The sequence below is a fragment of the Pseudomonas laurylsulfatiphila genome, assembly GCF_002934665.1.
GTDB classification, from domain to species: Bacteria; Pseudomonadota; Gammaproteobacteria; order Pseudomonadales; family Pseudomonadaceae; genus Aquipseudomonas; species Aquipseudomonas laurylsulfatiphila.
Genome location: NZ_NIRS01000004.1, coordinates 348,530 through 463,872 on the forward strand (window position 1 = coordinate 348,530; position 115,343 = coordinate 463,872).

Annotated in this window: 95 protein-coding genes and 1 other RNA gene (1 of these 96 cut by a window edge); 50 read left to right on the forward strand and 46 right to left on the reverse strand. The window is 60.5% G+C overall.

What is annotated here, in order from left to right:
- The 5 genes from CD175_RS16355 to CD175_RS16375 all read left to right on the forward strand — a co-directional run.
- Positions 1–478, forward strand: the 3' portion of a protein-coding gene (locus CD175_RS16355) for a YjbF family lipoprotein (protein WP_104449702.1). Its footprint begins 182 nt before the window's first position; only the last 478 of its 660 coding nucleotides appear in the window; its start codon lies off the left edge, out of view; it ends in the stop codon at positions 476–478.
- Positions 475–1,242, forward strand: a complete 768-nt coding sequence (locus CD175_RS16360) for a capsule biosynthesis GfcC family protein (RefSeq protein WP_420849115.1) — start codon at positions 475–477, stop codon at positions 1,240–1,242. Before CD175_RS16355 ends, CD175_RS16360 begins: the two co-directional genes overlap by 4 nt.
- Complete coding sequence (locus tag CD175_RS16365; RefSeq protein WP_104449704.1) at positions 1,239–3,323, forward strand: YjbH domain-containing protein; 2,085 nt, start codon at positions 1,239–1,241, stop codon at positions 3,321–3,323. Before CD175_RS16360 ends, CD175_RS16365 begins: the two co-directional genes overlap by 4 nt.
- Entirely contained in the window at positions 3,320–3,709 is a 390-nt protein-coding gene (locus tag CD175_RS16370) for a VanZ family protein (RefSeq protein ID WP_104449705.1), read from the forward strand. Before CD175_RS16365 ends, CD175_RS16370 begins: the two co-directional genes overlap by 4 nt.
- Positions 3,710–3,887: 178 nt before the next feature.
- A complete protein-coding gene (locus CD175_RS16375; protein WP_104449706.1) occupies positions 3,888–4,346 on the forward strand; it encodes a phosphohexomutase domain-containing protein in 459 nt (152 codons plus the stop codon).
- 35 nt (positions 4,347–4,381) lie between these two features.
- Here CD175_RS16375 and CD175_RS16380 read toward each other — a convergent pair whose 3' ends face one another.
- Both CD175_RS16380 and CD175_RS16385 read right to left on the reverse strand, forming a co-directional pair.
- Positions 4,382–5,008 (reverse strand): hypothetical protein, encoded by a 627-nt coding sequence (locus CD175_RS16380; RefSeq protein ID WP_338066219.1) that lies wholly within the window; start codon positions 5,006–5,008, stop codon positions 4,382–4,384.
- A 74-nt stretch (positions 5,009–5,082) separates the two neighbouring features.
- A complete protein-coding gene (locus CD175_RS16385) occupies positions 5,083–5,451 on the reverse strand; it encodes a hypothetical protein (protein ID WP_104449965.1) in 369 nt (122 codons plus the stop codon).
- Positions 5,452–5,927: 476 nt separating this feature from the next.
- Here CD175_RS16385 and tal point away from each other — a divergent pair, with 476 nt between their 5' ends.
- Positions 5,928–6,854: a transaldolase gene (gene tal / locus CD175_RS16390; protein WP_104449707.1), complete on the forward strand. Its 927-nt coding sequence runs from the start codon at positions 5,928–5,930 to the stop codon at positions 6,852–6,854.
- A gap of 181 nt (positions 6,855–7,035) precedes the next feature.
- Here tal and rssC read toward each other — a convergent pair whose 3' ends face one another.
- The 3 genes from rssC to CD175_RS16405 all read right to left on the reverse strand — a co-directional run bounded on the left by rssC (position 7,036) and on the right by CD175_RS16405 (position 9,780).
- Entirely contained in the window at positions 7,036–7,518 is a 483-nt protein-coding gene (rssC, locus tag CD175_RS16395; RefSeq protein WP_007978612.1) for an anti-sigma factor antagonist RssC, read from the reverse strand.
- Entirely contained in the window at positions 7,518–8,699 is a 1,182-nt protein-coding gene (gene rssB, locus CD175_RS16400; protein ID WP_104449708.1) for a two-component system response regulator RssB, read from the reverse strand. The genes rssC and rssB overlap by 1 nt, the downstream gene beginning before the upstream one ends.
- 391 nt (positions 8,700–9,090) lie before the next feature.
- Positions 9,091–9,780, reverse strand: coding sequence for an MlaA family lipoprotein (locus CD175_RS16405; RefSeq protein ID WP_104449709.1), 690 nt, complete (start codon positions 9,778–9,780; stop codon positions 9,091–9,093).
- 201 nt (positions 9,781–9,981) lie between these two features.
- Between CD175_RS16405 and CD175_RS16410 the strand changes: the two genes are divergently transcribed.
- A complete protein-coding gene (locus tag CD175_RS16410) occupies positions 9,982–10,602 on the forward strand; it encodes an HAD superfamily inactivated hydrolase PcrP (RefSeq protein ID WP_104449710.1) in 621 nt (206 codons plus the stop codon).
- Between the two features lie 109 nt (positions 10,603–10,711).
- Positions 10,712–10,975, forward strand: a complete 264-nt coding sequence (locus CD175_RS16415) for a DUF4404 family protein (protein WP_104449711.1) — start codon at positions 10,712–10,714, stop codon at positions 10,973–10,975.
- 171 nt (positions 10,976–11,146) lie between these two features.
- Here CD175_RS16415 and queF read toward each other — a convergent pair whose 3' ends face one another.
- Entirely contained in the window at positions 11,147–11,977 is an 831-nt protein-coding gene (queF, locus tag CD175_RS16420) for an NADPH-dependent 7-cyano-7-deazaguanine reductase QueF (protein ID WP_104449712.1), read from the reverse strand.
- 61 nt (positions 11,978–12,038) lie between these two features.
- Positions 12,039–12,575, reverse strand: a complete 537-nt coding sequence (gene copI, locus CD175_RS16425) for a copper-resistant cuproprotein CopI (RefSeq protein WP_104449713.1) — start codon at positions 12,573–12,575, stop codon at positions 12,039–12,041.
- A gap of 155 nt (positions 12,576–12,730) precedes the next feature.
- Between copI and CD175_RS16430 the strand changes: the two genes are divergently transcribed.
- Both CD175_RS16430 and CD175_RS16435 read left to right on the forward strand, forming a co-directional pair.
- Positions 12,731–13,411: a heavy metal response regulator transcription factor gene (locus CD175_RS16430; protein WP_085716743.1), complete on the forward strand. Its 681-nt coding sequence runs from the start codon at positions 12,731–12,733 to the stop codon at positions 13,409–13,411.
- Positions 13,411–14,766: a heavy metal sensor histidine kinase gene (locus tag CD175_RS16435; RefSeq protein WP_104449714.1), complete on the forward strand. Its 1,356-nt coding sequence runs from the start codon at positions 13,411–13,413 to the stop codon at positions 14,764–14,766. The genes CD175_RS16430 and CD175_RS16435 overlap by 1 nt, the downstream gene beginning before the upstream one ends.
- A gap of 89 nt (positions 14,767–14,855) precedes the next feature.
- On the opposite strand, the gene CD175_RS16445 is transcribed toward CD175_RS16435, so the two are convergent.
- The 3 genes from CD175_RS16445 to CD175_RS16455 form a co-directional block, all read right to left on the reverse strand.
- Entirely contained in the window at positions 14,856–16,100 is a 1,245-nt protein-coding gene (locus CD175_RS16445) for a lipoprotein-releasing ABC transporter permease subunit (RefSeq protein WP_104449715.1), read from the reverse strand.
- A gap of 63 nt (positions 16,101–16,163) precedes the next feature.
- Positions 16,164–16,847, reverse strand: a complete 684-nt coding sequence (gene lolD / locus CD175_RS16450) for a lipoprotein-releasing ABC transporter ATP-binding protein LolD (protein WP_167399534.1) — start codon at positions 16,845–16,847, stop codon at positions 16,164–16,166.
- Positions 16,848–16,854: 7 nt separating this feature from the next.
- The gene (locus tag CD175_RS16455; protein ID WP_104449716.1) at positions 16,855–18,105 is read right to left on the reverse strand and encodes a lipoprotein-releasing ABC transporter permease subunit; all 1,251 of its coding nucleotides are present in this window, start codon (positions 18,103–18,105) and stop codon (positions 16,855–16,857) included.
- Between the two features lie 94 nt (positions 18,106–18,199).
- Between CD175_RS16455 and CD175_RS16460 the strand changes: the two genes are divergently transcribed.
- Together CD175_RS16460 and CD175_RS16465 are read left to right on the forward strand one after the other, a co-directional pair.
- The gene (locus CD175_RS16460) at positions 18,200–18,781 is read left to right on the forward strand and encodes a PilZ domain-containing protein (RefSeq protein WP_095965249.1); all 582 of its coding nucleotides are present in this window, start codon (positions 18,200–18,202) and stop codon (positions 18,779–18,781) included.
- 14 nt (positions 18,782–18,795) lie between these two features.
- The gene (locus CD175_RS16465; protein WP_015095944.1) at positions 18,796–19,518 is read left to right on the forward strand and encodes a glycerophosphodiester phosphodiesterase; all 723 of its coding nucleotides are present in this window, start codon (positions 18,796–18,798) and stop codon (positions 19,516–19,518) included.
- A gap of 42 nt (positions 19,519–19,560) precedes the next feature.
- On the opposite strand, the gene sthA is transcribed toward CD175_RS16465, so the two are convergent.
- From sthA to CD175_RS16480, 3 genes are all read right to left on the reverse strand, one after another.
- On the reverse strand, positions 19,561–20,955 hold the full coding sequence (sthA, locus tag CD175_RS16470; protein ID WP_007972111.1) for a Si-specific NAD(P)(+) transhydrogenase: 1,395 nt from the start codon (positions 20,953–20,955) through the stop codon (positions 19,561–19,563).
- 207 nt (positions 20,956–21,162) lie between these two features.
- On the reverse strand, positions 21,163–22,137 hold the full coding sequence (locus CD175_RS16475; protein ID WP_420849117.1) for an FAD:protein FMN transferase: 975 nt from the start codon (positions 22,135–22,137) through the stop codon (positions 21,163–21,165).
- A 217-nt stretch (positions 22,138–22,354) separates the two neighbouring features.
- Complete coding sequence (locus CD175_RS16480) at positions 22,355–23,818, reverse strand: glyceraldehyde-3-phosphate dehydrogenase (protein WP_104449718.1); 1,464 nt, start codon at positions 23,816–23,818, stop codon at positions 22,355–22,357.
- Positions 23,819–24,181: 363 nt separating this feature from the next.
- Here CD175_RS16480 and mfd point away from each other — a divergent pair, with 363 nt between their 5' ends.
- From mfd to CD175_RS16495, 3 genes are read left to right on the forward strand one after another with little or no spacing between them, the layout of a single operon-like run.
- Positions 24,182–27,631: a transcription-repair coupling factor gene (gene mfd, locus CD175_RS16485; protein ID WP_104449719.1), complete on the forward strand. Its 3,450-nt coding sequence runs from the start codon at positions 24,182–24,184 to the stop codon at positions 27,629–27,631.
- 10 nt (positions 27,632–27,641) lie between these two features.
- A complete protein-coding gene (locus CD175_RS16490) occupies positions 27,642–28,220 on the forward strand; it encodes a CsiV family protein (RefSeq protein ID WP_007974034.1) in 579 nt (192 codons plus the stop codon).
- A gap of 6 nt (positions 28,221–28,226) precedes the next feature.
- A complete protein-coding gene (locus CD175_RS16495) occupies positions 28,227–30,920 on the forward strand; it encodes a DEAD/DEAH box helicase (protein ID WP_104449720.1) in 2,694 nt (897 codons plus the stop codon).
- A 140-nt stretch (positions 30,921–31,060) separates the two neighbouring features.
- Here CD175_RS16495 and CD175_RS16500 read toward each other — a convergent pair whose 3' ends face one another.
- The 3 genes from CD175_RS16500 to CD175_RS16510 all read right to left on the reverse strand — a co-directional run bounded on the left by CD175_RS16500 (position 31,061) and on the right by CD175_RS16510 (position 33,687).
- Positions 31,061–31,798 (reverse strand): S-methyl-5'-thioinosine phosphorylase, encoded by a 738-nt coding sequence (locus CD175_RS16500; protein ID WP_104449721.1) that lies wholly within the window; start codon positions 31,796–31,798, stop codon positions 31,061–31,063.
- A gap of 12 nt (positions 31,799–31,810) precedes the next feature.
- Positions 31,811–32,821, reverse strand: coding sequence for a beta-N-acetylhexosaminidase (gene nagZ / locus CD175_RS16505; RefSeq protein WP_007974039.1), 1,011 nt, complete (start codon positions 32,819–32,821; stop codon positions 31,811–31,813).
- 158 nt (positions 32,822–32,979) lie between these two features.
- Complete coding sequence (locus tag CD175_RS16510) at positions 32,980–33,687, reverse strand: TetR/AcrR family transcriptional regulator (RefSeq protein WP_056857021.1); 708 nt, start codon at positions 33,685–33,687, stop codon at positions 32,980–32,982.
- 229 nt (positions 33,688–33,916) lie between these two features.
- Between CD175_RS16510 and lexA the strand changes: the two genes are divergently transcribed.
- Complete coding sequence (gene lexA / locus CD175_RS16515) at positions 33,917–34,525, forward strand: transcriptional repressor LexA (RefSeq protein WP_007974043.1); 609 nt, start codon at positions 33,917–33,919, stop codon at positions 34,523–34,525.
- A 10-nt stretch (positions 34,526–34,535) separates the two neighbouring features.
- Positions 34,536–35,012: an SOS-induced cell division inhibitor SulA gene (gene sulA / locus CD175_RS16520; protein ID WP_095965240.1), complete on the forward strand. Its 477-nt coding sequence runs from the start codon at positions 34,536–34,538 to the stop codon at positions 35,010–35,012.
- 93 nt (positions 35,013–35,105) lie between these two features.
- Here the strand turns inward: sulA and CD175_RS16525 are convergent, their stop codons facing one another.
- The 7 genes from CD175_RS16525 to CD175_RS16560 all read right to left on the reverse strand — a co-directional run bounded on the left by CD175_RS16525 (position 35,106) and on the right by CD175_RS16560 (position 43,747).
- On the reverse strand, positions 35,106–35,339 hold the full coding sequence (locus tag CD175_RS16525; RefSeq protein WP_007991404.1) for a hypothetical protein: 234 nt from the start codon (positions 35,337–35,339) through the stop codon (positions 35,106–35,108).
- A 94-nt stretch (positions 35,340–35,433) separates the two neighbouring features.
- Positions 35,434–35,958: a DUF6586 family protein gene (locus CD175_RS16530; RefSeq protein WP_015095954.1), complete on the reverse strand. Its 525-nt coding sequence runs from the start codon at positions 35,956–35,958 to the stop codon at positions 35,434–35,436.
- Between the two features lie 305 nt (positions 35,959–36,263).
- Complete coding sequence (topA, locus tag CD175_RS16540; protein WP_104449723.1) at positions 36,264–38,891, reverse strand: type I DNA topoisomerase; 2,628 nt, start codon at positions 38,889–38,891, stop codon at positions 36,264–36,266.
- Between the two features lie 114 nt (positions 38,892–39,005).
- On the reverse strand, positions 39,006–39,242 hold the full coding sequence (locus CD175_RS16545; protein WP_104449724.1) for a DUF1653 domain-containing protein: 237 nt from the start codon (positions 39,240–39,242) through the stop codon (positions 39,006–39,008).
- Between the two features lie 99 nt (positions 39,243–39,341).
- The gene (gene fadA / locus CD175_RS16550) at positions 39,342–40,517 is read right to left on the reverse strand and encodes an acetyl-CoA C-acyltransferase FadA (RefSeq protein ID WP_007986361.1); all 1,176 of its coding nucleotides are present in this window, start codon (positions 40,515–40,517) and stop codon (positions 39,342–39,344) included.
- 29 nt (positions 40,518–40,546) lie between these two features.
- The gene (fadB, locus tag CD175_RS16555; protein WP_104449725.1) at positions 40,547–42,694 is read right to left on the reverse strand and encodes a fatty acid oxidation complex subunit alpha FadB; all 2,148 of its coding nucleotides are present in this window, start codon (positions 42,692–42,694) and stop codon (positions 40,547–40,549) included.
- 615 nt (positions 42,695–43,309) lie between these two features.
- On the reverse strand, positions 43,310–43,747 hold the full coding sequence (locus CD175_RS16560) for a hypothetical protein (RefSeq protein WP_104449726.1): 438 nt from the start codon (positions 43,745–43,747) through the stop codon (positions 43,310–43,312).
- Between the two features lie 104 nt (positions 43,748–43,851).
- Between CD175_RS16560 and CD175_RS16565 the strand changes: the two genes are divergently transcribed.
- Positions 43,852–44,292: a universal stress protein gene (locus CD175_RS16565; protein WP_046041383.1), complete on the forward strand. Its 441-nt coding sequence runs from the start codon at positions 43,852–43,854 to the stop codon at positions 44,290–44,292.
- A gap of 171 nt (positions 44,293–44,463) precedes the next feature.
- Here the strand turns inward: CD175_RS16565 and CD175_RS16570 are convergent, their stop codons facing one another.
- Complete coding sequence (locus CD175_RS16570; RefSeq protein WP_007974055.1) at positions 44,464–46,383, reverse strand: ATP-binding cassette domain-containing protein; 1,920 nt, start codon at positions 46,381–46,383, stop codon at positions 44,464–44,466.
- A 213-nt stretch (positions 46,384–46,596) separates the two neighbouring features.
- Here CD175_RS16570 and CD175_RS16575 point away from each other — a divergent pair, with 213 nt between their 5' ends.
- Positions 46,597–48,525, forward strand: coding sequence for a transglycosylase SLT domain-containing protein (locus CD175_RS16575; RefSeq protein ID WP_104449727.1), 1,929 nt, complete (start codon positions 46,597–46,599; stop codon positions 48,523–48,525).
- 137 nt (positions 48,526–48,662) lie between these two features.
- On the opposite strand, the gene CD175_RS16580 is transcribed toward CD175_RS16575, so the two are convergent.
- A complete protein-coding gene (locus CD175_RS16580; RefSeq protein WP_167399539.1) occupies positions 48,663–50,444 on the reverse strand; it encodes an ABC transporter transmembrane domain-containing protein in 1,782 nt (593 codons plus the stop codon).
- A gap of 251 nt (positions 50,445–50,695) precedes the next feature.
- Here CD175_RS16580 and CD175_RS16585 point away from each other — a divergent pair, with 251 nt between their 5' ends.
- Positions 50,696–50,875 (forward strand): PA1571 family protein, encoded by a 180-nt coding sequence (locus tag CD175_RS16585; RefSeq protein ID WP_104449729.1) that lies wholly within the window; start codon positions 50,696–50,698, stop codon positions 50,873–50,875.
- A 175-nt stretch (positions 50,876–51,050) separates the two neighbouring features.
- Here the strand turns inward: CD175_RS16585 and pdxB are convergent, their stop codons facing one another.
- Positions 51,051–52,193 (reverse strand): 4-phosphoerythronate dehydrogenase PdxB, encoded by a 1,143-nt coding sequence (gene pdxB, locus CD175_RS16590; RefSeq protein WP_104449730.1) that lies wholly within the window; start codon positions 52,191–52,193, stop codon positions 51,051–51,053.
- Positions 52,194–52,438: 245 nt separating this feature from the next.
- On the opposite strand from pdxB, the gene CD175_RS16595 reads away from it, so the two are divergent.
- Positions 52,439–53,848 (forward strand): MATE family efflux transporter, encoded by a 1,410-nt coding sequence (locus CD175_RS16595; RefSeq protein WP_104449966.1) that lies wholly within the window; start codon positions 52,439–52,441, stop codon positions 53,846–53,848.
- Between the two features lie 51 nt (positions 53,849–53,899).
- Here the strand turns inward: CD175_RS16595 and tusA are convergent, their stop codons facing one another.
- Positions 53,900–54,151 (reverse strand): sulfurtransferase TusA, encoded by a 252-nt coding sequence (gene tusA / locus CD175_RS16600; RefSeq protein WP_007974070.1) that lies wholly within the window; start codon positions 54,149–54,151, stop codon positions 53,900–53,902.
- A gap of 193 nt (positions 54,152–54,344) precedes the next feature.
- Positions 54,345–55,418, reverse strand: coding sequence for a 23S rRNA (cytidine(2498)-2'-O)-methyltransferase RlmM (gene rlmM / locus CD175_RS16605; RefSeq protein ID WP_104449731.1), 1,074 nt, complete (start codon positions 55,416–55,418; stop codon positions 54,345–54,347).
- 222 nt (positions 55,419–55,640) lie between these two features.
- On the opposite strand from rlmM, the gene acnA reads away from it, so the two are divergent.
- The 3 genes from acnA (at position 55,641) to CD175_RS16620 (ending at position 61,067) form a co-directional block, all read left to right on the forward strand.
- Positions 55,641–58,382, forward strand: a complete 2,742-nt coding sequence (acnA, locus tag CD175_RS16610) for an aconitate hydratase AcnA (protein ID WP_104449732.1) — start codon at positions 55,641–55,643, stop codon at positions 58,380–58,382.
- Positions 58,383–58,604: 222 nt separating this feature from the next.
- Positions 58,605–59,396: a CPBP family intramembrane glutamic endopeptidase gene (locus CD175_RS16615; protein WP_104449733.1), complete on the forward strand. Its 792-nt coding sequence runs from the start codon at positions 58,605–58,607 to the stop codon at positions 59,394–59,396.
- Between the two features lie 105 nt (positions 59,397–59,501).
- A complete protein-coding gene (locus CD175_RS16620) occupies positions 59,502–61,067 on the forward strand; it encodes a methyl-accepting chemotaxis protein (protein ID WP_104449734.1) in 1,566 nt (521 codons plus the stop codon).
- Positions 61,068–61,163: 96 nt separating this feature from the next.
- Here the strand turns inward: CD175_RS16620 and CD175_RS16625 are convergent, their stop codons facing one another.
- On the reverse strand, positions 61,164–61,838 hold the full coding sequence (locus CD175_RS16625) for an alpha/beta family hydrolase (RefSeq protein ID WP_104449735.1): 675 nt from the start codon (positions 61,836–61,838) through the stop codon (positions 61,164–61,166).
- Positions 61,839–61,933: 95 nt separating this feature from the next.
- Between CD175_RS16625 and ccoN (CD175_RS16630) the strand changes: the two genes are divergently transcribed.
- The 8 genes from ccoN (CD175_RS16630) to ccoP (CD175_RS16665) all read left to right on the forward strand — a co-directional run bounded on the left by ccoN (CD175_RS16630) (position 61,934) and on the right by ccoP (CD175_RS16665) (position 68,832).
- Positions 61,934–63,358 (forward strand): cytochrome-c oxidase, cbb3-type subunit I, encoded by a 1,425-nt coding sequence (gene ccoN, locus CD175_RS16630; RefSeq protein WP_104449736.1) that lies wholly within the window; start codon positions 61,934–61,936, stop codon positions 63,356–63,358.
- Between the two features lie 10 nt (positions 63,359–63,368).
- Positions 63,369–63,977: a cytochrome-c oxidase, cbb3-type subunit II gene (gene ccoO / locus CD175_RS16635; protein ID WP_104449737.1), complete on the forward strand. Its 609-nt coding sequence runs from the start codon at positions 63,369–63,371 to the stop codon at positions 63,975–63,977.
- Positions 63,978–63,980: 3 nt separating this feature from the next.
- Positions 63,981–64,178, forward strand: coding sequence for a cbb3-type cytochrome oxidase subunit 3 (locus tag CD175_RS16640; RefSeq protein ID WP_104449738.1), 198 nt, complete (start codon positions 63,981–63,983; stop codon positions 64,176–64,178).
- A complete protein-coding gene (gene ccoP, locus CD175_RS16645) occupies positions 64,175–65,128 on the forward strand; it encodes a cytochrome-c oxidase, cbb3-type subunit III (RefSeq protein ID WP_104449739.1) in 954 nt (317 codons plus the stop codon). The genes CD175_RS16640 and ccoP (CD175_RS16645) overlap by 4 nt, the downstream gene beginning before the upstream one ends.
- 482 nt (positions 65,129–65,610) lie before the next feature.
- Entirely contained in the window at positions 65,611–67,053 is a 1,443-nt protein-coding gene (ccoN, locus tag CD175_RS16650; protein ID WP_007974131.1) for a cytochrome-c oxidase, cbb3-type subunit I, read from the forward strand.
- The gene (gene ccoO, locus CD175_RS16655) at positions 67,053–67,661 is read left to right on the forward strand and encodes a cytochrome-c oxidase, cbb3-type subunit II (RefSeq protein WP_011333287.1); all 609 of its coding nucleotides are present in this window, start codon (positions 67,053–67,055) and stop codon (positions 67,659–67,661) included. Before ccoN (CD175_RS16650) ends, ccoO (CD175_RS16655) begins: the two co-directional genes overlap by 1 nt.
- A gap of 5 nt (positions 67,662–67,666) precedes the next feature.
- Positions 67,667–67,852, forward strand: a complete 186-nt coding sequence (locus tag CD175_RS16660; protein ID WP_003175465.1) for a CcoQ/FixQ family Cbb3-type cytochrome c oxidase assembly chaperone — start codon at positions 67,667–67,669, stop codon at positions 67,850–67,852.
- Positions 67,849–68,832, forward strand: a complete 984-nt coding sequence (gene ccoP, locus CD175_RS16665) for a cytochrome-c oxidase, cbb3-type subunit III (RefSeq protein ID WP_104449740.1) — start codon at positions 67,849–67,851, stop codon at positions 68,830–68,832. Before CD175_RS16660 ends, ccoP (CD175_RS16665) begins: the two co-directional genes overlap by 4 nt.
- Before the next feature lie 55 nt (positions 68,833–68,887).
- Here the strand turns inward: ccoP (CD175_RS16665) and CD175_RS16670 are convergent, their stop codons facing one another.
- Positions 68,888–69,892: a metallophosphoesterase family protein gene (locus CD175_RS16670; RefSeq protein WP_104449741.1), complete on the reverse strand. Its 1,005-nt coding sequence runs from the start codon at positions 69,890–69,892 to the stop codon at positions 68,888–68,890.
- 446 nt (positions 69,893–70,338) lie between these two features.
- Between CD175_RS16670 and ccoG the strand changes: the two genes are divergently transcribed.
- From ccoG to CD175_RS16710, 8 genes are all read left to right on the forward strand, one after another.
- Entirely contained in the window at positions 70,339–71,754 is a 1,416-nt protein-coding gene (ccoG, locus tag CD175_RS16675) for a cytochrome c oxidase accessory protein CcoG (protein ID WP_104449742.1), read from the forward strand.
- A gap of 11 nt (positions 71,755–71,765) precedes the next feature.
- Positions 71,766–72,305: a FixH family protein gene (locus CD175_RS16680; RefSeq protein ID WP_104449743.1), complete on the forward strand. Its 540-nt coding sequence runs from the start codon at positions 71,766–71,768 to the stop codon at positions 72,303–72,305.
- 154 nt (positions 72,306–72,459) lie between these two features.
- Positions 72,460–74,913, forward strand: coding sequence for a heavy metal translocating P-type ATPase (locus tag CD175_RS16685; protein WP_104449744.1), 2,454 nt, complete (start codon positions 72,460–72,462; stop codon positions 74,911–74,913).
- A 22-nt stretch (positions 74,914–74,935) separates the two neighbouring features.
- Entirely contained in the window at positions 74,936–75,154 is a 219-nt protein-coding gene (gene ccoS, locus CD175_RS16690; RefSeq protein ID WP_007971444.1) for a cbb3-type cytochrome oxidase assembly protein CcoS, read from the forward strand.
- Positions 75,147–75,830 carry a sulfite exporter TauE/SafE family protein gene (locus tag CD175_RS16695; protein WP_104449745.1) on the forward strand — a complete coding sequence of 228 codons (684 nt, stop codon included), beginning with the start codon at positions 75,147–75,149 and terminating at the stop codon, positions 75,828–75,830. The genes ccoS and CD175_RS16695 overlap by 8 nt, the downstream gene beginning before the upstream one ends.
- Before the next feature lie 163 nt (positions 75,831–75,993).
- On the forward strand, positions 75,994–77,376 hold the full coding sequence (gene hemN / locus CD175_RS16700; protein WP_104449967.1) for an oxygen-independent coproporphyrinogen III oxidase: 1,383 nt from the start codon (positions 75,994–75,996) through the stop codon (positions 77,374–77,376).
- Between the two features lie 90 nt (positions 77,377–77,466).
- On the forward strand, positions 77,467–78,201 hold the full coding sequence (gene fnr, locus CD175_RS16705) for a fumarate/nitrate reduction transcriptional regulator Fnr (RefSeq protein ID WP_104449746.1): 735 nt from the start codon (positions 77,467–77,469) through the stop codon (positions 78,199–78,201).
- A gap of 80 nt (positions 78,202–78,281) precedes the next feature.
- Positions 78,282–78,830 (forward strand): adenine phosphoribosyltransferase, encoded by a 549-nt coding sequence (locus CD175_RS16710; protein WP_104449747.1) that lies wholly within the window; start codon positions 78,282–78,284, stop codon positions 78,828–78,830.
- A gap of 129 nt (positions 78,831–78,959) precedes the next feature.
- Here CD175_RS16710 and CD175_RS16715 read toward each other — a convergent pair whose 3' ends face one another.
- The 5 genes from CD175_RS16715 to dnaX form a co-directional block, all read right to left on the reverse strand.
- Positions 78,960–80,108 carry an acyl-CoA dehydrogenase family protein gene (locus CD175_RS16715; protein ID WP_104449748.1) on the reverse strand — a complete coding sequence of 383 codons (1,149 nt, stop codon included), beginning with the start codon at positions 80,106–80,108 and terminating at the stop codon, positions 78,960–78,962.
- 164 nt (positions 80,109–80,272) lie between these two features.
- Positions 80,273–80,875, reverse strand: a complete 603-nt coding sequence (gene recR, locus CD175_RS16720) for a recombination mediator RecR (protein WP_008050204.1) — start codon at positions 80,873–80,875, stop codon at positions 80,273–80,275.
- A 66-nt stretch (positions 80,876–80,941) separates the two neighbouring features.
- Positions 80,942–81,976 (reverse strand): NADPH-dependent curcumin/dihydrocurcumin reductase, encoded by a 1,035-nt coding sequence (locus CD175_RS16725; protein ID WP_104449749.1) that lies wholly within the window; start codon positions 81,974–81,976, stop codon positions 80,942–80,944.
- A gap of 263 nt (positions 81,977–82,239) precedes the next feature.
- Positions 82,240–82,578, reverse strand: coding sequence for a YbaB/EbfC family nucleoid-associated protein (locus CD175_RS16730; protein WP_007995811.1), 339 nt, complete (start codon positions 82,576–82,578; stop codon positions 82,240–82,242).
- Between the two features lie 68 nt (positions 82,579–82,646).
- Positions 82,647–84,728, reverse strand: coding sequence for a DNA polymerase III subunit gamma/tau (dnaX, locus tag CD175_RS16735; RefSeq protein WP_104449750.1), 2,082 nt, complete (start codon positions 84,726–84,728; stop codon positions 82,647–82,649).
- A 123-nt stretch (positions 84,729–84,851) separates the two neighbouring features.
- Here dnaX and CD175_RS16740 point away from each other — a divergent pair, with 123 nt between their 5' ends.
- Complete coding sequence (locus tag CD175_RS16740) at positions 84,852–85,649, forward strand: substrate-binding periplasmic protein (RefSeq protein ID WP_104449751.1); 798 nt, start codon at positions 84,852–84,854, stop codon at positions 85,647–85,649.
- Between the two features lie 60 nt (positions 85,650–85,709).
- On the opposite strand, the gene ffs is transcribed toward CD175_RS16740, so the two are convergent.
- The 6 genes from ffs to CD175_RS16770 form a co-directional block, all read right to left on the reverse strand.
- Positions 85,710–85,806, reverse strand: an RNA gene (gene ffs, locus CD175_RS16745) — signal recognition particle sRNA small type.
- 111 nt (positions 85,807–85,917) lie between these two features.
- Entirely contained in the window at positions 85,918–87,084 is a 1,167-nt protein-coding gene (locus CD175_RS16750; protein ID WP_104449752.1) for a zinc-binding metallopeptidase family protein, read from the reverse strand.
- Positions 87,085–87,242: 158 nt separating this feature from the next.
- Positions 87,243–89,600, reverse strand: a complete 2,358-nt coding sequence (gene ligA, locus CD175_RS16755; RefSeq protein WP_104449753.1) for an NAD-dependent DNA ligase LigA — start codon at positions 89,598–89,600, stop codon at positions 87,243–87,245.
- Positions 89,601–89,762: 162 nt separating this feature from the next.
- Positions 89,763–90,617, reverse strand: coding sequence for a cell division protein ZipA (gene zipA, locus CD175_RS16760; protein ID WP_102673249.1), 855 nt, complete (start codon positions 90,615–90,617; stop codon positions 89,763–89,765).
- Positions 90,618–90,875: 258 nt separating this feature from the next.
- Positions 90,876–94,364 (reverse strand): chromosome segregation protein SMC, encoded by a 3,489-nt coding sequence (gene smc, locus CD175_RS16765; RefSeq protein ID WP_104449754.1) that lies wholly within the window; start codon positions 94,362–94,364, stop codon positions 90,876–90,878.
- Positions 94,365–94,366: 2 nt separating this feature from the next.
- Entirely contained in the window at positions 94,367–95,026 is a 660-nt protein-coding gene (locus tag CD175_RS16770) for a GntR family transcriptional regulator (RefSeq protein ID WP_104449755.1), read from the reverse strand.
- 267 nt (positions 95,027–95,293) lie between these two features.
- On the opposite strand from CD175_RS16770, the gene xdhA reads away from it, so the two are divergent.
- The 4 genes from xdhA to guaD all read left to right on the forward strand — a co-directional run bounded on the left by xdhA (position 95,294) and on the right by guaD (position 101,451).
- The gene (xdhA, locus tag CD175_RS16775; RefSeq protein ID WP_104449756.1) at positions 95,294–96,748 is read left to right on the forward strand and encodes a xanthine dehydrogenase small subunit; all 1,455 of its coding nucleotides are present in this window, start codon (positions 95,294–95,296) and stop codon (positions 96,746–96,748) included.
- Positions 96,741–99,140: a xanthine dehydrogenase molybdopterin binding subunit gene (gene xdhB / locus CD175_RS16780; protein ID WP_104449757.1), complete on the forward strand. Its 2,400-nt coding sequence runs from the start codon at positions 96,741–96,743 to the stop codon at positions 99,138–99,140. The genes xdhA and xdhB overlap by 8 nt, the downstream gene beginning before the upstream one ends.
- A 141-nt stretch (positions 99,141–99,281) precedes the next feature.
- Positions 99,282–100,139, forward strand: a complete 858-nt coding sequence (gene xdhC / locus CD175_RS16785) for a xanthine dehydrogenase accessory protein XdhC (protein ID WP_095965184.1) — start codon at positions 99,282–99,284, stop codon at positions 100,137–100,139.
- A gap of 7 nt (positions 100,140–100,146) precedes the next feature.
- Complete coding sequence (gene guaD, locus CD175_RS16790; protein ID WP_104449758.1) at positions 100,147–101,451, forward strand: guanine deaminase; 1,305 nt, start codon at positions 100,147–100,149, stop codon at positions 101,449–101,451.
- A 142-nt stretch (positions 101,452–101,593) separates the two neighbouring features.
- On the opposite strand, the gene CD175_RS16795 is transcribed toward guaD, so the two are convergent.
- Complete coding sequence (locus tag CD175_RS16795; protein WP_008050187.1) at positions 101,594–102,358, reverse strand: GntR family transcriptional regulator; 765 nt, start codon at positions 102,356–102,358, stop codon at positions 101,594–101,596.
- 348 nt (positions 102,359–102,706) lie between these two features.
- Between CD175_RS16795 and CD175_RS16800 the strand changes: the two genes are divergently transcribed.
- The gene (locus CD175_RS16800) at positions 102,707–103,897 is read left to right on the forward strand and encodes a benzoate/H(+) symporter BenE family transporter (protein ID WP_104449759.1); all 1,191 of its coding nucleotides are present in this window, start codon (positions 102,707–102,709) and stop codon (positions 103,895–103,897) included.
- Between the two features lie 144 nt (positions 103,898–104,041).
- Here CD175_RS16800 and CD175_RS16805 read toward each other — a convergent pair whose 3' ends face one another.
- Positions 104,042–104,386 (reverse strand): YggL family protein, encoded by a 345-nt coding sequence (locus CD175_RS16805; protein ID WP_007971486.1) that lies wholly within the window; start codon positions 104,384–104,386, stop codon positions 104,042–104,044.
- 234 nt (positions 104,387–104,620) lie between these two features.
- Here CD175_RS16805 and dacB point away from each other — a divergent pair, with 234 nt between their 5' ends.
- Entirely contained in the window at positions 104,621–106,081 is a 1,461-nt protein-coding gene (dacB, locus tag CD175_RS16810) for a D-alanyl-D-alanine carboxypeptidase/D-alanyl-D-alanine endopeptidase (protein ID WP_104449760.1), read from the forward strand.
- Between the two features lie 137 nt (positions 106,082–106,218).
- On the opposite strand, the gene CD175_RS16815 is transcribed toward dacB, so the two are convergent.
- Positions 106,219–108,618, reverse strand: coding sequence for a sensor domain-containing diguanylate cyclase (locus tag CD175_RS16815; RefSeq protein ID WP_104449761.1), 2,400 nt, complete (start codon positions 108,616–108,618; stop codon positions 106,219–106,221).
- 200 nt (positions 108,619–108,818) lie between these two features.
- Positions 108,819–111,089, reverse strand: a complete 2,271-nt coding sequence (gene rlmKL / locus CD175_RS16825; RefSeq protein ID WP_104449763.1) for a bifunctional 23S rRNA (guanine(2069)-N(7))-methyltransferase RlmK/23S rRNA (guanine(2445)-N(2))-methyltransferase RlmL — start codon at positions 111,087–111,089, stop codon at positions 108,819–108,821.
- A gap of 530 nt (positions 111,090–111,619) precedes the next feature.
- Here rlmKL and rmf point away from each other — a divergent pair.
- Entirely contained in the window at positions 111,620–111,835 is a 216-nt protein-coding gene (gene rmf, locus CD175_RS16835; protein WP_003223300.1) for a ribosome modulation factor, read from the forward strand.
- A gap of 216 nt (positions 111,836–112,051) precedes the next feature.
- On the opposite strand, the gene CD175_RS16840 is transcribed toward rmf, so the two are convergent.
- A complete protein-coding gene (locus CD175_RS16840) occupies positions 112,052–113,071 on the reverse strand; it encodes a quinone-dependent dihydroorotate dehydrogenase (RefSeq protein WP_007971491.1) in 1,020 nt (339 codons plus the stop codon).
- 227 nt (positions 113,072–113,298) lie between these two features.
- Here CD175_RS16840 and CD175_RS16845 point away from each other — a divergent pair, with 227 nt between their 5' ends.
- On the forward strand, positions 113,299–114,510 hold the full coding sequence (locus CD175_RS16845) for a CmpA/NrtA family ABC transporter substrate-binding protein (protein ID WP_104449764.1): 1,212 nt from the start codon (positions 113,299–113,301) through the stop codon (positions 114,508–114,510).
- Between the two features lie 15 nt (positions 114,511–114,525).
- The gene (locus tag CD175_RS16850) at positions 114,526–115,101 is read left to right on the forward strand and encodes an ANTAR domain-containing response regulator (protein WP_015096057.1); all 576 of its coding nucleotides are present in this window, start codon (positions 114,526–114,528) and stop codon (positions 115,099–115,101) included.
- Positions 115,102–115,343: the final 242 nt, after the last annotated feature.

Here is a 115,343-nt window from a genome sequence, read left to right on the forward strand (position 1 = left end):
CAGCGAAGGTGTACTGGCGAAGCTTCGCCAGCAGGGTGACCTGGAGTTCTGGGTCGCCTCCGGCAAGCAAGTGTTGTTGATGCGCGATGGCCTGGTCGTTCGCACTGTCGGCCTGAGCATCAATCTCGATGGCACGCGCTTCGACGGTGAGTCGCCGTTCAAGCGTGGCTTGCAGCAATTGCCCGACGGTTACAGCAGTACCCGCTGGATTGATGTCTATCAGGGTCCGCGGGTCGGACTGGCGGTCAACAGTCGCTTCAGTCGACAGGCCATCGAAACCGTCACCATTCTGGACAAGGACTATGCGCTGCTGCGCATTGACGAACGCGTCGACATCCCTGAGCTGGGTTTCAAGGCCACTAACCGTTTTTGGGTCAGGCCTGACGACGGCTTGATCCTGCAGAGCGAACAACATCTCACGCCGGAACTTTTCTTGAAGATTGTGCAATTGCGCCCCGACTGGGAGACGGCTCGGTGAGATATTCGAAAACGCTGTCGGCTTGCCTGTTGCTGGCAAGTTCTGCGATGACTCAGGCCGCTGTCACAGTCACGGGTGATGTACTGAACGCCGGATCCTTCACGTTCGTGCCAGGCACGCGCTTGCTCGATGCCGTCAGCCAGGGACGCCCGAACGCCGAAAGTTACTGGCTGGCCGCCGCCTGGTTGCACCAACCACTGATGCTGCAGCAAACACGCCTTAAAGCCGGTGTGCTGTTCGATCTGAAAATGCTTCAACGTGGGGCCTTGCTTGAAGAAAAAAGCAGCCTGGCGGCCCTGGCTGCGCGCCTGTTTGAAGAGGTCAGCCGACTACCCGTTACCGGCCGGAAAGTCGCGGTGCTCGACCCCGTGGCATTGGAAGTCGCGTTCGCCCTCAATTACTCGCTCAACGACGGCGACCATCTGATCTACCCCCGACGCCCGTCTACGGTCACCGTACTGGGCGCAGTGGAAAAGTCCTGCACGCTGCCTTATCGCGCCCCGCAACAAGCCCAGGAATATCTCAAAAGCTGTCCGCCGGTGCCCGACGCAGATGCCGATTACCTGTGGTTGATTCAGCCCGATGGCCAGGTCAGGCGAGTCGGCAACGCCGCCTGGAATCGCGAAGACGGGGTGTTTGCCGCCGCAGGCAGCACCATTCTGGTGCCCGTGCGAAACGATGATCCGGATCTGCCTACACCCGATTTGAACGAGCAGCTGGCCCAGTTTCTCGCCACCCAACCGTTGCCCGAGGTGGCCCCTTGAAGTTACGTTTTGCCGCCGTAGTGTTGTTGCCCTACAGTCTGGCTCATGGCGAGCCACGTTTTACCCAGAATGATTTCGGTGGCGTGGGTTTGTTGCAAACCCCCACCGCACGGATGGCACCCGCCGGCGAATTCAGCCTGAACGCCAACCGGACAGACCCATATTCTCGCTATAGCATTTCAATACAGCCCCTTGATTGGCTGGAAGGCAGTTTTCGTTATACCGCTATCAGCGACCGTAAATACGGGGCCGAGGCATTCAGTGGCGACCAGAGCTATAAAGACAAGGCGGTCGATGTCAAAGCCCGCCTCTGGCAAGAAAGCCACTGGTTGCCCGAGGTCGCGCTCGGTTTTCGCGATGTTGGGGGCACCGGCCTGTTTTCCAGCGAATACTTTGTGGCGAACAAACGTTACTACAATCTGGATTTCAGCCTGGGTATTGCCTGGGGCTATATCGGTAACCGGGGAGATTTCGAGAATCCGCTGGGGTACCTTGATGAGCGCTTTGATACACGCCCGGTAAATACGGGCGCGGACGCGGGCGATGTCAATACCAACTCGTATTTTCGAGGCTCGCCCGCGTTGTTTGGCGGTGTGTCCTATCAGACGCCCTGGTCGCCCTTGAGCTTGAAACTCGAGTTCGACGGTAACGACTACAAGCACGAGCCTCTGGACAATAGCCTGAAGCAGGACTCGCCCATCAACATCGGGGCGGTCTTCAAACTAACTGACTCTGTCGATTTGACCGCAGGTTGGGAGCGCGGCAACACCGCGTTGTTCGGCATCACTTTTCATACCAATTTCGCCAGCCGCAAGGCGCCGGCCAAGCGCTACGACCCCGCTGTCGAAGCGCTGCCGGCACACGCGCCAACCACGCCGCTCGATCAGGTCGACTGGGCGGGGGTTTCCAAACGGCTGGAAAACAACGCAGGTTATAAGGTCGAGCGTATTGCTCAGCGCGATTCCGAACTGATTGTGTATGGCGAGCAGTCACGCTATTTCTACTCAGCCAAAGGCGTGGGCCGGGCCAGCCGGATTCTGGACAACAGCGCGAATGACGAAATCGACTGGTTCACGCTGGTGAACAAGCGTTACGACATGCCCGTGGACGAAGTCAGCGTGCCGCGCGAAACATTCCGGGCCGTGGTGAACAACCAACAAGACCTTACAGACCTGCACCGCACCACCGAATTGAACCGGGCCACGCCACACATTGAAAACACGCTGTACACCCAGGCCCTCGAGCCTTTTACCTATGGTTTCGGCTTGGGTTACAAGCAAAACGTTGGTGGTCCTGACGGTTTGTTGTACCAGTTGACTGCTGATGTGGACGCAGAATACCGCTTTACCCGCAACACGTGGACGAGCGGGGTCATAAGCACCAATCTCCTGAACAACTTTGATAAGTTCACGTACGACGCGCCGAGCAATCTGCCCCGAGTGCGCACCGACTTGCGCAAGTACGTCATCACCTCTGATGTAACAATGCCGACATTTCAGCTCAACCATGCCAAGCAACTGGATCAAGACTTGTTCGGCATGGTGTATGGCGGTTATCTGGAGTCAATGTTCGCCGGGGTCGGAGGTGAATTGCTGTTCCGCCCCATGGGCGAGCGCTGGGCCGTGGGTGCTGATTTGAACTTTGTGCGCCAGCGTGACTTTGATCAGGGTTTTGGTCTGCGCGATTACAACACCGTGACCGGTCACATCACCACCTATACCGAACTGCCGTTCGATTTGCAGGCGGCGGTCAGTGTTGGACGGTACCTGGCGCGCGATTGGGGTGCCACGGTCGATCTTTCGCATGAGTTCACTAACGGCGTGAAGTTCGGTGGCTGGGTCACCCGCACCACAGCCTCTAAAGAAGAGTTCGGCGAGGGTAGCTTCGACAAAGGCATCTATATCTCGGTCCCTTTCGACGAGTTGATGAGCGTCTCCACGATGCGTCGTGCCAACCTGGTCTGGGCTCCGTTGACCCGCGATGGTGGCGCGCGTCTTAACCGCCAATATTCGCTGTACACAATGACCAATGGCCGCGACAAAGATGCGTTCTATAAGAACTTTGAGAAAATCACCGAATGAGTTCGTTACTCTCGGGTGTCACACAACTTTCCCAAAGCATACGCACGCTGTTTTTCATCAGTGTCAGTGTGGTCTTGCTGACAGCCGCTTTGCGAGCGCAACCGATTCCCGAAGCCTTTGCCCAGGAAGACAAGCTGCATCACCTGGTTGCTTTTTTCGCGTTGTCTTTTAGTTGTCGGCTGGCCTTCCTGCGGGTCAAGGTGCACTGGATCGCCTTGGGCTGTCTGCTGACGGGGATCCTGATCGAATATGCACAAGGACTGATGCCGCTGCGCACGGCATCACCTTACGACGCCTTGGCGAATGCTGTCGGTGTGTTGATCGGCTTGATTGCGTGGCGTTGGATCCAGCCCGTCAAACAGTCCGCTGAGTTCCCGGACACTTGAGACTATGGCTTGGTCCTTGAGCATTGCGACAACACGTGTGCAAACATCAAAACACTGAATCGACGCAACCCATTCCTGTTACGTGAATTTGTATAAGAAAGGCCTGTAAACGGTATTTTTTAGCTCTTGGGTGCCGCGTTTTTTGAGCGGCCATAAACCTTTTTCAAGGCAGACCACTATGAACGCTTCCAGATCACCGATCGACTCCGCCTATAAATCGCTGGACCCTTTTGCACCGGGCAATATGGTTTTGGGGCAGAAGTTCACAGAGGGTAATAGTGGATTGATGGCCTGGTTGCGGACATACGAAAGTGCTCCCTCCACTATCACCCCACAGCCAAAACTGTTGGTGGAGCGCATTGGACTCTTTCCTTCCTCAGGCGAAATTCGGCGCATGGTCGATAATCCCAGTGCGGTACTCGAGGACTTGCGGACCCTGTATGCCAGTGAGGCACTGGATGTGGATGACAGTGACGGCCTAAGCCTGACGTTCACTGAATGGCGCTTCAAGATCTGCCTATCGCAGAGCGAGCTCCTGTTGAAAGTTGAGAGTCGTGGCGATGTTGCAATGATGCAGAAAAAAACTGCAGAGCTGCTGGAGCGGATCGAACAGAGAAATAGTAGTGAATCCTGGTGACGCCACTTCGCCAGAACTCACAATCGAACCAAAATCTACAACCTTGACGATTCGCCGGGTGTGCGCCAGTGAGGCTGCATGAATGCCTTTTCTGCCCCCGACAGAGTCACTGCCAGCGAGTTCAAAACCCCCTCAGCGGTGTACTTGGGAATGCTCGTACTCAGTAGAATTACCGCCAGCCCCAGCACCAGCGCCTGCCGGGGAATTTTGCGTATTTCCTTTCTCTCCAGCCTTAAAAGAAATACGCACGCCGCGACTGACCCCACAACCGCCCCGGCAATCGCTTCCGGCAGAGGATGAATCGTCTGCCCGACATACTGGACGCTGAACCACCAGGTCGACAGCAGCCCCGCACCCAGTGCCAGCCATCGAAGCCGATGATCCAGTTGACGGAACAGCAAACTCAGTACAACGGTCGACACCAGGCAGGCGTTCATCGCGTGGCCGCTGATGACCGCGACATCCAGACTTTCCAGGCCGATTCCCCAGCCCTTGAACAGCACTTTACTGAGACCTACGACGAAATAGGCTACGAACAGTACGCCTAGCCATAAGAGGGCGAGTTTTCTGGATCTCGTGCACCATAACCAACCAGCGACGACCATGGCCGCTGGAAGCATGACGGTGATGCCGGCGTATTGAGTGATGTACAGTTTTGACACCAATCTACTTCCTCACCCCTGATGCAATTTTCCAGTGTAATGGATACTGGCCGCGTGTTCAGTAGATACAACGCTCATCGATCAATAAAGCACTTCAGACGATTCTCTACGACAACCACCGAATAACTCGCGATGTGCATCGCCAGTCCGTCCTCTACCAGCGCTTCCAGCATGGCCACTTGTGCCGCGAAGCGCCGGTCGTTGTTGAGTTTTCGAGAGGCGTGCATCTGATTGATCAGAACATGCGTCACTTGATAAGGGGTGTTGACTTTCAGGCGCCCCAACCAGACGGGGATTTTTTTTGCGCTTTTGGACTGTCTGATACCCAGCACGCACGTCGCCTTGTCCAAAGCGGTATTTTTCGAAAGTTCCATGACTTCTTCAAACACGCTGGTCAATTTTTTTAGTGCGTAGCCAAGCATCAAATCATCAAATGCATCCAAAAACATATCCCTCTTCACGTCGTGAAGTTATTTCTACAAGCACACATTCGCAATTATTACATTACACCTTATTCCATATATGTACTGGACGTATTCTAACGATAAAGCCTTTGCCAAATAACATTACACTTGTTAGCGCAAAGACTAATCCGACCCAGTATTAAGTGACTTTTTATAACAATTATTGAGCCCGCAATCGAACTATATAGACTTCAACGATATCGGTAGTTACACGCAAGGTACCGCGAGAGTTGTCAGAAGACTCAGGCGTCAGATGATCTGATTGCGAGGCGTTAACCGTCAGATCAGTTGAACCTGTGAGCCTGCTTGGCATCCTATTTACCGATACCACGCCCCCGTCTTTCAAACAGCCGTTTTCACGTTGTTGCCGCAGGGGCCGTCTATACACGTACACGCCCTTGAGTGGCTGTCAGCGCTCGGGTAATGTCATCAGACCCATAGGACAGAGCACGCCCATGACTTCCAAGCTGGAACAACTCAAACAAATGACAACCGTGGTTGCCGACACCGGCGACTTCGAAGCGATCGCTCGCGTTAAACCGGTAGACGCCACCACCAACCCTTCCCTGCTGCTCAAGGCCGCGGCCATTCCTGCGTATGCCGAGCTGCTGAACGCCAGCGTCAACGACTGCAAGGGCGATGTGGGGCTGGCCAGCGACCGTTTTGGCGTCGCTGTGGGTCAGGAAATCCTGAAAGTAATCCCGGGCCGCATTTCCACCGAAGTGGATGCGCGCCTGTCGTTCGATACCGATGCCATGTTGAAGCGCGCCCATCGCCTGATCGAGCTGTACGACAAGGCCGGCATTGGCCGCGAGCGCGTACTGATCAAGATCGCCTCCACCTGGGAAGGCATCCGCGCCGCCGAGATCCTGGAAAAGGAAGGCATCCAGACCAACCTGACCCTGCTGTTCTCCTTCGCCCAGGCAGCCGCCTGTGCCGATGCCGGGGTGTTCCTGATTTCGCCGTTCGTGGGCCGTATCTACGACTGGTACAAGAAAGCCAACGGCAACGATTACACCGGTGCGGATGATCCGGGCGTGCAGTCGGTGACGCGCATCTACAACTACTACAAGGCCAATGACTACAAGACTGTGGTCATGGGGGCGAGCTTCCGCAATCTGGGCCAGATCGAACAACTGGCCGGCTGCGACCGCCTGACCATCAGCCCGGACCTGATCGACAAGCTGGCAGCGGATACCGGCAAGCTGGAGCGCAAACTGGCGCCTGGTCATGCCGGCGAAGCGCGCCTGAGCCTCAACGAGTCGCAGTTCCGCTGGTTGTCCAACGAAGACGCGATGGCGACCGAGAAGCTGGCTGAAGGTATTCGTCAGTTCGCGCGGGATCAGGAGAAGCTTGAGGCGTTGTTGCAGGCCAAGCTGTGATCTGAGCGGGAGTCATGCAAAAAGGGCGAACCTTGGTGGGTTCGCCCTTTTTTGTGTGCGTTTGGTGGGACGCCATCGCTGGCAAGCCAGCTCCTACAGGGGATTTGTGTAATCAAGGGACCACTGTAGGAGCCGGCTTGCCGGCGAAGACGCCCGGACAGACGCCCGTTGAGTCATGAGATCAGTGCCGTTCGAGCGCATTCACCAGATCATGGAAGGCTTCACGATTGGTGTCGTTCAGGCCCATGAGGATCTTGTGCGCTTCGAGCACCTTGATCCGCACCACTTCTTCGGACTGATCCTGGTCTGGCAGGTCGTCCAGGCATTCCGGGCATGGCACCGGCTTGTCGACGATGTTGAAGACCTGCTCGAAGCCCATGGACTGCAACAGCCGCGTGATGTCTTCGTGGGTGGTGACGACGGTCGGCAGCAGGCCGACTTTCTGCCGCGACAGGATCGACAGCTTGGCCAGCAGGCCAAGTGTGGTGCTGTCGATGCTGCGGGTTTCGGTCAGATCGATCACGATCGCGTTGAAATTCAACGCGCTGAAGATCCGCTCAATAGTCGCATCCAACGCCGAACACAGGGTCAGGCGAACTTCACCGACGAACTTCAGGACGAAGGTGCCGTCCTGCTCGGCGAACTGGATTCTACCGGTACTCATCAAAGATTCCTGCTCAACACCAACAGGGCGATATCATCCGGCATCTCCCCTAGCGTGGCCAATCCAAAAACCTGCCGCAGCCCATCCAGGGTGCCGCCCGCCGCCTTGACCCTTTGGGGCAACGCCGCTTCTTTTTCTTTGAGTGTGGGTTCTGGCAAAAGGTCCAGAATGCCATCAGACATCAGCGTCAGGCTGAACGTCGGTGGCAATTCCAGCACGTGGTCTTCATAGGTGGCTTCGTTGAAGAGGCCCACCGGCAGGCCACGCCCTTCCAGATAACGAACACTGTCTGGCGTGTACAACACTGGCAACGGCAAATGACCGCCGATGCTATAGGTCAACAAACCGGTCTCCTCGTCGATGACTCCACCGACCATTGTGACGTGTTTACCCAGCTTACAACTGATCAGGCCCCGGTTGATATGACCAAGAACCTCTGAAGGCTTGAATTCCGGCAAGGTGCCGCTGCGCTTGGATTCGAACAGCAAGCGCGTGGTCATGAACTTCAACAGCACGGTGACGAAGGCTGAAGAGGCGCCATGCCCGGAAACGTCCGCCAGGTAAAACGCTACCCGACGCTCGTCGACGCGAAAGTAGTCGACGAAATCACCCGACAGGTACAACGACGGGATGATCTGGTGAGCAAATTTGAACTCGTCGATGCTCCACGGGCTGACCGGCAGCATGTTCATCTGCACCTGGCGACCGGCGTTCTGGTCTTCCTGGAGCAGGTTCAGGCTGGCTTCGAGCTCGCGGTTGGCCTTCTCCAGCTTCTCGCGGTAGCGCTGGTTTTCCAGCAGCAGGCGCGCGCGATCCAGGGCCCGGCGCACAGAGTGCTCGAGCACGGCCAGATCTTCGAGAGGCTTGATCAGGTAGTCCGCCGCGCCCAGGCGCAGGGCCTCGACCGCGTCGTTCATCACGCCGGCACCCGACACCACGATCACTGGCGTTTGCGGCGACAGCTCGGTGACCTGGCGGATGAGTTCGAGTCCGCCCATCTGCGGCATGCGCAGATCGCAGATGACCAAGTCGGGCTTGTCTTGCTCGAATACCTGAAGACCCTGCTGGCCATTGCTGGCCTGCAAGACGCTGAAACCACTGTCTTCCAAATAGGCGGCGAGGCTCGCGCGCACTACTTCGTCATCATCGATTATCAGCAGCGTGGCACTGGTTTTTGGCATGTGGGCAAACGGCGCCAGAATTAGGTTGGCGTAGCAGGCGGGGATTTTGACCCGGCACTCACTACTGGATTCGCTTTCTAGCCTCTCTGTCGCACCGCTTTCGGGCATTTGCCCTACACACGTGTACACCAGAGGTGCCCTTCTAAGGCGCAGACGGTACTCCCATCCGCGGGGCGTTTCAAGCTCACGCCGATGGTCGCTTGACGTCTTTGTTTGTCAAATCACCGAGAGTTATAAGAACAGTCAAATCCGTAACTCAATGGAAGGTTAGAACCCACGGGGCAATCCGGTCGGGACGCCAGTGAAAAGCGCGATTTCATTCGCATGCAGGTCTTCGCAAACAAAAAAGGCGACCTTGATGGCCGCCTTTTTTTCGGTTTACCGATCGAGATCAGAAATCGTCTTCGACCTGACCGTCTTTCACCTTGAATTCCCGGTTCTGCAGGTACGCATTACGGATGAAGGTGTACTTGTCGCCAGTGATCAGCTTCTCGCTCGACAGCAGGTTGGCACGCGTATCGATGATGTCCAGGGCGAAGAACGAGTTACGCACGGGAACGTCGTTCACGTAGCGATAGGCGCCCGTGTAGCTGTCGACGTACTTGGACGGTGCATCGCGCAAGGTGCTTGGGCCCAGCAGCGGCAGCATCACGTAAGGGCCGCTGCCGACACCCCAGTAACCCAGCGTCTGGCCGAAATCTTCGTCATTGCGCTGCAGGCCCATTTTGGTGCCGACATCAATCACGCCCAGCAAGCCGAAAGTGGTGTTGAAAATGATGCGTGCGGTATCAACGCCGGCGGCACGGGGTTTGGCCTGCAGGATATCGTTGGCGAGGTTGCGCACGTCGCCGATGTTCCGGAAAAAGTTGTGAACGCCGTCTTCGACAAACTGCGGAGTTATGTACTGGTAGCCCTGGGCCAAGGGCTTCAGCGCGTAGGTGTCGATTACGTCGTTGAACTTGTAGATCGGGCGGTTGACGCTTTCCCAAGGATCATCTTCCGAGGCTGCCTGGGCAACGAACGGAACCAGCATCACACTGGCGCATACACAAATCCTGGCTAGATGATTGCTCCAGCGCATAGAAAAAAACTCCTTGGTTTGTACCGGCTCGGGCGCCTGGCCCAGGCAATAAGTGAGCAAGTATAAGACGTAAACGCCGTTTAAGGCACTTTGGACTCATCCCGCGCCGGAGGAATCGCGCCAAATGTGAGCGATTAACATCCATGTCACTCAATTGTCACCGTCTCCCGCTAGCCTTCAGGCTATTTCAGGGACGTCCACATGCCGCTCGCCGAAGCCTTGCCCCAAACCGCACCCCGCCTGACCGCCGTCCTGTTCGGCCTCAGTGGCTGCCTGGTGGATTTCGGCGCACACACGCAGCGCCACGGCAGCCACTCGGCCGAGCACGCAGAATCCACACCCGGTGCACTGGACAGCCTGCTCAGTTTGCAGCGCCAGCAAATCCCCTGTGCCTGGCTCGATGAAATGTCCCCTGCCCTCAGCCAGTCCCTGGCCGCTGCGCTGCCGGAATGGATCAAACCATCGCAACATTCCGCAACAATTAGCCCATGGCCCGCCCCGGATGCCTGCTGGCAAGCCCTGATGACCCTGAACGTTGACCGACTCGACGGCTGTGTACTGGTGAGCGGTGAACCGCGCCTGTTGCAAGCGGGGCTTAATGCCGGGCTGTGGACCATCGGCCTGGCGTCCTGCGGTTCGCTGTGCGGGTTGGCGCCCCGCCAATGGCAAGCGTTGACCCAGCAGGAGCGCGACATCAAACGCGGCAAGGCCACGATGCAACTGTTCGGCCTGGGCGTGCATTCGGTGATCGATCACCTCGGTGAACTCGACACCTGCCTGGCAGACATCCAGTTGCGCCGGTTCAAAGGCGAAAAGCCCTGATCGAGATCATGCAGGTTAGGCAGGAGTGGATTAATCTAAAGGTCAGCCATAGACCTTTGGCGCGCCGCTGCGGTCTATGCCAGTGCCAATCGAGAGAAGGAAGAACGCCATGCCTGCCCGCGAACTGCAAGAACAGCTCAATGCCCTGCGCGAGCAATTGGAACAGAATCCTCCACTGTCCGAAGTTGAACGCGAAGATCTGCACGTGTTGATGCAACAGATCGAACTTGAGCTTGAGCTCGAAACCAAGACCAAAGATTCCAATATCGCCGACAACGTCAACCTCGCCGTCGAACGCTTCGAACTCGAACACCCTACCCTTGCCGGCGCCCTGCGCAACATCGGGCAGGCCTTGGCCAACATGGGAATCTGAACCCTTCTGATGCAAAAAACCCCGCTGGCGATGGCGGGGTTTTTTCGTTTCTGCGCCTGGCAATACAGCCCCTTGTGGGAGCGAGCCTGCTCGCGAATGCGGTGTGTCAGTCATCATTGATGTTGAATGTCATAACGCTTTCGCGAGCAGGCTCGATCCCACAGGGTTTCGTTACTGACGGACCAGGCGATGGTTCGGCAGTTGCACCGCTTCAGTGCTGCGATACGGGTTGATGTCCAGCCCGCCACGACGCACATAACGCGCATACACCGTCAGTTTCTCCGGTTTCAGCAACCGCTGCAGGTCAAGGAAGATCCGCTCCACGCACTGCTCATGGAAGTCCGAATGCTGACGGAAGCTGACGATGTACTCGAGCAGACTCGCATGATCCAGCGCCGCACCACGGTACTCCACCGCCACGCTGCCCCAGTCCGGCTGGCTGGTGACCGGGCAGTTGGACTTGAGCAAATGGCTGTGCACACTCTCCTCGACCATGCGCGAATCATCGCAACGCAGCAGTTCCGGCCGTGGATGCTCGTAGTTGCTGACGCTGATATCCAGTTCGTCGATGCACAAGCCCGGCAACGCCACGACGCCTTCGCGCTCGACATCCTTGAGACTGCGAATGCGCACGCCCACCGGCTTGCCGGCAGCCGCCGACAAGTCCTTGACCAGCGTCGCCTCGAGGCTCGCGGTGTCGGTAAACGGCGTCTGGTTCAGGGAGTTGAGGTAGAGCTTGAACGATTTCGACTCGATGATATTCGGCGAATCCGCCGGAATGCTGAATTCGCCGATCGCCACCACCGGCTTGCCCGACGGCAACAGCCAGGACAGTTCGAAGCAATTCCAGAAATCCACGCCTTTGTACGGCAGGGTTTCAGCCGTCAGGCCCAGTTCCGCCCACTTCGCAGTGCGCGGGATCGGGAACAGCAGGGACGGCGTGTAGGTGGCGATGTATTCGCTGGACTTGCCCAGCGGCGAGTGTTCGGCTGCGGGATGCATGGCGGAAACCTGACTGAAGAATCAGCGGATTCTATCAGCCTTTGCTCCCGCCTTTGAGTGCTTACTGACTGACAGTCAGTTTGCCGACCATACCGGCCTGATAATGACCGGGGATGTTGCAGGCAAACTCAAGGTTGGTGGCCTTGCTGAAGGTCCAGGTCAGCTCGGCGGTCTTGCCCGGCTCCACCAGCACGCTGTTGGGGTCGTCATGCTGCATGCCGTGATCCATTTTGCCGTGATCCATGCCGGCCATGTTGCCGTGGTCCATGGCCTTCATGCCGGTTGGCGTCAGCATGCCGCTCTGTTGCATCTGCAACATTTCCTGCTGGTGCCTGGCGTGCATCGCCGCGTCTCCCAGGTTGAACTCATGCAGCAACTGGCCCTTATTGACCAGCACGAAGCGCACGGTTTCCCCGGCCTTGATGTCGATGGCCTTCGGCGTGAAGGACATGTCCCCCATGACCACTTCGACACTGCGGGTCGCCTTGGCCGCCGGGGCCGGTTGGCCGAAATCGTAGGCATGCCCGCCGTCCGCCCACACCGGTGAGCTCAGCGCCAGCAAACTCAGGATTTGCGCCAGGGATTTGCGTAAAAACATCGTCGTACTCCAACAAGATAAGGCTCAGCATGAGGAAAACTCTAAACTGCTGCCACTGCCCGTAACCTGACAGCCAGATTACAACTTTGTCAGCTTGACCTGTATGAACGCTGCCCACGGTATAAAGCGTTCGTTCCATTTGCCATGAGTCGCCCATGAAACTGCTGATTGTCGAAGACCAACCGAAAACCGGCCACTACCTGCGTCAGGGTCTGGCCGAGGCCGGGTTCAACACGGAACTGGTGGCCGACGGCAGCACCGGCCAGCAACTGGCCCTCAGCGGCGAGTATGCCCTGCTGATTCTCGATGTGATGCTGCCCGGCCGCGATGGCTGGCAGATTCTGCAAGCCGTGCGCAGCGCCGGCCTGGACACGCCGGTACTTTTTCTGACAGCGCGCGACGCCGTGGAGGACAGGGTTCACGGCCTGGAACTGGGTGCCGACGACTATCTGGTCAAGCCGTTTGCTTTCTCCGAACTGCTGGCCCGGGTTCGCAGCCTGTTGCGTCGCGGTAGCGCCACGCCTCAGGAAACCAGCCTGCAACTGGCCGATTTGCGCCTGGACCTGATCCGTCGCCGGGTCGAACGCAGCGGCCAGCGAATCGACCTGACCGCCAAGGAGTTCGCCCTGCTGGAAATGCTCCTGCGCCGTCAGGGTGAAGTCCTGCCCAAGTCGCTGATTGCGTCCCAGGTCTGGGACATGAATTTCGACAGCGACACCAATGTCATCGAGGTGGCCATCCGCCGACTGCGCCTGAAGATCGACGATGAATTCCCCAACAAGCTGATCCACACCGTGCGCGGCATGGGCTACGTGCTTGAAGAGCGCCCTGCCTGATGCGCCGTCTCTCCTTGAGCAGCCGCCTGGCGCTGTTGTTTGCCGCCTGCACCGCCGTGGTGTCGTTGTTCGCCGGGGTGCTGTTCAGTCGCGCCAGTGAGGCGCACTTTGTTGAGCTCGACCAGCAATTGCTGGACGCCAAGCTGTCGGGCTTGCGTCGGGCCCTGCACGACTTTCAATCGAGTGACAGCAAAGTGAAGCTGACAGAGGAACTGAGCCGGCAGGCTGATCTGTCATTGCGCATTACCGGCAGCGACGGTCAGCGCTGGTATGACAGCTCGGCAAACATTCCGCAGCTATTGCCGCGCCCGCCCGGATTGTCGACGGTGAGCCATGAAGGCATGGATTACCGCGTGCTGAATGCACCGCTTTTTGCGGACAAACCCGACTCACCGCAACTGACCCTGCTGCTGGACATCACCCACCACCAGCACTTTCTGCAACGCATGCAGCATCTGATCTGGCTAACCGTCGGCCTGTCAGCCCTGGCCACCGCACTGCTGGGCGCCTGGGCGGCGCGCAGCGGCTTGCGCCCGTTGCGGCGCATCAGCGCGGTCGCCAGCGGTGTTTCCGCGCAATCGCTGAACATGCGATTGCCCGAAGAAAACATGCCACCGGAACTGGCGGACATGGCCCACAACTTCAACGCCATGCTCGGACGCCTCGACGACTCTTTTCAGCGCCTGTCCGCGTTCTCTGCCGACATTGCCCATGAATTGCGTACCCCATTGTCGAACCTGCTGACCCACACCCAGGTCACCCTCACCCGCCCCCGCCCCATCGAGGACTACCGCGAAGCCCTGCACAGTAACCTCGAGGAGTTGCAATGGATGGCGCAACTGGTCAACGACATGCTGTATCTGGCCAAGGCTGACCATGGGCTGTTGATGCCCAAGCGCGAGCCCTTGGAGCTGGGACAGGAAGCGGATCTGCTGCTGGAGTTTTTTGCGCCGCTGGCAGAGGACGCCCAGGTGAAATTGAGCCGGGACGGTAACGCGTGCATGGAAGGTGATCGCAGCATGTTGCGTCGGGCACTCTCCAATTTGCTGGACAATGCGTTGCGGTTTACACCGGTTGATGGCGAGGTTCGGGTGCGGATTGTCGAGCAGCCCAAGGGGTTGAGCCTGACGGTCGAGAACAGCGGCGAAGGCATTGACGGGTCGTTGCTGCCGCGTTTGTTTGATCGCTTCTACCGGGCCGATCCGGCGCGGCAGGAAGGCAGCAGTGAGCATGCCGGGTTGGGCCTGGCGATTACCCAGTCGATCATCCGCGCCCACGGTGGGCAGATTCGTTGCGAATCGAATGATGGATGGACCAGGTTTGTAATCGAATTACCAAGAAAAAACACCCTGTAGGAGCTGCCGAAGGCTGCGATCTTTTGATTTTGTTTTTAAAAAGCAAGATCAAAAGATCGCAGCCTTCGGCAGCTCCTACAGGGTGTGGATTACGAATAGCGCAACGCGTGAGCCGGTTCGATCTTCGCCGCACGCCACGCCGGGTAAACGGTGGCGAGGAAGCTCAATACAAACCCGGCAGAGCAGATCAGCACCACATCCCCGCCTTGCAGCTCGGACGGCAGGTTGCTGACGAAATACACGTCGGAACTGAAGATGTGCTGCCCGCTGACCCGCTCGATCCAGCCCACGATCTGGCTGACGTTCAACGCCGCAATCACGCCCAACACACCGCCAATCAAGGTGCCGACAATACCGATCACAGTGCCCTGCACCATGAAGATCGCCATGATCTGCCGTGGCGTGGCACCGATGGTGCGCAGGATCGCGATGTCCGCGCCCTTGTCGTTCACCACCATGATCAGGGTCGCGATAATGTTGAACGCCGCCACCGCGACGATCATCAGCAACAGCAGGCCGATCATGGTTTTTTCCATCTTCATCGCACTGAACAGGCTGCCCTGGGTGTGGGTCCAGTCGTCGGCCTTGTAGGCGGCGCCCAGCCCCGTGGCGATGTCACTCGACACTTGCGGCGCGGCATACAGGTCCTTCACCGCCAGGCGCACGCTCTGCACCTGGTTCGGTTCCCAGTGCTGCATCTGCGCGGCATCGGCCATGTGAATCAACGCCATGGTGCCATCCAGCTCGGCACCGACCTTGAACACGCCGACCACGTTCAGCCGTTGCATGCGCGGGGTAATACCCCCCGGCGCATTGCTGACTTCCGGCACGATCAGGGTGATCTTGTCGCCGACGTTCAGGCGGAAGCGCCGCGCCGTGATCTCGCCGATCACCACGCCGAATTCGCCCGGTTTCAGGGCCTCGAGACTGCCCTGGACGATGTGCTTGGCGACGATCGACACCTGGCCTTCCAGCGCCGGGTCGACACCGCTGACCTGGATGGGCTGCATCGTGCCCTTATAGGACAGCATGCCTTCCATCTCGGTGAACGGCACCGCCGCCGTCACTTCCGGGTTTTTCATTGCCGCTGCTGCCACGGGCTTCCAGTCGTCAATCGGGTTGACGCCGACGATGGTGGCATGCGGCACCATGCCGAGGATGCGCGAGCTCATTTCGCGCTGGAAGCCGTTCATCACCGACAACACCACGATCATGGCGAGCACGCCCAGGGCGAGGCCGATCATCGAGGTCATCGAGATGAAGGAAACAAAGCGATTACGACGCTTGGCGCGGGTATAGCGCGTGCCGATAAAGATCGATAACGGTCTGAACATTCGCTGGGGCACCGTATAAAAATAAAAGACCCGACGCCTTTCCAGGCATCGGGTTGCAGCCACTCAGATGGGCGTGAGGCAACCTTCCTGCAGGTGCAGGACGCGATCCATCTGGCGGGCCAGGTTCATGTCGTGGGTCACCACCAGGAACGCCGTGCGCATCGAGGTGCTGAGTTCCAGCATCAAGTCCTGAATGCCCTGGGCGGTGTGGGCGTCGAGGTTGCCGGTCGGCTCGTCGAGCATCACCAGGCCCGGTGTGTTGACCAGGGCGCGGGCGATGGCCACGCGCTGGCGCTCACCACCGGACAATTCGGCCGGTTTGTGTTCCAGCCGGTGGCCCAGCCCTACCCGCTCCAGCAGCGCCGTGGCACGCTGGCGCGCTTGCGGGATCGCGGTCTTGCCGATCAGCAGCGGCATGCAGACGTTTTCCAGCGCGGTGAATTCCGGCAGCAAGTGGTGGAACTGGTACACGAAGCCCAAGGCACGGTTACGCAGCAGGCCGCGTTTCTTCTCGCTCAGCGCCGACAGTTCTTCGCCATCGAGCCAGACGCTGCCCTTGGTCGGCGTGTCGAGGCCGCCCAACAGGTTGAGCAAGGTACTTTTGCCCGAGCCCGACTTGCCGACAATCGCCACACGCTCGCCCGGATGCATTTCCAGTTGCAGCCCGGCCAGGACCTCTACCGACTCCGGACCTTCCTCGTAGGATTTGCCCAGGTTGCGGCAGCTCAAGATTGCTTTATCACTCATGCCCGACTCACTCATAACGTAGCGCCTCCGCAGGCTGGGTGCGCGCGGCACGCCAGGCTGGATACAGGGTGGCGAGGAAACTCAGGATCAACGCGGCGGCGCAGACCATGACAACGTCCTGGCTCTGCACTTGCGACGGCAGGTAATCGATGAAGTACACGTCGGCGTTGAGGAATTTGTGGCCGATCAGGCCTTCGAGGGCCGAGATCGCGGCACTGACGTTCAATGCGGCGAAGATCCCGACCACGGCGCCAATGGCCGTGCCGACCACACCAATGACCGTACCCTGCACCATGAAGGTGCGCATGATCGTGCCCGGCGTGGCGCCCAGTGTGCGCAGGATCGCGATGTCACCCTTCTTGTCGTTCACCACCATCACCAGTGTGGAAATGATGTTGAATGCCGCGACGGCAACGATCAGCAGCAGCAACAGGCCGATCATGGCTTTTTCCATGCGGATCGCCTGGTACAGGTTGCCATGGGTGCGGGTCCAGTCGCGGGCGTAGAAACGGTCTTCGCCGAGATCGCGGGCGATGCTCCACGCGGTGCGCGGCGCCTGGAACAGGTCGTCAAACTTCAGGCGCAGGCCCTGGACCTGATCCGGTTTCCAGCGATGCAGCCGGGCCAGGTCCTGCAGGTTGGTGACGCCCAGGTAGCCATCGAGCTCACCGGCGCCGACATGGAAAATGCCGACCACGGTAAAGCGCTTCATGCGCGGGAACATCCCGGCCGGGGTCACGGTGACCTCCGGCGCGACGAAGGTCAGCTTGTCGCCGATCGCCGCACCGAGCTTGGCCGCGGCCTTGTCGCCGATGACGATGCCGAACTCGCCCGGCACCAGGTCGTCGAGTTTGCCCTGGGTCATGAAGTGATCAATGATCGACACCTGGCGCTCTTGCGCCGGGTCGATGGCATTGAGCAGGACCTTCGAGACCTTGCCGTTATTGGTCAGCAACCCCTGCATTTGCGTAAACGGCGCCACGGCCGTCACTTGCGGGTTCTGCCTGACCTTGGCCGCCAGGCTTTGCCAATCGCTGATCGGCTCGCCGGACTCGATGGTCGCGTGGGGCACCATGCCCAGCACGCGGGTGCGCATCTCATGATCGAAGCCGTTCATCACCGACAGCACCACGATCATCACGACCACGCCAAGGGCGAGCCCGATCATCGAAGTCAGGGAAATGAATGACACAAAATGATTGCGACGCTTTGCACGGGTGTAACGCGTGCCAATAAATACGAAGAGAGGTCTGAACATGTCGGGGCTTGTTCGGAGGGAAAAGGAACGTCCTTGTGGCGGGGGTCGATAACCAGCTTTACACTCAGACCACCGCCGCTACCATGGGTTCGCCATGTCGACATTAGATGAAGAAGATCGCCGCGAATACTACCGTATCGAGGATACGATCGCACTGGAAATTCGGCCCCTGTCCGCTTCTGAAGCCGCAGGCCAGGAAGTGTTGCAGGATGCTTCACCACTCTTCAACTTGCTCAGCGAACTGCACCTCAGTGAATTCGAGTCGCAGCACCTGTTGCGCCAGATCAATGAGCGCGACCGCAACATTGCGGCATTCTTGAAATCACAGAACAAACGCATCGACCTGCTGAGCCAGGTGATTGCCATCACCGTGCTCGGGCAGATCGGCGAACCCCAGCCGGTGATCATCTCCGAAGGCGGTATCGACTTTCAGCATCCATCGCCCATCGCCGCCGGCGCACACCTGTCGGTCAAGCTGGTGCTGATGCCACAAGCCCTGGGCCTGCTGCTGCGCGCCCGCGTTACCCATTGCGACCGCAAGGGCGATGGCTATGATGTCGGCACCGAGTTCGAACACCTGACCGACGCCCAGCGCCAACTGTTGGCCCGCCACATCTTGCAGAAGCAGGCCCAGGAACGACGCCTGGCCCGCGAACAACTCGAATCAGGCAATTAATTTAAGGAAGAACCGTGACCCTCATCTACGGCCATCGCGGCGCCAAGGGCGAAGCACCGGAAAACACCCTGACCAGCTTTCAGGAATGTCTCAAGCACGGCGTGCGTCGCTGCGAACTGGACCTGCACCTGTCCAGGGACGGCGAGTTGATGGTCATCCACGACCCGACCCTCAAGCGCACCACAGACCGTCGCGGCAAGGTCGTCGAACACACGGCGGCCGAGTTGGTGACCTATGACGCGCGAAAGGGTGGTCCGGGCTGGATCAAGCCGTGCCCGATTCCGACGCTGGAAGAACTGTTCGAGAAGTGCGACTTCGATCACTGGCAGCTGGAAGTCAAAAGCGCATCACGGATGCGTGCCGCGACCACCGTGCTGGCCATTCGCGAAATGGTCCAGCGTCATGGCCTGATGGACAAGGTGACCATCACCTCGAGTTCCCGTGAAGTGCTCAAGGCTGCGTTGGAACTGGTACCGGACGTGTCCCGCGGACTGGTGGCCGAGTACGCCTGGCTCGACCCGCTGAAGGTCGCGGCCAGTTATGGCTGTGAGATTCTGGCGCTGAACTGGACCCTGTGTACGCCGGAACGCCTGCAAAAGGCGCAGCGTCAGGGGTTGCATGTGTCGGTGTGGACCGTCAACGAGCCTGCGCTGATGCGCAGACTCGCCGACTTCGGCGTTGACAGCCTGATTACAGACTTTCCCGGTTTGGCCAGCGCCACGCTCGAGAATTGCTGAAATCGGTCTCCCCGGCCGGCTCAGGCCACCGGCCGGAGCCGCTCAAAAAAGCCGGTTGAGGCCGTCGTACGCCGCGACCCGATAGGCTTCGGCCATGGTCGGGTAGTTGAACGTGGTGTTGACGAAATACTTCAGCGTGTTCTGCTCGCCCGGCTGGTTCATGATCGCCTGACCGATGTGCACGATCTCCGACGCCTGATAACCGAAGCAGTGAACGCCCAGCACTTCCAGGGTTTCACGGTGGAACAGGATCTTCAGCATGCCTTGCGGCTCGCCGGCAATCTGCGCCCGCGCCATGCTCTTGAAGAACGCCTTGCCGACTTCGTACGGCACCTTGGCCTGGGTCAGCTCCTGCTCGTTCTTGCCGATCGAGCTGATCTCCGGAATGGTGTAGATGCCGGTCGGCACGTCATTCACGAAACGCCAGCTGCCGTTGTCGACAATACTGCCAGCGGCCGAGCGGCCCTGGTCGTGGGCGGCACTGGCCAGGCTCGGCCAGCCGATCACGTCACCGGCGCCGTAGATGTTCGGCACACAGGTACGATACGCCTCGTCGACTTCGATCTGGCCACGGCTGTTGACCTTCACGCCAATGTTTTCCAGGCCCAACTGATCGGTGTTCCCGGTACGGCCGTTGCACCAGAGCAAGGCGTCGGCCTTGATCTTCTTACCGGACTTGAGGTGCAGGATCACGCCGTTGTCCACGCCTTCGACGCGGTCATACTCTTCGTTGTGGCGAACCGTGATGTTGTTGTTGCTGAAGTGATAGCTCAGGGCCTGGGAGATTTCCGAGTCCAGGAAGCTCAGCAACTGGCCACGGTTGTCCACCAGCTCGACCAGCACACCCAGGCCGCTGAAGATCGAGGCGTATTCGCAACCGATCACGCCTGCGCCGTAAACGATGAGTTTGCGCGGGGTGTGGCCGAGGCTGAGGATGGTGTCGCTATCGTAGATACGCGGGTGGTGGAAATCGATGTCCGCCGGGCGATACGGACGCGAACCGGTGGCGATGATGATGTGCTTGGCCACCAGTTTCTCGACCACGCCGTTGGCGCAGACCACTTCGATGGTTTGCTCGTCGGCGAAGCTGCCGGTGCCGAAGAACACGTCGACGCGGTTGCGGGCGTAGTAGCCGGTACGCGAAGCGACTTGCTTGGAGATGACTTTCTCGGCGCTTTTCAGCACGTCCGGGAACGAGAACCAGCGCGGCTCACCAATGGCCCGGAACATCGGGTTGGTGTTGAACTGCATGATCTGCCGCACCGAGTGACGCAGTGCCTTGGAGGGGATGGTGCCCAAGTGAGTGCAGTTGCCGCCGACCTGGCGACGGCTATCGACCATCGCCACCTTGCGCCCTGCCTTGGCGGCGTTCATTGCCGCGCCTTCCCCCGCCGGGCCGGAACCCAACACCACCACATCGTAGTTGTAGACAGCCATGCGTACTCCTCAGAACAGGCCGCGGCACCCTCGGCACCTGCGGCTAAATCACGCCAATCTGTGGCATGAAGGAACAATTTGGGGCCAGTGCAGAACCCGGACACAGTCTATAGAAGCGTCAACGCCGGGCACATTAACCCTTGGTCGCGTCGTAGGCTACTTTTGCCTGCGCTACAACGCCAGTTTTCAATGCTCAAATCGCCGAAATCATTCGGTTTTTTGGCCACTGAGGCGCTCAAAAGCGTGACTGCTGCGTGTGACGAAACCTGTATCGGCACGAATCACAAAAAATGCGCCAATATCGTGTTTTTCCGCGAAGTCCCAACCGCGCTCCGGGCCGAGAATCAGCAACAGCGTCGATAAGCCATCGGCCATCAGCGCTGAAGGATGAATCACCGTGACGGACGCCAGGGCATGTGAGACGGGTGCACCGGTGCGGGCATCGAAGGTGTGGGAAAAACGCTGTCCGCCCTGCTCGAAATAATTCCGGTAGTCGCCGGAAGTTGAAAGACCATAACCGTCGATAGCAATGACACGTTCGGCCACCTGCCGGTCATCCCGCGGCTCTTCCAGCGCAATGCGCCATGGCGAACCGTCGGGCTTCTTGCCGGCCGCCTTGAGCTCGCCCGTGGCTTCGGCGAGGTAGTCGTGGATGCCCATCGCCTCGAGCCTTGCGGCAATCGTGTCCACCGCATAACCGGCGGCGATGCTGTTGAAATCGACCTCGACGGCGGCGTCCTTACACAACGTGTCGCCATCGATCCGCAAGTGCTGGTGGCCGACGCGCTGGCGGGCTTCAGCGAGCGCTTCGGCGGTCGGGACCTTCTCCTCTCGGGCCTGCGGACCAAATCCCCAGAGGTTCAGCAATGGCTCCACCGTCAGATCGTAGGAACCGTCGCTTTGCACGGACAGTTGCTCGCCCACGCGGACCAACTCGAGGATCGACGCCGGCATTGCCTGACAGCGGTTGGCCGGTAATGCATTGAAGCGCTCGATGTCCGAGTCGCTTCGGTAAGTCGACATTTGCAGGTCCACGTCAGCGAGGATTTGCTCGACCTGGACACGGACTTCGCCAGGCGCCGGAAGGCTGGCATGGCGTACGTACTTGATCGAATAAGTGCTGCCCATGGTCGGGCCGCCGAAGCTTTCCAGGGAGTCGCTGTTGCCGCAGGCAGACAACATACCCATCAGCGCCAGAAAAAAAACCTTCCATCCGCTCAAAAACAATCTCACCTTTTCTGATGTCCTGATAAAAGATCGCAGCCTTCGGCAGCTCCTACAAAGGTACATTCGTATTCAATCCTGTAGGAGCTGCCGAAGGCTGCGATCTTTTGATGTTGATTCACACAAACAAAAACGCCCCGAACAAAGTCGGGGCGTTTTCATGTGCGGCTAAGGCTTAGCGCGGGAATGCTGGCGGGTTTACACCGGCCATGTCTTCCATCACGCGAACCACCTGGCAGCTGTAACCGAACTCGTTGTCGTACCAGACGTACAGAACAACGCGATTATCCTGGGTGATGGTCGCTTCAGCGTCCACTACGCCTGCGTGGCGCGAGCCAACGAAGTCGGTGGAAACCACTTCCTGGGAGCTCACGTAGTCGATCTGCTTGTGCAGATCCGAGTGCATGGCCATCTGGCGCAGGTACTCGTTGATCTCTTCGCGAGTGGTGGCCTTTTCCAGGTTCAGGTTCAGGATGGCCATCGACACGTTCGGCGTAGGAACGCGAATCGCGTTGCCGGTCAGCTTGCCCTTGAGCACTGGCAGCGCCTTGGCGGCTGCGGTGGCGGCACCGGTCTCGGTGATAACCATGTTCAGCGGCGCGGCGCGGCCACGACGGCTGCCCTTGTGGAAGTTGTCGATCAGGTTCTGGTCGTTGGTGAACGAGTGAACGGTTTCGACGTGGCCGTTGACGATGCCGTACTTGTCGTTGACTGCCTTGAGCACCGGCACGATGGCGTTGGTGGTGCAGGACGCCGCCGAGATGATCTTGTCGTCAGGGGTGATGTCGCCGTGGTTGATGCCGTGCACGATGTTCTTCAGCGCGCCCTTGCCAGGTGCGGTGAGGATCACGCGGGCAGCGCCCGGGCAGGCCAGGTGCTGGCCCAGGCCGTCGGCGTCACGCCATACACCGGTGTTGTCGACGATCAGAGCGTTTTCGATGCCGTACTGGGTGTAGTCGACTTCGGCCGGGCTCTTGGCGTAGATAACCTGGATCAGGTTGCCGTTGGCGGTGATGGTGTTGTTGGCTTCATCGATGGTGATGGTGCCATCGAACGGACCATGCACCGAGTCACGACGCAGCAGGCTGGCGCGCTTGACCAAGTCGTTTTCGGCGCCCTTGCGGACAACGATGGCACGCAGGCGCAGGCCGTCGCCGCCACCGGTTTTCTCGATCAGGATGCGCGCCAGCAGACGGCCGATACGACCGAAGCCGTAGAGGACAACGTCGGTGCCTTTGCGGGCCGATGCGTTTTGCTGGCCAACCACGTCGGCCAGTTCTTCACGGACGAACTGCTCGGCAGTACGGCCATTGCCTTCGGCCTTGAATTTGGCCGCCAGCTTGCCCAGGTCCACCGAAGCGGCGCCGAGCTTGAGTTCGCTCATCGCCTTGATCAGCGGGAATGTTTCGTGGACGGACAGCTCGCACTCGTCGGACTGACGGTGACGAGCAAAGCGGTGAGCTTTGAGAATCGCAATGACTGAACGATTGATCAGGCTGCGGCCATAGATCGAGCTCACCACGTTGTTATTGCGGTAGAGCTGACCGATAAGCGGAATCATCGCTTCTGCGAGTGCTTCACGGTCGATCCATTCACCAAGACACTGGTCGGGCTTCTGAGTCACGGGAACCTTCCACATGTAGGGGCAGAAAAAAGGGGCTACATTATGCCGCCGAGTGACAGCGGTAGCAATGCGCGCCCGTCGTGCATTACGTAACAATTCGTCGTTCAAAAAAATTGCGCCTCGCGCAAACCCAATAAAACCGGGCCTTTCAGCGCAGTCAATTTTTTGGAGGTCACGCCTCGTTATCCGTAACCCTCCGTAACACTCGTTGCTTTTGCCACTACATATTCAATAATTTTTGGCAAAAAACCGTCGAATTTTGTCTTTACCACTACATTTCACCAAACCCGTGCTTTAGACGCAGTCAGCAACTGACAGGCGGCATCGTAGACCGCTACAATTACCGACTTTGTCGCAACGCTTGGAGCTCAACCTTCCGTGCCCGTTCTGCGTCTACCGCTTCTCCCTGCCGCGGCAGGTAAACAGCACTGGGGCAACCTGCCCGGTGCCGCCCTGAGCCTGGCCATCGCCGAGGCCGCCAGCGCTGCCAAGCGCTTTACCCTGCTGCTGACCGCCGACAGCCAAAGTGCCGAACGGCTGGAACAGGAGCTGGGTTTCTTCGCCCCGGATTTGCCCGTACTGCACTTTCCCGACTGGGAAACCCTGCCCTACGACCTGTTCTCGCCGCACCAGGACATCATTTCCCAGCGCATCGCCAGCCTGTACCGGTTGCCGGAGCTGAGCCATGGCGTACTGGTGGTGCCGATCACGACCGCCCTGCATCGCCTGGCACCGACCAAATTCCTGCTCGGCAGTAGCCTGGTGCTGGACATCGGCCAGAAACTCGACGTCGAGCAAATGCGCACCCGGCTTGAAGCCACGGGTTATCGCTACGTCGATACGGTGTATGAACACGGCGAGTTCACCGTTCGCGGCTCGCTGATCGATCTGTTCCCGATGGGCAGCAAGTTGCCGTATCGCATCGACCTGTTCGACGACGAAATCGAAACCCTGCGCACCTTCGACCCGGAGAACCAGCGCTCCATCGACAAAGTCGACTCGGTCAAGCTGTTGCCGGCCAAGGAGTTCCCGCTACAGAAAGAAGCGGTCACCCGTTTCAAGGCGCGCTTCCGTGAGCGTTTTGACGTCGACTTCCGTCGTTGCCCGATTTTCCAGGATTTGAGCAGCGGGATTACCCCGGCCGGCATCGAGTACTACCTGCCGCTGTTCTTCGAAGAAACCTCGACGCTGTTCGATTACCTGCCCCAGGACACGCAAGTGTTTTCCCTGCCGGGCATCGAGCAAGCCGCGGAAAACTTCTGGAACGACGTGCGCAATCGCTATGAAGAACGCCGCGTCGACCCGTCCCGTCCTTTATTGCCGCCCGCCGAACTGTTCCTGCCGGTGGAAGACTGCTTCGCACGCCTGAAGAACTGGCCGCGCGTGGTGGCCAGTCAACAGGATGTGGAAAGCGGTGGCGGTCGCGAGCGCTTCCCGGCTCGCGAGTTGCCGAACCTGGCCATCGAAGCCAAGGCCACCCAGCCGCTGGCGGCGCTGGCCGGTTTCCTCGACGAGTTTCCCGGTCGCGTGCTGTTTACCGCCGAATCCGCAGGCCGTCGCGAAGTGCTGCTGGAGCTGCTGGAACGCCTGAAGCTGCGACCGAAAACCGTCGATAGCTGGCCGGACTTTGTCGCCGGCAAGGACCGCCTGGCGATCACCATTGCGCCGCTGGATGAAGGCCTGGTGCTGGACGATCCAGCCCTGGCCCTGGTTGCCGAAAGCCCGTTGTTCGGCCAGCGCGTGATGCAGCGCCGTCGCCGGGAAAAGCGCGCCGATGCCAACAACGATGCCGTCATCAAGAACCTCACCGAGCTGCGCGAAGGTGCGCCGGTGGTGCACATCGACCACGGTGTCGGTCGTTACCTGGGCCTGGCAACCCTGGAAATCGACAACCAGACCGCTGAATTCCTTGCCCTGGAATATGCCGAAGGCGCCAAGCTTTATGTGCCGGTGGCCAACCTGCACCTGATCGCCCGCTACACCGGCAGCGATGACGCCCTGGCCCCGCTGCACCGCCTCGGTTCCGAGACCTGGCAGAAAGCCAAGCGCAAAGCCGCCGAACAGGTGCGCGACGTGGCCGCCGAGTTGCTCGACATCTATGCACGCCGCGCCGCCCGTGAAGGCTACGCTTTCGCCGATCCGAAAGCCGACTACGCCACCTTCAGCGCCGGCTTCCCGTTCGAAGAAACCCCGGACCAGCAAACCACCATCGAGGCGGTGCGCGCAGACATGCTCGCGCCCAAGCCAATGGATCGCCTTGTGTGCGGCGACGTTGGCTTCGGCAAGACCGAAGTGGCGATGCGCGCAGCGTTCATCGCGGTGCACGGAGGTCGCCAGGTGGCGATCCTGGTGCCGACCACCCTGCTCGCCCAGCAGCACTACAACAGCTTCCGCGACCGCTTCGCCGACTGGCCGGTGACCGTGGAAGTGATGAGCCGCTTCAAGTCGGCCAAGGAAGTGAATGCCGCCGTCGCCGATCTGGCCGAAGGCAAGATCGACATCGTCATCGGTACTCACAAACTGCTTCAGGACGACGTGAAGATCAAAAACCTCGGCCTTGTGATCATCGACGAGGAACACCGTTTCGGCGTGCGCCAGAAAGAACAGCTCAAGGCCCTGCGCAGCGAAGTCGACATCCTGACCCTGACCGCCACGCCGATTCCGCGCACGCTGAACATGGCGGTGTCGGGCATGCGCGACCTGTCGATCATCGCCACCCCGCCGGCCCGCCGCCTGTCGGTGCGCACCTTCGTCATGGAGCAGAACAAGAGCACGGTCAAAGAGGCCTTGCTGCGTGAGTTGCTGCGTGGCGGCCAGGTCTATTACCTGCACAACGATGTGAAGACCATCGAGAAATGCGCCGCCGACCTCGCCGAGCTGGTACCGGAAGCACGGATCGGCATCGGTCACGGGCAGATGCGCGAACGCGAACTCGAACAGGTGATGAGCGACTTCTACCACAAGCGCTTCAACGTGCTGATCGCCTCGACCATCATCGAGACCGGCATCGACGTACCGAGCGCCAACACCATCATCATCGAGCGTGCCGACAAGTTCGGCCTGGCCCAGTTGCACCAGCTGCGCGGCCGGGTCGGACGCAGTCACCACCAGGCCTACGCCTACCTGCTGACGCCACCGCGCCAGCAAATCACACCGGACGCGGAAAAGCGCCTGGAAGCGATCGCCAACACCCAGGACCTCGGCGCGGGCTTCGTGCTCGCCACCAACGACCTGGAAATCCGCGGTGCCGGCGAACTGCTCGGTGACGGGCAGAGCGGGCAGATCCAGGCGGTCGGCTTTACGCTGTACATGGAAATGCTCGAACGCGCGGTGAAGTCGATCCGCAAGGGCGAGCAGCCGAACCTCGATCAACCGCTCGGCGGTGGCCCTGAAGTCAACTTGCGGGTACCGGCGCTGATTCCGGAAGACTACCTGCCGGATGTCCACGCCCGCCTGATTCTCTACAAGCGCATTGCCTCGGCCACCGATGAGGACGGTCTCAAGGACTTGCAGGTAGAGATGATCGATCGTTTCGGCCTGTTGCCGGAACCGACCAAGAACCTGATCCGCATCACTGCATTGAAGCTGCAGGCCGAGCAACTGGGCATCAAGAAAGTCGATGGTGGTCCGCAAGGCGGTCGCGTCGAGTTCGCTGCGCAGACGCCGGTCGACCCGCTGACCCTGATCAAGCTGATCCAGAGCCAGCCAAAACGCTACAAATTCGAAGGGGCCACGATGTTCAAGTTCATGGTTCCGATGGAGCGCCCGGAAGAGCGCTTTAATACTGTAGAGGCGCTGTTCGAGCGCCTCGTTCCGAAAACTGCTTGAAGGACGCCGCATGCGCCTGTTCCGCTCACTGACCCTGCTGACCCTTTTGATGCCAGCGCTGGTCGCCCCCACGGCATTTGCCGATGACCTGTATCAGGTCGAAATGATTCTGGTCCGGCAAAATGCCGTGCCGGCGATTGTCAGCCGCGCCGCGCCGGAAGACTGGGCCGCTGGCGCCCAACCCGTCAGCCCCGACAGCCTGCGTACGCCAAGCCTGAATGGCGAGGTGGAAAAACTCACCAGCAGCGCCGACTACACGGTATTGCTGCACAAGGCCTGGCAACAGACGCTCGGCGAAAACGCCAGCAAAGTGGCGATCAGTGATGGCAAGGAACAATATGGTCAGTTCCCGATCGAGGGCACGCTGAGCATGAAACTGGGACGCTTTACCGACGTCGACGCCGACTTCTGGGTCAATCAGATCGATGCCAATGGCATGGTGACTGCCAGCGAGCGCTTGAAACAGGAAAGCCACACCAAGAACGGCCAGTTGAACTTCCTCGACAACGGTCACCTCGGCCTGCTGATCAAGATCACTTCGCTGACCGCCCCCGCACCCCGAGCAGCTCCCGAAGAAATTCCGGACTGATTCCCCATGTCCGCGACCCTGAGCAAACCCCTGGCACCATCCTGGGTCAGCCGATTCAAGGAACAGAGCCTGGAGCGCGGTCGCCGTTACGCGCTGGAGAATCGTGTCAGGATCGTCGAGGCCGGCGACGCAACCATCGTCGCCGCGTGCGAAGGCTCGGGCGGTAACGTTTACCGTCAGACCATTCGCCTGCGCGAGTCAGCCAAAGGCACGCTGCTGATGGTCGACGCCACCTGCTCCTGCCCGGTCCATAGCAACTGCAAACATTGCGCAGCGGTGCTCCTGCAAGTGCAGGAAACCCTCGACTACCCCGCTGCCGCCAAAGACGCCGAACTCCTGGAAAAACTCCAGGCCGTCCTGGAAAACCGCAGCCCGAAAGCCCCGCCGCAAGTGCTGGTGGACAATGTGCAACCGGTACCGCGCCTGTGGCTGGCCAGCATCGAGTTCAGCGCCTTCGAACCGCGCAACGGCCGAATGCAGCGTTACATCCAGCATCGTGCGGCGCTGTCCTTCAGCTATCTGGACGAGTACGTTTCCGGACAGAAAAACACCGACATCCTGATTCGCCAGGAAACCCAGACGCTGCGGATAAAACGCCACCCGGAAGTGGAACAGTCCTACCGGGAACAGCTGCGAATCCTCGGCTTCAAAGTCGCTACCCGGCAAAGCAAGGCCTTGCCGGAAAGTGCCGGTGAGCTGTTCGAAATGGTCAATGACAGCGCCTGGCTGACCTTTACCCTCAATGAACTGCCGAAGTTGCGCACCCAAGGCTGGGAATTGCAGATCGACGAGGACTTCGGTTTCGACCTGACAGCGGTAGACGACTGGTACGCCACGGTCGAACAGGCACCGGAGCGCGACTGGTTCGACCTAGAACTGGGGATCATCGTCAACGGCGAGCGCCTGAGCCTTCTGCCGATCCTGCTCAACCTGATGCGCTCGCACACCGAAATCCTCAACCCGGAACGCCTTGCCCGACGCCGCGACGACGAGTTGATCCTGGTCAACATCCCCCATCGCCCGAACTCCGAGTACGGCCCGCTGCAAGTCGCCCTGCCCTTCGGCCGCCTGAAGCCGGTACTGGCCACCCTCGGCGAGTTCTACCTGCAGGAACCCGGCGACACCACACTGCGCCTGAGCAAGGCCGATGCCACGCGCCTGAACCCGCTGGAGGACATGCCACTGCTCTGGGAGGGTGGCGAACAGATCCGCACCTTTGCCCAGCGCCTGCGGGACATCAAGGACCATACGGCCGCCGCCCCGGAAGGCTTGAATGCGACGCTGCGTCCGTATCAGCTTGAGGGCTTGAGCTGGATGCAATCACTGCGACAGCTGGAAGTGGGTGGCATTCTCGCGGACGACATGGGCCTGGGCAAAACCCTGCAGACTCTGGCGCACGTGCTGAGCGAGAAAAACGCCGGCCGTCTCGATCGGCCGTGCATGGTCGTGATGCCGACCAGCCTGATCCCCAACTGGCTCGACGAAGCCGCGCACTTTACGCCGCAGCTCAAGGTACTGGCGCTGTACGGCGCCAGCCGCAAAAAACACTTCGACAAGCTGGCTGACTACGACCTGATCCTGACCACCTATGCGCTGCTGCCCAAGGATGTCGAGCGCCTGGCGGCGCAGCCCTTGCACATACTGGTGCTGGATGAGGCGCAGTACATCAAGAATCCGACCAGCAAGGCCGCCCAGGCTGCCCGCGAACTCAATGCCCGGCAGCGCCTTTGCCTGAGCGGCACACCGCTGGAAAACCATCTCGGTGAACTCTGGTCACTGTTTCACTTCCTCTTGCCCGGCTGGCTCGGTGACGTCAAAAGCTTCAACCGCGATTACCGCGTACCGATTGAAAAACGCACCAGCGAGGTCAGGCTTCAGCACCTCAACGGCCGGATCAAACCCTTCCTGCTGCGCCGCACCAAGGAGCAGGTGGCCACCGAGTTGCCACCAAAAACCGAGATCATCCACTGGGTCGAACTCAACGAGGCCCAGCGTGACGTTTACGAAACCATGCGCCTGGCCATGGACAAGAAAGTCCGTGACGAGATCACCCGCAAAGGCGTAGCCCGCAGCCAGATCATCATTCTCGAAGCGCTGCTGAAACTGCGTCAGGTGTGCTGCGATTTGCGCCTGGTCAACGAGGCGACCCTGCCAAGCCGCGGCAGCACCTCGGGCAAACTCGACAGCCTGATGGAAATGCTCGAGGAGTTGTTCGAGGAAGGTCGGCGGATCCTGCTGTTCTCGCAGTTCACTTCAATGTTGTCGCTGATTGAGGATGAGCTGAACAAGCGTGGAATCGCCTACGCCCTGCTGACCGGCCAGACCCGCGACCGCCGCACACCGGTGAAGGAATTCCAGAGCGGCAAGCGTCAGATATTTCTGATCAGCCTGAAGGCCGGCGGCGTTGGCCTGAACCTGACTGAAGCGGACACGGTGATTCACTACGACCCGTGGTGGAACCCGGCGACGGAAAACCAGGCGACCGACCGGGCGTATCGCATTGGTCAGGAAAAGCCCGTGTTTGTTTACAAACTGATTGCGCGCGGCACGGTGGAAGAAAAGATCCAGCACCTGCAGAAGGAAAAGTCCGACCTCGCCGCCGGCGTGCTGGATGGGCGCAAGGCCGGGGACTGGAAACTGCAGAACGACGATATCGAGGCGCTGTTTGCGCCGTTGCCGGAAAATCCCGGAAAACGTTGAGATTTGCGGTGCTTTTTAGTCCTCCATCGCGAGCAAGCTCGCTCCCACAGTGGCCGCGTCGAACACAAACTCTACGAACGCCACTAAACCTGTGGGAGCGAGCTTGCTCGCGATGAAGTCAACTCGATATCAAGCGGAGCTCAGCCCTTGAGCACCCGCGCCAACGTCGATTTCACCTTGCCCATGCCGTCATGCAACGCCTGCTCGATCTCGGCCATGGTAATCACCGCCGTCGACTTGCCCGCCGCCGGGTTCACCACCAGTGCCAGACAGGCGTAATCCAGTTCCAGCTCGCGGGCCAGGGCCGCCTCCGGCATACCGGTCATGCCAACGATGTCGCAGCCGTCGCGCTCCAGCCGGGCGATTTCAGCCACCGTCTCCAGGCGCGGCCCTTGAGTGCAGGCATACACGCCATGGCTGCTGTAGCCCACACCTTCCGCCGCCAGCGCCGTGATCAATTGCTGGCGCAACGGCTCGCTATAGGGGTAGCTGAAGTCGATATGGGTGACGTGTTCCAGGTCATCGGCAAAGTAGGTGTGCTCGCGACCGCTGGTGTAGTCGATCAACTGATGCGGCACGCAGAAATGCCCGGTACCCATGGCAGCATGGATGCCGCCCACGGCGTTGACCGCCAGAATGGCTTCGGCACCGGCCTGCTTCAGCGCCCATAGATTGGCGCGGTAGTTGACCTGATGCGGCGGAAAACGATGGGGATGGCCGTGACGCGCGAGGAACAGCACTTCCTTGCCGGCATACTCGCCGATCTGAACGTCGGCCGAAGGTGCGCCATAAGGCGTGTCCACTGCCAGTGACTGGCGAATGCTCAGGCCTTCGAGTTGAGTCAGGCCAGTGCCACCGATAATCGCGTAAACCGTCATAACGAACAGTCCTTAATCAATCAATTGAGCTTCTTTGAGCGCGCCGACAGCGGCCAGCCAGCGCGGGTCTTGACGGTACTCGGTGCTGGCAAACGACTGGCCGCGCATCCGCGCAATGCGCTCGGAAGGCTTGACCTTCAGACGCTGGGCAGCGCTCAAAGCCAGTTCGGCGGCCGCACGGTCGTTGCACACCAGGCCCATGTCGCAACCGGCCGTCAACGCCGCTTCGATACGGCTGGCAGCATCGCCGACCACGTGGGCGCCAGCCATGGACAGGTCGTCACTGAAGATCACGCCATCGAACTGCAACTCGCCGCGCAGGATGTCCTGCAACCAGCGGCGGGAGAAACCTGCGGGCTGGGAATCGACCTGTGGATAAATAACGTGGGCCGGCATGACCGCGGCCAGTTGCTTGCTCAGCCTGGCAAACGGCACCAGGTCGTTGGCGCGGATCTCGTCGAGGCTGCGTTCGTCGTTGGGGATCGCGACGTGGGAATCGGCCTCGGCCCAGCCATGGCCAGGGAAATGCTTGCCGGTAGCGGCCATCCCGGCGCTGTTCATGCCACGGATGAATGCACCCGCGAGCAAGGCAGCGCGCTCGGGATCACCTTCGAACGAACGGGTGCCGACAACGGCGCTGCGCTGGTAATCGAGGTCGAGCACCGGGGCGAAGCTCAGGTCCAGGCCAACGGCCAGCACTTCGGTCGCCATGATCCAGCCGCACTGCTCGGCCAGGTATTCGGCGTTCGGGTTGTCGGCAATGGCGCGCATGGCGGGCAGGCGCACGAAACCCTGGCGCAGGCGCTGCACGCGGCCACCCTCTTGATCCACCGCCAACAGCAAATCGGGACGAATGGCGCGAATCGCTGCACTCAGCTCACGCACTTGACGCGGATGCTCGATGTTACGGGCAAAGATGATCAAGCCGCCCACTTCGGGCTGGCGCAACAATTGGCGATCTTCAGCCGTCAGCCAGGTACCGGCGACGTCCACCATCAACGAGCCTTGCAAGCCAGCAGTCATAAAAATTCCTTGATAACAGAAAACCCGGCCCACACGCATTCGCCGCCAGGGGCAAGGCCTGGCAGATTGGCGAGTTCGATGGGAAACGGGTTCAGAACGAGAGTCGGCATGGGCGGCTAGCTTAGCGGATGTCAGCTGCCGCGCCCACCCGTGCGCGGTTAAACCTTGGCGGCAACCGGCGTCGATTTGCTGCGTGGACGCAACTGGGCAGTGGCCATGGCCGTATCGGTCACACCGGATTCGGCACGCATGCCGGCGGCCAGGAACGGCACCATCAGGCGCATGACCTGCTCGATCGAGGTGTTCACGCCGAAGTCGGTTTCGGCAATCGCGCGCAAAGCCTTGATACCAGACATGCTGAACGCCGCGGCACCGAGCATGAAGTGCACGCGCCAGAACAGTTCGATGGGTGGAATACGCGGCGCCGCTTCGTTGACCAGCATCATGTAGCGGCGAAACACCTTGCCGTACATGTCTTCCAGATAACGCCGCAAGTGCCCCTGGCTCTGACTGAACGCCAGCCCCAGCAAACGCATGAAGATGGACAGGTCGTTGCCGCTGCGCGGTTGCACCACCAGGGCCTGCTCGACGAGGATTTCCAGCAACTCTTCGAGGGTCGGCTTGTTTTCAGGCTTGGCCTGACGCCGCTCCAGCTCTTTGTCGAGGCTGATGCAGAACGGCCCGAGGAACCGCGAGAAAACCGCCTGGATCAACGCCTTCTTTGAACCGAAGTGATAGTTCACCGCCGCCAGGTTGACACCGGCCTTGCTGGTGATCAGGCGCAACGAGGTTTCAGCGAAACCTTTTTCCGCAAACAACTGCTCGGCTGCATCAAGAATGCGTTCAACGGTTTCCGACTGGGCCATGGCTACTCCGCCTGACAAACACTTGTTTGAAACATACGTTTCAGCCTGTGCCTTGTCAAGTCTGGCAGTTCGTTTCGGGAATGGTCGGTCAGACATTTAACCACACAACGGCGAAGCTTCAATCCACTGACTGATTGACCGTCTGGCGGCGGCTGAAAAATGGAGCATTGCCAAGATCGCCTTACTGTATATAATCCCAGTCACTGTATAAAAAAACAGAGCGATCAATATGCTAAAGCTGACGCCACGACAAGCCGAGATCCTGGCTTTCATCAAACGCTGCCTGGAAGACAACGGATACCCCCCCACCCGTGCGGAAATCGCTCAGGAACTGGGTTTCAAGTCACCCAATGCGGCGGAAGAGCACCTCAAGGCGCTGGCCCGCAAGGGTGCCATCGAGATGACGCCTGGCGCCTCCCGTGGCATTCGCATCCCCGGCTTCGAAGCCAAGGCCGACGATTCCACCCTGCCGATCATTGGCCGGGTCGCAGCCGGCGCCCCGATTCTTGCGCAGCAACACATCGAAGAGTCCTGCAACATCAACCCTGCCTTCTTCCATCCGCGCGCCGACTACCTGCTGCGCGTCCACGGGATGAGCATGAAGGATGTCGGCATTTTCGACGGCGACCTGCTGGCCGTCCACACCACCCGCGAAGCCCGTAACGGCCAGATCGTGGTTGCACGAATCGGCGACGAAGTGACCGTCAAGCGCTTCAAGCGTGACGGCAGCAAAGTCTGGCTGATCGCCGAGAACCCCGAGTTCGCCCCTATCGAAGTGAACCTTCAAGATCAGGAACTGGTGATCGAAGGCTTGAGTGTCGGCGTGATTCGCCGCTAAAGGAGGCTCCATGCAGTTCCCACAGCCATCACCACAGCAAACCCAACTGCCGTTGTTCGAAGCGTTCATGGCACAGCCATTGGCGCCGATCCTGAAAGACGTAGTCGAGTCCCCCTGGAGCGCCGAACCTGACGTTTTCAGCGAGCTGTCACTGCGTGGTGCAGCCGGGAACTGCCTGAGCCTTCTGGCACCGATCCTCAGGGAATTGAGCCAGGACCAGGACGCACGCTGGCTGACACTGATCGCGCCGCCCGCCAGCCTGACTCAAGCCTGGCTGCGAGATGCCGGCCTCAACCGCGAGCGCATTCTGTTGCTGCACCCCCGGGGCACCCAAAGTGCTCAGCAACTGACCTGCGAAGCCCTGCGTCTTGGGCGCAGCCATACGGTTGTCAGCTGGCTCAACCCGCTGAGCAGCCAATCCCGGCAACAGCTGATCAGCGCCGCCCGGACCGGGGACGCTCAGAGCCTGAATATTCGTTTGGGATAACTGACAGCCGGGGCGTGAGCTTCACCGCGCGAGGCTTCTCCTGGGAGAGAGAAGCCGATGTGTAGCGATATCAAGAAAACTGACGGACGGGGATCAATGAAGAACCCGTGGCCCCTCGTCCTTGTCGAATTCGCCTTCAACCAGGCGACCTGCCATCTGGACTCCCACGCTCAACATCGCCTTGGCGACTTCCACGTGTTGCCCTTGCAGGAACGCTTTGGCGTCCTCGGAGAAATCCAAAGTAACCAGAGAACCCTCGTCCTCGGCCCTGCGCAGCTCGATACGGCCGTCTGGTAACTCGACAATTTCTAGAAAGGACGTTGGCATAAAGGACTGTTCTCCACGAAAGGCGGGGATTATATAGGCATCGGCCAGGCTTCGCTCGGGATCTTGACCAGATGCCATCCCAAAACTGTTTCTGTCAGCACTCGTTCAGGCCTTCGCGAAAGCGGATCGCCAATCCTTTCAGATTCTGGCGCCAGCTCTCCAGCTCCTCCCGACTCAGTTCCTCTGGCTCATCCACTTCATCCAGATTGACAGCCTGAATCAAAGGCTGGGTCACGTCCCCTTTTGGCTTGTGGGGCGCGCGCGGCGGCTGAAACAACGCAGCATGGGCAGCCAACAACTTGGCCAACCAGGTCTCCGGATTATTGGCCAGCTCCACCAGCTCGGCCATTTCCGGAATGGCGATGGTTTCCAGCACTTCGCGAGTCAGCAGCAGCTCCGCACGGGGGGCATTGGCCTGCGGCAGGCGATAGAAGCCGGCGATTTCATGACACAGGCCCAACAGCGCGCCGTACAGGTGAAACAGCGCAGATTCGCGTCCGGCCTGGATAAGCGCCAGCGAATTCATCGCCCGACCCTCTTCAGTGCGCGCCAGTGCTTCCAGCGACAAGCCGGCGAAGTAAATCTTCTGATTGGTGCGGGTATAAAGTTCGTGGGCCATGACGGCAGCCTCCACAACGAAATAATTGCTTCATGCAGGTCCTGTGTAGGAGCGAGCCTGCTCGCGATGGACTTGAGAGCAACGCGGGCATCCTGAAAGCCCGCGTTATCGTTGACGACCATCGCGAGCAAGCTCGCTCCTACAAGGGTCTTGCGATTCTACGCCTTCGCAGTTCCCATGCGGCCTTTTGTAGGAGCGAGCTTGCTCCGGGCGGCGTTCCGACGATGGGCCTGAGAGCAACGCGGGCATCCTGAAAGCACGCGTCATCGTTGACGACCATCGCGAGCAAGCTCGCTCCTACAGTTTCAAGCCTTCGCAGCCGGGCGCTTGTCTTCAACCGTCCACTTGCCGCCGTCGTAGAACGCTTTCCAGCCAGTCGGCTTACCGTCAACTTCGGTCTGCACGTACTGTTCCTTGGTCTTGCGGCTGTAACGAATCACAGCCGGAAGGCCATCGGGATCTTTCTTAGGCGCTTCGCAGAGGAAGTGATACTTCGGATCGATCTCATCCTTGTGCGGCACGATCTCGATAACCAGCGGAGCACGAGTCTCACGGTTTTTCGGGAACTGGCTGGCCGCCAGGAACAGGCCGGATGCACCGTCGCGCAGGATATAGGTGTCGTTGACCTTTTCGCATTTCAGCTCAGGCATCTTCACCGGGTCCATCTTCGGCGGCGCCGCATCACCGCTCTTCAGCAGTTTGCGGGTGTTCTTGCAGGTCGCGTTGGTGCAGCCGAAGAACTTGCCGAAACGGCCGGTCTTGAGTTGCATCTCGCTGCCGCACTTGTCGCATTCCAGGCTCGGACCTTCATAGCCCTTGATGCGATAGGTGCCCTCTTCGATTTCGTAGCCGTCGCAATCCGGGTTGTTACCGCAGATGTGCAACTTGCGCTTCTCGTCCAGCAGGTAGGCGTCCATCGCCGTGCTGCAGATCGGGCAGCGATGCTTGCCGCGCAATACCAGCGACTCCGACTCACCCTCGTCATCCGCGGCGATTTCGTCGCCCGGCACCAGGTTGACGGTGGCCTTGCAGCGCTCTTTCGGCGGCAGGCTGTAGCCCGAGCAACCGAGGAACACGCCGGTCGACGCGGTGCGAATCTGCATCGGACGACCGCAGGTCGTGCACGGAATGTCTGTCATCACCGGCTGGTTGGCACGCATGCCGTTTTCCGGGCTTTCGGCTACTTCGAGCTTCTTCTTGAAGTCGCCGTAGAACTCGTCGAGCACGTTTTTCCAGTCGCGTTCGCCCTGGGCCACGTCATCGAGATGCTCTTCCATGCCGGCGGTGAAACCGTAGTCCATCAGGTTCGAGAAGCTCTCGGCCAGACGCTCGGTGACGATGTCGCCCATCTTTTCCGAGTAGAAGCGACGGTTGTGCAACGCCACGTAACCACGGTCCTGGATGGTCGAAATGATCGCCGCGTAGGTCGAAGGACGACCGATGCCGCGTTTTTCCATTTCTTTTACCAGACTGGCTTCCGAGTAACGCGCCGGCGGCTTGGTGAAGTGCTGGGTCGGATCAAGCTTGATCAGCTTCATCGCGTCGCCCTGGGCCATGTCCGGCAGCACATCGTCGTCGCCTGGCTTGGCGATTTGCGGCATGACGCGGGTGTAACCGTCGAACTTCAGGATGCGGCCCTTGGCACGCAGTTCGAAGTCGCCAGCGCCCACAGTGACGGTCGTCGACAGGTATTGCGCCGGCAGCATCTGGCAAGCCAGGAACTGGCGCCAGATCAGCTCGTAGAGGCGCTCAGCGTCACGCTCCATGCCCGACAGCTTGCTTGGCTCGGTGTTGGCGTCGGAGGGACGAATCGCTTCGTGAGCCTCTTGAGCGCCTTCCTTGCTGCTGTAGACGTTCGGGGTTTCCGGCAGGTACTTCTTGCCGAACTCGCCTTCAATATAAGTACGCGCCATCGCCACGGCATCAACCGAGAGGTTGGTCGAGTCGGTACGCATGTAAGTGATGTAGCCGGCTTCGTACAGACGCTGGGCCATCATCATGGTTTTCTTCACCCCGAAGCCCAGGCGGTTGCTCGCGGCCTGCTGCAGGGTGGAGGTGATGAACGGCGCCGACGGCTTGCTGCTGGTCGGTTTGTCTTCGCGCTTGACGATGCTGTAGCTGGAAGCCTTGAGCTTCTCCAGCGCGGCCATGGCCTGGGCTTCGTTGAGCGGCTTGAAGGCTTCGCCTTTCTCGCGGGCCACGTCGAAACGCACGGTCGCGCCTTTTGCGGTGCCGAGGTCGGCGTGCACTTCCCAGTACTCTTCCGGGTTGAACGCGCGGATTTCACGTTCGCGCTCAACCACCAGCTTCACGGCAACCGACTGCACGCGACCGGCGGACAAACCGCGAGCGATCTTGGCCCACAGCAGTGGCGAAACCATGTAGCCCACGACACGGTCGAGGAAGCGACGCGCCTGCTGGGCGTTGACGCGGTCGATATCCAGCTCGCCCGGCTGGGAGAAGGCTTCCTGGATCGCCTTCTTGGTGATTTCGTTGAACACCACGCGCTTGTAGCGGCTGTCGTCACCACCGATGGCTTCGCGCAGGTGCCAGGCAATGGCTTCCCCCTCGCGATCCAAGTCGGTTGCGAGATAGATGGTGTCAGCATCCTTGGCGAGCCGGCGCAGCTCTTCGATGACTTTTTCCTTGCCCGGGAGGATCTCGTACTTGGCTTTCCAGCCATGATCCGGATCGACCCCCATGCGCGCGACCAGCTGCTTGCGCGCTTTTTCTTTAGGCGACAGTGCCGGCGCTTCACCCGCAGCAGCCTTGCCGCGCTTGGCGGCCGGCTCTTTGCTGGCGCTAGCCGAACCGCTGGTGGGCAGGTCTCGGATATGGCCGATACTCGACTTCACCACGTATTCGTTGCCCAAATACTTGTTGATGGTCTTGGCCTTAGCCGGGGATTCCACAATGACCAGCGATTTGCCCATGGATCAGAAAATTCCTGAATTCGAGAAGTGAAAGGCGATTGGCGCCTGACGCGGCACCGCTATATATAGTGGCTACAAGGTGAGGTCAAGCGCAGGGTATTGCGCGCACTCAGCTTATGGCTTGGTAAAAGGGCACTCTTCGGCTTGCACCAAAGCAAAGCGTGGCACCTGTTCGCCGTCAACTTCGACCGACTCCAGGAACATGCTCAAGGGACGCACCCAAAAGCCGCAATCGCCATACAGGGCTTGATAGAAGACCACTTCCTCTTCGGTTTCCGAATGCCGCGCAACACTGAATACGCGGTACAGCGGACCTTTGTAATGTTGGTAGAGCCCTGGTTGTATCGGCATGCTTTGGCCCTCACTCAATTTTTTTCAAAATAAAAACAAAATAAATCCGGAAAAACAAAAAACCGGGGCACTTGGCCCCGGCTTCCATCAACGAAACGCTTAAACGCGTTCGAAGACGGTGGAGATGCCTTGGCCGAGACCAATGCACATGGTGGCTACCCCGAAGGTACCGCCATTCTGCTTCATCACATTGAGCAAAGTGCCGGAGATCCGCGCACCGGAGCAACCGAACGGGTGGCCCAGGGCGATCGCGCCGCCGTGCAGGTTAACCTTCTCGTTCATCTTGTCGAGCACTTTCAGATCTTTCAGCACTGGCAGGGCCTGTGCGGCGAAAGCTTCGTTGAGCTCGAAGAAGTCGATGTCGGAGATACCCAGACCCGCGCGCTTCAGTGCTTTTTGTGTGGCCGGTACTGGACCATAGCCCATGATTGCCGGATCCACACCTGCCACCGCCATCGAGCGAATCACCGCCATAGGCTGGATGCCCAGGTCCTGTGCGCGCTGCGCCGACATCACGATCATGCACGAAGCACCATCGGTGATCTGCGACGAAGTACCCGCTGTCACGGTGCCGCCCTTCGGATTGAACGCTGGCTTGAGAGCCGCCAGGCTTTCCAGGGTGGTTTCCGGACGAATGGTTTCGTCGTAGTCGAAGGTTTTCAGGAAACCGTTCTCGTCGTAGCCCTGCATCGGGATGATTTCGTCTTTGAACTTGCCTTCCACGGTCGCCTTGTGGGCGAGTTGGTGGGAGCGCACGCCGAAAGCGTCCTGTTGTTCGCGGGTAATGCCGTGCATTTTGCCCAGCATTTCCGCGGTCAGGCCCATCATGCCCGAGGCTTTTGCCGCGTACAGCGACATGTGCGGGTTCGGATCGACACCGTGCATCATGCTCACGTGGCCCATATGCTCGACGCCACCAACGACGAACACGTCACCGTTGCCGGTCATGATCGCTTGCGCAGCAGTGTGCAGAGCGCTCATGGACGAGCCACACAGACGGCTGACGGTCTGGCCGGCCGAGGTGTGCGGGATCTGGGTCATCAGCGACGCCATGCGCGCGATGTTCCAGCCCTGCTCCAGGGTCTGGTTCACACAGCCCCAGATCACGTCTTCGACTTCGTTCGGGTCGACCTTGACGTTGCGTTCCAGCAGTTTGCTGATCAGGTGCGCCGACATGTCTTCGGCGCGGGTGTTGCGGTGCATGCCGCCCTTGGAGCGGCCCATCGGAGTACGACCAAAGTCGACAATCACGACGTCTCTAGGATTCAAGCTCATAAGTTCACTCTCACTCTAGTTGGGGGCGCTTAACCGAAGAAGCTCTGGCCGTTCTTGGCCATTTCGCGCAGCTTCGCGGTCGGGTGGTACAGCGCGCCCAAATCAGCGTACTGGTCAGCCAGGGCAACGAACTCTGCCACACCGATCGAATCGATGTAACGCAGCGCACCGCCACGGAATGGAGGGAAACCAATGCCGTAGACCAGACCCATGTCGGCTTCGGCAGCGGTTTCGACGATGCCGTCTTCCAGGCAACGCACGGTTTCCAGGCACAGCGGGATCATCATCCAGTTGATGATGTCTTCGTCAGTGACTTCGCGCTGTTCAAAGACGATTGGCTTGAGCACTTCCAGTACCGACGGGTCGGCGACTTTCTTCTGCTTGCCCTTCTTGTCGGTCTCGTAGGCGTAGAAGCCCTTGCCGTTCTTCTGGCCCAGGCGCTTGGCTTCGTAGAGCACGTCAACGGCCGAGCGACGGTCGTCCTTCATGCGGTCCGGGAAACCTTCAGCCATCACGTCACGGCCGTGGTGGCCGGTGTCGATGCCGACCACGTCCATCAGGTAGGCCGGGCCCATAGGCCAGCCGAATTTTTCCATGATCTTGTCGATACGGACGAAGTCCACACCAGCGCTGACCAGCTTGGCGAAACCGCCGAAGTACGGGAACAGTACGCGGTTGACCAGGAAGCCCGGGCAGTCGTTGACGACGATCGGGTTCTTGCCCATTTTCTTGGCGTAGGCAACGGTGGTGGCAACAGCCAGCTCGCTGGACTTCTCGCCACGGATCACTTCCACCAGCGGCATCATGTGCACCGGGTTGAAGAAGTGCATGCCGACGAAGTTTTCCGGACGCTTGAGGGCCTTGGCCAGCAAGGTGATGGAAATGGTCGAGGTGTTGGACGCGAGGATGGTGTCCTCTTTAACCTGGCCTTCAACTTCAGCCAGTACGGCTTGCTTGACCTTCGGGTTCTCGACGACCGCTTCCACCACCAGGTCCACGTGACCGAAATCACCGTAGGACAAGGTCGGACGGATGCCGTTGAGCACTTCAGCCATTTTCGCGGCGGTCATGCGACCTTTTTCAACGCGGCCAACCAGCAGCTTGGCGGCTTCGGCCAGACCCTGCTCGATGCCATGCTCATTGATGTCCTTCATCAGGATCGGCGTGCCTTTGGAAGCCGACTGATAGGCGATACCGCCACCCATGATACCGGCACCCAGTACGGCGGCCTGCTTCACGTCCTTGGCGATTTCGTCGTAGGCCTTGGCCTTTTTCTTCAGTTCCTGGTCATTCAGGAACAGACCGATCAGGCTCTGCGCGGCAGAGGTCTTGGCCAGCTTGACGAAACCTGCGGCTTCAATTTCCAGGGCCTTGTCGCGACCGAAGTTCGCGGCTTTCTGGATGGTCTTGATCGCTTCAACCGGCGCCGGGTAGTTCGGGCCAGCTTGACCTGCCACGAAACCTTTGGCGGTTTCGAAAGCCATCATTTGCTCGATGGCGTTCAGCTTCAGCTTTTCCAGCTTCGGCTGGCGCTTGGCCTTGTAGTCGAACTCGCCGGAGATGGCGCGCTTGATCAGTTCCAGCGCGGCCTCTTGCAGCTTCTCTGGAGCAACCACGGCGTCGACAGCGCCAACTTTCAGCGCGTCTTCAGGACGGTTTTCCTTGCCGGCGGCAATCCACTCGATGGCGTTGTCGGCACCGATCAGACGCGGCAGACGAACGGTACCGCCGAAGCCCGGGTAGATGCCCAGCTTGACTTCCGGCAGGCCGATCTTGGCCTTGGTGGACATGACGCGGTAGTCCGCCGCCAGGCACATTTCCAGACCGCCACCCAGCGCGATGCCATTGATCGCGGCAACGGTCGGAACGTTGAGGTCTTCGAAATCGCTGAAAATCTTGTTGGCTTCGAGGTTGCCAGCAACAAGCTCTGCATCCGGCAGCTTGAAGTTGTCGACAAATTCGGTGATGTCGGCGCCGACGATGAACACGTCCTTGCCACTGCTGACGATCACGCCCTTGATCGAAGCATCTGCCTTGATGGTGTCTACGGCCTGACGCAGTTCGTTCAGGGTTAGACGGTTGAACTTGTTGACGGACTCACCCTTGAGGTCGAACTTCAGTTCGACGATGCCACTTTCAAGAGCCTTAACCGTGATGGCTTTACCTTCGTAAATCATCAACTGATCTCCACGATATGGAAGCTGAACAGTACACGTCGGACGCAGGCGAATGGCTTGGCAGGGACGCTAATCGTCAATGCTACGCCCATTCCCCCGGCACACCCGCCAACGCGATAGTCGGGATTCTGTAGGAGCGGTCTGAAATACAAACGCTCAATTCATACGCCCGTTTGATTTGGGTACGTCACCTTCACGGAATTTCCGACAATTGTCAATCGCCCGAAACACGGGTTGAAACGCGACTTTCCGGTCATATCCGTACTGCGAAGACCTTAAACACGCCGAAGCATGCAGGGTCATTCATAGAATCAATTGTTAGAAAATGCGCCCTAATTCGCTGCAGCCCGCGTTTAACAAGCTACGCTGGCGGAACCAAGGGGAAAATTGTGAACGCTTTAGACGAATGCCCAGCGTAAGATCAGCCAACACCGATTTACCGGCCTGCCTGGCCAACCCGCCCGATGATTTTGTCGGGCTTTTTATTGCGTGCGAAAAACATCTGTAGGAGCGAGCCTGCTCGCGATGGACGTCAACGATGGCGCGGGAAGCCTGGCACCCCGCGGCGCTATCAGGTTCATCGCGAGCAGGCTCGCTCCTACAAAGGGACGGGGTTCAGGCAAGGGCTTTGAGCGTTGCATCGATGTGCTGCAACACCTCGGCCTCGCCCTTCTCGCCCCAATACAAGGCGATGATTTGCTTGTCGGCCTCAACCTTGTAGACATTACCCGGCAATTTTTCGAAATGATTGAGCAGCGCCTGATCTTCACAGGTTTCCTGCCATTGATTGACCCAGACACCCGGTGATTTCTGCCAGTAACTCCAGCACGCCGGCTGACTGCCACGCCGCGGACGATGGTACTGGGCGCACGGGCTCGGCGGCTCCTGGCTCAGCCAGTGTGGCCATTCCTGGGGCGCCAGCTGCATGGCCAACCCAATGCGCCGGGCCTCCATGCGCAGGGCGATGCGCCCACTCTGGGCACGCGACGGGCGCAACCATGCCAGTGGGCTGAGTACCACCAGCAGGATTGACACCACTATCCACACCGTCATATCTGTACTCCCGATTCTTGATGAGCCCATTGTGTCACTTTGGAACCAATGCGCCTGAAACCAGCCATACTTACCAATATTGCAATCCTCAGGAGGAGCACCTCATGCCCTACAACCATATTCTGGTCGCTGTAGATCTGACCGAAGAGTGCGACCCTGTGATCCACCGCGCTCGCGAGCTGTCGGTGAGCAACGGCGCGAAATTGTCACTGGTGCACATTGTCGAGCCGATGGCGATGGCCTTTGGCGGCGACGTGCCGATGGACCTGTCACAACTGCAACAGCAGCAGTTCGATCAGGCCAAGGAGCGCCTTGACCGGTTGATCCTCAAATATCCGGAACTCTCCAGGGAATACAGCCACCTCACCTATGGCCAGCCACGCCAGGAAATCCACCACCTGGCCAAGGAGCAAACCTGCGACCTGATCGTGGTGGGCAGCCATGGCCGGCACGGCCTGGCACTGCTGCTCGGCTCCACCGCCAATGACGTGCTGCATGGCGCGCCTTGCGATGTGCTTGCGGTGCGCCTGCAAAACAAATCCTGATACACAAACCCCTGTGTAGGAGCTGCCGCAGGCTGCGATCTTTTGATCTTGTTCTTAAAAATCAAAGTCAAAAGATCGCAGCCTGCGGCAGCTCCTACAAGGGGATTGCGTTTCATATGAAAAGCCCGGCGTTCACGTGTGTGAAGCCGGGCTTTTTTATTGCAGGTTCAATCAGGCATCCAGTTCGGCCCAGCGCTCGACCATTACGTCGAGTTCAGCCTGCAACTGCGCCAGTTGAGCAATCACTGCAGCCGTCTCGGCAGCCGGGCGCAGGTAGAAACCCGCGTCGGCCATCTGCGCTTCAACGGCAGCGATCTGCTGCTCCATGGCTTCGATCTCGCCGGGCAACGCTTCCAGCTCACGCTGCAGCTTATAGCTGAGCTTCTTCTTCGCCACTGGCGCTTCGACAGCCGCCGCAACCGGTGCTGGCTCGGCCTTCACCACTGCAGAGTTCAGGTCGGCCTTGCCGGACTTGCTCTCGGTCACGCCCAGCAGGCGCGGCGAGCCGCCCTGACGCAGCCAGTCCTGATAACCGCCCACGTACTCGCGCACCTTGCCTTCACCTTCGAAGACCAGGGTGCTGGTCACCACGTTGTCGAGGAATGCCCGGTCGTGACTGACCATCAATACGGTGCCGTTGAAGGTCAGCAGGACCTCTTCGAGCAATTCGAGGGTTTCGACGTCGAGGTCGTTGGTCGGTTCGTCGAGTACCAGCAGGTTCGCCGGCTTGCTGAACAGCTTGGCCAGCAACAGACGGGCACGTTCACCGCCGGACAGCGCCTTGACCGGCGTGCGCGCACGCTGCGGGCTGAACAGGAAGTCGCCGAGGTAGCTCAGCACGTGGCGGCTCTGGCCGTCGATATCGATGAAGTCGCGACCTTCGGCGACGTTGTCGATCACGGTCTTTTCCAGATCCAGCTGATGGCGCAATTGGTCGAAGTAGGCAACATCGATCCGGGTGCCCTCTTCCACCTTGCCGCTGGTTGGCTGCAAGCCGCTGAGCATCAGCTTCAGCAGCGTGGTCTTGCCGGTACCGTTGGCGCCGAGCAGACCAATACGGTCGCCGCGCTGCAGCACCATGGAGAAGTCCTTGATCAGGAACGGACCGTCCGGATGAGCAAAGCTCACGTTATCGAGGACCATGACCTGTTTGCCGGACTTGTCGGCAGTTTCCAGCTGGATGTTGGCCTTGCCGGTCCGCTCGCGACGTTCACTGCGCTCGACGCGCAAGGCTTTCAGCGCGCGTACGCGGCCTTCGTTACGGGTGCGACGGGCCTTGATGCCCTGGCGAATCCACACTTCTTCCTGGGCCAGGCGCTTGTCGAACAGCGCGTTGGCGGTTTCTTCGGCCGCCAGTGCGGCTTCCTTGTGCACGAGGAAACTGGCGTAGTCGCCGTTCCAGTCGATCAGGCCGCCACGATCCAGTTCGAGGATGCGGGTTGCCAGGTTCTGCAGGAAAGAACGGTCGTGCGTGATGAACAGCACGGCGCCCTGGAAATCCTTCAGCGCCTCTTCAAGCCAGGCGATGGCGCCGATATCCAGGTGGTTGGTCGGTTCGTCGAGCAGCAGCAGGTCCGGCTCGGACACCAGGGCCTGGGCCAGCAGGACGCGACGACGCCAGCCGCCGGACAACTCGGCGAGGGTCTTGTCAGCCGGCAGTTGCAGGCGGCTCAGGGTGCTGTCGACCAGCGTCTGCAAGCGCCAGCCATCGCGGGCTTCGAGGTCGTGCTGGACGTGCATCAGCTTGTCCAGGTCGGCATCGGTGACGATGTTCTGGCTCAGGTGGTGATACTCGGCGAGCAGCGCACCAACGCCGTCCAGGCCTTCGGCCACCACGTCGAACACTGTCCGCTCGTCGGCCACCGGCAATTCTTGCGGCAATTCGCCGATCTTGAGGCCGGGTGCGCGCCAAACGGAGCCGTCATCGGGCTTCTGGTCGCCCTTGACGAGCTTCATCATGCTGGACTTGCCAGTGCCGTTGCGGCCGATGATGCACACCCGCTCACCACGGGCGATCTGCCAGGACACCTTGTCCAACAACGGCATAGCGCCGAAAGCAAGGGACACATCGCTGAATTTGAGCAGGGTCATGAGCTTCTCCAAAAACCGGGCGCGCATTCTACCTGACTTGAGGCTTCAGAAGGCCGGCAATTTCACTCTCGTAGCACTCTGAACGACAAATGTTGCGAACTGATGCGGGAAGACCCGCAAAGCTTTCGCCGGCTGCTGGCAAAAGGCTAAGCTACAGACAATTCAGTGCGGGCCTGACCCGCACTTGTCATGTTTTCTCTGCCTGGACGTCTCATGCGCAGTCGCCTTTTCAATCTTTTGTCGTGCTTTTTACTTTCAGCCGCAGCGCTTCAATCCGCCCAGGCGGTGGACCTGTCCACCCAGCGCCAATATTACGATGAAGCCAAGCGCGCCCTGGCCAAGGGTGATACCGGCCCGTATTTCCGTTACAGCCAGGCCCTCGCCGATTATCCGCTGGAACCGTACCTGGCGTATGACGAACTGACCGCGCGCCTGAAAACCGCGAGCAACGCCGAAATCGAGAAATTCCTCGCCGAACACGGCGACCTGCCCCAGGCCAACTGGATGAAACTGCGCTGGTTGCGCTGGCTGGCGGATCGGGGTGACTGGGCGACTTTCGTCAAGTATTACGACCCGAAAATGAACTTCACCGAACTGGACTGCCTGAATGCGCAGTACCAGCTCAGCCACAACCTCAAGGCCGAAGGTAACGCCAACGCGGAAAAACTCTGGCTGACCGGTAAATCCCAACCCGAAGCCTGCGACACCCTGTTCGGCATATGGGCGGCCGAAGGCCAGTTGACCGAGCAAAAACGCTGGGAGCGAGCCAAACTCGCCGCCCAGGCGCGCAACTACCCGCTGGCCAACAGCCTGGTCAACGGCTTGACCACCCTCGCCCCGCGCGGTCGCTTGCTGGTGGACGTCGCGCAGAAACCGGAACTGCTCAACCAGCCGTCACGCTTCACCCCGGCCGATGAAGCCATGTCCGACGTGGTCAGCCTCGGCCTGCGCCGCCTGGCTCGCCAGGACCCGGACAAAGCCATGGACCTGCTCGATGGCTACGCCAGCAGCATGCACTTCTCCCGGGATGAAAAAGTGGCGATCGCCCGGGAAATCGGCTTGACCCTCGCCAAACGTTTCGACGGCCGAGCCCTGGACGTCATGACCAAATACGATCCGGAACTGCGCGACAACACGGTTTCCGAATGGCGCCTGCGCCTGCTCCTGCGCCTGGCGCGCTGGGACGATGCCTACCAGTTGACCCGCCGCCTGCCCCAGGACCTGGCCACCACCAACCGCTGGCGCTACTGGCAGGCCCGCAGCCTGGAACTGGCGCAACCACAGAATCCGGAAGCGCAGACGCTCTACAAGAACCTGGCCCGCGAACGCGACTTCTATGGTTTCCTCGCCGCCGATCGCTCGCAGTCGCCCTACTCGCTGAACAACAAGCCGCTGGTGATGAGCCAGGCGCTGATCAACAAAGTACGCAACACCCCCGGCATACGTCGCGCCCTGGAGTTCCACGCTCGCGGGCAAATCGTCGACGGTCGCCGCGAGTGGTACCACGTCAGCCGTCACTTCAGCCGTGACGAGATGGTTGCCCAGGCCAAACTGGCTTACGACCTGAAATGGTACTTCCCGGCCATTCGCACCATCAGCCAGGCGCAGTATTGGGACGATCTGGATATCCGTTTCCCGATGGCCCACCGCAACACGCTGGTGCGTGAAGCGAAGAGCCGCGGCCTGCATCCGAGCTGGGCGTTCGCCATCACCCGCCAGGAAAGTGCATTCATGGACGATGCCCGTTCCGGTGTCGGCGCCTCGGGCCTGATGCAACTGATGCCCGCCACCGCCAAGGAAACCGCACGCAAGTTCAGCATTCCCTATAGCTCGCCACAGCAACTGTTCGATCCGGACAAGAACATCCAGCTCGGCGCCGCTTACCTGAGCCAGGTGCACAGCCAGTTCAACGGCAACCGCGTCCTTGCCTCCGCCGCCTACAACGCCGGCCCGGGTCGCGTCCGCCAATGGCTGCGCGGTGCCGACCACCTGAGTTTCGATGTGTGGGTGGAAAGCATCCCGTTCGACGAAACCCGCCAGTACGTGCAAAACGTGTTGTCGTACTCGGTGATCTACGGCCAGAAGCTCAACTCGCCCCAGCCGATCGTGGATTGGCATGAGCGGTTTTTCGACGATCAATGACCGGTAATGCCGGTAATGTAGGAGCTGCCGCAGGCTGCGATCTTTTGAGCCTGCTCTAAAAAATGCCCGCATCAAACGATGCGGGCATTTTTTGTCAGGGGCCTTGAAGATCAAAAGATCGCAGCCTGCGGCAGCTCCTACAGTTCGGCGGTAGCCTTGCCGTCACTGAACTGTAACGCCGCCAAACGCGCATACAACGCATTGCTGGCAATCAGTTCCTGGTGCGTCCCTACCGCCACCAGTTTCCCCTGATCCATCACCGCGATCCGGTCGGCGTTTTTAACCGTGGCCAGGCGATGGGCGATCACCAGAGTGGTTCGGTTCTTCATCAGGCTCGGCAGCGCCTGCTGGATCAGGTGCTCACTCTGGGCATCGAGGGCGCTGGTGGCTTCGTCGAGGAGCAGGATCGGGGCGTCCACCAGCAAGGCGCGGGCGATGGCCAGGCGTTGGCGCTGGCCGCCGGACAAGCCGAGTCCGCCATCCCCCAGATGAGTCTGGTAACCGTTGGGCATGGCTTCGATAAAGTCATGGGCGTAAGCGATCTTTGCCGCTTCCTGTACCTCGGCCAGCGTCGCCTGCGGATTGCCGTAGCGAATGTTGTCTACAATGCTGCCGAAAAACAGCGCCGGGGTCTGTGACACCAGGGCGAAGCAGCGGCGCAGATCCAGCGGATCGAGTTGAGTCAACGGCACGCCATCGAGCAGGATGCGCCCCTCGGCCGGGTCGTAGAAACGCAGCAGCAAGTCATACACCGTCGACTTGCCGGCCCCGGAGGGCCCGACTAGCGCCAGCGTCTCACCGGCATTGACCGTCAGGCTCAATCCGTCGACGGCATAACTTTCCGGCCGCGACGGGTAGGAAAAACGCACATTTTGCAGTTGCAGGCGGCCGTCGACCCGTTCCGGCAGCGTCACCGCCCCTGCGACCGGTGGCAGGATGATGTTTTCCGAACGCAGCAACTCGGCAATCCGCTCGGCCGCGCCGGCTGCCCGCTGCAACTCCCCGATCACCTCGCTCAAGGTGCCGAACGCACTGCCGACGATCAGGCTGTAGAACACGAACGCCGCCAGCTCGCCGGCGGAAATTCGCCCGGCGATGACGTCCATCCCGCCAACCCAGAGCATCACCCCGACCGCGCCCAGCACCAGCACGATCACCAGGGTTATCAGCCACGCCCGCTGGAAGATGCGCTTGCGTGCGGTGTTGAACGCCTCCTCCACGGTCACGGCGAACCGTTGCTCGTCCTGGACCTGATGGTTGTAGGCCTGCACGGTCTTGATCTGCCCCAGGGTTTCGGAAACATAGCTGCCGATATCGGCAATCCGGTCCTGGCTCAGGCGCGAGAGGTTACGCACCCGGCGACCGAAGATCAGGATCGGCGCGATCACCAGGGGCAAGGCCACCACCACGATACTGGTGAGCTTGGGGTTGGTGATGAACAACAGGACGATCCCGCCGATCACCATCAGCAGGTTGCGCAGGAACAACGACAGCGAAGACCCGATGACCGATTGCAGCAGCGTGGTGTCGGCGGTCAGGCGGGACTGGATTTCGGAGCTGCGATTGTCTTCGTAAAAACCCGGGTGCAGGTAAATCAGATGATTGAACACGTCACGCCGGATATCGGCGACGCAGCGCTCGCCGATCCAAGACACCAGGTAAAACCGCGCAAAGGTTCCGATCGCCAGCCCCACGACCAGCAACATGAACAGGCCGATGGACTGATTGAGCAGGTGTGGCGACTGGGTCATGAACCCCTTGTCCACCAACAGGCGGATGCCCTGCCCCATGGACAAGGTGATGCCGGCGGTGGCGATCAACGCCAGCAAGGCGCCGAAGGCCTGCCAGCGATACGGCGCAATGAAACGACTGGCCAGGCGAACAGCACGGCGGTGACGGGCAGAGAGCATCGCAAACATCCGGGACAAAACAATCATTAGGGTCAGCCTACACCGCTCAATGGGGTGGCTCGCTGCAAATCACAATGAGTCAGGTTAATTATGTCCACCAACACTAGAGGCTAGACGCTATTGGTCTAAAGTTCGGCTAGCCACGAGAAGGCATTTCTGCTGGACTGGGTCTGTCCCCCCGGAAAGATCGCAGGGAGTTGTCATAGCCCGGTCACCTGGCGGTTCTACAGTAAGCACACAACCTGATGAGGAGACAGGCCATGTCCTTGCAACACAGCAGCGATGACAAGATTCAAGTGATCCGCACGCATCCAGACCAGTCTCTGGGCTGCTCGATTATCGACGAGCAGGGCCGCGAAGTACCGATCACTGAAGAAATGATCCAGAAAGCTTGCAGCGAACTGGAAAAGCGATTGGTCAAGCCTGCCGAACAAGAGTGATATAGCCACCGTCTTCTTGACCCGGCCCATTGTTGGCCGGGTTTTTTATGCCTGCTGATCCAATTTAGAACTGTGGCGCGCCCATCGCGAGCAGGCTCGCTCCTACAGGGGATTTGCGGTGCATGAAGATCCAGTGTGGGAGCGAGCCTGCTCGCGAAGGGGCCGCCGCGGTCTATCAGATTGCCGTGGCCCCCAACGCCGCCACAATCCTCTGCAACTCAGGCGCATCCCCCTCGATCCGCACCTGCAACCCGTCGATCTCACGGCGCGAAGGATAATTCTTGCGCAGCACATCGAATGCCGCGCGCTGCTCGCTGACACTGCCGACAAGGCTGCGACGGAAATCCGCATCGTCACGACGCGGGTCATACACCCCGCGGCACAGCATCGCCAAGGCCCAGGCCGGGTCGCTTTGCGCATTCAGGGTCACGTGCGACAGCCAGGGTGCCGGCAGCAAATCGCTCAGGCTGACGCGGGTCGGTTGCCCGAGGAAATCACAATACGCCTGATAAACCTGCGCGGTGCCGCGCTGCTTGCCGTCGAGGCTGTAACCGGCAATGTGCGGCGTGGCCAGCACGCACAGCTCGGCCAGCGCCACGTCGACTTCAGGCTCGCCTTCCCAGACATCGAGCACTGCTTGCAGGTCTTCACGCTCCAGCAGTACATCGCGCAGTGCCGCGTTGTTGACCACCGGTCCGCGGCTGGCATTGATCAGCCAGGTACCGGACCTGAGCTGGTTAAGGCGTTTTTCATCGAACAGATGCCAGGTCGATTGAGGCCCCTGCTTGGTCAGCGGCGTGTGCAGGCTGATGACGTCGCACTCGTCGATGATCTGCTCAAGGCTGACGTAGTCACCGCCTTCAGTCGCCTGCCGTGGTGGATCGCACACCAGCACCTTCCAGCCCAGGCCCTGCAGGACCTTGACCAGTCGGCCACCCACCTCGCCGGCACCGACCACGCCGTAGGTACGCCGGGTCAGGTCGGCCCCTTCGATTTCGGCCAGGGTCAGCAAGCTACCGAGCACATAGTCGACCACGCCGCGGGCATTGCAGCCCGGTGCGCTGGACCAGGTGATGCCGGCCTGCTGAAAGTAATCCAGGTCCAGATGATCGGTGCCGATGGTGCACGTACCGACAAAGCGCACCTTGCTGCCTTCGAGCAGCGCGCGATTGACGTTGGTCACCGAACGCACCAACAGCACATCGGCCTGCTCGACCGCGGCACGGTCGATGGCGCGACCCGGCACCCGGCGGATTTCACCGAAGCCTCCAAAGAAGGCATCGAGCAGGGGGATATTTTCGTCGGCAACAATCAGCATGGCAGGCTCCTTTGGCGGATCGGCAGTGTAGGCGTATATGCCTCGTTACGCCTAGCATGCATACCGTGTAGGAGCTGCCGCAGGCTGCGATCTTTTGACTTTGTTTTTAAGGGCAAGATCAAAAGATCGCAGCCTGCGGCAGCTCCTACAGAGATTACAAATCGGTAACACGAGCTTTTTCCTGACTGCCGCGTCAACGCGTAGAATGCGCGCCTGTGCATCAAAACCTCTTGGACGTTTCGCTATTGAATCCTGTTATTGAAAGTACCGTCGCCACTGCGCCTGCGCGGACGACACCCGTTCGCCTGGAACTCAAGGGCCTGCTCGGCCTGGCCCTGCCCATCATGATCGCGCAACTGGCCACCACGGCCATGGGCTTCGTCGATGCGGTGATGGCCGGCCGCGTCAGCCCGCGGGACTTGGCCTCGGTGGCCCTGGGCAACTCGATCTGGATTCCGGTCTACCTGTTGATGTCCGGTGTTCTGCTGGCAACCACACCCAAGGTCGCACAACGCTTTGGCGCCGCGCAGTTCGACGAGATCGGTCCGCTGGTACGCCAGGCGCTGTGGCTGGCATTGTGTGTCGGCTTGATCGGCAGTGGCCTGCTGCTCGGCGCCGAGCCGATCCTGCACTGGATGAAAGTCGATCCGCAATTGATCGAGCCGAGCATGGGTTACCTGCACGGGATCGCTTTCGGGTTTCCCGGCATGGCGTTCTATTACGTATTGCGCTGCTACAGCGATGGCATGGGGCGTACCCGCCCGAGCATGGTCATTGGCTTGTGCGGCCTGCTGCTGAACATCCCGCTGAACTATGCGTTGATCTACGGCCATTTCGGCGCACCGGCCCTGGGCGGCGTCGGTTGCGGCTGGGCCAGCGGCATCGTGATGTGGTTCATGGCGTTGAGCATGGCCGGCTGGACCTTCTGGGCCCCCTTCTATGCCCGCACCCGGGTGCTGGTGCGCTTCGACCGCCCGCAATGGACCGTGATCAAGCGCCTGGTCGGCATTGGCCTGCCGATTGGCATTGCCGTCTTCGCCGAGTCCAGCATCTTCGCGGTCATCGCCCTGTTGATCGGCAGTCTCGGCTCTACCGTGGTGGCCGGGCATCAGATCGCCCTCAATATCAGCTCGTTGCTGTTCATGATTCCTTATTCGCTGGGCATGGCGGTGACTGTGCGCGTGGGTCAGGCACTGGGGGCCGGCAATCCCTGGCAGGCGCGTTTCGCGGCGAAGGTCGGGCTCGGCGCGGCACTGGTGTTCGCGGCGTTCTCGGCGAGCCTGATCCTGCTCCTGCGCGAACCGATTGCCTCGATCTACACGCCTGACAAGGCCGTGATCCAGATTGCGTCGATGTTGATTGTCTATGCCGCCCTGTACCAGTTTTCCGATGCCATCCAGGTGATTTGCGCGGGCGCGTTGCGTGGATACCAGGATACCCGGGTGACCATGATCCTGACCTTGTTCGCCTATTGGGGCATCGGCTTGCCGGTCGGCTACGTGTTGGGACTGACCGATTGGTTCGGTCCGGCCAGTGGCCCGAGCGGGCTGTGGGAAGGGTTGATTGCCGGCTTGAGCTGTGCGGCGCTGATGTTGTCGATCCGCCTGACGCTCAGTGCGCGCAAACGGATTCGTAACAGCCGCTCGACCGGCTGATTGCACAAACAAAAAGACCTGCGTTTGCAGGTCTTTTTTTTGGGAGTGCCGTCAGCCGGACTTCTTGCGAATCCAGTAGAGGTAGGTGCCCTCCTCCTCGTGCTGCGCCACCAGTTCGTGGTCGAGAAACACACAGAACTTGGGAATGTCACGACGGGTCGACGGGTCTGTGGCGATGACCTTGAGCAGGCCGCCGGGCACCAGGTCACGGATGTGCTGGTGCAGCATCATCACCGGCTCGGGGCAGTTGAGACCGGTGGCATCGAGGGTGCCGTCTACCGGCGTATCAAGCATTTCACTCATGATTCACTCCTGAAACTGACCGGCATTGTCGCGCATTGCCGGGTGTAACGTCATCTGTGGCATAACGCCGTACCCTTGTAGGAGCGAGCTTGCTCGCGATGATCGTTAACGATAACGCTGGATGCCTGACACCCCAATGCGCTCTCAGGTCCATCGCGAGCAGGCTCGCTCCTACAGGGGGGGGTGCGGTGCTTCAGCGGGATTTGGGTTTCTTCACGTCCAGCCGGCGCAAATGGCAAGTCACTTCCTCGCGGTCGTGGTACAGCTGCTTGCAGCCGATCTCGACCTTGATGCCCCGCGCCTTGAAACCATCGGCGATGCGCTCGAGCAGACGCTTCACTTCGGCATAGCGCTGTTTCATCGGCAGCTTGAGGTTGACCACTGCCTCGCGGCAATGGCCGTCACCGATCCACTCTTCCAGCATTGCCGCATTGCGCGCCGGCTTCTCGACGATGTCGCAGACCATCCAGTCCACCGGCTGCTTGGGCTTGAAGGTGAAACCGTCGGCCATCAGGTGTTGCACCAGACCGGTGTCCATCAGGCTTTCGGCCATCGGGCCGTTGTCGATGGCGGTCACCAGCATGCCGCGGTTGACCAGTTGCCAGGTCCAGCCACCCGGAGCGGCCCCGAGGTCGACGCCGGTCATGTCGCTGTGCAGGCGCTCGTCCCACTGGTCGCGCGGAATGAAGTGGTGCCAGGCCTCTTCCAGCTTCAGGGTCGAGCGGCTCGGCGCCTCCCGAGGAAACTTCAAACGGGGAATGCCCATTGGCCACATCGCCGAGTTGTTCGACTCGGCCAGCCCCATGAACACCTCACGGCCGCTTTTGAAGGTCAGCAACAGCCGCGGCTTGTGCGCGTCTTCCACCAGTTTGCCGGCGGCCATCAGCGCCTTGCGCAGGTGCACTTCGAACTTTTTGCAGAAGTTCGACAGTTCCTTGCCATCATTGGTGTCGACCATTTCCAGCCACAGGCTGCCGCACAGCGGAAAGTCCGCCATATGGGCGAGGATCACGCTGATGCGGTCGGTTTCCGGCAGATCGATGAAAATCCCCCGGGCCCACTGGCGCGGGAAGATCAGCTCGGCGAAACGCTGCCCGCGCATCAGGCGCTCGGCGCCGTCTTCTTCGGTGCAGACGAATTCGGCGCAAGCGGTGGCGGCTTTGGCCTTGGCGTAGCCGGCCACGTTCAAGCGCGCGGCGAGGTCGGAAATCTCGGAACAGACTTCGCCTTCGAAGCCCGGCCGGCAATGCATGAATAGGGTGTTCATTCTTACTCCTGGGCAATGGCGATGAATTTCGGCCACTGCACGATGCCCAGGCTTGCCCTGAAGCAAAGCCTGTCACGAAAACCGGCGCATGATAGCCGAGATCGGAACCTGGGGTCTGTCCATAGAGTCCAGTTATTAGCCAGCTACCGAAAACAGGGCTAGGTTTAAGGCTCTGTCCGTCCCCTCAGTCCGTAGCCGTGCGGACTTCAAGGAGTGATTGCAATGCCGTCCCTCGATAGCCTGAAGACGTTGAAAACCCTGCAAGTCGGCAACAAGACCTACCACTACTTCAGCCTGCCCGACGCCGCCAGGAGCCTGGGCGAGCTGGACAAGTTGCCGATGTCGTTGAAAGTCCTGCTGGAAAACCTGCTGCGCTGGGAGGACGAAAAAACCGTCACCGGCGCCGACCTCAAGGCACTGGCCGCGTGGCTCAAGGAGCGCCGCTCCGACCGCGAAATCCAGTACCGCCCGGCGCGGGTGCTGATGCAGGATTTCACCGGCGTTCCCGCCGTGGTCGACCTGGCCGCCATGCGCGCGGCGATGGCCAAGGCCGGTGGCGATCCACAGCGCATCAACCCGCTGTCGCCGGTGGACCTGGTGATCGACCACTCGGTGATGGTCGACAAGTTCGCCAGCAGCAGCGCTTTCGAGCAGAACGTCGACATTGAAATGCAGCGCAATGGCGAGCGTTATGCGTTCCTGCGCTGGGGCCAGAGTGCCTTCGACAACTTCAGTGTGGTGCCGCCGGGCACCGGGATCTGCCACCAGGTGAATCTTGAATACCTCGGGCGCACGGTCTGGACCAAGGACGAGGACGGCCGCACCTATGCCTTCCCCGACACCCTGGTCGGCACCGACTCCCACACCACCATGATCAACGGTCTCGGCGTGCTCGGCTGGGGCGTCGGTGGTATCGAGGCGGAAGCGGCGATGCTCGGGCAACCGGTGTCGATGCTGATTCCCGAAGTCATCGGTTTCAAACTCACTGGCAAGCTCAGGGAAGGCATCACCGCCACCGACCTGGTGCTGACCGTGACCCAGATGCTGCGCAAGAAAGGCGTAGTGGGCAAATTCGTCGAATTCTACGGCGACGGCCTTGCCGACCTGCCGCTGGCCGACCGCGCGACCATCGCCAACATGGCGCCGGAATACGGCGCCACCTGCGGCTTCTTCCCGGTGGACGACGTCACGCTGGAGTACCTGCGCCTGTCCGGCCGCAGCCTTGAAACAGTGCAATTGGTCGAGGCCTACAGCAAGGCCCAGGGCCTGTGGCGCCTGCCCGGCCAGGAACCGGTGTTCACCGACACCCTGGCGCTGGACATGGGCAGCGTCGAAGCCAGCCTCGCGGGACCAAAACGCCCGCAGGACCGGGTGTCGCTGCCGAATGTCGCGCAAGCCTTCAGCGACTTCGTCGACCTGCAATTCAAACCCACCAGCAAGGAAGAAGGCCGCCTGGAAAGCGAGGGCGGCGGCGGCGTCGCCGTCGGCAACGCCGATCTCGCCGGAGAGGCGGATTACCATTATGAAGGCCAGACCTATCGCCTGAAAAACGGCGCCGTGGTCATCGCCGCCATCACCTCCTGCACCAACACCTCCAACCCGAGCGTGATGATGGCGGCCGGGCTGGTGGCGAAGAAGGCCGTGGAAAAAGGCCTGAAACGCAAACCCTGGGTGAAGAGCTCGCTGGCCCCCGGCTCGAAGGTGGTCACCGACTACTACAAGGCAGCCGGCCTGACCCGCTACCTCGATGAACTGGGCTTTGCCCTGGTCGGCTACGGCTGCACCACCTGCATCGGCAACTCCGGGCCGCTGCCCGAACCCATCGAGAAAGCCATCCAGCAAGCCGACCTCACCGTGGCATCGGTGCTCTCGGGCAATCGCAACTTCGAAGGCCGGGTGCATCCATTGGTGAAAACCAACTGGCTGGCCTCCCCGCCGCTGGTGGTCGCCTATGCGTTGGCGGGGACGGTACGCACCGACCTCAGCCGCGAACCGCTGGGGGAAGACAAGGACGGCAAACCGGTTTACCTGCGGGACATCTGGCCCAGCAGCAAAGAAATCGCCGACGCGGTGAGCCAGGTCAACACCGCCATGTTCCACAAGGAATACGCCGAAGTGTTTGCCGGAGACGAACAATGGCAGGCGATCGAAGTGCCGCAAGCGGCGACCTATGTCTGGCAGGACGACTCGACCTACATCCAGCACCCACCCTTCTTCGACGACATCGGCGGCCCGCCGCCCGTGGTCAAGGATGTCAGCGCAGCGAACATTCTCGCCCTGCTCGGCGACTCGGTGACCACCGATCACATCTCCCCCGCCGGCAACATCAAGGCGGACAGCCCGGCAGGGCAATACCTGCGCGACAAAGGCGTGGAACCGCGGGACTTCAATTCCTACGGTTCGCGGCGTGGCAACCATGAAGTGATGATGCGCGGCACCTTCGCCAACATCCGCATTCGCAACGAAATGCTCGGCGGCGAGGAAGGCGGCAACACCCGCTACATTCCCACCGGGGAAAAAATGCCGATCTACGACGCCGCCATGCGCTATCAGGCATCGGGCACCCCGCTGGTGGTGATTGCCGGCCAGGAATACGGCACCGGATCGAGCCGCGACTGGGCAGCCAAAGGCACCAATCTGCTGGGCGTCAAAGCGGTCATCGCCGAAAGCTTCGAACGCATCCACCGCTCCAACCTGGTGGGCATGGGCGTGCTGCCGTTGCAGTTCAAGCTGGATCAGAACCGCAAGAGCCTGAACCTGAACGGCAGTGAAACCCTGGACATCCTCGGCTTGACCGGTGTCGAGTTGACGCCACGGATGAACCTGACACTGGTCATCACTCGCGAAGACGGCAGCCGCGAGAAGGTCGAGGTGCTGTGCCGCATCGACACGCTCAATGAGGTGGAGTACTTCAAGTCCGGAGGGATTCTGCATTACGTGTTGCGGCAGCTGATTGCCTCCTAGCCATGCGCTGATACAAACATCGCCTTCGGGCGGTGTTTTTGTTTGTGCCCCCCCTTATAATCTCGCCCCGCTATTCCTGTGGGAGCGAGCCTGCTCGCGAAGGCGGTGTGTCAGTTGAGTCAACATTGGCCGACTCGACGCCCTCGCCGGAACGCCGCCCGGAGAAAACTCGCTCCTGCAGGTGACTGGGCCGTGCTACAGATTTCGACACAAGGACTTCACATGATTGCCCTGCCATGGACGTTTCTGGCCCTGCTTTCCCTCGGCTACGCTCTGGCGCTGACCTACGGCCACCTCGGTTGGCTCTCTGCATTTTCGGTGTTCCTGTTACTGGTAGCCGGTGCAGCGGTTCGCCAGCGCGAGATCCCTTTTGTCCGCTACCTGGGCCATGGCCTGTTCATCATTCTCGCGCTGGCCCTTGCGACGCATTGGTGGCCCGGCTTCCAAAGCGGTCAAGTCATAGCCCCGCAGCGTTTCACCGACGACGCCGTGCCGTTTTCCATGTACCTGAACCTTGACAAGCCCCTGATCGGTTTCTGGCTGTTGTTGGTCTGCCCGTGGATTGTCGGCCGGCGATCGCTGCGCCTGTTCCTGCCTGTCAGCGCCATTGCGCTGACTTTGAGTGCCGTGCTGGCGCTGGGCGGCGCACTGTTGCTGGGTGTCATCGCCTGGGCGCCGAAATGGCCTGATCAAGCCTGGTGGTGGCTACTGAACAATCTGCTGCTGGTGACACTGGTCGAGGAAGCACTGTTCCGCGGCTACCTCCAGGGTGGCCTGAGCCGTTGCCTGAAAAACCTGCGCCATGGCGAAAACCTTGCCCTGCTCCTGGCTTCGTTGATCTTCGGTCTGGCCCATGCCGGTGCAGGCTGGCAATGGGTCCTGTTGGCCAGCCTGGCCGGGGTCGGCTATGGCCTGGCCTACCGTTTCGGCGGGCTGGCGGCCGCAATCGTCACCCACTTCGGCTTGAACCTGCTGCACTTCGGCCTGTTCACTTATCCGATGCTCGCCGGCTGACGCAAGGGTCATTTTGCGACGCATCACTGATTATCGAAAAATAACCTCAACAATCCGCCGGTCTTGCCGATACAGCACTTGAAAGCCTTGCGGATTAAAAAAGCCATGCGTAACAACCAGCCAATTACACAACGCGAGCGGACCTTCCCGGCCCAGCAACGGTTGATCTCCACCACCGATGCCAAGGGCATGATCACCTACTGCAACGACGCCTTTGTCGAAATCAGCGGGTATTCCCGAGAGGAGCTGATCCGTGCACCGCACAACCTGGTCCGTCATCCCGACGTCCCGGCCGCGGTGTTCGCACACATGTGGGGCACACTGAAACAAGGCTTGCCATGGATGGGCATTGTGAAGAATCGCTGCAAGAGCGGTGACCACTACTGGGTGAACGCCTATGTGACACCGGTCTTCGAAGGCAATCAGGTAATCGGTTTCGAGTCGGTGCGGGTCAAACCCACCGCCGAACAGATCCGCCGTGCCGAGGCGCTCTACCAGCGCATCAACCAGGGCAAGTCGGCCGTTCCCTCCTCGGACAAATGGCTGCCGATCCTGCAGGACTGGCTGCCGTTCATCCTGGTCAGCCAGTTGAGCTTCATGATCGGTGCATCGCTGAACTCCCATTGGGGTTTTGCCCTGGCCGCCGGACTCTCGGTGCCGCTGGGCCTGATGGGCCTCCAGTGGCAACAGCGCGGCCTCAAGCGTTTGCTGCGTCTGGCCGAGCAGACCACCTCCGATCCGCTGATCGCACAGATGTACACCGACAGTCGCGGCGCCCAGGCGCGGCTGGAGATGTCCATCCTCAGCCAGGAAGCACGCTTGAAAACCTGTCTGACGCGCCTGCAGGATACGGCCGAGCACTTGACCGATCAGGCCAGGCAGTCCGATGCCCTGGCGCACAACAGCTCCAGCGGCCTGGAACGTCAACGGGTCGAGACCGAGCAGGTGGCCACGGCGGTCAACCAGATGGCCGCGACCACCCAGGAAGTCGCCAGCCACGTACAACGCACCGCCGATGCCACCCAGGAAGCCAATCGCCTGACCGGTCGCGGTCGTGACATCGCCGGGGAAACCCGCGAAGCCATCCAGCGCCTGTCGGTGGTGGTGGGTGAAACCGGCGTAACCGTGACCCAGCTGGCCAAGGACAGCAACGAAATCGGTGGTGTGGTCGACGTGATCAAAGGCATCGCCGACCAGACCAACCTGCTGGCCCTGAACGCCGCCATCGAAGCGGCCCGTGCCGGTGAGATGGGTCGTGGTTTTGCGGTGGTGGCCGACGAAGTCCGTCAGCTGGCGCAACGCACCAGCGAGTCCACCGGGCAGATTCATGCGCTGATCGCCAAGCTCCAGCACACCGCCGGCACTGCGGTGCAAACCATGGAAGCCGGGCATCGTCAGGCGGAAGAAGGCGTTGCACGAGTGTTGGAAGCGGACAAGGCGCTGGTAGGGATCAGCGAGGCGGTGGCCAACATCACCGACATGACCACCCAGATCGCCGCCGCGACCGAAGAGCAAAGTGCCGTGGCCGAAGAAATCAGCCGCAACATCAGCAACATCTCGGCGCTGGCGGACCAGACCTCGGAACAGGCGCAGAACTCGGCGTTGTTGAGTGAAGAGCTGACCAAGACGGCCAATACCCAGTATTCGCTGGTGGAGCGGTTCAACCGCTGACAGCAAAGTCAAAGGATCGCAGGCTGCGCCAGCTCCTACAGGGACCACATTCCCCTGTAGGAGCTGCCGAAGGCTGCGATCTTTTGATCTTGCTTCCTACAAAAAGCCAGCCACCCTGCCCGCCGCCGCCACCAAATGCTGCTCATGACTAAACCCGGAAGCCTTCAACGGCTTCAAGTCATGATCCCCCGCCGCCAGCCAGAACACCTCAATGCTCGGTGACAAGACGTAAGCCTCGACCGCCTCGCGATTGCCCAGCGCATCCCGCTCGCCCTGCACAATCAGGGTTCGGGTTTTCAAAGCAGCCAAATGCTCGACCCGTGGCTTCTCCGGCTTGCCCACCGCGTAAAACGGATACCCCAGACACACCAACGCATCCGCCCCCAACTCATCGGCGAGCAAACTGGCCATGCGCCCGCCCATGGACTTGCCGCCGATGGCCAGCGGCCCAGTGACATGGCGTCGCACCTGGGCATACACCTCACGCCAGCATTCGAGCAATTTCGGCGCTGGATTCGGTGGGCGCTTGCCGCCGTCGATGCGCCGCTGCGCCATGTACGGAAACTCGAAGCGCAATACGTTGACGCCTTGTGCGGCGAGGCGTGCAGCCATGTCGCTCATCCAGTCGCTGTCCATCGGTGCGCCGGCGCCGTGGGCGAGGATCAGCGTCGCCGCTGCCTTGCCGGCCGCGGCATTCCACAACCATCCATGATCCCGCACGCACTGCGCCCATTGATCCCCGTCAATACCGGCCTTGTGCCCTTTGTCCATGCTTGCCTCGCTTTTAGTCTGCCTATAACTCCGGCCGAAGGGTGCGCTGCCTTGCGCGAGTGCGCTCACTTCGGCTGAACCGTGGATGGGGAACCATGAACACTTCTATCAGTACCGCCTACAACTACAAGGTGGTCCGCCAATTCGCCATTATGACGGTGGTGTGGGGCATCGTCGGCATGGGGCTCGGGGTTTTTCTCGCTGCCCAGTTGGTCTGGCCCGAACTCAACTTCAATTTGCCCTGGACCAGCTTCGGCCGCTTGCGCCCACTGCACACCAACGCAGTGATCTTCGCCTTCGGCGGCTGCGCGCTGTTCGCCAGCTCGTTCTATTCGGTGCAACGCACCTGCCAGACGCAATTGTTTGCGCCAAAAATCGCCGCGTTCTGCTTCTGGGGCTGGCAGCTTGTGATCCTGCTGGCGGCCATCAGCCTGCCGCTGGGCTACACCAGCTCCAAGGAATACGCCGAGCTGGAATGGCCGATCGACATCCTGATCACCATTGTCTGGGTCGCCTACGCCATCGTGTTCTTCGGCACGATCATGCAGCGCAAGACCAAACACATCTATGTCGGTAACTGGTTCTTCGGTGCGTTCATCATCACCGTGGCGATCCTGCACATCGTCAACAACATGGAACTGCCGGTCAGTTTCACCAAGTCCTACTCGCTGTACTCCGGTGCCACCGACGCGATGGTGCAATGGTGGTACGGCCACAACGCCGTGGGCTTTTTCCTCACCGCCGGTTTCCTCGGCATGATGTATTACTTCGTGCCGAAACAGGCCGAGCGCCCGGTGTACTCCTATCGTTTGTCGATCGTGCACTTCTGGGCGCTGATTACCCTGTACATCTGGGCAGGTCCCCACCACTTGCACTACACCGCGCTGCCGGACTGGGCGCAGTCGCTGGGCATGGTGATGTCGCTGATCCTGCTCGCGCCGAGCTGGGGCGGCATGATCAACGGCATGATGACCCTGTCGGGCGCCTGGCATAAGTTGCGCAGCGACCCGATCCTGCGTTTCCTCGTGGTCTCCCTGGCGTTCTACGGCATGTCGACCTTCGAAGGGCCGATGATGGCCATCAAGACGGTCAACGCCCTCTCCCACTACACCGACTGGACCATCGGCCACGTACACGCCGGCGCCCTCGGCTGGGTAGCGATGATTTCCATCGGTGCGCTGTACCACATGATCCCGAAAGTCTTCGGACGCGAGCAGATGCACAGCATCGGCCTGATCAACGCGCATTTCTGGCTCGCCACCATCGGCACCGTGCTGTACATCGCCTCGATGTGGGTCAACGGCATCGCCCAGGGCCTGATGTGGCGTGCGGTGAACGAAGACGGCACGCTGACCTACTCCTTCGTCGAAACCCTGGTGGCCAGCCACCCTGGCTTCGTCGTGCGGCTGGTGGGCGGTGCGATCTTCCTCAGCGGCATGTTCCTGATGGCCTACAACACCTGGCGCACCGTGCGGGCCTCGCAGCCTGCCGAAGTCGCCGCTGCCGCGCAGATGGCCTGAGGAGTCCGCCATGAAACACGAAACTATCGAGAAAAACGTCGGCCTGTTGCTGCTGCTGATGATCCTTGCCGTGAGCATCGGTGGCCTGACCCAGATCGTCCCGCTGTTCTTCCAGGACGTGACCAACAAGCCGGTGGAAGGCATGAAGCCCTACACCGCGCTGCAACTGGAAGGCCGCGACATCTACATCCGCGAAGGCTGTGTCGGCTGTCACTCACAGATGATCCGTCCGTTCCGCGCCGAGACCGAACGTTACGGGCACTACTCGGTGGCCGGCGAAAGCGTTTGGGACCACCCGTTCCTCTGGGGTTCGAAACGTACCGGGCCGGACCTGGCGCGGGTCGGGGCGCGCTACTCGGATGACTGGCACCGCGCGCACTTGTACAACCCGCGCAACGTCGTGCCGGAGTCGAAGATGCCCGCCTACCCATGGCTGGTGTCCAATCAACTCGACAGCAGCCACACCGAAACCAAGATCAAGGCCATGCGCACCCTGGGCGTGCCGTACACCGACGAAGACATCACCGGCGCCGTCGCTTCGCTCAAGGGCAAGAGCGAGATGGATGCACTGGTCGCCTACCTGCAAGTGCTCGGCACTGCGATCAAGAGCAAGAGGTGAGCCATGGTTGTTGAACTGAGTACTGGAATGATCCGCGGCCTGGGCACAGTCGTCGTGTTCGTGGCCTTCGTCGGCCTGACGCTGTGGGTATTCAACAGCAAGCGCGGCCCGGCATTCGCCGAAGCGCGCCTGCTGCCGTTCGCCGACGAACCACAACCCGACATCACCGAAGATTCAGCAACAAGGAGTACCCGGCCATGACCACCTTCTGGAGTACGTGGATTTGCGTACTGACCATCGGCAGCCTGATCGGCCTGACCTGGCTGCTGATCGGCACCCGCAAGGGCGAGACCAAGGGCAGCGTCGACCAGACCATGGGCCACAGCTTCGATGGCATCGAGGAGTACGACAACCCGCTGCCGCAATGGTGGTTCATGCTGTTCGCCGGCACGCTGGTATTCGCCGTCGGCTACCTGATCCTTTATCCCGGCCTGGGCAACTGGAAAGGCATCCTCCCCGGCTATGAGAACGGCTGGACCGGCGCCCACGAGTGGGAAAAGGAAATGGCCAGGGCTGACGCGAAGTTCGGACCGATCTTCGCCAAATTCGCGGCCATGCCAGTGGAAGAAGTGGCCAAAGACCCGCAAGCGCTGAAAATGGGCGGCCGCCTGTTTGCCTCCAACTGCTCGGTGTGCCACGGCTCGGATGCCAAGGGTGCATACGGTTTCCCCAACCTGACCGACAGCGACTGGCGCTGGGGCGGCCACGCAGAAACCATCAAGACCACCATCATGGGTGGCCGGATGGCGATGATGCCGGCCTGGGGTGAAGTCCTGGGGGAAGAAGGCGTGAAAAACGTCGCCGCCTTTGTGCGCCATGATCTGGCCGGCCTGCCGCTGCCGGAAGGCAGCAAGGCGGACCTGCAAGCCGGACAACAAGCCTTCAGCACCACCTGCGTCGCCTGCCATGGAGCAAACGGCCAGGGCACCGAAGCCATGGGCGCACCGAACCTGACGCACCCGGCCGGCTTCATTTACGGCACCAGCCTGACGCAGCTTGAACAGACGATTCGGCATGGTCGCCAAGGCCATATGCCGGCGCAGAACGAACTGCTCGGCAATGACAAGGTGCAATTGCTGGCCGCGTATGTGTACAGCCTGTCCCACGGTTTGAATACCGAGCGCCTGCAGGCTGAAGACAACCGCGAATAAATCCCGACCGCTCTGCTGCCGCATTCTCCCGGATGCGGCAGTTCCCTGCCCCTTTGCGACGCATTGTCGCACCCTCTTTGACTCTTCCTTTCGGTTCCCCGGATTCAGGTCTAAGCTTCCCCCGATGCGGACTGGCCGGTGCCGGTTCCAGGTCGACCCTGAACGATGTGTTCGACGAATCTGCCCGATGACAGGCCGCAAAGGCTGGTAGATACCGGCTGTCGCGCCAGTTGCCTTCGGTCAGCCAAACGTTGCGTTTGAACACACCCCGTTACATCCGACCTGACCCCCTCGCCTGATCAGTCCGCCGGGACGTTTTGCCCGCGGGCAATTTTGTCCCTACGCGGCGCATGGAAAGGCCGCAGAATCAGCATTTGAAAGCATTGACCCAGGTCATGGCGCGTTGCAATGACCCCCTGCTTTCTCCATACTTGCGGCCGATTTTTAATCCTAATAAAACACCCAAACCGTGGAACCTTAGAATGAGCACAGCAATCAGTCCGACTGCTTATAACTATAAGGTAGTCCGCCAGTTCGCCATCATGACGGTGGTCTGGGGGATCCTTGGCATGGGGCTCGGTGTCTTCATCGCCTCGCAACTTGTCTGGCCGGAATTGAATTTCGGTCTGCCATGGACGAGCTTTGGACGCCTGCGCCCGCTGCACACCAACCTGGTGATTTTCGCCTTCGGTGGATGTGCACTGTTTGCCACTTCTTATTACGTCGTGCAGCGAACCTGCCAAACGCGACTGATTTCCGACAGCCTCGCTGCCTTCACCTTCTGGGGATGGCAAGCGGTGATCGTCGGCGCGATCATTACCTTGCCGATGGGTTTCACCACCACCAAGGAATACGCGGAACTGGAATGGCCCCTGGCTATTCTGCTGGCCATTGTCTGGGTCACCTACGGCCTGGTGTTCTTCGGCACTATCGTCAAGCGCAAGACCAAGCACATCTATGTGGGTAACTGGTTCTACGGCGCCTTCATCGTCGTGACCGCTATGTTGCACATCGTCAACCACATGTCGCTGCCGGTCAGCCTGTTCAAGTCCTACTCGGCCTACTCGGGTGCGACTGACGCGATGATCCAGTGGTGGTACGGCCACAACGCCGTGGGCTTCTTCCTGACCACCGGCTTCCTGGGCATGATGTACTACTTCGTGCCGAAACAGGCCGAGCGTCCGATCTACTCCTATCGCCTGTCGATCGTGCACTTCTGGGCGCTGATCACCCTGTACATCTGGGCCGGTCCCCACCACCTGCACTACACCGCACTGCCGGACTGGGCTCAGTCGCTGGGCATGGCGATGTCGATCATCCTGCTGGCACCGAGCTGGGGCGGCATGATCAACGGCATGATGACCCTGTCGGGCGCCTGGCATAAGCTGCGCACCGACCCGATCCTGCGTTTCCTCGTGGTGTCCCTGGCGTTCTACGGCATGTCGACCTTCGAAGGCCCGATGATGGCCATCAAGACCGTCAACTCGCTGTCCCACTACACCGACTGGACCATCGGCCACGTACACGCCGGTGCCCTGGGCTGGGTAGCGATGATCTCGATCGGCGCCATCTACCACATGATTCCGAAACTGTTCGGTCGTGCACAGATGCACAGCACCGGCCTGATCAACACGCACTTCTGGCTCGCGACCATCGGTACCGTGCTCTATATCGCTTCGATGTGGGTCAACGGCATCACCCAGGGCCTGATGTGGCGTGCAATCAACGACGACGGCACCCTCACCTACTCGTTCGTCGAAGCGCTGCAAGCCAGCCACCCTGGCTTCATCGTTCGCGCCCTGGGCGGTGCGTTCTTCGCCACCGGCATGTTGTTCATGGCCTACAACGTCTTCCGTACCGTACGTGCCTCGAACCCGGCTGAAGCCGAAGCCGCCGAACAGATCGTCGTAGTTGGAGCTCACTGATGAAGCATGAAGCAGTCGAGAAGAACATTGGCCTGCTGGCCTTCTTCATGGTCATCGCCGTCAGCGTCGGCGGCCTGACCCAGATCGTTCCGCTGTTTTTCCAGGACGTCACCAACAAGCCGGTCGAGGGCATGAAGCCCCGCACCGCCCTTGAACTGGAAGGCCGGGACGTTTATATCGCCAACGGTTGTGTCGGCTGCCACTCGCAGATGATCCGTCCGTTCCGTGCTGAAACCGAACGCTACGGCCACTACTCGGTCGCCGGTGAAAGCGTCTGGGACCACCCGTTCCTGTGGGGTTCCAAGCGTACCGGTCCGGACCTGGCCCGTGTCGGCGGTCGTTACTCCGATGACTGGCAGCGTGCGCACTTGTACAACCCGCGCAACGTCGTGCCCGAGTCGAAAATGCCGGCCTACCCGTTCCTCGTGGAAAACAAGCTCGACGGCAAAGACACCGCCAAGAAAATGGAAGTGTTGCGCACGCTCGGCGTTCCTTACACCGACGAAGACATCGCCGGCGCCAGGGATGCCGTGAAGGGCAAAACCGAAATGGACGCGCTGGTGGCCTATCTGCAAGGCCTGGGCACCATCATCAAAAGCAAACGGTGAATTAGATGGATATCGGGATGATTCGTGGCCTGGGCACCGTTGTCGTGATGGTGGCCTTCATCGGACTGGCACTGTGGGTGTTCAGTCCCAAGCGCAAGTCGGAGTTTGAAGACGCGACCTTGCTGCCTTTCGCGGATGATCCCGAAGCCATCAAGCACGTCGAGCAAGCTTCTAGGAGTAACAAAGAATGACTACATTCTGGAGTCTGTACGTCACAGTCCTCAGTCTCGGTACGATCTTTTCCCTGACCTGGCTGCTGCTGTCGACCCGCAAGGGCCAGCGCACCGAGCAGACAGACGAGACGGTCGGGCACTCCTTCGACGGGATCGAGGAGTACGACAACCCGCTGCCGAAATGGTGGTTCATGCTGTTCGTGGGCACCATCATCTTCGCACTGGGCTACCTGGCGCTGTATCCGGGCCTGGGTAACTGGAAAGGCCTGCTGCCGGGTTATGGCTACCTCGACAACGAGAAGCAGACCCCCTTCGCCAACGGCCAGACCGGCTGGACCGGCGTCCACGAGTGGGAAAAGGAAATGGCCAAGTCGGACGCCAAGTTCGGTCCGATCTTCGCCAAGTTCGCGGCCATGCCAATCGAAGAAGTGGCCAAGGACCCTCAGGCCCTGAAGATGGGTGGCCGCCTGTTCGCCTCCAACTGCTCGGTCTGCCACGGTTCCGACGCCAAGGGCGCCTATGGCTTCCCTAACCTGACCGACGCCGACTGGCGCTGGGGGGGCGAACCGGAAACCATCAAGACCACCATCATGGGCGGCCGTCATGCGGTGATGCCGGCGTGGGCTGAAGTGATCGGCGAGCAAGGCGTGGCCGACGTGGCCGCGTTTGTCCTGACCAACCTCGATGGCCGCAAGCTGCCGGAAGGCGCCAAGGCCGACCCGGCTGCCGGGCAGAAACTGTTCGCCGCCAACTGCGTGGCGTGCCACGGTCCGGAAGGCAAAGGCACCCCAGCGATGGGCGCACCCAACCTGACTCACCCGGCAGCGTTCATCTACGGTTCGAGCTTCGCTCAACTGCAGCAGACCATCCGTTACGGCCGTCAGGGCCAGATGCCTGCGCAAGAGCAACTGCAAGGTAACGACAAGGTTCACCTGCTGGCCGCTTACGTCTACAGCCTGTCTCACGGTGAAAAAGCTCCGGAAGCCGAGTCTCAGTAAGACCTGCGCTTTCGGTAACAGGAAAGGCCGCGCCAGTCATCTGGCGCGGCCTTTTTTATGGTCGGCCGGCGAAAATCGATTTCACGGGCACCGTCCTGATCAACTGACGCGCCTGCCAATCGTTGTTCTCCACCAGACTGACATCCAGTTGCTTGCGATCCTCGGAAAAGCTGGCAATCAGATAAGTCTCCTGGGAAGCGCCACCACTGAGAAACATCGGCACTCCATTCAGGCTGGAGACCTGTCCTCCGTCCTGATGGTAGTGACCCGCAAAGACGGCCGTGACCTCATACTTGGCGACCATTTCCCGGAAACGCTTTACTTGCTCCCAATCCCCCATCATGCCGTCCGGCTTGTGCATGTTGATGATGATCGCGTAGCCCTGAGCCCGGGCAACCTTCAGATCTTTCTCCAGCCAGTCGAGCGAACTGGTGATTTCGAATGTCGTCGGGTTCAACGGACTAGAGATGCGGACACTGTAGGTCGGCTCATTATTGAGTTGCACCATATGAACCTCGCCTATATTTTTCGAGTAAGCGAGACTACCCGTATACAACCTGTTTAGAGCCCCACCAATTATATCCAGGTCAAACTCCTCGACCTTACCCTGGTGATGCTCTTTGAAGTCCACGATACTGCCTGCAGCGCAGCTATTACTAAAACAATCATCCACATTATTTTGATAGTCATGATTGCCCAGACCGTACAGGTAGTCATCACCAAAGTATTTATTCAATACCGAATTAATGTAGGAACGCTGCCACCCATGACCGAACGCCGTCATGTCGCCATTGATCATCAGGGGCACCTGCGACGGCGAGCCATGCTTCATGCGGAAGTCGGCAATGCTCGAGAACTGGCTATCCACCAGCCACTTGGAGCGTTTTTCAAAATCCGCAGCGGACTCAGGCTCGTCACTATCGGATTTTTCCGTCCATGGATATTGCGGATCAGACGCAAAAACCATATGACGAGGCATCCCTTCGACCGCATGCACAACAGTAGATGCCGAGAACAACAGCAGACAGGCAAAAACCTTGATACTTTCATGAGAAAACATAGTAAAAACTTCCATCCATAGAATGAATAACGCACGAATAAAAAACTTACCCGCACCCACTTCTTAAACTATAAGACAGAAATAAAAACATCAAACAATCAAAGCAGAACAGTCAAGTTAAGATATTTCCCGCGCATCGACCCACTGATATCCGCGCCCCGCCGATATGGACTGATTGTTTACACTAACCGCAACAACACAGGCCACGTCATCGTCAACGATTGCGCGCGGCCTTGCTGAAAACCGTCCATACTTCACAAGTCAATTGACTCAGATCACGTTTTGTTACATTCGCTACACCATTCATGATTTTTACCCAACGCGACCAAAGGTCGCACCCGCAGGCTAGAGCGACAGGCGTATCATTGCGCCACTGCAACACCCCTTTTTGACCGCGGTCGGCACGTACTGACCGAGGCACTTTTCCACTGCCGTGGGATGCAATGATGAGCAACCAGATTCCGGTACACGACGTCACGCCACCCACCAAGAACGCGAACAACAGCGTCGACCTCTACGCCTCCAGGGAAAAAATCTACACCCGCGCCTTCACCGGCCTGTTCCGCAACCTGCGGATGACCGGCGGTGCCCTGTTGTTCCTGCTGTATTTCGGTACGGTGTGGCTGGACTGGGGCGGTCATCAGGCGGTCTGGTGGAACCTGCCGGAGCGCAAGTTTTTCATTTTCGGCGCCACCTTCTGGCCCCAGGACTTCATCTTGCTGTCCGGCATGCTGATCATCGCCGCGTTCGGCCTGTTCTTCATCACGGTGTATGCCGGACGGGTCTGGTGCGGTTATACCTGCCCGCAAAGCGTGTGGACCTGGATCTTCATGTGGTGCGAAAAAGTCACCGAAGGTGATCGCAACCAGCGCATCAAGCTCGACAAGGCGCCGATGAGCGCCAACAAGTTCCTGCGCAAGTTCAGCAAGCACAGCCTGTGGCTGTTGATCGGTTTCGTCACCGGCATGACCTTCGTCGGTTACTTTTCGCCGATCCGCGAACTGGTGTTCGACTTCTTCACCGGTCAGGCGGATGGCTGGTCTTACTTCTGGGTTGGCTTCTTTACCCTCGCCACTTACGGCAACGCCGGCTGGTTGCGCGAACAGGTGTGCATCTACATGTGCCCGTACGCGCGCTTCCAGAGCGTGATGTTCGACAAGGACACCCTGATCGTTTCCTACGACCCGCGCCGCGGCGAAAGCCGTGGCCCGCGCAAGAAAGGCATCGATTACAAGGCCCAGGGGCTGGGTGACTGCATCGACTGCACCATGTGCGTCCAGGTCTGCCCGACCGGTATCGACATCCGCGACGGCCTGCAAATCGAATGCATCGGCTGCGCCGCCTGCATCGATGCCTGCGACGCCATCATGGACAAGATGGAATACCCGCGCGGGCTGATCAGCTACACCACCGAGCACAACCTGTCCGGGCAGAAAACCCATAAACTGCGTCCACGCCTGATCGGCTATGCCGTGGTACTGCTGGCGATGATCAGCTTGCTGGTGACAGCGTTTTTCATGCGTGCGCTGGTGGGTTTCGATGTCAGCAAGGACCGCGTGCTGTACCGCGAGAACGCCGAAGGCCGGATCGAAAACGTCTACAGCCTGAAAATCATGAACAAGGACCAGCGCGACCATACCTACCTGCTCGAAGCCTCCGGCCTGCCGGATCTCAAATTGCAGGGCCGGCGCGAGATCAAGGTCGCGGCCGGCGAGATCGTCAGCCAGCCTGCCGAGCTGTCCGTCGCACCGGAAAAACTGCCGTCGAGCACCAACGAGGTGAAATTCATCCTCAAGGATGCCGATGACGACAGCGTCCACATTGAAGCCAAGAGCCGGTTCATCGGCCCACAAAATCGTTGAGAGAACAGAACATGCCCGCAGCAAATGCCGCAAGCCCCTGGTACAAGCACCTCTGGCCGTGGATCATCATCGGGATCCTGGCCTGCTCGGTGACGCTGACCTTGTCCATGGTGACCATCGCGGTGAAGAACCCGGACAACCTGGTCAACGACAACTACTACGAGGCTGGCAAAGGCATCAACCGCTCCCTCGACCGTGAGCTGCTGGCCCAGAACCTGAAAATGCGCGCCAGTATTCATCTCGATGACGTGACCGGCGAAGTTGACCTGCGCCTGAGCGGCGACAGCCATCCGAAAACCCTGGAGCTGAACCTGATCTCGCCGACCCAGCCGGAGAAAGATCGCAAGATCACCCTGGCCCGCAGCGAAACCGAACAGGGTCGCTACATCGGCCAATTGAGCGACAAGATCGAAGGCCGGCGTTTTGTCGAATTGCTCGGCACCCAGGACGAGCACATCTGGCGCATGTTCGAAGAAGAACTGGTCAACCATGACAAGGATCTGCTGCTCGGTGATGAGCCGTTGCAAGGTGCCGAAGACCTGGAAAAATAAAGCAGCGCTTCGCGCATCGCGAGCAAGCTCGCTCCCACAGTTGATCACCGTCGTGCTCAGAACCTGAGTACACCTATGATCCCTGTGGGAGCGAGCTTGCTCGCGATGAGGCCCTATCAGACGCCAGAGATTCAGCAGTACTAGTGAATACTCCATGACCACCACCCCACTCCCCTGCTACCACTGCGCCCTGCCCGTCCCGGCCGGCAGTCGCTTCACCGCCGTCGTACTCGGGGAGTCCCGCGAGTTCTGCTGCCCGGGTTGCCAGGCCGTGGCCGAGGCCATCGTCGCCGGCGGCCTGGATAGCTATTACCAGCACCGCAGCGAAGCCTCGGCCAACCCCGAGGCGCTGCCGGTACAACTGGTCGACGAACTGGCGCTTTACGACCGCGCCGATGTGCAGCAGCCCTTTGTCCGCCACGAAGGCGCAATGGCCGAAACCACGCTGTTGATGGAAGGCATCAGTTGCGCCGCCTGCGGCTGGTTGATCGAAAAACACCTGCGCACCTTGCCGGCGGTGGCCGAAGCGCGCCTGAACCTGTCCAACCATCGCCTGCACGTGCGCTGGAGCGACGCGCAATTACCCCTGAGCCGAGTCCTCAGCGAACTGCGCCACATCGGGTATGCCGCACACCCCTATCAGGCCGACCGCGCCAGCGAACAACTGGCCAGCGAAAACCGCCTGGCTCTGCGCCAGCTTGGTGTGGCCGGATTACTGTGGTTCCAGGCGATGATGGCAACCATGGCCACCTGGCCTGAATTCAACATCGACCTCAGTCCAGAACTGCACACCATCCTGCGCTGGGTCGCGCTGTTCCTCACCACCCCGATCGTGTTCTACAGCTGTGCACCGTTTTTCAAAGGCGCCATGCGCGATCTGCGCACCCGACACCTGACCATGGACGTTTCCGTGTCGCTGGCCATCGGCAGCGCCTACGTTGCCGGGATCTGGACCTCGATCAGCGGGGTCGGCGAACTGTATTTCGATGCCGTCGGCATGTTTGCCTTGTTCCTGCTGGCCGGGCGCTATCTGGAGCGGCGCGCCCGCGAGCGCACGGCCGCCGCCACCGCGCAGCTGGTGAATCTGCTGCCCGCCTCGTGCCTGCGCTTGACGCCTGAGGGCCAGAGCGAACGCATTCTGCTCAGCGAACTGCGCATCGGTGATCAGGTACTGGTTCATCCAGGCGCCATTCTCCCGGCCGACGGCAAGATCCTCGACGGCCAGTCGAGTATCGACGAATCGCTGCTGACCGGCGAATACCTGCCGCACCCTCGCACCCTCGGCGATGCGGTCACCGCCGGCACCCTCAACGTCGAAGGCGCACTGACCGTCGAGGTCCTGGCCCTGGGCCAGGACACGCGCCTCTCGGCCATCGTTCGCCTGCTCGATCGTGCCCAGGCCGAAAAACCGCGCCTGGCGGAAATCGCCGACCGCGCCGCGCAATGGTTCCTGCTGTTGTCGCTGATCGCGGCTGCGGCCATCGGCCTGTTGTGGTGGGAACTGGACTCATCGCGAGCCTTCTGGATCGTGCTGGCGATGCTCGTGGCGACCTGCCCGTGCGCCTTGTCGCTGGCGACGCCAACCGCCCTCACCGCCGCCACCGGCACCTTGCACAAACTTGGCCTGCTGCTGACCCGCGGTCATGTGCTGGAAGGCCTGAACCAGATCGACACGGTGATTTTCGACAAGACCGGCACCCTCACCGAAGGCCGACTGGCGCTGCGCTCGATCCGCCCCCTCGGGGCCCTCGACAGCGACCAATGCCTGGGCCTCGCCGCCGCCCTGGAAAACCGTTCCGAACACCCCATCGCCCGTGCTTTCGGACGCGCGCCGATGGCGGCCGAAGAAGTCCACAGCACACCGGGCCTTGGCCTGGAGGGGCTGGTTGAAGGGCGGCGCCTGCGCATCGGTCAACCGGGATTCGTCTGCGAACTCAGTGATGCCAAGGCGCCGCCGATGCCCGAAGAAGCCGGTCAATGGCTGCTGCTCGGCGACAGCGATGGGCCACTGGCCTGGCTGGTCCTCGATGATCGCGTGCGTGACGATGCGCCGGCCTTGCTGGCCGCGTGCAAGGCGCGGGGCTGGCGCACGCTGTTGTTGTCCGGAGACAGCTCGCCGATGGTCGCCAGCGTGGCGGCTGAACTGGGTATCGATGAAGCGCGCGGCGGCTTGCGCCCGGACGACAAACTGCAAGTCCTGCAACAACTGCACAAGGAAGGTCGCAAGGTGTTGATGCTGGGTGACGGCGTCAATGACGTGCCGGTGCTGGCGGCTGCGGATATCAGCGTCGCCATGGGATCGGCCACTGATTTGGCGAAAACCAGTGCCGATGCGGTGCTGCTGTCCAACCGCCTCGACGCGCTGGTGCAAGCCTTCAGCCTGGCGCGGCGCACCCGTCGGGTCATTATCGAGAACCTGTTGTGGGCCGGGTTGTACAATGGCCTCATGTTGCCCTTCGCCGCCCTCGGCTGGATCACTCCGGTCTGGGCGGCGGTAGGCATGTCGATCAGTTCGTTGACCGTGGTGCTAAACGCGCTGCGCCTGACTCGGATGCCGAGCGAGCGCGCCCTCGACACCCCGCCAGAAACCCGCCCGCTGCCGGCCTGAGCCGCGCGGGCATGGAGTCCAGATGCCAGCTCTTTACGTGATGATTCCCGCTGCGCTGCTGATCGTGGCCATCGCCGTCTATATCTTCTTCTGGGCGGTCGACAGCGGACAGTACGACGACCTCGACGGCCCGGCCCACAGCATCCTGTTCGACGACCAGGACCCGAACCACACCGCCGCCGTAGACGAAGCCAGCGGCCAACCGGCCAAACCGCAAGACAAGGCCCCGCCCCATGCTTGAACTGGCGCCACTGCTGGTATCGGCGGTGATCCTCGGCTTGCTCGGCGGCGGCCATTGCCTGGGCATGTGCGGCGGCTTGATGGGCGCGCTGACCCTGGCGATTCCCAAGGAGCAACGCAGCCGCCGCTTTCGCCTGCTGCTGGCCTACAACCTGGGGCGGATTCTGAGTTATGCCTGCGCCGGACTGTTGATCGGCCTGGCCGGATGGGCCGTGGCCAGCAGCCCGGCGGCGATGTTCCTGCGCATCCTCGCCGGCTTGCTGTTGATTGCCATGGGCTTGTACCTGGCCGGCTGGTGGAGCGGCCTGACCCGTATCGAAAGCCTCGGTCGAGGCTTGTGGCGGCACATCCAGCCAGTCGCCAACCGGTTGCTGCCGGTATCGAGCGTTCCCCGTGCGCTGCTGCTGGGTGCACTCTGGGGCTGGCTGCCGTGCGGCCTGGTTTACAGCACCCTGCTATGGTCGGCCAGCCAGGGCAACGCGCTGGACAGTGCATTGTTGATGCTTGCGTTCGGGCTTGGCACCTGGCCGGTACTGCTGGCGACCGGCCTGGCCGCCGAGCGCGTCACCGCGGTGTTGCGCAAGCGCAGTGTGCGGATGGCGGGCGGGATGCTGGTGATGCTGTTTGGCATCTGGACCTTGCCGGGGCCGCATCAGCATTGGTTGATGGGGCATTAAAAGCAAAAGATCGCAGCCTTCGGCAGCTCCTACATGGATCGCGTACACCTGTAGGAGCTGCCGAAGGCTGCGATCTTTTGATCTTGATGTAAATCAAGATGCCCCACCCCGCCCTCGCATAAAGTGGCCGACACTGCCAGCCTATCCGGGGAATGCCCGCATGATGCTCGACGCCATTCGTTGGGACACTGATCTGATCCGCCGTTATGACCTGGCGGGACCCCGCTACACCTCGTACCCGACCGCCGTGCAATTCAACAGCCAGGTCGGCACCTTCGACCTGTTTCACGCCCTGCGCGACAGCCGCAAGGCCCAACGCCCATTGTCCCTGTACGTGCACGTGCCGTTCTGCGCGAACATTTGCTACTACTGCGCCTGCAACAAGGTCATCACCAAGGATCGCGGCCGGGCGCAGCCTTATTTGCAGCGCCTGGAACAGGAAATCCAGCTGATCGCCTGCCACCTCGACCCCACACAGAAAGTCGAGCAACTGCACTTCGGTGGCGGCACGCCGACCTTTCTCAGCCACGACGAACTGCGCCAGTTGATGGCGCACTTGCGCAAACACTTCAATTTGCTGGACGACGATTCCGGCGACTACGGCATCGAGATCGACCCCCGCGAGGCCGATTGGTCGACCATGGGACTGCTCCGCGAACTGGGCTTCAATCGGGTCAGCATCGGCCTGCAAGACCTCGACCCGGCGGTGCAGCGAGCGGTCAATCGCCTGCAAAGCCTGGAAGAAACCCGCGCCGTGATCGACGCCGCCCGCACCTTGCAGTTTCGCTCGATCAATATCGACCTGATCTACGGCCTGCCGAGACAGACACCGGATAACTTCGCCCGCACCGTCGAAGAGGTCATCAATCTGCAACCGGACAGGTTATCGGTGTTCAACTACGCCCACCTGCCGGAGCGCTTCATGCCGCAGCGACGCATCAACAGCAATGAACTGCCGACACCCGCGCAGAAACTGGAAATGCTGCAGCGCACCATTGAGCAACTGATCAGCGCCGGTTACCGCTACATCGGCATGGACCACTTCGCCCTGCCGGACGACGAGCTGGCGATCGCCCAAGAAGAATCGACCCTGCAACGCAATTTCCAGGGCTACACCACCCACGGTCATTGCGATCTGATCGGCCTCGGCGTCTCGGCAATCAGCCAGATCGGCGACCTCTACTGCCAGAACAGCAGCGACCTGAACCACTATCAGAACACGCTGGCCTCAATGCAACTGGCCACCAGCCGCGGCCTGCTGTGCAATGCCGATGACCGGCTGCGGCGCGCGGTCATTCAGCAATTGATCTGCAACTTCAGCCTGGAATTCTCCGACATCGAACAGGCCTTCAACATCGATTTTCAGGGCTACTTCGGCGAACTCTGGCCCCAACTGCAAGGCATGGCCAAAGACGGGCTGCTCGAACTCGATCGCGACAGGATCACTATCCTGCCCGCCGGGCGACTGTTGGTGCGTTCGGTGTGCATGGTGTTCGACGCGTACCTGGAACAACACAGCCGCCAGCGATTTTCGCGGGTGATCTAATTCTGCAAGCTAGCGCCCCAGACTGGCCTCGATCTCCTATGGTGAGTTACCCTTACGTCTTATGTGTGAATTCCCACAAGGATTGAAGAAATGTCCGAGCCAGTAAAACAGCGCGCTCATAGTCAAGCCCATTGCAAGGATTGCAGTCTGGCCCCTCTTTGCCTGCCACTTTCGCTGAATCTGGAAGACATGGATGCGCTGGACGAAATCGTCAAGCGCGGCCGGCCGCTGAAAAAGGGCGAGTTTCTGTTTCGCCAGGGCGATACCTTCGATTCTGTCTACGCAGTCCGTTCCGGCGCCCTCAAGACCTTCAGCCTGAGCGACAGCGGTGAAGAACAGCTCACCGGCTTCCACCTGCCCAGCGAACTGGTCGGCTTGTCGGGCATGGACACCGAAAAGCACCCGGTGTCGGCACAAGCCCTGGAAACCACCTCGGTGTGTGAAATTCCTTTCGAACGCCTGGACGAACTGGCCCTGCAATTGCCGCAGTTGCGCCGTCAGTTGATGCGGGTGATGAGCCGCGAAATCCGTGACGACCAGCAGATGATGCTGCTGTTGTCGAAAAAGACCGCCGACGAACGCATCGCCACCTTCCTGGTCAACCTGTCGGCACGTTTCCGCGCCCGGGGTTTTTCCGCCAATCAGTTCCGCCTGAGCATGTCGCGCAACGAAATCGGCAACTACCTGGGCCTGGCGGTGGAAACCGTGTCCCGGGTCTTTACCCGCTTCCAGCAAAACGAGCTGATTGCGGCAGAAGGCAAGGAAATCCGGATTATCGACCCGATCCAGCTGTGCGCCCTGGCCGGTGGCTCACTGGATGGCTGAAACAAAACGTTGCGGCTGAGCGAAACGGTTCAGCCGCCGTTATACTGCGTCGTTTGCAGCCCTGCCAGGACACCTAGACGATGGTCTTCGACTCCTTCGACATCAAATCCCTTATCCGCCCTGTCATCGACTTCCCGAAGCCGGGCGTGATCTTTCGCGACATCACCCCGCTGTTCCAGTCGCCCAAGGCCCTGCGCCTGGTGATGGACAGCTTCGCCCACCGTTACGTCGAGGCTGATTTCACCCACATCGGCGCGATGGACGCCCGTGGCTTCCTGATCGGTTCGGTACTGGCCTATCAGTTGAACAAGCCGCTGGTGCTGTTCCGCAAGCAAGGCAAACTGCCGGCTGACGTGCTGGCCGAGGGTTATGCGACCGAATACGGCGAAGCCTTCCTGGAAGTGCACGCCGACAGCCTGTGCGAAGGGGATTCGGTGGTGATGTTCGATGACCTGATCGCGACCGGCGGCACCCTGATTGCCGCCGCCAACCTGATCCGCCGCATGGGCGCGCGGGTGCATGAAGCGGCGGCGATTATCGACCTGCCGGAGCTGGGCGGTTCGCAGCGCCTGGAAGACATGGGCATTCCGACGTTCTGCCTGACGCAGTTTGCGTTGGCTGACAAGTAAGAGGCGCCTGTCAGACCGCCATCGCGAGCAAGCTCGCTCCCACACTGGACTGTATTCTTCCTGAAAGAACACGATCAAATGTGGGAGCGAGCTTGCTCGCGATGGCGTCAGTAGCTTCACTACATCCCCTCAAAGCCCCATCTGCTTGCTGATGATCTCGTTCATCACTTCCCGCGTCCCGCCGCCAATCGACAGGATCCGGTTGTCGCGGTACAGCCGCTCCACCAGGCTCTCGCGCATGTATCCCTGCCCACCGAGTATCTGCACCGCATCGGTCACGATCCGGTCTGCGGTATCCGTCGCAAAATTCTTGGCCATGGAAATTTCCTTGATCACGCTCTGCCCCGCCGCCATCTTTGTCGCTTGGCGGTAAGTGAATTCCCGGGACACCTCCAGCGCGGTCGCCATCTCGGCGAGACGATGCTTGATCACCTGAAACTTGCCGATCGGTTTGCCAAAGGCTTCGCGCTGGCGCGCCCACTTCAGGCTCTCCTCCAGCGCCAGCTGGGCGGTCATGTTGGCCATCAGTGCCAGGGCCAGGCGTTCGCTCTGGAAATTGCCCATGATGCAGGCAAAGCCCAGGTTCTCGGCGCCGATCAGATTGCCCGCAGGCACCGGGCAATCATCGAAGAACAGTTCGGCGGTGTCTGACGCCCACCAGCCCATTTTCTTCAGTTGCCGTCCTACGGTGAAACCGGGCGTGCCCTTTTCGATCAACAACAGGCTGATGCCGGAGAACCCCGGCTCACCGGTACGCACCGCGACGGTATAAAAGTCCGCACGCACACCACTGGTGATAAAGGTTTTGCTGCCATTGACCCGGTAAAAGTCGCCATCACGCACGGCGCGGGTTTGCAGGTTGGCGACGTCGGAGCCGCCGCCGGGCTCGGTGACGGCCAGGGCGCTGATTTTCTCTCCCGACAACACCTGGGGCAGCACACGATCCCGCACTTGGGGTCGGGCCCACTTGAGAATCGGCGGCAAGCCGATATCCAGCGAGCCCAGGCCGGCAACCAGCCCGCCTGAGCCGCAGCGCATCAACTCCTCACTGGCGGCAACCTTGGCGAACAGATCCCCTTCATGACTGCCTCCGTAAGCTTCCGGGTAGCCGATGCCGAGAATCCCCGCTGCGCCGGCCTTGAGGTAGAGCTCGCGAGGAAAGCTTTCGGCTTCTTCCCACTGCTCGATATCAGGAAGGATCTCGCGTTCGACGAAACGTCTGACGCTGTCGCGAACCAATTGGTGGCTGGGGTCGAAGTATTCCTGAAAGGCAGACATCGGCGAGCTCCACTGAAGGGGTCAGTGAAGTTAACCGAGCGCTTGCTTGGTTTACAAGGGACAGATAGAAGTTCAAGAGATCGCAGCCTTCGGCAGCTCCTACAGGGGATCGGTGTCTTTCTGTAGGAGCTGCCGCAGGCTGCGATCTTTTCGGCTTGATGCGATTACAACGAAATCGGCTTCCGCCCGGCAAATGAATGCGCCAGCGTCCCGCCATCCACCAGTTCCAGCTCACCACCGAGCGGCACGCCATGGGCGATACGCGAGGCGATCAGGCCTTTGCTGCTGAGCAACTGGGCGATGTAATGCGCTGTGGCCTCACCTTCCACGGTCGGGTTGGTCGCCAGGATGACTTCGGCGAACGTGCCAGCCTCTTCGATCCGCGCCATCAATTGCGGGATGCCGATGGCTTCCGGCCCCAGACCGTCGAGCGGCGACAGATGCCCCTTGAGCACGAAGTAGCGCCCGCGGAAACCGGTCTGCTCCACCGCATAGACATCCATCGGGCCTTCCACCACGCAGAGCAAGGTGTCGTCGCGACGGGTATCGGCGCATTGCGGGCAGAGATCATCTTCGGTCAGCGTACGGCACAAGCGGCAGTGACCGACCCCTTCCATGGCCTGGCTCAAGGCCAGCGCCAGGCGCGAGCCGCCGCTGCGATCACGCTCGAGCAACTGCAACGCCATGCGCTGGGCGGTTTTCTGACCCACGCCTGGCAAAATTCGCAGGGCGTCGATCAGTTGGCGAATCAAAGGGCTGAAGCTCATGGTGGAAAAGTCCGACAAAACAACGAGACGCGGTTTATACCCGCGCCTCGGTTGAGCGTCAATTACTCAGTCCGGGGAAACCCGAACCACCAGTTTGCCGAAGTTGCGCCCCTCCAGCATGCCGATGAACGCGTCGGGAGCCTGCTCCAGGCCATCGACCACGTCTTCGCGAAATTTCACCTTGCCATCACGTACCCAGGGCGCCATGGCACTGAGAAATTCCGGTTGGCGATCACCATAGTCATCGAACACGATGAAGCCCTGGATGCGCACCCGCTTGGTCAACAAGGTGCGTTGCAACAGAGGCAGGCGATCCGGCCCGCTCGGCGCTTCATGGGCGTTATAGGAGGCAATCAGGCCACAGAGTGGAATCCGCGCCTTGGGATTGAGCAACGGCACCACGGCGTCGAAGACCTTGCCGCCGACGTTTTCGTAGTAGATGTCGATGCCCTTGCCGCAGGCCTTGGCCAGTTCATCGGCAAAGTCCAGGCTCTTGTGGTCGATGCAGGCGTCAAAACCCAACTCGTCGACCACATAACGGCACTTGTCCGCCCCGCCGGCCACGCCGACCACACGCAGCCCCTTGATCTTCGCCACCTGGCCGACCACCGAACCCACCGCGCCGGAGGCCGCTGCAACCACCAGGGTTTCGCCGGCCTGGGGCTGGCCGATGTCCATCAGGCCCATGTACGCGGTCATGCCCGGCATTCCCAGCACCCCAAGGGCCATCGACGCACTGGGCAATCCCGACGGCACCGGGATGATGCTGCGCCCGTCATTGATGCTGTGGCTTTGCCAACCGGTGGCACCGACCACCAGGTCACCTTCCTGAAACTTCGGATTGAGCGAGCGCTCGACCCGGCTGACCGCGCCCCCGGTCATGACTTCGCCGATTTCCACCGGTGCGGCGTAGGACGGAGCGTCGCTCATGCGTCCGCGCATGTAGGGATCCAGCGACAGGAAAACGGTCTTGAGCAGCACCTGACCGTCGGCGAGTTCCGGCAACGCCACCCGCTCCATGCGGAAGTTTTCCGGCGTTGGCGCGCCGACGGGGCGTGAAGCCAGGACAATGCGTTGATTGAGGGTCATGGGGTCGGACATGGCAGCGTCTCCTGTGATCGATGGGGTTTGGTGATATAGGGAGCAGACCTTTGTGGCGGTATGGCGTTCGATGTGTTTTCAGTTGCACCGGGGTGAATTCTTCGCGAGCAGGCTCGCTCCCACATCTGGAATGCAATCCCCTGTGGGAGCGAGCCTGCTCGCGAAGGCGCCATGACGGACGACACATACCCAACAGCCAGAAACAAAAATGCCAGGCGCAATGCCTGGCATTTTTTGTAGCTCATCTGCCGCCTGAAGGCGAATCAGAATGGCAGTTTCATGCCCGGCGGCAGTTGCATGCCGGCGGTCATGCTGCCCATTTTTTCCTGGCTGTTGGCTTCGATCTTGCGCACGGCATCGTTGACCGCGGAGGCGATGACCGCTTCCAGCATTTCCTTGTCGTCTTCGCTCATGCCTTCGACCAGGCTCGGGTCGATGGTCACGCTCTTGACGTCATGACGACCGGTCATCACCACGGTGACCATATCGCCACCGGCCTTACCGGTGACTTCGGCGTTGGCCAGCTCTTCCTGCATCTTGGCCATTTTTTCCTGCATCTGCTGCGCCTGCTTCATCAGGCCGGCCATGCCACCTTTCATCATGGTAATCACCTCAAAAGTACTTGGATCAAAACAGCGCCCGGCGGAATGTAGCCGAGCGCCTTCAGTTATTAGCCCTGAGTGACCAGGGCGTCGACAGGTTCAATAGTATCGTTACGGACCACCGCACCGAACTGCTGCATCATTTGCTGGATGAACGGATCGCCGTGGATCGATTCCTCCGCCTCGCGCTGACGGTTGGCGCGGCGGCGCGAAGCCGCTTGTGCCGGGGTTTCCTGCTCGGGCTTGATCAGCTCGATGCTCAGGGTCAGCGTGCGCTGGTGATACTGGTTCAGCGCATCGTTGAGGCGGCGCTGCTGAGTGGCGTTGAACAAGGCACTGTGGGCCGGGTCCAGGTGCATCAGCCAATTGTCGCCATCCACCGCGATCAGCGTGCAGTTGGCGGCGATGCTGCCGGTCATGCCGGAAATCGGCAATTTCGGGAACAGCTCCAGCCATTGCAGGGCCAGGCCGGTGGCCGGCATTGCCGCGGGCTCAGGCTCGGGCTCCGGCGCCGGGTCGGCGGCATGCTCGCTGGCCAGTTCGTCGAGGTAACTGTAGGCCGAATCCATGTCCGGCTCGATGTAATCCTCGTCCAGCGGCGGCTCGTCATCCAGGTCCATGCCCGGCGTTGCGGCATCGACGTCGGCCACCGAAGGCTCCGGGATTGGCGCGGCGGCCCACTCCGGGGCATCCGGCACCACGCTGTCCGGCGTCGGCAACGGCATCGGCGGTAATTCGGGTTGTTCGCTGGCGGTTTCCAGCACCGGCTCCACCGCCGGTTGCTGAACGGGAGCAGGCGCGACCGGGTCATTCCACGGCAGGTCGACCACCTCTTCGACCACGGCCGCTTCAACCACAGGCACAGGCGCAGGTTCTGGCACAACGACCGGCGCCACCGGTTCCGCTGCTGGCGCAGGAGCCGCCACTGGCGCAGCCGCTATCGGTGCAACGGCCGCAGCGGCTACCGGCGCAGCGACCTGCGCGGCAGCCACTGAGTTTGCGGAATCAACTGTGGCCTGGCTGATCCCCACTGGCTTTAGCGGTTGCCTCGGGGCATCCGCGGTGTCTGCGGGCCGGAACGCCAGCATCCGCAGCAGCACCATTTCAAAACCGCCCCGGGGATCCGGCGCCAGCGGCAAGTCGCGGCGACCGATCAGGCCCATCTGGTAGTAGAACTGCACGTCTTCGGCCGGCAAGGCCTGGGCCAGTGCCAGCACGCGATCACGGTCGCCGTGACCGTTATCGACACCTTCCGGCAAGGCCTGGGCAATGGCAACGCGGTGCAGCACATTGAGAATTTCCGAGAGCACGCCATTCCAGTCCGGGCCTTGTTCGGCCAGGTGGCGGACGGCTTCGAGCAACGCCTTGGCATCGCCTTCGATCAGCGCATGCAGGACGTCATAGACCTGCCCGTGATCGAGGGTCCCGAGCATCGCCCGGACATCGGCGGCCAGGACCTTGCCTTCACCGAAGGCAATCGCCTGGTCGGTCAGGCTCATGGCATCACGCATCGAACCGTCGGCAGCACGGCCCAGCAACCACAGTGCATCGTCCTCGAACGGCACGTTCTCGACACCCAGCACGTGGGTCAAGTGCTCGACAACCCGTTCCGGCGTCATGTTCTTCAGGGAGAACTGCAGGCACCGCGACAGAATCGTTGCCGGAAGTTTCTGAGGATCAGTGGTCGCCAGGATGAACTTGACGTAGGGTGGCGGCTCCTCGAGGGTTTTGAGCAGCGCGTTGAAGGAATGGCTGGAGAGCATGTGCACTTCGTCGATCAGGTAGACCTTGAAGCGCCCACGGCTCGGGGCGTATTGCACGTTGTCGAGCAATTCGCGGGTATCTTCGACCTTGGTGCGGCTCGCGGCGTCGATCTCGATCAGGTCGACAAAGCGGCCTTCGTCGATTTCGCGACACACCGAACACTCGCCACAGGGGGACGAAGTGATACCTGTCTCACAGTTAAGGCATTTGGCAATGATCCGCGCGATGGTGGTCTTGCCGACCCCACGGGTACCGGTGAAGAGGTAAGCGTGGTGCAGCCGCTGGCTGTCCAAGGCATTGATCAGAGCCTTGAGCACATGGGTCTGGCCGACCATTTCGCGGAACGAGCGCGGACGCCATTTACGTGCAAGAACCTGATAACTCATCGAAAACCGTCGCAGCGAAGGAAGCAGAAGCGGCTAATGCTAGCGGAGCAAGGCACAAATTGCATCCGGTGCGCTCGTGTATTGTGGCTAAGCTGCAGATCGGAGGCATTTAACGGAGTGTTTATGCGGCTGGCCTTGGGGACATTGCTGTTGATCAGCCTGGACGGCGTAGCCGCGCCAGCACCGCTGCGCTTCGTGATAACCGACAGCTGGAGCATGCCCATGGTGCAGCTTGAGCGGGGCAAACCGACCCAGGGCATCCTGTATGACATGATGCTCAGCCTCGCGACCCAGGTCGGCGTACCGGCCGAATTCCACGTATTGCCCCGCAGGCGAATACAAAGCGCCATGGAGCAAGGCGAGGTCGATGTCCGCTGTTATGCCGCGCAATCGTGGCTGCCCGAGCAACCTGACGAATATCTCTGGAGCATCCCGCTCTTCACTCAACCTGACGTGTTGATCACCGGGCATGCACCGCCCGACGCAGTCAAACCCGCCGACTTGCCACAACAGCCCATTGGCACCGTGCTGGGCTACAGCTACCCGACCCTGCAGCCGCTGTTCGACAGCGGCCAACTGCAGCGCGACGACGCACGCAATCAGGAACAAGTGCTGGAAAAACTCCTGGCCGGCCGCAATCGCTATGCCGTCAGCAATCAATGGAGCCTGGACTGGTTCAATCACCGCCTGTTGCCGGAGCAGCAACTGCAAAGCGTGGCAGTGCTGCAGGAAAACCGTCTCGGTTGCTACATTCGCAACGACCCACAGGTCCCGGTGCAGAGCATTCTGCGCACCCTGGTGCGGATGAAGATGTCCGGGGAGATCGATGAAATTGTTCGGCTGTATATCGGTGCCGAGCCTGGGGCTGTGGATAAAGCGCAAACGACGAAAAACCGCCCCGGAGAAGATCCTGGCAGTTAGCGAAAGTCTGTATTCAAGAAGATAACGCGAGAGAGCACTCGCGTGGCGTTAAGGTGGTAACCCTACCAGCCACACCCCGGCACACAATGTCACCGCTGCGGCTGCTCCCTTCCAGGCCTGACCGGGTTCACGGCTGATCGTTGCGGGGGGACCGATAGGGTCACCATAACGATGCTCACCTGTCGGCGAGCCGCGCCATTGTACCTATCTGAGGCGAAGTTACAACTGTTGGTTTCGGATTAAAAACATGAGGGGGTTCAAGCACTTGCTATTGCGCCTCAAGCACCGCATCCGCCCTGCCGCCCTCCTGCTGAATCACCAGGTGAATGAAGTGCAGCTTGGCAATGACAGTAGGCGGCAGGACGAAGGGGTAGAAATCCGGCTGCCCCATGCTGCGTGACAGCTCGTTGAGCATGCCGGCCAGTTCGATCCAGGCGTTGACGAACGACAGGAAAGCCGCGCCGCCGGGATGCTGCGGATCGTAGAGGGTTTGGGGTGGAAACGGCTGATAGTCGAAGTCCATTTCCCGGGCGCTCATGCCAAACCCCAGCGCGGTGTCCACGGCGTCCATCATGTGCAGGTAATGCGCCCAGGTTTCCGCCCAGTCTTCCCACGGGTGCATGGTCGCGTAGGCGCTGACACAGTGCTGCTGCCAGTCGAGCGGCGCGCCCTGCTGATAATGCCGTTCGAGGGCATCGGCGTAGCTCGCGCGTTCATCGCCAAACAAATCGCGAAACGACTCAAGCCAATGGCTATGGGCGATCAATCGGTCCCAGTAGTAATGCCCGACTTCGTGACGAAAATGCCCGAGCAAGGTGCGATAGGGCTCGTGCATTTGCACCCGTACCTGCTCGCGGTGCGCGTCGTCGGCCTCCTTGATATCGAGGGTGATCAGGCCGTTGGCGTGGCCCGTGGTCGGCGGCTTGCCTTCAAGGTCGACACCGATGAAATCGAAGGCAAGGCCAGTCTCTTCATCGACTTTCCTGGGAATCACCTGCAACCCCAGACTGACCAGTTGCGCGACCAGACGCCGCTTGGCGGTTTCCACCTTGCGCCAGCGCTCGTGGTTTTCCGTGATCGACAGGTCGGGAATCGTGCGATTCAAGCTACAGGCGATGCACAAGGTTTCGTGGTGATTGGCCGCCAGCAGCCAGTTGCACGCAGCCGGTGAATCGAGGTTGGCGCAGCGGCGGAACGCGCCAGCCTGCGGATCGGCGTCGAGCCACCAGGTGTCGGGGCGCTCGCCCGGTTGCAGGGAAGATAAACGACTTTGCTCAGGTTGATACCCAAGGGCCGCTGAACACGCCAGGCACTGGCTGTTGCGGAAAAACAGCGACTGCCCGCAACGACACGGCCAGACCTTGCTGTTGCGCGAACTTTCGGCCACGAACGGTGCGGCGATGCGCGAGCTGAGCTGTTCGAAGAAAGGGTGCATGGCGATCTCTCCCTGGGGCTTGCAGAGACTAGATCATTCTTGTGCCTGGATCGTTCCAGTTGAAATTGAGGTGCCTGTAAAAAGATCGCAGCCTTCGGCAGCTCCTACATAGGATGGCGCACACCCTGTAAGAGCTGCCGAAGGCTGCGATCTTTTGTTCAGACTGGGACGCCGTGCTCTTTCAGGAATACCACAAAGGCCTCTTCATCCAGCACCTTCAACCCCAGCTCATTGGCCTTGGTCAACTTTGAACCGGCGCCCGGCCCTGCGACCACGCAATGGGTCTTGGCCGACACGGAGCCGGCGACCTTGGCCCCCAGGCTTTCGAGTTTGTCCTTGGCCACATCGCGGCTCATCAGCTCCAGCGAGCCAGTCAGTACCCAGGTCTGCCCGGCCAGCGGCAAGCCTTCGACGACCTTCTTCTCGCTCTGCCAGTGCATGCCGAAGTCGGCCAGTTGCTTCTCGGCCGCTTCGGCCAATTGGCGATTCTCTTCGAGCGCAAAAAATTCGCGCACCGAATTGGCCTGTTTCTCCGGCAGAGCCTGACGCATATCCAGCCAGTCAGCACTGATCACTGCCTGCAACGAGCCGAACTTGTCCGCCAGTTTCTGCGCCCCGCCCGGACCGACCGATGGAATATGCAGCTTGTCGAGGAAACCGCCCAATGTCGTACTCGCGGCAAACTCGGCAGCCAACTCGCCCTGATCCTGAATCTGCAGACCGTGCCTGAGCAAATCAGCGATCACCTGCTGGTTATGTGCGTCTTCAAAGAAGCTGTGGATCTCGTGCGCGACTTCCAGCCCGACATCCGGCAAGTACGTCAGCACCTGCGGCAAGGCCTGCTGCACCCGTTCCAGCGAACCCAGGGAGCGGGCCAGCACCTTGGCCGTCTCTTCGCCGACATCGGGAATCCCGAGGGCGTAGATGAACCGCGCCAACCCCGGTTTCTTGCTGTCTTCGATGGCGCCGAGCAGGTTCTTGCTCGACAACTCGGCAAAGCCTTCCAGATCGACGATCTGCTCGAACGTCAGGGCGTACAGATCGGCCGGCGAGCTCACCAGGCCTTCGTCGACCAGTTGCTCGACGCTCTTTTCGCCCAGGCCTTCGATGTCCATGGCGCGACGAGAGACGAAGTGAATGATGGCCTGCTTGAGTTGCGCGCCACAGGCCAGGCGGCCGACGCAGCGGTACACCGCGCCTTCGCTGACCGTCTCGCGGCCCTTGCTGCGCTTGATCAGTTGTGTGCGCTCGACATGGGAGCCACACACCGGGCATTTCTCCGGGATCTGCACCGGCCGCGCATTTTCCGGACGACGCTCCATGACCACTTGCACCACCTGCGGAATCACGTCACCGGCACGGCGAATGATCACCGTATCGCCGATCATCAGGCCCAGGCGTGCGACTTCGTCCATGTTGTGCAGCGTGGCGTTGGCCACCGTGACACCCGCGACCTTCACCGGCTTCAGGCGCGCCACCGGCGTCACCGCACCGGTGCGGCCGACCTGGAATTCCACATCGAGCAGCTCGGTGAGTTCTTCCATCGCCGGGAATTTGTGGGCGATGGCCCAGCGCGGCTCACGGGCGCGAAAACCCAGTTCGCGCTGGGAGGCGATGCTGTTGACCTTGAACACCACACCGTCGATTTCATAGGGCAGCGCGTTGCGACGCTCACCGATGTCGCGGTAGTAATCCAGGCATTCGGCGATACCCTGCGCCAGTTTCAGCTCATGGCTGATCGGCATGCCCCAGGCCTTGAGTTGCTGCAAATTACCGATGTGCGTATCGGCAATGTCCGCCGACACCTGGCCGATGCCGTAGCAGCAGAATTCCAGTGGACGGTTGGCGGTGATCTTCGAATCCAGCTGGCGCAAACTGCCCGCCGCTGCGTTGCGCGGGTTGGCGAAAGTCTTGCCGCCGACTTCCAGTTGCGTGGCGTTGAGCCGTTCGAAACCGGCCTTGGACATGAACACTTCGCCGCGCACTTCCAGGGTCGCCGGCCAGCCAGTACCGTGCAGCTTGAGCGGAATGTTACGCACGGTGCGCACGTTGACGCTGATGTCTTCGCCGGTCGTGCCATCGCCACGGGTCGCACCGCGCACCAGGACGCCATCCTGGTACAACAGGCTGACGGCCAGGCCATCGAGTTTGGGCTCGCAGCTGTATTCGACTGTTGCGCCGCCACCGAACAGGTCACCCGCCGGCAAATCCAGCCCCTCGGTCACCCGGCGGTCGAACTCACGCATGTCGGTTTCTTCGAAGGCGTTGCCGAGGCTGAGCATCGGCACTTCGTGACGCACCTGGGTAAACGCCGACAGCGCCGCGCTGCCCACTCGCTGGGTGGGCGAGTCGCTGGTGATCAGCTCGGGATTGGCCGCTTCCAGCGCCTTGAGCTCGTTGAACAAGCGGTCGTATTCGGCGTCCGGAATGCTCGGCTCGTCGAGCACGTGATAGCGATAGTTATGCTGATCCAGCTCAGCGCGCAGCTCTAAAATACGGTTCTTGGCGGCGGTCATGGGTGTTCTCTCGTAAAGCAAAAGAGCAGCCGAGGCTGCTCCTATTTCATCATGTTCAAAAGATCGCAGTCTCGCTTCGCTCGACAGCTCCTACACAGTTCCAACAGAAATTGTGGCCTCTGTAGGAGTTGTCGAGCGTAGCGAGGCTGCGATCTTTTGCCTTTATCGCTTCTGGGTCAGGGCGCGGCGTTCGAATTCGACGATGCGCTGACGGTAGTGCTCGATCGTCTGGGCAGTCAGTACGCTGCGCTGGTCGTCCTTCAGTTCGCCGTTGAGCTCCTGGGACAATTTACGCGCCGCGGCCACCATCACGTCGAAAGCTTGCTTCGGATGGCGAGGGCCTGGCAGCCCCAGGAAGAAGCTCACCGCCGGGGTGCTGAAGTGGTCGATGTCGTCCAGGTCGAATACGCCCGGCTTGACGGCGTTAGCCATGGAGAACAGCACCTCGCCGTTGCCCGCCATGCTTTCGTGACGGTGAAAAATATCCATCTCGCCGAAACGCAGGCCGCTTTCCAGAATGTTCTGCAACAGCGCCGGGCCCTTGAAGCCGGCAGCGTCGCGGCAGATCACGCTGATCACCAGCACCTCTTCAGCTTGCGGCTGATCTTTTTCGCCGTGCGCTGGCGAGGACTTGGTGTCATCCGGGAAATCGTCGTCGCGGCTGCTGAAGCTCGGGCCGCCATCCAGATCCAGACTGAGGTTCATGTCGCCCTGGGAAGGCTCGCTGTGTCCACGCTTGCCGCGCTTGGAGCCCGATTCACGAGGCTCGCGGGCCGGCATGCTCACCGACGGCAGATCCTGCTCGTCCAGCTGAGGCTCTTTATGCGTGTCCAGCACGCGCGGCGGGCCCAGCAGCTCGGCGCTGCTGTCCTCGTCCGGCAGGTTGGACAGACTTCGGTCAAGGCGGAATTTCAGTTTTCCCTTGCCGCCGCGCATACGGCGCCAGCCATCAAAAAGAATACCGGCAATGACAATAATGCCGATGACGATCAGCCACTCGCGCAGACCGATTTCCATGTAATCCCGTGCCTCTATAAAAAATGCTGAAAAATAAGGGGTTTACAAGCTGTAAACCGCTTTAAAACGTGGCGCCAACTCTATGTTCTGACAGGCGTTTTGCCCACGTATACGAAAAATTGACATTAAACTAGCACGACCAAAGGTAACTTTACACCGTCTACCACCTTGGCTAGCGCGAATATGTCGATTGGCCAGCAAGTCGAAGCGAGGAAAAGAGTCCTACAACTCATAAACACGCCTTCCTGCAACCGCGACTCAGGCATCCACCATCGCCATCGCCTCCTCGACATCCACTGCCACCAGACGTGAACAACCGGGTTCGTGCATCGTCACCCCCATCAGTTGATCGGCCATTTCCATGGCGATCTTGTTGTGGGTGATATAGATGAACTGCACTGACTGCGACATCTCTTTTACCAATTTTGCGTAGCGTCCAACGTTAGCGTCATCCAGTGGCGCGTCAACTTCATCGAGCATGCAGAACGGCGCCGGATTCAACTTGAAGATCGCAAAAACCAGGGCCAATGCGGTCAGGGCTTTTTCGCCACCGGAGAGCAAATGGATGGTGCTGTTCTTCTTTCCAGGCGGCTGCGCCATGATTGTCACCCCTGTATCGAGTAGATCTTCGCCCGTCAGTTCCAAATACGCGCGACCTCCACCGAAAACTTTTGGGAAAAGCGCCTGTAAACCGCCATTGATCTGATCAAAGGTATCCTTGAAGCGGTTGCGGGTTTCCTTGTCGATCTTGCGAATCACGTTCTCAAGGGTTTCAAGCGCTTCCACCAAATCGGCGTCCTGGGCATCCAGATAACGCTTACGCTCCGATTGTTGCTGGTACTCATCGATGGCCGCCAGGTTGATCGCGCCCAGACGCTGGATCCTCGCGGCGATGCGCTCGAGTTCTTCCTCGGCTTCCTTCTCGCTGGCCTCGGCGGTCAATGTCGCGAGTACGCCGTTGAGATCGTAGCCGTCTTCCAGCAACTGGTCCTGCAAAGTCTTGCGGCGCACGGTCAGGGCTTGCCATTCCATGCGCTGGGTTTCGAGCTGGCTGCGAATCAACTGGGATTGCTGTTCGGCCTGGCTGCGGCGCTTTTCGGCGTCGCGCAATTCGCGGTCGGCGTCTTCGAGGGCGATCTGCGCGGTCTTGAGTTCCTCGTCGACGGTCATGCGCTTGTCGAGCAACTCCTCGAGTTTCAGGCGCAGTTCTTCCAGGGGGGCTTCGCCCTCCTCCAGATTGAGGCTCAGTTGTTCGCGCTTTTCGGTCAGGCGCTCGGACTGCATCTCCAGACGCTCCAGCGCCTGGCGAGTCGAATCGTGCTGCGCCTTGAGCGACCCCAGGCGCACCGCCAACTGATGGGCATGATCCTTGTGTTGCCGCGCTTCCTGCCGCACCCGATCCAGGCGCTCGCGCAAACTGTCGCGCTGGGCCAGCAGCAACTCGCGCTGCTCGGTGTCCAGCGCCATGCTGTCGAGGGCTACCTGCAGTTGCAGGCGCGCTTCACCGATGTTTTCGTGCTCCAGCGCGCGCTGTTCATCCAGCTCGGTGAGTTCTTCGTCGAGGCGAGTACGGCGCAGGGTCAATTGCTCGGCCTTGGCTTTTCCGGCCGACAACTGGGCTTTCAATTCGCCTTGCTGGCGGGCTTCGTCTTGCAGCAAACGGCGCAAATGCTCGCGGCCGTTTTCCTGCTGACGCTGCTGCGCCCTGAGATTTTGCAGTTGGGTTTCCAGGGTTTCGACGGCGGCTTCGCGCTCTTCGCGCTCAAGGCCTAATTGCTGGATTTCCTGACCACGGGCGAGTACACCGCTTTCCGCCTCACTGGCCCGACGCACGCGCAGAAAATGCCGACCGACCCAGTAACCGTCACGGCTGATCAGGCTCTGCCCGGCAGCCAATTGCCCGCGCAAGGCCAAGGCCTGCTCAAGGCTGTCGACCGGCTTGACCTGCCCCAGCCATGGCGACAGATCGATCTGCGCCTCGACCTTGTCCAGCAAGCTGCCCGGCACCCGTACGCCATCGCTGGTCGGGCTGAGCAAGCGCAAGTCGCCCTGGGCAAAGCCCGACAAATCGAAATCGTTGAAATCGTCCACCAGCACCGCCTGCAGGTCGGCGCCGAGCACGGTTTCCACCGCCAGCTCCCAACCGGCCTCGACCTTCAGGCCTTCGGCCAGGCGCGGCCGATTCGCCAGGTTCTGTTCGCGCAGCCATTCAGCGGTGCCGGTGCCCGGATCAAGCGCGGCTTGCTGCAAGGCTTCGAGCGAAGCCAGTCGACCGTTGAGTCGCTGCAAATCGCCTTGGGCCTGTTGTTGCGCCGTCAGCGTTTGCTGTAATTGCTGGCGCAGTTGCTCGAGCTTTTCGACCTGAGCCTCTTCACTGGTCTGCAAATCTTCGAGGGTCGCCTCGGACTCGGCAAGTTGCTCGCTGAGCTCCATGATCGCCGCGTCTTCCGGGTCTGCCGAGAGCAAGACGCGTTCTTCGCCCAGACGTTTCTGGCGATCGGCCAGGCGCTCCAGGCTGGTTTCCAGTTGCTGGATCCGCGATTGCTGCACTTCGGCCTGACGCCGCGGTTCGGCGGCGGTGAGGTTGAACGTATCCCACTGCTCCTGCCAGCCATGCATGGTGGTTTCGGAGTCTTCCAGCGCGGCGGCAGCCTCTTCGGCGGCGGCGCTGGTGACTTCCTGTTCCGGGGTCAGCATGTCCAGCTCTTCGCCCAGGGTCAGCAGCAGCGTGCGGTCATGGCCGAGGTGGGATTCGGTTTCCAGGCGTGCGCGCTCGGCTTCCTTCAGGTCGTCCTGCAATTGCCGCAAGCGTTGCTGGCCATGCTGGATGCTCTGCTCGACCCGGGCAATGTCACCGCCGACCGAATAGAAGCGCCCTTGCACCAGATTGAAGCGTTCCGACAGGTCGTGGTGCCCGTCACGCAGGCGCTCAATGCTCGCGTCGGCGTTGCGCTGTTCGGCCACCAGGGCTTCGAAGGAAACTTCCTGGTTGCCGATGATCGCTTCACGCTGGCCGACCTGATCGTTCAACGCCTGCCAGCGCAGGGCCGACAGCTGCGCCTTGAGTTGACGCTCCTCGCCCTTGTATTCCTGATACTTCTTGGCGGCCTCGGCCTGGCGATGCAAGCGCTCGAGCTGACGCGTCAACTCTTCGCGCAGGTCGGTCAGGCGCTCCAGGTTCTCGTGGGTACGACGGATGCGGTTTTCGGTCTCGCGCCGGCGCTCCTTGTACTTGGAGATGCCCGCCGCTTCTTCGATGAAGTTGCGCAGGTCTTCGGGCTTGGACTCGATCAGTTTGGAGATCATCCCCTGCTCGATGATCGAGTAGCTGCGCGGGCCAAGGCCGGTGCCGAGGAAGATGTCGGTGATATCACGACGCCGGCACTTGGTGCCATTGAGGTAATAGGTGGTCTGGCTGTCGCGCGTCACTTTGCGGCGAATGGAAATTTCCGCGTAGGCCGCATATTCGCCGAGCAGGGTGCCGTCGGAGTTATCGAACACCAGTTCGATGCTCGCCTGGCTCACCGGCTTGCGGCTGGTGGAGCCGTTGAAGATGACGTCGGTCATCGACTCGCCACGGAGGTTCTTCGCCGAACTTTCACCCATTACCCAGCGAACGGCGTCGATGATGTTCGATTTGCCGCAGCCATTGGGTCCGACCACCGCCGCCATGTTGCTGGGGAAGTTCACCGTGGTCGGGTCGACGAAGGATTTGAACCCCGCCAGCTTGATGCACTTGAGCCGCACGCTCAGGCGTCCGTCAGGGCGGAGATCACCAGATCGCAGCTGCGCTGGGCGTAAGCCGTAAGCACCACGCGAATCTGCGCAAAGTCACGGGCGATCACGGCCGCGAGCAAGCGTTCGAACAGCTCAAGGAACTCGCTCATCGACGCCTTGCGCTGCTCCAGGGCAAGGAAATAGGCACGACTCATGGCCGGCTGCAGATTCTCGACGGTTTCCTGCAGGTACGGGTTGTTGGCAAACCCATACGTGGCGCGCATCACATTGAAACTGTCGTCGACGAAGGTATGGATGTCCTGGCGCTCGTAACTGGCGGTCAGGCGCTGCTGGATTTGCACGAACGGCGCCAGGTCGGCCTGGACTTTCCAGCCACTGGCTACGGAGTTGGCCAGCAGGATGTACATCTCGCTCATCAGCGTGCACAGGCTCTGCACCTTGTGCGGCGTGAGCTCGGTGACGTGGGCGCCACGTCGCGGCAGGATCGCGATCAGGTGCCGACGCTCAAGGATAAGCAAAGCCTCGCGGACTGAACCACGGCTGACATTGAGGGCCAGCGTAACCTTCTGTTCCTGGATGCGCTCTCCCGGCTTCATTTCGCCGCGAATGATGCGTTCGGCGAGGTGGTGAGCGATTTGCTCGGCGAGGCTGTCCGGCGCCTTGAACGTCATGGTTGTCCTTCAAACTCTTTGATCTGTACAAGCGGCGCAGTGTAGCGCAATTGCTGCGTCAGGGCGGAGTGCCCGCCCGGAGGTTTTTGGCACGATTCAAGCAAAAAAGCAGGCTATCGAACCAACGACAATAATTAAGGAACAGGTGGTTAATCGACAAAATGCAATTTCCTGACCTTTAAGTCAGAAAATCATTGACCGAAAAGTCAGACCTGCTAAATTCGGTTCCTATCGGTTAACAACAATAATGAGTCTGCGAGGCCTTCCGTGATCCAGTTTTTACTAAACCAGGAACTCCGTAGCGAGCACGCCCTGGACCCGAACCTGACCGTGCTCAATTATCTGCGCGACCATGTGGGCAAACCCGGCACCAAAGAAGGCTGCGCCAGCGGTGACTGCGGCGCCTGCACAGTGGTCGTCGGCGAATTGCAGACCGATGACGACGGCCGCGAACACATTCGCTATCGCAGCCTCAACTCGTGCCTGACCTTCGTATCGTCCCTGCACGGCAAACAACTGATCAGCGTTGAAGACCTCAAGCACAAAGGTGAACTGCACAGCGTGCAGAAAGCCATGGTCGAGTGCCACGGCTCGCAATGCGGCTTCTGCACCCCCGGCTTCGTGATGTCGCTGTTTGCCCTGCAAAAGAACAGCGATGCACCGGATCATGCCAAGGCCCACGAAGCATTGGCCGGCAATCTCTGCCGCTGCACCGGTTACCGGCCGATCCTGGAAGCCGCCGAGCAGTCTTGCTGCGGCAAGCAGCCGGACCAGTTCGACGCCCGCGAGGCCGATACCATCGCGCGCCTGAAAGCCATTGCCCCAACCGATATCGGCGAACTCAACAGCGGCGACAAACGTTGCCTGGTGCCACTGACCGTGGCCGACCTGGCCGACCTCTACGACGCTTATCCACAGGCCCGCCTGCTGGCCGGCGGCACCGACCTGGCGCTGGAGGTCACGCAGTTCCACCGCACCCTGCCGGTGATGATCTACGTCGGCAACGTCGCCGAGATGAAACGCATCGAGCGCTTTGACGATCGCCTGGAAATCGGCGCCGCCACCGCCCTTTCCGATTGCTACGAAGCCCTGAACGCCGAGTACCCGGACTTCGGTGAATTGCTGCATCGTTTCGCGTCCCTGCAGATCCGCAACCAGGGCACCCTGGGCGGCAACATCGGCAACGCCTCGCCGATTGGTGACTCGCCGCCCCTGCTGATCGCCCTCGGCGCGCAAATCGTCCTGTGCAAAGGCGAAACCCGCCGCACCCTGGCGCTGGAAGATTACTTCATCGATTACCGCGTCACGGCGCGCCAGGAAAGCGAGTTCATCGAAAAGATCATCGTGCCCCGCGCCAGCGTCGAAAAACTGTTCCGCGCCTACAAGGTCTCCAAGCGCCTGGACGACGACATTTCCGCCGTGTGTGCGGCCTTCAACATTCGCCTGGAAAACGGCGTGGTCGCTGAAGCCCGCGTCGCTTTCGGCGGCATGGCCGCGATCCCGAAACGCGCCGCTGCCTGCGAAGCCGCGCTGCTCGGCGCGCCATTCAATAACGCCACCGTTGAACGCGCCTGCGCCGCCCTGGGCGAAGACTTCACGCCGCTCTCGGACTTCCGCGCCAGCAAGGAATATCGCCTGCTCAGCGCGCAGAACCTGCTGCGCAAATACTTCATCGAACTGCAAACACCGCACATCGAGACCCGGGTGACCGCTTATGTCTAATCATCACGCCGTAGAGAAGACCCAAGCCGAATTGGCTGAACTGTTCGCCAAGGACCTGACCACCGGTGTCGGCCGCGCCGTCAAGCACGACAGCGCCGCCAAGCATGTCGCCGGTGAAGCGCAGTACATCGACGATCGCCTGGAATTCCCGAACCAGTTGCACGTTTATGCGCGCATGTCGGACCGCGCCCACGCCCGCATCATCAGCATCGACACCTCGCCCTGCTACGCCTTCGAAGGCGTGCGCATCGCCATCACCCACGAAGACGTGCCGGGCCTGAAGGACATCGGTCCGTTGTTGCCGGGCGATCCGCTGCTGGCGATCGACACCGTGCAGTTCGTCGGTCAACCGGTGGTCGCCGTTGCCGCGCGAGATCTGGAAACCGCGCGTAAAGCAGCGATGGCCGCGATCATCGAATACGAAGATCTGGAACCTGTGCTGGACGTGGTCGAAGCCCTGCGCAAGCGCCACTTCGTACTCGACAGCCACACCCACAAGCGCGGCGATTCGGCCACGGCGCTGGCCACTGCCGAGCACCGCATCCAGGGCACCCTGCACATCGGCGGCCAGGAACACTTCTACCTGGAAACCCAGATCTCTTCGGTGATGCCGACCGAAGACGGCGGCATGATCGTCTACTGCTCCACGCAGAACCCCACCGAAGTGCAGAAACTGGTGGCCGAAGTCCTGGACGTGTCGATGAACAAGATCGTCGTCGACATGCGCCGCATGGGCGGCGGTTTCGGTGGCAAGGAAACCCAGGCGGCCAGCCCGGCGTGCCTGTGCGCGGTGATCGCGCACCTCACCGGCCAACCGACCAAGATGCGTCTGCCGCGGGTCGAAGACATGCTGATGACCGGCAAGCGTCACCCCTTCTATGTCGAGTACGACGTCGGCTTCGACAGCACCGGCCGCCTGCACGGCATCAACCTGGAACTGGCCGGCAACTGCGGTTGTTCGCCTGACCTGTCGGCGTCGATCGTCGATCGCGCGATGTTCCACTCGGACAACTCGTATTACCTGGGTGACGCGACCATCAACGGTCACCGCTGCAAGACCAACACCGCGTCGAACACCGCCTACCGTGGTTTCGGCGGCCCGCAGGGCATGGTCGCCATCGAAGAAGTGATGGACGCCATCTCCCGCCATCTGGCCCTCGATCCACTGGCCGTGCGCAAGGCCAACTACTACGGCAAGACCGAGCGCAACGTCACCCACTACTACCAGACCGTCGAGCACAACATGCTCGAGGAGATGACCGCCGAACTGGAAGAAAGCAGCCAGTACGCCGAGCGTCGCGAGGCGATCCGTCGCTACAACGCCAACAGCCCGATCCTGAAAAAAGGCCTGGCGCTGACCCCGGTGAAATTCGGTATTTCGTTCACTGCCAGCTTCCTCAACCAGGCCGGTGCCCTGGTGCACGTCTACACCGACGGCAGCATCCACCTGAACCACGGCGGCACCGAAATGGGCCAGGGCCTGAACACCAAGGTCGCGCAGGTCGTAGCCGAAGTGTTCCAGGTGGAAATGGACCGCGTGCAGATCACCGCGACCAACACCGACAAGGTGCCGAACACCTCGCCGACCGCCGCATCCAGCGGTGCCGACCTGAACGGCAAGGCTGCGCAGAACGCCGCCGAAACCATCAAGAAGCGCCTGGTGGAATTTGCCGCGCGCCAGTACAAGGTCAGCGAAGAAGACGTGGAGTTCCACAACGGCCACGTGCGGGTCCGCGATCACATCCTGACGTTCGAAGCGTTGATCCAGCAGGCGTACTTCGCCCAGGTGTCGCTGTCGAGCACCGGCTTCTACAAGACCCCGAAAATCTACTACGACCGCAGCCAGGCCCGTGGCCGGCCGTTCTACTACTTCGCCTTTGGCGCGGCGTGCTGCGAAGTGCTGGTCGACACCCTGACCGGCGAATACAAGATGCTGCGCACCGACATCCTCCACGACGTCGGCGCCTCGCTGAACCCGGCCATCGACATCGGTCAGGTCGAGGGCGGTTTCATTCAGGGCATGGGCTGGCTGACCATGGAAGAGCTGGTGTGGAACAACAAGGGCAAGCTGATGACCAACGGCCCGGCCAGCTACAAGATCCCGGCCGTGGCGGACATGCCGCTGGACCTGCGGGTGAAACTGGTGGAAAACCGCAAGAACCCGGAAGACACGGTGTTCCATTCCAAGGCCGTGGGCGAGCCGCCGTTCATGCTCGGCATCGCGTCGTGGTGTGCCATCAAGGACGCCGTGGCGAGCCTGGGCGACTACAAACATCAACCGAAAATCGACGCACCGGCGACCCCGGAGCGGGTGTTGTGGGGCTGTGAGCAGATGCGCCAGTTGAAGGCGGCTAAGGCTGTCGAGGCGGAGACCGAGTTGGCTTCGCTCTAAGACCGGGGTGCGCCTATCGCTGGCAAGCCAGCTCCCACAGGATTTATGTGGAATCCAAATTCTGTGGGCACCACAAAACACTGTGGGAGCTGGCTTGCCAGCGATGGCGGACTAACAGACACACAGATGTCGAGGTGAGACATGTACAACTGGATCGACGCCCTCGCCGACCTGCAAAACCGGGGTGAGCCCTGCGTGCTGGTGACCATCATCGAAGAGCTCGGCTCCACGCCGCGCAACGCTGGCTCGAAAATGGTCATCAGCGCGAACCAGGCCTTCGACACCATCGGTGGCGGACACCTGGAATACAAGGCCATGAAGATCGCCCGCGAGATGCTGGCCAGCGGCAAGCAGGACACCCATCTGGAGCGTTTCAGCCTCGGCGCCAGCCTCGGCCAGTGCTGCGGCGGTGCCACCGTTCTGCTGTTCGAACCGATGGGCCAGGTGCAGGCGCAGATCGCCGTGTTCGGTGCTGGCCACGTCGGCCGCGCCCTGGTGCCGCTGCTGGCCAGCCTGCCTTGCCGGGTGCGCTGGATCGACTCGCGGGAAGAGGAATTCCCCGAACAGATTCCCCACGGCGTGCGCAAGATCGTCAGCGAAGAACCGGTGGATGAAATCGATGACCTGCCCGCTGGCAGCTATTGCATCGTGATGACCCACAACCACCAGCTCGACCTCGAACTGACCGCGGCGATCCTCAAGCGCAACGACTTCGCCTACTTCGGCCTGATCGGTTCGAAGACCAAACGCGTGAAGTTCGAACATCGCCTGCGCGACCGCGGTTTCGACACTAGCGTCGTGCAACGCATGCGCTGCCCGATGGGCATCGGTGAAGTCAAAGGCAAGTTGCCTGTGGAAATCGCCATCTCAATCGCCGGCGAAATCATCGCCACCTATAACGCGAACTTCGGCCAGCAGACGTCCAGCGCCGAACCGATTGCCAAACTGCTGCCCGCATCACGCCGCAGCCAAACCGCAAACTTGAAAGCCTCGAACTGAGAATCTCATGCCTCTGACTCGCAAAGCTTACCGCGCCGCCATCCTGCACAGCATCGCCGACCCAGCCGAAGTCGGTATCGAAGCCTCCTACGAGTATTTCGAAGACGGCTTGCTGGTTGTGGATAACGGCCAGATCAGCGCCTTGGGCCACGCCAGCGAACTGCTGCCGACCCTGCCGGCGGATATCGAAATCACCCACTACCAAGACGCACTGATCACTCCCGGCTTCATCGACACCCACATCCACCTGCCGCAAACCGGCATGGTTGGCGCCTATGGCGAGCAATTGCTGGACTGGCTCAACACCTACACCTTCCCGTGCGAAAGCCAGTTCGCCGACAAGGCCCACGCTGACCAGGTCGCGGACATTTTCATCAAGGAACTGCTGCGCAACGGCACCACCACCGCGCTGGTGTTCGGCAGCGTGCACCCGCAATCGGTGAACTCGTTCTTCGAAGCGGCCGAGCAGCTCGACCTGCGGATGATCGCCGGCAAGGTGATGATGGACCGCAACGCCCCGGACTACCTGACCGACACCGCCGAATCCAGCTACGTCGACAGCAAGGCGCTGATCGAGCGCTGGCACGGCAAGGGTCGACTGCACTACGCCGTCACCCCACGCTTCGCACCGACCAGCACCCCGGAACAGTTGACCCTGGCCGGCCAGTTGCTGACCGAATACCCGAATCTGTACATGCAGACCCACATCAGCGAAAACCTCAAGGAAATCGAGTGGGTCAAGGAGCTGTTCCCCGAGCGCAAGGGCTACCTGGACGTCTACGATCACTACCAGTTGCTCGGCGAGCGCTCGGTATTCGCCCACGGTGTGCACCTGTGTGATGACGAGTGCGCGCGCCTGGCAGAAACCGGCTCGGCCATCTCGTTCTGCCCGACCTCGAACTTCTTCCTCGGCAGCGGCCTGTTCAACCTGCCGATGGCCGAGAAGCACAAGCTCAATGTCGGCATCGGCACCGATGTCGGCGGCGGCACCAGTTTCTCGCTGCTGCAAACCCTTAACGAAGCCTACAAGGTGATGCAGCTGCAAGGTGCGCGCCTGAGCCCGTTCAAGTCGCTGTACCTGGCCACCCTCGGCGGCGCTCGCGCACTGCGCCTGGAAGACAAGATCGGCACCCTGCAACCGGGCACCGACGCCGACTTCCTGGTGCTGGACTACAACGCTACGCCGCTGCTGGGCTATCGCCTGAAGCAGGCCAATAACATCGCCGAGACGTTGTTTGTGTTGATGACGCTGGGGGATGACCGGACGGTGTTGCAGACGTATGCGGCGGGGAATCTGGTGCATCAGCGCTAAGGTGTTCCGGGCATAAAAAATCCCCCGTTGCTTTTCAGCACGGGGGATTTTTATTGCCTGCAACAAGATCGCAGCCTTCGGCAGCTCCTACAGGTGTACGCATGCCCTTGTAGGAGCTGCCGAAGGCTGCGATCTTTTTCTATCAAAGCTTGGCGGTCGATCGGCCAGGCTTCTTGGTCTGCAGCAAATGCGAGAACACCGCGTGCAGGTCATCCGAAGCACTTTCCTCGTCGAGGTTGAGCTTGCTGTCGATGTGATCCATGTGATGCATCATCAGGTTCACCGCCAGTTCAGCGTCGCGCTTCTCGATCGCGTCGATCAACTGGGTGTGCTCGTCGTAGGAACAGTGGGAACGGTTGCCGCTTTCGTACTGGGCGATGATCAGCGACGTCTGGGACACCAGACTGCGCTGGAAGCTGATCAACGGGGCGTTTTTCGCCGCTTCAGCCAGTTTCAGGTGGAATTCGCCCGACAAGCGGATGCCGGCACCCCGGTCGCCGCGGGAGAAGCTGTCGCGTTCGTCGTTGACCATCTGGCGCAATTCGGCGATCTGCTCGGCGGTGGCGTGTTGCACCGCCAGCTCGGTGATCGCGCGCTCGACCAGACGCCGGGCCATGAACACCTGGCGCGCCTCTTCGACACTCGGGCTGGCAACCACGGCGCCGCGATTCGGACGCAACAGCACCACGCCTTCATGGGCCAGGCGCGACAGGGCGCGGCGAATGATGGTACGGCTGACCCCGAAAATTTCCCCCAGCGCTTCTTCGCTCAACTTGGTGCCGGGCGCCAGACGCTGCTCGAGGATGGCCTCGAAGATATGCGCGTAGACAATATCGTCCTGGGTACCGCTGCGGCCGGCTTTGCCTGCTCGCGGTTGTTTCTTTAGGGGTTGCAACTGTTCGTTCATGGGCACTCGAGTCGGAAGAACTGCGGCGAATTGACCGTGACTGTAATACGGCACAGTGGGTCGCTGGCAAGTATCGCGTAAAAAACACTGCAATTGTACACAATGCTTAGTGGCAACACGACTGTACGGCTGTTTGTCACTTCCGCTGTATCGCAACGATCCATTACGTTTGAGTTTAGGCTTTAACGCAGAATCCGCAGCGCTTGCATCCCTGTAGGAGCCGGCTTGCCGGCGATTCGGTCTTGAGGCTTGCGCCAGACTCAAGGGCGTCATCGCTGGCAAGCCAGCTCCTACAGACGGTTGCGTTGTCGCGGACCTCTATTCATATGTATAAGGAACACCCCCGTCATGAACGACGCCACCCACACGCAGCTCCGCCCATTGGCCGACACCTCGCCCTCGGCCATCGTCGCCGGGTTCATCGCCATGATGACCGGCTACACCAGCTCCCTGGTGCTGATGTTCCAGGCCGGGCAAGCGGCGGGCCTGAGCAGCGGGCAGATTTCTTCGTGGATCTGGGCGATCTCCATCGGCATGGCGGTGTGCTCCATCGGCCTGTCCCTGCGCTATCGCACGCCGATCACCATTGCCTGGTCGACCCCCGGTGCCGCGCTGCTGATCACCAGCCTGGGCGGCGTGAGCTACGGCGAAGCCATTGGTGCCTACATGACCTGCGCGGTGCTGGTGACGATTTGCGGGCTGACCGGCAGCTTCGAACGGCTGGTGAAAAAAATCCCGGCATCCCTGGCCGCCGCCCTGCTGGCAGGGATCCTGTTCAAGATCGGCAGCGAGATTTTCGTCGCCGCGCAACACCGCACGGCCCTGGTACTGGGGATGTTCGTCACTTATCTGCTGGTCAAGCGCCTGTCGCCGCGCTATGCGGTGCTGGCAGCCTTGCTGATCGGCACGGCATTGTCAGGCTTCATGGGGCTGCTGGACTTCAGCGGTTTTCACCTGGAGGTCGCCACGCCGGTCTGGACCACACCGCAATTCTCCCTGGCGGCGACCATCAGCATCGGCATCCCGCTGTTTGTCGTCGCCATGACCTCACAGAACATGCCCGGGATCGCCGTATTGCGCGCCGATGGCTACACCGTGCCAGCCTCGCCGCTGATCACCACCACCGGCATCGCCAGTTTGCTGCTGGCACCCTTCGGTTCTCACGGGATCAACCTGGCGGCGATCAGCGCGGCGATCTGCACCGGTCCGCACGCCCATGAAGATCGCAACAAACGCTACACCGCCGCCGTCTGGTGCGGGATTTTCTACGGGATCGCCGGCGTGTTCGGCGCGACACTCGCGGCATTGTTTGCCGCACTGCCCAAGGAATTGGTGCTGTCGATTGCCGCACTGGCGCTGTTCGGCTCGATCATCAACGGCTTGAGCATCGCCATGAGCGAAGTGAAGGAACGTGAAGCGGCGCTCATCACCTTCATGGTCACGGCATCGGGGCTGACGCTGTTTTCCATCGGTTCGGCGTTCTGGGGGATTGTCGCGGGGGTGGTGACGCTGCTGATTCTGAATTGGCGCAAGGCCTGAAAAAGCAAAAGATCGCAGCCTTCGGCAGCTCCTACACAAGCATATGCGTACATCTGTAGGAGCTGTCGAGTGAAACGAGGCTGCGATCTTTTGATCGTCGCAAAAAAAAACGGCGACCCTTGGGTCGCCGTTTTTTTCAGAACATCAAGCTACCGGATTGATCGGCTTTTCCGGGTACCAGACGTCCAGCAGCGGGCTGACTTCAACGCTGGTCAGCTCGGTGCGGCCTTTGAGCCAGGCTTCAACGGCAGCGCGCTGTTCAGCGCTGACCGAGCCACGCTTCTGCAGGCAAACCAGACCGTAGTCGTCGCCGCCAACATAACCCAGGCCGTTGGCTTCCATGGCTTCTTTGAGGAACGCATCGAGGAAAGCATCAATGGCTTCATCAGCCAAATCTTCTTTGAAATCCAGGTTCAGTTCGAAACCCAGCTCTTGAAATTCATCGACGCACAGTTTTTTGCGCAGACGCTGGGAACGGTTAGTCGCCATTGGAACAATCCTCTTAAGTAATAACGGGCGGCACTTTAGCAGTTTAAGGCGCCGATTGCCTGACTCTCTGGGCCACCACGCCTACCGCCGGTAAAAAAATAGCCGATCAGACAGCCCTCGCACGGCACAAGTCGTGGCACCTTGGGGCATAATGCCGACACTTTCATGACCATTGAGGGAATTTATCTTCATGCCCTCATCTTTTTTCCCCTCGGCTGTAGGGTTTTATTTCAGATGATCAAATCTTTGCGTCCATTGCTATTGGCCGGTTTTCTTCTCCCCCTGGCCCTCCCCGTTTCTGCAGCTCCGGTCAATACTGCGCTGTCGCCCAACGTTGAAAAAGCCCTGAAAGCCAGCAAATTGCAGGACAACGCCCTGTCGCTGGTGATGATCCCGCTCACCGGCCCCGGCACCCCGACGGTGTTCAACGCCGACGTCTCGGTCAACCCGGCGTCGACCATGAAACTGGTCACCACCTACGCAGCCCTGGAAATGCTCGGCCCGAACCACCAGTGGAAAACCGAGTTCTATACCGACGGCACCCTCAGTGGCGGCATCCTCAATGGCAACCTCTACCTCAAGGGTGGCGGCGATCCGAAGCTGAACATGGAAAAACTCTGGCTGCTGATGCGCGACCTGCGTGCCAACGGTGTCACCCAGGTCACCGGCGACCTGGTGCTGGATAAAACCTTCTTCGTGCAACCGCAACTGCCGGAGTTCAATGACGACGGCAACGACGAGAACAAGCCGTTCCTGGTCAAACCCGATTCGCTGCTGGTCAACCTCAAGGCGCTGCGCTTCGTTGCGCGCAATGACTCGGGCAAGGTACTGGTCTCGGTGGAGCCGCCGATTGCGAGCATCCGCATCGACAACCAGGTCAAGGCCCTCAATTCCAAGCAATGCACCGGTGGCGTGCGTTACAACCCGGTGGCGCAAGCCGATGGCACCGTGACCGTTACCGTCGGCGGTCAATTGGGTGAAGGCTGCAGCTCGCAGACTTACCTGTCGCTGCTCGACCACGCGACCTACACCGCCGGCGCCGTCCGCGCGATCTGGAAGGAACTGGGTGGCAGCATCCAGGGCAAGGATGTGCTGGCGCCAACCCCTAAAGACGCCAAGGTTCTGGCCCGGGCGTTCTCGCCGGACCTGGCGGAAATCATCCGCGACATCAACAAGTACAGTAACAACACCATGGCCCAGCAGTTGTTCCTGAGCCTGGGCCAACGTTTCCGCACCGATGCCGATGGTGACGACGCCAAGGCTGCCCAGCGTGTCGTGCGTCAGTGGCTGGCGAAAAAGGGCATCACCGCGCCGCACCTGGTGATGGAGAACGGCTCCGGCCTGTCCCGCGCCGAGCGCGTCAGCGCCCGGGAAATGGCCTCGATGCTCGAAGCGGCGTGGCACAGCCCGTATGCCGCCGAGTACATCAGTTCGATGCCGATTGCCGGCACCGACGGCACCATGCGCAAACGCCTGAAGACCACGGCGATGCGCGGTGAAGCCCACGTCAAGACCGGCACGCTGAACACCGTACGGGCGATTGCCGGCTTCAGTCGCGACGTCAACGGCAACACCTGGGCGGTGGTGGCGATCCTCAACGACAAGGCCCCGTTCGGCGCCTCGTCGGTGCTGGATCAGGTGCTGCTCGACCTGTACCGCCAACCGAAAGCGCCGCAGACGGCTTCGGTGTTGTAAAGCACCGTTCTGCCCTTTGTAGGAGCGAGCTTGCTCGCGATGGTCGATAACGATAACGCGGACATACTGGATGTACGCGGCGCTCTCGAATCCATCGCGAGCAAGCTCGCTCCTACAGGGTCAGCGTACAACCCAGGTTAATTCATCTCCTCTTCTACCCGGTCTCGCCCTGCCTGTTTCGCCGCATAAACCCCCGAGTCCGCGCGCAACAGCAAGGCATCGGCGCCCTCTCCGGTCCGCCAACTGGCAATCCCGAAACTGGCGGTGACCGTACCAACGCCTTCAATGGGTGAACTGCGCAGGCTCTGCCACAATTGCTGGGCCAGCACATAGGCATGTTCGCCGCCGATATCCGGGCACAACACCATGAATTCCTCACCGCCCAGGCGGCAGAACACATCGGTGCGACGCAGCCGGTGGCCGATCCGTTCGCACACTGCCTGCAACACCCGGTCACCGATGGCGTGGCCATGCAGGTCATTGATGCGCTTGAAATGGTCGATGTCGAGCATGATCACCGACAAATCCCCACCGCCCCGCTCCACCCGGGCCATTTCGGTGGTCAGTCGCTCCTGGAAATAACGCCGGTTGTGGATGCCGGTCAGCGAATCGGTGACCGACAACGCGCGCAATTCTTCTTCCACCCGCTTCATATCGGAAATGTCCGAGATGTAGCCGTGCCAGAGCACGCCGCCACCAGGCAACTCCTCCGGAGTGGCTTCACCGCGAACCCAACGCACCCCGCGTTGCGGCAGTTGCACGCGGTACTCCTCGCGCCAGGGGCTGAGGGTTTCGGCCGAGGCGCGGATCGAGGCGCGGACGCGGGTAGCGTCCTGGGGGTGAATCCGGGTGAAGATCGCTTCGGCATTGAGCAGCAGTACGTCGGGCCCCAGCTCGTAGATATCGCGAATGCCGTCGCTGGCATAGATCACGCTGAAGCGCCCGTCGAATTCCATCTTGAACTGGTAGATGCCACCGGGCACGTGGGCGCTGAGCTTTTTCAACAGCAGGTCCCGCGCCGCAAGCGCTTCATGGACCCGTTTGCGTTCGGTGATGTCGATGCACACCGCCAGGTGCCCGACCCACAGGCCTTGCTCGTCGAGCACCGGCGTGGCGAGCATGTTGACCATCAGATGGCTGCCATCGCCGCGCACCAGGGTCCACTCCCGCGCCTCGTGACCGCCCTCCACGTCGCTTTCCACCAGCATCGCCTGGCAAGTCGGCACCGGCTTGCCATAGCGCGCGCTCAACTCGGCCGAGCGACCGGCCAGCTCCCGGGGCAGGTGCAGGTTCTCCAGGGTCATATGGCCGACCACTTCGGCACTGCTATAGCCGAGCATCTGCTCGGCACCGGCGTTGAAGGTGCTGATGACGCCGCGCAGGTCGGTGGCGATGATCGCAACCTGGGTGGCGGCATTCAGCACGCCACGCAACTGACCATGGGTGCCACGCAGTTCCTGTTCCCGGTCACGCAGCTCCTGGGTACGCTGATCGACCAGTCTCAACGCCCGCTGCCGCTGACTGACCAGCACATAGAGCAAGGCGCTGAGCAACAGGCTGAGCAAACCACCCAACACGACCAGACTGGTCACGGAGGAATGGTTGGCCTGCACGAACGCGTCGCTGGGCTGGATATCGACCTGATAGTCATGGTCGGCCATGCGCAACAGGCGCGTGGCCGACAGCTCGCTGACGGCTGGCGGATTGGGCGACTCGAACAGCACTTCGTGCTGGTCGTCGGTCGACAAATCGAGGATGCGTACCGAGAGATAGTCGCGACTCGCTTCCGGCAGTCCGTCCGCCAGCAACTGGCGCATGCTGATCACAGCCATCACATACCCGTAGGGCTTCGTGGCTGTGTGGTCCTGTCCGGTGCGCTGCGTGACCGGCGCGACCAGCAGCACGCCGCGCGCATAAGCCGGTTCGATACTCACCAGATGCATCGGTTGTGATACCGCCATGCCGCCATGCTGATCGGCCCGTTCGAGCGTGGCACGCCGCAGCGGCTGGGCCAGCAAGTCGTAGCCGAGGGGAGAACCGAGTTTGCTTTGCGTCTGGCTATACAGCACCGCCACGTACTCATCTCGCTCGCCGGCCAGTTGCAATTGGCCGTCAGCGTTGAGTTCTCTCAGGGTGAAGCTGTTCAAGCCCTCGTCTCGCACCCGTCGCTCGAACGCCGTCCGCTCGTCACGAGTGATCCGCTGGGCATAGGAATACGCCTGGGTTCGCAGCAGCAAAGGTTGGGTGTAGCCGTCGAATTCCGCTCGGGACACTGAACCGGAATTGGTGAAAAACCGGCGCAGGCCGTCGAGGCGCTGCTCCTGATCTTCGAAACGTTCTTCGATACGGCTGTAACGCTCACTGGCCAGCAGTTGAAAGCGTTGCCGCAATTGATGGTGAAACAGATTCAGCGTCGACCACGCCAGCAACCCGGTGAGCACCCCGCCGATCAACAATACCAGCAGCGCGACCAGCCAGGCCGAGGCATCTTCGCTGATTAAACCCAGGATCTTGGGGCGCACGGCGTGCAACGACATAAAACGCAACTCAAAACAAACGCCAGGTGCGGGAAAGCCCTTTGGCCCTGAGTTGAGTTATAGCTATTAGCCACTAATTTGACCAGCACTGTAGGAGCGAGCCTGCTCGCGATGGACTCAAGAACACCGCGTGCTTTCAGACAGCCCGCGTTATCGTTGTCGACCATCGCGAGCAGGCTCGCTCCTACAGGGGGCAACCATCAACGCGCCATGATTTTCCAGGCGCGATGGATCTTGGCGTTGCGCGCAAAATCCGGATCGAGGGTCTGGGCAGTGATGTCTTCGACCGCATAACGCTCGCCGAGATTGGCCTCCAGTTCGAACTTGCGGAAGTTGTTGGAGAAGTACAACACGCCACCGGGTGCCAGGCGCGCCATGGCCAGATCGATCAGTTGCACCTGGTCGCGCTGCACGTCGAACACGCCTTCCATGCGCTTGGAGTTGGAGAACGTCGGCGGGTCGATGAAGATCAGGTCGTACTCGTCACGACTGGCTTCGAGCCACGCCATCACATCGCCCTGCTCCAGGCGGTTCTTGTCGGAAAAACCGTTCAGCGACAGGTTGCGACGCGCCCAGTCCAGATAGGTTTTCGACAGGTCGACACTGGTGGTGCTGCGCGCGCCGCCCTTGGCCGCATGCACGCTGGCCGTTGCGGTGTAGCAGAACAGATTGAGGAAGCGTTTGCCGGCCGCCTCTTTCTGGATACGCATGCGCATCGGCCGATGGTCGAGGAACAGACCGGTGTCGAGGTAGTCGGTGAGGTTCACCAGCAACTTCACACCGCCTTCATTGACCTCGACAAACTTGCCCTGCGCCGCCTGACGTTCGTACTGTTTAGTGCCGCTCTGACGCTCGCGGCGCTTGACCACCACGCGGTTCTTGTCGATGTTCAGCGCCTGCGGGATGGCTGCCAGGGCATCGAACATGCGGGCCGACGCTTTTTCCGGATCGATGGATTTCGGCGCGGCGTACTCCTGAACATGGACCCAATCGTGATACAGGTCGATGGCCATGGAATATTCCGGCATGTCGGCATCGTACACGCGGTAGCAGTCGATGCCTTCACGCTTGACCCACTTGCCCAGGGCCTTGAGGTTCTTTTGCAGGCGGTTGGCGAACATCTGCCCGCCTTCGCTCAGGCGCGGCTGCTCGACCACCGGAGCCGGTGCCGGCGTCGGTTTGATCGGGTTGCCGTTTTTGTTGAACTTGCGTTCCTGCGGTTCGTTCGGCGTCTGATCGTAGGCGGCTTGCTCACGCTCGACCTGGCGCTGTTCCGGCGTACGACGCTCGCCGGTGACGAACTGATCCGGCAGCACCTTGATCAGCAGCAGCTTGCACGGCAAGGCGCCGTTCCAGAACGAATACTGCTTGTGGCTGCGGATGCCCATGCGCTTGCCCAGGTCCGGCGCGCCGGTGAACACCGCCGCTTCCCAGTTCAGGCAGGCCTGACGCAGGCGTTCGCCGAGGTTCTGGTAGAGGTAGAGCAGGCTCGCCTCGTCGCCCAGACGCTCGCCGTACGGAGGGTTGCAGATCACCAGGCCTTTCTGGTTCTGGTCCGGGCGCGGCTCGAACGTCGCGACTTCACCCTGGTAGATCTTGATCCACTCGCTCAGGCCGGCCCGCTCGACGTTGTTGCGACCCGGTTGAATCAGGCGCGGATCGGCTTCGTAGCCGCGGATCCACAGCGGTGTCCTGGCCAGGCCGGCCGCGGCGCGCTCGGACGCTTCTTCGTGGAGTTTTTTCCACAACGCCGGGACGTGACCGAGCCAGGCAGTGAAGCCCCACTGCTCGCGACGCAGGTTCGGCGCGATGTCGGCGGCGATCATCGCCGCTTCCACCAGGAACGTACCGACACCGCACATCGGGTCGGCCAGCGCGCCGCCTTCGGCCGCGATACGTGGCCAGCCGGAACGGATCAGGATGGCGGCCGCGAGGTTTTCCTTCAGCGGTGCCGCACCTTGCTGCAGGCGATAGCCGCGCTGGTGCAGGCTGTGGCCGGACAGGTCGAGGGACAGAATGGCTTCGCCGCGGTCCAGGCGCAGGTGAATGCGCAGGTCCGGATTGAGCTTGTCGATGGACGGACGGTCGCCTTGCGGGGTCCGCAGTTTGTCGACGATGGCGTCCTTGACCTTCAGCGCGCCGAAGTGGGTGTTGTCGATACCCGAGCCATGGCCGCTGAATTCGACGGCCAGGGTGCCGTCGTTGAGCATGTGGTCTTGCCACTCGATGTCCAGCACGCCGTGGTACAGGTCTTCGGCGTCCTTCATCGGGAAACGCTTGAGCACCAGCAGCACGCGGTTCGCCAGGCGTGACCACAGGCACAGGCGATAAGCGGTTTCCATGGTGGCCATGCCGCGCACGGCAGAGGTGTGCTCCCGCGCTTCCTCAAGGCCAAGCCCGACGGCTTCCTCGATGAGCAGGCCTTCAAGGCCTTTTGGGCAAGTGAGGAAGAGTTCGAAACGATCGGACATGGGAATTCCAGAACCTTTAGCTGAGTGACCGGGCAACGCATTGCCGGTCCGGTTTTCAATCAGGCGCTTTTCTCGAAGAGCGCCCGCGTGGCACGAAGGTGTGCCGTTCCACCCCTGCTGCTCGGGTTAAATGAGCTTAGATGCAAGGACAGATAAAAAAGTTGATGCAATGAAATGTCATAAGTCGACCCTTCGTCGAATAGTGCCTCCCGGCAACGGGAGCCATTCTCACTAAAGGATTAAGCCCATCATCCAGCGCAGGGCCGATCATACCGGGGTTTGGCTAATAAATACGCTACAAACACTCTGTTACTTATGGCCTTAACACATGAATGGTTACGTCCTTATGACAAAACGATCATTCCCTCGATGTGACGCATTGGTTAGAACTCAACTCAGGTTGGCGCCGCAATGACGCCAACACCTTGGCTCGTCACGCCGGCAACGAGCCCCCAACGGCAGAGTTTTTCTGCCAGACCTCAATAGAGGTCAACGCGATAAATACAGTCAACAAGTGAGGGCAACACCCTATGAGAAGACTTAAGCGTGATCCGTTGGAAAGAGCATTTTTGCGCGGATATCAATATGGCGTTGGTGGCAAATCCCGTGAGCTTTGCCCATTTACTCTACCGTCGGTACGCCAAGCCTGGATCAATGGCTGGCGAGAAGGACGCGGCGACAACTGGGACGGTATGACCGGCACTGCGGGAATCCACAGACTCAACGAACTTCACGCCGTCGGCTAATTACAGGGCACAACACTCCGACACGACAATCTGATTTTGTACTGAATTAACCACGCACGTCCCATCCGGACGGCGGGCTGCGGCCCAGGGGCTCCTTTAAAGGGGCCCTTTTTTATGAAACGCAATTTTCCCGTGTAGGAGCTGCCGAAGGCTGCGATCTTTTGATCTTGAAAAATCAAAATCAAAAGATCGCAGCCTTCGGCAGCTCCTACAAGATCAGCGTAGGGCTGCGATGGCGTCTACGGACTCGCGAATCAGTGCCGGGCCCTTGTAGATGAACCCCGAGTAAATCTGCACCAGGCTCGCGCCTGCGGTGATTTTCTCTGCGGCGTGCTTGCCTTCGGTAATGCCGCCGGCAGCGATGATCGGCAGGCGACCCCCCAGCTCCGATGCCAGCACTTTCACGGTGTGGGTGCTCTTGTCGCGAACCGGTGCGCCAGACAGACCACCGGCCTCGTCGCCATGTTCCATGCCTTCGACGCCTACGCGGCTCAGGGTGGTGTTGGTGGCAATGACCGCATCCATTCCGGTTTCGATCAGCGCTTGTGCAACCTGTGCGGTTTCTTCGTCGCTCATGTCCGGCGCGATCTTGATCGCCAGCGGTACATGCTTGCCATGACGCAAGGCCAGCTCCGCGCGGCGCTCGGCCAGATCGGCCAGCAACTGCTTGAGCGAGTCACCGAATTGCAGGCTGCGCAGGCCCGGCGTATTCGGCGAACTGACGTTGACCGTCACATAGCTGGCGTGAGCGTACACTTTGTCCAGGCAGATCAGGTAGTCGTCCACGGCACGCTCGACCGGCGTATCGAAGTTCTTGCCGATGTTGATGCCCAGCACGCCCTTGTATTTTGCCGCCGCCACGCGGGCCAGCAGGTGATCGACGCCGAGGTTGTTGAAGCCCATGCGATTGATGATCGCCTCGGCTTCCGGCAAACGGAACAGGCGAGGCTTGGGGTTGCCCGGCTGCGGACGCGGGGTGATGGTGCCGATTTCGACAAAGCCGAAACCCAGTTGGGCGAATCCATCGATGGCCGCGCCGTTCTTGTCCAGACCGGCGGCCAGGCCCACCGGGTTCGGGAAGTCCAGGCCCATGACATTCACCGGCTTCTTCGCCGGAGCCTTGCACAGCAAGCCGTTGAGCCCAAGACGCCCGCCCGCGCCGATCAGGTCCAGGGACAGATCGTGGGAGGTTTCCGGGGAGAGTTTGAACAACAGCTGACGGGCCAGGGTGTACATGGGCGGATTTGACTCGATTGGCGGCGAATTGAGGCGGCGATTATAGCCGGGCAACGGCGTGGCAAGCGAGGCGCGTGTTCAAATCAGCGGTTAATGGCATATGCCTTGCACCATTCCGGGTACCAGCACCCAGTCAGCGTCTGATTGGGTGCAAAGACAATGGCGTCGTCCCCGGCCTGCCCCTGCACGGACCTGGGACGACGTTTTTTTTGCAAGGTGAACGCGCGATGAACGAACCGTCAGCCGGCCCTCTGGCTTGGGTCCATGGCAGCGATGCCCCGGAAAAAACCGAAATCAATCTCGGCTTCATGGCCCTGAGCGACTGCGCCTCGGTGGTGGTCGCCGCCACCCAGGGCTTCGCCCAACCCCACGGCTTGACCCTTAACCTCAAGCGCCAATCGTCCTGGGCCAACCTGCGGGACAAGCTGGTGAGCGGCGAACTCGATGCCGCCCATAGCCTCTACGGCCTGATTTACGCCGTCCACCTGGGCATCGGTGGCGTGGCCGCGACCGACATGGCGGTGTTGATGGGCCTGAATCAAAACGGTCAGAGCATCAATCTGTCCCGCGGCTTGCAGACGCTTGGGGTGACCAGTCCTGAGGCATTGGATCGGCACGTGCACCAAACTCGCCCAAAACTCACCTTCGCCCAGACGTTTCCTACCGGCACCCACGCCATGTGGTTGTATTACTGGCTGGCCAGCCAGGGTATACACCCGCTGCTGGATGTCGACAGCGTCGTGGTGCCGCCGCCGCAAATGGTCGCCCACCTGAGGGCCGGGCGTATCGACGGGTTCTGTGTCGGCGAACCCTGGTCCGCCAGCGCCGTGCAACAGGACCTCGGTTTCACCCTGGCCACGACCCAGGCCCTCTGGCCCGATCACCCGGAAAAGGTCCTCGGTTGCACCCGTGCGTTCGTCGAGCAATACCCCAATACCGCGCGGGTATTGGTGATGGCGGTTCTGGAAGCCAGCCGCTTCATCGAAGAAAGCCGCGAAAATCGTCGCAGCACTGCGCAATTGCTCAGTGCAGCGCAATACCTCGACGCGCCGCTGGAATGCATCGAGCCGCGCCTGCTGGGCGACTATGTCGATGGCCTGGGCAATCGCTGGCAAGACCCGCACGCCCTGCGCTTCCATGGTGAAGGCGAGGTCAATCTGCCGTACCTGTCCGACGGTATGTGGTTCATGACCCAGTTCCGTCGCTGGGGCTTGTTGCGCGATGACCCGGATTACCTCGCCGTGGCCCGTCAAGTCCATCAACTGGAGTTGTATCGTGAAGCGGCCAGCGCTGTAGGTGTCGCGGCACTGGGCAAGGAGATGCGAAGCAGTCAATTGATCGATGGCAAGATCTGGGACGGTTCGGACCCGGCCGGTTATGCCCGCAGTTTCAAACTGCACGCCATGAGCGACAGCTCGCACCGATCCGCCAGCCGCTGACAGGAGACGACGAACATGCTGCGTATCCTGCTGATCAACGACACCGCGAAAAAAGTCGGACGCCTGAAGGCCGCCCTGACCGAGGCCGGATTCGAAGTGATCGATGAGTCCGGCCTGACCATCGACTTGCCCGAACGCGTCGAAACGGTGCGTCCGGACGTGATTCTGATCGATACCGAGTCACCCGGCCGCGATGTCATGGAGCAAGTGGTGCTGGTCACTCGCGACCAGCCACGACCGATTGTGATGTTCACCGACGAACATGACCCCGATGTGATGCGCCAGGCGATCAAGTCCGGGGTCAGTGCCTACATCGTCGAAGGCATTCACGCACAACGCCTGCAGCCGATTCTCGATGTGGCCATGGCACGCTTCGAAAGCGATCAGGCTTTGCGCGCCCAGCTGCAGGCCCGCGACCAGCAACTGGCCGAGCGCAAGCGCATCGAGCTGGCCAAAGGGCTGCTGATGAAAATGAAGGACTGTAACGAAGAAGAGGCCTACACACTGATGCGCCGCCAGGCGATGAGCCGCCAGCAGAAGCTGATTCAAGTGGCAGAGCAGATTATTGCCATGAGTGAATTGTTGGGTTGAACAGCAAAAGATCGCAGCCTTCGGCAGCTCCTACAGGGGCACACATTCCCCTGTAGGAGCTGCCGAAGGCTGCGATCTTTTTGCTTTACACAAATTTCCGATATGGCACAGATCTGGCTAGGTAATCGGTACAGGTAACCAACGGCGGTTGCCCCACCTACGACAAAGACGTCGCTCACCTCATTTGCCCTTGGCGGATCGGGTGGCGGCGTTTTTTCGTTTTGGCCCCACAGCACGGGGCC

Bases quoted from the DNA above. Each gene is read 5' to 3' on its own strand.
- CD175_RS16370 (WP_104449705.1), top strand. From the start codon at position 3,320: ATGAGTTCGTTACTCTCGGGTGTCACACAACTTTCCCAAAGCATACGC.
- CD175_RS16375 (WP_104449706.1), top strand. From the start codon at position 3,888: ATGAACGCTTCCAGATCACCGATCGACTCCGCCTATAAATCGCTGGAC.
- tal (WP_104449707.1), top strand. From the start codon at position 5,928: ATGACTTCCAAGCTGGAACAACTCAAACAAATGACAACCGTGGTTGCC.
- rssC (WP_007978612.1), bottom strand. From the start codon at position 7,518: ATGAGTACCGGTAGAATCCAGTTCGCCGAGCAGGACGGCACCTTCGTC.
- rssB (WP_104449708.1), bottom strand. From the start codon at position 8,699: ATGCCAAAAACCAGTGCCACGCTGCTGATAATCGATGATGACGAAGTA.
- CD175_RS16405 (WP_104449709.1), bottom strand. From the start codon at position 9,780: ATGCGCTGGAGCAATCATCTAGCCAGGATTTGTGTATGCGCCAGTGTG.
- CD175_RS16410 (WP_104449710.1), top strand. From the start codon at position 9,982: ATGCCGCTCGCCGAAGCCTTGCCCCAAACCGCACCCCGCCTGACCGCC.
- CD175_RS16415 (WP_104449711.1), top strand. From the start codon at position 10,712: ATGCCTGCCCGCGAACTGCAAGAACAGCTCAATGCCCTGCGCGAGCAA.
- queF (WP_104449712.1), bottom strand. From the start codon at position 11,977: ATGCATCCCGCAGCCGAACACTCGCCGCTGGGCAAGTCCAGCGAATAC.
- copI (WP_104449713.1), bottom strand. From the start codon at position 12,575: ATGTTTTTACGCAAATCCCTGGCGCAAATCCTGAGTTTGCTGGCGCTG.
- CD175_RS16430 (WP_085716743.1), top strand. From the start codon at position 12,731: ATGAAACTGCTGATTGTCGAAGACCAACCGAAAACCGGCCACTACCTG.
- CD175_RS16435 (WP_104449714.1), top strand. From the start codon at position 13,411: ATGCGCCGTCTCTCCTTGAGCAGCCGCCTGGCGCTGTTGTTTGCCGCC.
- CD175_RS16445 (WP_104449715.1), bottom strand. From the start codon at position 16,100: ATGTTCAGACCGTTATCGATCTTTATCGGCACGCGCTATACCCGCGCC.
- lolD (WP_167399534.1), bottom strand. From the start codon at position 16,847: ATGAGTGATAAAGCAATCTTGAGCTGCCGCAACCTGGGCAAATCCTAC.
- CD175_RS16455 (WP_104449716.1), bottom strand. From the start codon at position 18,105: ATGTTCAGACCTCTCTTCGTATTTATTGGCACGCGTTACACCCGTGCA.
- CD175_RS16460 (WP_095965249.1), top strand. From the start codon at position 18,200: ATGTCGACATTAGATGAAGAAGATCGCCGCGAATACTACCGTATCGAG.
- sthA (WP_007972111.1), bottom strand. From the start codon at position 20,955: ATGGCTGTCTACAACTACGATGTGGTGGTGTTGGGTTCCGGCCCGGCG.
- CD175_RS16475 (WP_420849117.1), bottom strand. From the start codon at position 22,137: ATGTTGTCTGCCTGCGGCAACAGCGACTCCCTGGAAAGCTTCGGCGGC.
- CD175_RS16480 (WP_104449718.1), bottom strand. From the start codon at position 23,818: ATGTGGAAGGTTCCCGTGACTCAGAAGCCCGACCAGTGTCTTGGTGAA.
- CD175_RS16490 (WP_007974034.1), top strand. From the start codon at position 27,642: ATGCGCCTGTTCCGCTCACTGACCCTGCTGACCCTTTTGATGCCAGCG.
- CD175_RS16495 (WP_104449720.1), top strand. From the start codon at position 28,227: ATGTCCGCGACCCTGAGCAAACCCCTGGCACCATCCTGGGTCAGCCGA.
- CD175_RS16500 (WP_104449721.1), bottom strand. From the start codon at position 31,798: ATGACGGTTTACGCGATTATCGGTGGCACTGGCCTGACTCAACTCGAA.
- nagZ (WP_007974039.1), bottom strand. From the start codon at position 32,821: ATGACTGCTGGCTTGCAAGGCTCGTTGATGGTGGACGTCGCCGGTACC.
- CD175_RS16510 (WP_056857021.1), bottom strand. From the start codon at position 33,687: ATGGCCCAGTCGGAAACCGTTGAACGCATTCTTGATGCAGCCGAGCAG.
- lexA (WP_007974043.1), top strand. From the start codon at position 33,917: ATGCTAAAGCTGACGCCACGACAAGCCGAGATCCTGGCTTTCATCAAA.
- sulA (WP_095965240.1), top strand. From the start codon at position 34,536: ATGCAGTTCCCACAGCCATCACCACAGCAAACCCAACTGCCGTTGTTC.
- CD175_RS16525 (WP_007991404.1), bottom strand. From the start codon at position 35,339: ATGCCAACGTCCTTTCTAGAAATTGTCGAGTTACCAGACGGCCGTATC.
- CD175_RS16530 (WP_015095954.1), bottom strand. From the start codon at position 35,958: ATGGCCCACGAACTTTATACCCGCACCAATCAGAAGATTTACTTCGCC.
- topA (WP_104449723.1), bottom strand. From the start codon at position 38,891: ATGGGCAAATCGCTGGTCATTGTGGAATCCCCGGCTAAGGCCAAGACC.
- CD175_RS16545 (WP_104449724.1), bottom strand. From the start codon at position 39,242: ATGCCGATACAACCAGGGCTCTACCAACATTACAAAGGTCCGCTGTAC.
- fadA (WP_007986361.1), bottom strand. From the start codon at position 40,517: ATGAGCTTGAATCCTAGAGACGTCGTGATTGTCGACTTTGGTCGTACT.
- fadB (WP_104449725.1), bottom strand. From the start codon at position 42,694: ATGATTTACGAAGGTAAAGCCATCACGGTTAAGGCTCTTGAAAGTGGC.
- CD175_RS16560 (WP_104449726.1), bottom strand. From the start codon at position 43,747: ATGACGGTGTGGATAGTGGTGTCAATCCTGCTGGTGGTACTCAGCCCA.
- CD175_RS16565 (WP_046041383.1), top strand. From the start codon at position 43,852: ATGCCCTACAACCATATTCTGGTCGCTGTAGATCTGACCGAAGAGTGC.
- CD175_RS16570 (WP_007974055.1), bottom strand. From the start codon at position 46,383: ATGACCCTGCTCAAATTCAGCGATGTGTCCCTTGCTTTCGGCGCTATG.
- CD175_RS16575 (WP_104449727.1), top strand. From the start codon at position 46,597: ATGCGCAGTCGCCTTTTCAATCTTTTGTCGTGCTTTTTACTTTCAGCC.
- CD175_RS16580 (WP_167399539.1), bottom strand. From the start codon at position 50,444: ATGTTTGCGATGCTCTCTGCCCGTCACCGCCGTGCTGTTCGCCTGGCC.
- CD175_RS16585 (WP_104449729.1), top strand. From the start codon at position 50,696: ATGTCCTTGCAACACAGCAGCGATGACAAGATTCAAGTGATCCGCACG.
- pdxB (WP_104449730.1), bottom strand. From the start codon at position 52,193: ATGCTGATTGTTGCCGACGAAAATATCCCCCTGCTCGATGCCTTCTTT.
- tusA (WP_007974070.1), bottom strand. From the start codon at position 54,151: ATGAGTGAAATGCTTGATACGCCGGTAGACGGCACCCTCGATGCCACC.
- rlmM (WP_104449731.1), bottom strand. From the start codon at position 55,418: ATGAACACCCTATTCATGCATTGCCGGCCGGGCTTCGAAGGCGAAGTC.
- acnA (WP_104449732.1), top strand. From the start codon at position 55,641: ATGCCGTCCCTCGATAGCCTGAAGACGTTGAAAACCCTGCAAGTCGGC.
- CD175_RS16615 (WP_104449733.1), top strand. From the start codon at position 58,605: ATGATTGCCCTGCCATGGACGTTTCTGGCCCTGCTTTCCCTCGGCTAC.
- CD175_RS16620 (WP_104449734.1), top strand. From the start codon at position 59,502: ATGCGTAACAACCAGCCAATTACACAACGCGAGCGGACCTTCCCGGCC.
- CD175_RS16625 (WP_104449735.1), bottom strand. From the start codon at position 61,838: ATGGACAAAGGGCACAAGGCCGGTATTGACGGGGATCAATGGGCGCAG.
- ccoN (WP_104449736.1), top strand. From the start codon at position 61,934: ATGAACACTTCTATCAGTACCGCCTACAACTACAAGGTGGTCCGCCAA.
- ccoO (WP_104449737.1), top strand. From the start codon at position 63,369: ATGAAACACGAAACTATCGAGAAAAACGTCGGCCTGTTGCTGCTGCTG.
- CD175_RS16640 (WP_104449738.1), top strand. From the start codon at position 63,981: ATGGTTGTTGAACTGAGTACTGGAATGATCCGCGGCCTGGGCACAGTC.
- ccoP (WP_104449739.1), top strand. From the start codon at position 64,175: ATGACCACCTTCTGGAGTACGTGGATTTGCGTACTGACCATCGGCAGC.
- ccoN (WP_007974131.1), top strand. From the start codon at position 65,611: ATGAGCACAGCAATCAGTCCGACTGCTTATAACTATAAGGTAGTCCGC.
- ccoO (WP_011333287.1), top strand. From the start codon at position 67,053: ATGAAGCATGAAGCAGTCGAGAAGAACATTGGCCTGCTGGCCTTCTTC.
- CD175_RS16660 (WP_003175465.1), top strand. From the start codon at position 67,667: ATGGATATCGGGATGATTCGTGGCCTGGGCACCGTTGTCGTGATGGTG.
- ccoP (WP_104449740.1), top strand. From the start codon at position 67,849: ATGACTACATTCTGGAGTCTGTACGTCACAGTCCTCAGTCTCGGTACG.
- CD175_RS16670 (WP_104449741.1), bottom strand. From the start codon at position 69,892: ATGTTTTCTCATGAAAGTATCAAGGTTTTTGCCTGTCTGCTGTTGTTC.
- ccoG (WP_104449742.1), top strand. From the start codon at position 70,339: ATGAGCAACCAGATTCCGGTACACGACGTCACGCCACCCACCAAGAAC.
- CD175_RS16680 (WP_104449743.1), top strand. From the start codon at position 71,766: ATGCCCGCAGCAAATGCCGCAAGCCCCTGGTACAAGCACCTCTGGCCG.
- CD175_RS16685 (WP_104449744.1), top strand. From the start codon at position 72,460: ATGACCACCACCCCACTCCCCTGCTACCACTGCGCCCTGCCCGTCCCG.
- ccoS (WP_007971444.1), top strand. From the start codon at position 74,936: ATGCCAGCTCTTTACGTGATGATTCCCGCTGCGCTGCTGATCGTGGCC.
- CD175_RS16695 (WP_104449745.1), top strand. From the start codon at position 75,147: ATGCTTGAACTGGCGCCACTGCTGGTATCGGCGGTGATCCTCGGCTTG.
- hemN (WP_104449967.1), top strand. From the start codon at position 75,994: ATGCTCGACGCCATTCGTTGGGACACTGATCTGATCCGCCGTTATGAC.
- fnr (WP_104449746.1), top strand. From the start codon at position 77,467: ATGTCCGAGCCAGTAAAACAGCGCGCTCATAGTCAAGCCCATTGCAAG.
- CD175_RS16710 (WP_104449747.1), top strand. From the start codon at position 78,282: ATGGTCTTCGACTCCTTCGACATCAAATCCCTTATCCGCCCTGTCATC.
- CD175_RS16715 (WP_104449748.1), bottom strand. From the start codon at position 80,108: ATGTCTGCCTTTCAGGAATACTTCGACCCCAGCCACCAATTGGTTCGC.
- recR (WP_008050204.1), bottom strand. From the start codon at position 80,875: ATGAGCTTCAGCCCTTTGATTCGCCAACTGATCGACGCCCTGCGAATT.
- CD175_RS16725 (WP_104449749.1), bottom strand. From the start codon at position 81,976: ATGTCCGACCCCATGACCCTCAATCAACGCATTGTCCTGGCTTCACGC.
- CD175_RS16730 (WP_007995811.1), bottom strand. From the start codon at position 82,578: ATGATGAAAGGTGGCATGGCCGGCCTGATGAAGCAGGCGCAGCAGATG.
- dnaX (WP_104449750.1), bottom strand. From the start codon at position 84,728: ATGAGTTATCAGGTTCTTGCACGTAAATGGCGTCCGCGCTCGTTCCGC.
- CD175_RS16740 (WP_104449751.1), top strand. From the start codon at position 84,852: ATGCGGCTGGCCTTGGGGACATTGCTGTTGATCAGCCTGGACGGCGTA.
- CD175_RS16750 (WP_104449752.1), bottom strand. From the start codon at position 87,084: ATGCACCCTTTCTTCGAACAGCTCAGCTCGCGCATCGCCGCACCGTTC.
- ligA (WP_104449753.1), bottom strand. From the start codon at position 89,600: ATGACCGCCGCCAAGAACCGTATTTTAGAGCTGCGCGCTGAGCTGGAT.
- zipA (WP_102673249.1), bottom strand. From the start codon at position 90,617: ATGGAAATCGGTCTGCGCGAGTGGCTGATCGTCATCGGCATTATTGTC.
- CD175_RS16770 (WP_104449755.1), bottom strand. From the start codon at position 95,026: ATGACGTTCAAGGCGCCGGACAGCCTCGCCGAGCAAATCGCTCACCAC.
- xdhB (WP_104449757.1), top strand. From the start codon at position 96,741: ATGTCTAATCATCACGCCGTAGAGAAGACCCAAGCCGAATTGGCTGAA.
- xdhC (WP_095965184.1), top strand. From the start codon at position 99,282: ATGTACAACTGGATCGACGCCCTCGCCGACCTGCAAAACCGGGGTGAG.
- guaD (WP_104449758.1), top strand. From the start codon at position 100,147: ATGCCTCTGACTCGCAAAGCTTACCGCGCCGCCATCCTGCACAGCATC.
- CD175_RS16795 (WP_008050187.1), bottom strand. From the start codon at position 102,358: ATGAACGAACAGTTGCAACCCCTAAAGAAACAACCGCGAGCAGGCAAA.
- CD175_RS16800 (WP_104449759.1), top strand. From the start codon at position 102,707: ATGAACGACGCCACCCACACGCAGCTCCGCCCATTGGCCGACACCTCG.
- CD175_RS16805 (WP_007971486.1), bottom strand. From the start codon at position 104,386: ATGGCGACTAACCGTTCCCAGCGTCTGCGCAAAAAACTGTGCGTCGAT.
- dacB (WP_104449760.1), top strand. From the start codon at position 104,621: ATGATCAAATCTTTGCGTCCATTGCTATTGGCCGGTTTTCTTCTCCCC.
- CD175_RS16815 (WP_104449761.1), bottom strand. From the start codon at position 108,618: ATGTCGTTGCACGCCGTGCGCCCCAAGATCCTGGGTTTAATCAGCGAA.
- rlmKL (WP_104449763.1), bottom strand. From the start codon at position 111,089: ATGTCCGATCGTTTCGAACTCTTCCTCACTTGCCCAAAAGGCCTTGAA.
- rmf (WP_003223300.1), top strand. From the start codon at position 111,620: ATGAGAAGACTTAAGCGTGATCCGTTGGAAAGAGCATTTTTGCGCGGA.
- CD175_RS16840 (WP_007971491.1), bottom strand. From the start codon at position 113,071: ATGTACACCCTGGCCCGTCAGCTGTTGTTCAAACTCTCCCCGGAAACC.
- CD175_RS16845 (WP_104449764.1), top strand. From the start codon at position 113,299: ATGAACGAACCGTCAGCCGGCCCTCTGGCTTGGGTCCATGGCAGCGAT.
- CD175_RS16850 (WP_015096057.1), top strand. From the start codon at position 114,526: ATGCTGCGTATCCTGCTGATCAACGACACCGCGAAAAAAGTCGGACGC.